This is a genomic window from Faecalibacter macacae (genome assembly GCF_003687725.1).
Taxonomy (GTDB): Bacteria; Bacteroidota; Bacteroidia; order Flavobacteriales; family Weeksellaceae; genus Empedobacter; species Empedobacter macacae.
In genome coordinates this window covers 1-115,343 of record NZ_RDOJ01000004.1, presented here as the reverse complement: position 1 = coordinate 115,343, position 115,343 = coordinate 1, and the positions used below count along the sequence as shown (strand labels likewise).

The 115,343-nt window shown below is 30.8% G+C and carries 107 protein-coding genes, 2 tRNA genes and 1 other RNA gene (1 of these 110 running past the window's edge); 50 read left to right on the top strand and 60 right to left on the bottom strand.

Annotated elements, in window-relative coordinates; genetic code table 11:
• The 7 genes from EAH69_RS04360 to EAH69_RS04330 form a co-directional block, all read right to left on the bottom strand.
• Window positions 1–677: the 5' portion of an NADH-quinone oxidoreductase subunit D gene (locus tag EAH69_RS04360; protein WP_121933967.1), read on the bottom strand. It extends 571 nt beyond the left edge of the window; 677 of the gene's 1,248 nt are visible here — the first part of the coding sequence; its start codon is at window positions 675–677; its stop codon lies beyond the left edge, outside the window.
• Between the two features lie 7 nt (window positions 678–684).
• Window positions 685–1,221: an NADH-quinone oxidoreductase subunit C gene (locus EAH69_RS04355; RefSeq protein WP_121933966.1), complete on the bottom strand. Its 537-nt coding sequence runs from the start codon at window positions 1,219–1,221 to the stop codon at window positions 685–687.
• 14 nt (window positions 1,222–1,235) lie between these two features.
• A complete protein-coding gene (locus EAH69_RS04350) occupies window positions 1,236–1,808 on the bottom strand; it encodes an NADH-quinone oxidoreductase subunit B (protein ID WP_121933965.1) in 573 nt (190 codons plus the stop codon).
• Window positions 1,809–1,837: 29 nt separating this feature from the next.
• Window positions 1,838–2,203, bottom strand: a complete 366-nt coding sequence (locus tag EAH69_RS04345) for an NADH-quinone oxidoreductase subunit A (RefSeq protein ID WP_121933964.1) — start codon at window positions 2,201–2,203, stop codon at window positions 1,838–1,840.
• Window positions 2,204–2,425: 222 nt separating this feature from the next.
• A complete protein-coding gene (mfd, locus tag EAH69_RS04340) occupies window positions 2,426–5,791 on the bottom strand; it encodes a transcription-repair coupling factor (protein WP_121933963.1) in 3,366 nt (1,121 codons plus the stop codon).
• Window positions 5,792–5,890: 99 nt separating this feature from the next.
• On the bottom strand, window positions 5,891–6,319 hold the full coding sequence (locus EAH69_RS04335) for a hypothetical protein (RefSeq protein WP_147439084.1): 429 nt from the start codon (window positions 6,317–6,319) through the stop codon (window positions 5,891–5,893).
• Window positions 6,320–6,469: 150 nt separating this feature from the next.
• A complete protein-coding gene (locus EAH69_RS04330) occupies window positions 6,470–7,261 on the bottom strand; it encodes a DUF2797 domain-containing protein (protein ID WP_121933961.1) in 792 nt (263 codons plus the stop codon).
• Window positions 7,262–7,315: 54 nt separating this feature from the next.
• Here EAH69_RS04330 and EAH69_RS04325 point away from each other — a divergent pair, with 54 nt between their 5' ends.
• The 4 genes from EAH69_RS04325 to EAH69_RS04310 all read left to right on the top strand — a co-directional run bounded on the left by EAH69_RS04325 (window position 7,316) and on the right by EAH69_RS04310 (window position 13,106).
• The gene (locus tag EAH69_RS04325) at window positions 7,316–8,830 is read left to right on the top strand and encodes a GH3 auxin-responsive promoter family protein (protein ID WP_230466702.1); all 1,515 of its coding nucleotides are present in this window, start codon (window positions 7,316–7,318) and stop codon (window positions 8,828–8,830) included.
• An 86-nt stretch (window positions 8,831–8,916) separates the two neighbouring features.
• The gene (locus EAH69_RS04320) at window positions 8,917–11,466 is read left to right on the top strand and encodes a phosphoenolpyruvate carboxylase (RefSeq protein WP_121933960.1); all 2,550 of its coding nucleotides are present in this window, start codon (window positions 8,917–8,919) and stop codon (window positions 11,464–11,466) included.
• Window positions 11,467–11,486: 20 nt separating this feature from the next.
• Window positions 11,487–12,035 (top strand): crossover junction endodeoxyribonuclease RuvC, encoded by a 549-nt coding sequence (gene ruvC, locus EAH69_RS04315; protein WP_121933959.1) that lies wholly within the window; start codon window positions 11,487–11,489, stop codon window positions 12,033–12,035.
• 48 nt (window positions 12,036–12,083) lie between these two features.
• Window positions 12,084–13,106 (top strand): glutaminyl-peptide cyclotransferase, encoded by a 1,023-nt coding sequence (locus EAH69_RS04310; RefSeq protein ID WP_121933958.1) that lies wholly within the window; start codon window positions 12,084–12,086, stop codon window positions 13,104–13,106.
• A gap of 121 nt (window positions 13,107–13,227) precedes the next feature.
• Here EAH69_RS04310 and EAH69_RS04305 read toward each other — a convergent pair whose 3' ends face one another.
• From EAH69_RS04305 to EAH69_RS04290, 4 genes are all read right to left on the bottom strand, one after another.
• Window positions 13,228–13,722, bottom strand: a complete 495-nt coding sequence (locus tag EAH69_RS04305; RefSeq protein ID WP_121933957.1) for a hemerythrin domain-containing protein — start codon at window positions 13,720–13,722, stop codon at window positions 13,228–13,230.
• Window positions 13,723–13,774: 52 nt separating this feature from the next.
• Window positions 13,775–14,209 (bottom strand): RrF2 family transcriptional regulator, encoded by a 435-nt coding sequence (locus EAH69_RS04300; protein ID WP_121933956.1) that lies wholly within the window; start codon window positions 14,207–14,209, stop codon window positions 13,775–13,777.
• 135 nt (window positions 14,210–14,344) lie between these two features.
• Window positions 14,345–14,929 (bottom strand): 50S ribosomal protein L25/general stress protein Ctc, encoded by a 585-nt coding sequence (locus tag EAH69_RS04295; protein WP_121933955.1) that lies wholly within the window; start codon window positions 14,927–14,929, stop codon window positions 14,345–14,347.
• A gap of 44 nt (window positions 14,930–14,973) precedes the next feature.
• A complete protein-coding gene (locus tag EAH69_RS04290; protein WP_121933954.1) occupies window positions 14,974–15,909 on the bottom strand; it encodes a ribose-phosphate pyrophosphokinase in 936 nt (311 codons plus the stop codon).
• Window positions 15,910–16,125: 216 nt separating this feature from the next.
• On the opposite strand from EAH69_RS04290, the gene EAH69_RS04285 reads away from it, so the two are divergent.
• From EAH69_RS04285 to EAH69_RS04275, 3 genes are read left to right on the top strand one after another with little or no spacing between them, the layout of a single operon-like run.
• Window positions 16,126–18,048 carry a polysaccharide biosynthesis protein gene (locus EAH69_RS04285; RefSeq protein ID WP_121933953.1) on the top strand — a complete coding sequence of 641 codons (1,923 nt, stop codon included), beginning with the start codon at window positions 16,126–16,128 and terminating at the stop codon, window positions 18,046–18,048.
• A complete protein-coding gene (locus EAH69_RS04280) occupies window positions 18,038–18,796 on the top strand; it encodes a polysaccharide biosynthesis/export family protein (RefSeq protein ID WP_121933952.1) in 759 nt (252 codons plus the stop codon). The genes EAH69_RS04285 and EAH69_RS04280 overlap by 11 nt, the downstream gene beginning before the upstream one ends.
• 1 nt (window position 18,797) lies before the next feature.
• Entirely contained in the window at window positions 18,798–21,101 is a 2,304-nt protein-coding gene (locus EAH69_RS04275) for a GumC family protein (protein ID WP_121933951.1), read from the top strand.
• A 59-nt stretch (window positions 21,102–21,160) separates the two neighbouring features.
• On the opposite strand, the gene EAH69_RS04270 is transcribed toward EAH69_RS04275, so the two are convergent.
• Together EAH69_RS04270 and EAH69_RS04265 are read right to left on the bottom strand one after the other, a co-directional pair.
• Window positions 21,161–21,934: a TrmH family RNA methyltransferase gene (locus EAH69_RS04270; RefSeq protein ID WP_121933950.1), complete on the bottom strand. Its 774-nt coding sequence runs from the start codon at window positions 21,932–21,934 to the stop codon at window positions 21,161–21,163.
• Window positions 21,935–21,968: 34 nt separating this feature from the next.
• Complete coding sequence (locus EAH69_RS04265; RefSeq protein ID WP_121933949.1) at window positions 21,969–22,301, bottom strand: DUF4377 domain-containing protein; 333 nt, start codon at window positions 22,299–22,301, stop codon at window positions 21,969–21,971.
• 198 nt (window positions 22,302–22,499) lie between these two features.
• Here EAH69_RS04265 and EAH69_RS04260 point away from each other — a divergent pair, with 198 nt between their 5' ends.
• The 3 genes from EAH69_RS04260 to EAH69_RS04250 all read left to right on the top strand — a co-directional run bounded on the left by EAH69_RS04260 (window position 22,500) and on the right by EAH69_RS04250 (window position 24,707).
• A complete protein-coding gene (locus EAH69_RS04260; protein WP_121933948.1) occupies window positions 22,500–23,792 on the top strand; it encodes a peptidase U32 family protein in 1,293 nt (430 codons plus the stop codon).
• 15 nt (window positions 23,793–23,807) lie between these two features.
• A complete protein-coding gene (locus EAH69_RS04255) occupies window positions 23,808–24,038 on the top strand; it encodes a ferredoxin (protein WP_121933947.1) in 231 nt (76 codons plus the stop codon).
• Between the two features lie 111 nt (window positions 24,039–24,149).
• Window positions 24,150–24,707, top strand: a complete 558-nt coding sequence (locus EAH69_RS04250) for a 5-formyltetrahydrofolate cyclo-ligase (protein ID WP_121933946.1) — start codon at window positions 24,150–24,152, stop codon at window positions 24,705–24,707.
• Here the strand turns inward: EAH69_RS04250 and EAH69_RS04245 are convergent.
• Both EAH69_RS04245 and EAH69_RS04240 read right to left on the bottom strand, forming a co-directional pair.
• The gene (locus EAH69_RS04245) at window positions 24,671–25,240 is read right to left on the bottom strand and encodes a hypothetical protein (protein WP_121933945.1); all 570 of its coding nucleotides are present in this window, start codon (window positions 25,238–25,240) and stop codon (window positions 24,671–24,673) included. The two genes, EAH69_RS04250 and EAH69_RS04245, sit on opposite strands and share 37 nt — an antisense overlap.
• Before the next feature lie 22 nt (window positions 25,241–25,262).
• Window positions 25,263–26,348 carry a hypothetical protein gene (locus tag EAH69_RS04240; RefSeq protein WP_121933944.1) on the bottom strand — a complete coding sequence of 362 codons (1,086 nt, stop codon included), beginning with the start codon at window positions 26,346–26,348 and terminating at the stop codon, window positions 25,263–25,265.
• Window positions 26,349–26,626: 278 nt separating this feature from the next.
• On the opposite strand from EAH69_RS04240, the gene EAH69_RS04235 reads away from it, so the two are divergent.
• Both EAH69_RS04235 and EAH69_RS04230 read left to right on the top strand, forming a co-directional pair.
• On the top strand, window positions 26,627–26,854 hold the full coding sequence (locus EAH69_RS04235) for a hypothetical protein (protein WP_147439083.1): 228 nt from the start codon (window positions 26,627–26,629) through the stop codon (window positions 26,852–26,854).
• A 24-nt stretch (window positions 26,855–26,878) separates the two neighbouring features.
• Entirely contained in the window at window positions 26,879–27,109 is a 231-nt protein-coding gene (locus tag EAH69_RS04230) for a hypothetical protein (RefSeq protein ID WP_121933942.1), read from the top strand.
• A 44-nt stretch (window positions 27,110–27,153) separates the two neighbouring features.
• Here the strand turns inward: EAH69_RS04230 and EAH69_RS04225 are convergent, their stop codons facing one another.
• The 5 genes from EAH69_RS04225 to EAH69_RS04205 all read right to left on the bottom strand — a co-directional run bounded on the left by EAH69_RS04225 (window position 27,154) and on the right by EAH69_RS04205 (window position 33,549).
• Complete coding sequence (locus tag EAH69_RS04225; RefSeq protein ID WP_121933941.1) at window positions 27,154–28,203, bottom strand: NAD(P)-dependent alcohol dehydrogenase; 1,050 nt, start codon at window positions 28,201–28,203, stop codon at window positions 27,154–27,156.
• A gap of 3 nt (window positions 28,204–28,206) precedes the next feature.
• Window positions 28,207–29,055: a hypothetical protein gene (locus tag EAH69_RS04220; protein WP_147439082.1), complete on the bottom strand. Its 849-nt coding sequence runs from the start codon at window positions 29,053–29,055 to the stop codon at window positions 28,207–28,209.
• 68 nt (window positions 29,056–29,123) lie between these two features.
• Window positions 29,124–30,023 carry a hypothetical protein gene (locus tag EAH69_RS04215; protein WP_121933939.1) on the bottom strand — a complete coding sequence of 300 codons (900 nt, stop codon included), beginning with the start codon at window positions 30,021–30,023 and terminating at the stop codon, window positions 29,124–29,126.
• A gap of 78 nt (window positions 30,024–30,101) precedes the next feature.
• Complete coding sequence (locus EAH69_RS04210) at window positions 30,102–32,216, bottom strand: prolyl oligopeptidase family serine peptidase (protein WP_121933938.1); 2,115 nt, start codon at window positions 32,214–32,216, stop codon at window positions 30,102–30,104.
• Window positions 32,217–32,223: 7 nt separating this feature from the next.
• Complete coding sequence (locus EAH69_RS04205; RefSeq protein WP_121933937.1) at window positions 32,224–33,549, bottom strand: hydroxymethylglutaryl-CoA synthase family protein; 1,326 nt, start codon at window positions 33,547–33,549, stop codon at window positions 32,224–32,226.
• A 158-nt stretch (window positions 33,550–33,707) separates the two neighbouring features.
• On the opposite strand from EAH69_RS04205, the gene EAH69_RS04200 reads away from it, so the two are divergent.
• Window positions 33,708–34,289: an HdeD family acid-resistance protein gene (locus EAH69_RS04200; RefSeq protein ID WP_121933936.1), complete on the top strand. Its 582-nt coding sequence runs from the start codon at window positions 33,708–33,710 to the stop codon at window positions 34,287–34,289.
• A gap of 28 nt (window positions 34,290–34,317) precedes the next feature.
• Here EAH69_RS04200 and EAH69_RS04195 read toward each other — a convergent pair whose 3' ends face one another.
• The 4 genes from EAH69_RS04195 to EAH69_RS04180 all read right to left on the bottom strand — a co-directional run bounded on the left by EAH69_RS04195 (window position 34,318) and on the right by EAH69_RS04180 (window position 39,743).
• A complete protein-coding gene (locus tag EAH69_RS04195) occupies window positions 34,318–35,229 on the bottom strand; it encodes an SPFH domain-containing protein (protein ID WP_121933935.1) in 912 nt (303 codons plus the stop codon).
• A gap of 50 nt (window positions 35,230–35,279) precedes the next feature.
• Window positions 35,280–35,606 (bottom strand): iron-sulfur cluster assembly protein, encoded by a 327-nt coding sequence (locus EAH69_RS04190; RefSeq protein WP_121933934.1) that lies wholly within the window; start codon window positions 35,604–35,606, stop codon window positions 35,280–35,282.
• Window positions 35,607–35,809: 203 nt separating this feature from the next.
• A complete protein-coding gene (locus EAH69_RS04185; RefSeq protein WP_121933933.1) occupies window positions 35,810–36,967 on the bottom strand; it encodes a hypothetical protein in 1,158 nt (385 codons plus the stop codon).
• A 31-nt stretch (window positions 36,968–36,998) separates the two neighbouring features.
• Complete coding sequence (locus EAH69_RS04180) at window positions 36,999–39,743, bottom strand: TonB-dependent receptor domain-containing protein (RefSeq protein ID WP_121933932.1); 2,745 nt, start codon at window positions 39,741–39,743, stop codon at window positions 36,999–37,001.
• 197 nt (window positions 39,744–39,940) lie between these two features.
• Here EAH69_RS04180 and EAH69_RS04175 point away from each other — a divergent pair, with 197 nt between their 5' ends.
• Both EAH69_RS04175 and EAH69_RS04170 read left to right on the top strand, forming a co-directional pair.
• Window positions 39,941–40,621: a response regulator transcription factor gene (locus EAH69_RS04175; RefSeq protein ID WP_121933931.1), complete on the top strand. Its 681-nt coding sequence runs from the start codon at window positions 39,941–39,943 to the stop codon at window positions 40,619–40,621.
• Between the two features lie 8 nt (window positions 40,622–40,629).
• The gene (locus EAH69_RS04170; protein WP_121933930.1) at window positions 40,630–41,664 is read left to right on the top strand and encodes a sensor histidine kinase; all 1,035 of its coding nucleotides are present in this window, start codon (window positions 40,630–40,632) and stop codon (window positions 41,662–41,664) included.
• Here EAH69_RS04170 and EAH69_RS04165 read toward each other — a convergent pair.
• Window positions 41,661–42,062 (bottom strand): hypothetical protein, encoded by a 402-nt coding sequence (locus EAH69_RS04165; RefSeq protein WP_121933929.1) that lies wholly within the window; start codon window positions 42,060–42,062, stop codon window positions 41,661–41,663. The two genes, EAH69_RS04170 and EAH69_RS04165, sit on opposite strands and share 4 nt — an antisense overlap.
• A 117-nt stretch (window positions 42,063–42,179) precedes the next feature.
• Here EAH69_RS04165 and leuS point away from each other — a divergent pair, with 117 nt between their 5' ends.
• Together leuS and EAH69_RS04155 are read left to right on the top strand one after the other, a co-directional pair.
• Entirely contained in the window at window positions 42,180–45,035 is a 2,856-nt protein-coding gene (leuS, locus tag EAH69_RS04160) for a leucine--tRNA ligase (protein WP_121933928.1), read from the top strand.
• A gap of 623 nt (window positions 45,036–45,658) precedes the next feature.
• Entirely contained in the window at window positions 45,659–46,201 is a 543-nt protein-coding gene (locus EAH69_RS04155) for a GNAT family N-acetyltransferase (protein ID WP_121933927.1), read from the top strand.
• Between the two features lie 35 nt (window positions 46,202–46,236).
• On the opposite strand, the gene EAH69_RS04150 is transcribed toward EAH69_RS04155, so the two are convergent.
• Window positions 46,237–47,313, bottom strand: a complete 1,077-nt coding sequence (locus EAH69_RS04150; RefSeq protein ID WP_121933926.1) for a baeRF3 domain-containing protein — start codon at window positions 47,311–47,313, stop codon at window positions 46,237–46,239.
• Between the two features lie 179 nt (window positions 47,314–47,492).
• On the opposite strand from EAH69_RS04150, the gene EAH69_RS04145 reads away from it, so the two are divergent.
• The gene (locus EAH69_RS04145) at window positions 47,493–48,437 is read left to right on the top strand and encodes a hypothetical protein (RefSeq protein WP_121933925.1); all 945 of its coding nucleotides are present in this window, start codon (window positions 47,493–47,495) and stop codon (window positions 48,435–48,437) included.
• A 32-nt stretch (window positions 48,438–48,469) separates the two neighbouring features.
• On the opposite strand, the gene EAH69_RS04140 is transcribed toward EAH69_RS04145, so the two are convergent.
• From EAH69_RS04140 to ssrA, 3 genes are all read right to left on the bottom strand, one after another.
• On the bottom strand, window positions 48,470–48,904 hold the full coding sequence (locus tag EAH69_RS04140) for a cytochrome c oxidase assembly factor Coa1 family protein (protein ID WP_121933924.1): 435 nt from the start codon (window positions 48,902–48,904) through the stop codon (window positions 48,470–48,472).
• An 18-nt stretch (window positions 48,905–48,922) separates the two neighbouring features.
• On the bottom strand, window positions 48,923–49,615 hold the full coding sequence (locus EAH69_RS04135; RefSeq protein ID WP_121933923.1) for a hypothetical protein: 693 nt from the start codon (window positions 49,613–49,615) through the stop codon (window positions 48,923–48,925).
• A gap of 208 nt (window positions 49,616–49,823) precedes the next feature.
• Window positions 49,824–50,220: a transfer-messenger RNA gene (gene ssrA, locus EAH69_RS04130) on the bottom strand.
• A 142-nt stretch (window positions 50,221–50,362) separates the two neighbouring features.
• Here ssrA and EAH69_RS04125 point away from each other — a divergent pair.
• From EAH69_RS04125 to EAH69_RS04115, 3 genes are read left to right on the top strand one after another with little or no spacing between them, the layout of a single operon-like run.
• Complete coding sequence (locus EAH69_RS04125) at window positions 50,363–51,868, top strand: aldehyde dehydrogenase family protein (protein WP_121933922.1); 1,506 nt, start codon at window positions 50,363–50,365, stop codon at window positions 51,866–51,868.
• Between the two features lie 27 nt (window positions 51,869–51,895).
• Window positions 51,896–52,939, top strand: coding sequence for a zinc-dependent alcohol dehydrogenase family protein (locus tag EAH69_RS04120; protein WP_121933921.1), 1,044 nt, complete (start codon window positions 51,896–51,898; stop codon window positions 52,937–52,939).
• A 10-nt stretch (window positions 52,940–52,949) separates the two neighbouring features.
• Window positions 52,950–53,324, top strand: a complete 375-nt coding sequence (locus EAH69_RS04115; protein WP_121933920.1) for a DUF779 domain-containing protein — start codon at window positions 52,950–52,952, stop codon at window positions 53,322–53,324.
• Between the two features lie 154 nt (window positions 53,325–53,478).
• On the opposite strand, the gene gltX is transcribed toward EAH69_RS04115, so the two are convergent.
• The gene (gltX, locus tag EAH69_RS04110) at window positions 53,479–54,987 is read right to left on the bottom strand and encodes a glutamate--tRNA ligase (RefSeq protein WP_121933919.1); all 1,509 of its coding nucleotides are present in this window, start codon (window positions 54,985–54,987) and stop codon (window positions 53,479–53,481) included.
• 144 nt (window positions 54,988–55,131) lie between these two features.
• Between gltX and EAH69_RS04105 the strand changes: the two genes are divergently transcribed.
• From EAH69_RS04105 to EAH69_RS04090, 4 genes are all read left to right on the top strand, one after another.
• Window positions 55,132–55,998: an MBL fold metallo-hydrolase gene (locus EAH69_RS04105; protein ID WP_121933918.1), complete on the top strand. Its 867-nt coding sequence runs from the start codon at window positions 55,132–55,134 to the stop codon at window positions 55,996–55,998.
• Window positions 55,999–56,086: 88 nt separating this feature from the next.
• Entirely contained in the window at window positions 56,087–57,685 is a 1,599-nt protein-coding gene (ricT, locus tag EAH69_RS04100; protein ID WP_121933917.1) for a PSP1 domain-containing protein, read from the top strand.
• Window positions 57,686–57,701: 16 nt separating this feature from the next.
• Window positions 57,702–58,133, top strand: coding sequence for a gliding motility lipoprotein GldH (locus EAH69_RS04095; RefSeq protein WP_230466700.1), 432 nt, complete (start codon window positions 57,702–57,704; stop codon window positions 58,131–58,133).
• A gap of 8 nt (window positions 58,134–58,141) precedes the next feature.
• Window positions 58,142–60,475, top strand: a complete 2,334-nt coding sequence (locus EAH69_RS04090; RefSeq protein WP_121933915.1) for a transglycosylase domain-containing protein — start codon at window positions 58,142–58,144, stop codon at window positions 60,473–60,475.
• Between the two features lie 48 nt (window positions 60,476–60,523).
• Here EAH69_RS04090 and EAH69_RS04085 read toward each other — a convergent pair whose 3' ends face one another.
• On the bottom strand, window positions 60,524–60,805 hold the full coding sequence (locus EAH69_RS04085; RefSeq protein WP_121933914.1) for a hypothetical protein: 282 nt from the start codon (window positions 60,803–60,805) through the stop codon (window positions 60,524–60,526).
• 89 nt (window positions 60,806–60,894) lie between these two features.
• On the opposite strand from EAH69_RS04085, the gene metG reads away from it, so the two are divergent.
• Both metG and EAH69_RS04075 read left to right on the top strand, forming a co-directional pair.
• Window positions 60,895–62,931 carry a methionine--tRNA ligase gene (metG, locus tag EAH69_RS04080; RefSeq protein ID WP_121933913.1) on the top strand — a complete coding sequence of 679 codons (2,037 nt, stop codon included), beginning with the start codon at window positions 60,895–60,897 and terminating at the stop codon, window positions 62,929–62,931.
• A gap of 124 nt (window positions 62,932–63,055) precedes the next feature.
• On the top strand, window positions 63,056–64,012 hold the full coding sequence (locus EAH69_RS04075; protein ID WP_121933912.1) for a hypothetical protein: 957 nt from the start codon (window positions 63,056–63,058) through the stop codon (window positions 64,010–64,012).
• 26 nt (window positions 64,013–64,038) lie between these two features.
• On the opposite strand, the gene EAH69_RS13910 is transcribed toward EAH69_RS04075, so the two are convergent.
• The 3 genes from EAH69_RS13910 to cls are packed head-to-tail and all read right to left on the bottom strand — an operon-like array spanning window position 64,039 to window position 66,161.
• The gene (locus tag EAH69_RS13910; protein WP_230466699.1) at window positions 64,039–64,209 is read right to left on the bottom strand and encodes a hypothetical protein; all 171 of its coding nucleotides are present in this window, start codon (window positions 64,207–64,209) and stop codon (window positions 64,039–64,041) included.
• A complete protein-coding gene (locus EAH69_RS04070) occupies window positions 64,206–64,679 on the bottom strand; it encodes a GNAT family N-acetyltransferase (RefSeq protein WP_121933911.1) in 474 nt (157 codons plus the stop codon). The genes EAH69_RS13910 and EAH69_RS04070 overlap by 4 nt, the downstream gene beginning before the upstream one ends.
• Window positions 64,680–64,682: 3 nt before the next feature.
• Window positions 64,683–66,161, bottom strand: coding sequence for a cardiolipin synthase (cls, locus tag EAH69_RS04065; RefSeq protein WP_121933910.1), 1,479 nt, complete (start codon window positions 66,159–66,161; stop codon window positions 64,683–64,685).
• Window positions 66,162–66,312: 151 nt separating this feature from the next.
• On the opposite strand from cls, the gene EAH69_RS04060 reads away from it, so the two are divergent.
• From EAH69_RS04060 to EAH69_RS04050, 3 genes are all read left to right on the top strand, one after another.
• Window positions 66,313–66,385 (top strand) — tRNA-Phe (locus EAH69_RS04060).
• Window positions 66,386–66,528: 143 nt separating this feature from the next.
• Window positions 66,529–66,876 carry a phosphomannose isomerase type II C-terminal cupin domain gene (locus tag EAH69_RS04055; protein ID WP_121933909.1) on the top strand — a complete coding sequence of 116 codons (348 nt, stop codon included), beginning with the start codon at window positions 66,529–66,531 and terminating at the stop codon, window positions 66,874–66,876.
• A 46-nt stretch (window positions 66,877–66,922) separates the two neighbouring features.
• Window positions 66,923–67,357 carry an adenylyltransferase/cytidyltransferase family protein gene (locus EAH69_RS04050; protein ID WP_121933908.1) on the top strand — a complete coding sequence of 145 codons (435 nt, stop codon included), beginning with the start codon at window positions 66,923–66,925 and terminating at the stop codon, window positions 67,355–67,357.
• A gap of 37 nt (window positions 67,358–67,394) precedes the next feature.
• On the opposite strand, the gene EAH69_RS04045 is transcribed toward EAH69_RS04050, so the two are convergent.
• Window positions 67,395–68,312 (bottom strand): AEC family transporter, encoded by a 918-nt coding sequence (locus EAH69_RS04045; RefSeq protein ID WP_121933907.1) that lies wholly within the window; start codon window positions 68,310–68,312, stop codon window positions 67,395–67,397.
• A 130-nt stretch (window positions 68,313–68,442) separates the two neighbouring features.
• Here EAH69_RS04045 and der point away from each other — a divergent pair, with 130 nt between their 5' ends.
• Window positions 68,443–69,750, top strand: coding sequence for a ribosome biogenesis GTPase Der (der, locus tag EAH69_RS04040; protein WP_121933906.1), 1,308 nt, complete (start codon window positions 68,443–68,445; stop codon window positions 69,748–69,750).
• Between the two features lie 105 nt (window positions 69,751–69,855).
• On the opposite strand, the gene EAH69_RS04035 is transcribed toward der, so the two are convergent.
• Window positions 69,856–69,929, bottom strand: a tRNA-Arg gene (locus EAH69_RS04035).
• A 190-nt stretch (window positions 69,930–70,119) separates the two neighbouring features.
• Between EAH69_RS04035 and EAH69_RS04030 the strand changes: the two genes are divergently transcribed.
• Window positions 70,120–71,178 (top strand): ABC transporter substrate-binding protein, encoded by a 1,059-nt coding sequence (locus EAH69_RS04030; protein ID WP_121933905.1) that lies wholly within the window; start codon window positions 70,120–70,122, stop codon window positions 71,176–71,178.
• A gap of 1 nt (window position 71,179) precedes the next feature.
• Window positions 71,180–71,686: a MepB family protein gene (locus EAH69_RS04025; protein ID WP_121933904.1), complete on the top strand. Its 507-nt coding sequence runs from the start codon at window positions 71,180–71,182 to the stop codon at window positions 71,684–71,686.
• Between the two features lie 31 nt (window positions 71,687–71,717).
• Here EAH69_RS04025 and pheS read toward each other — a convergent pair whose 3' ends face one another.
• The 6 genes from pheS to EAH69_RS03995 all read right to left on the bottom strand — a co-directional run bounded on the left by pheS (window position 71,718) and on the right by EAH69_RS03995 (window position 77,070).
• Complete coding sequence (gene pheS / locus EAH69_RS04020) at window positions 71,718–72,737, bottom strand: phenylalanine--tRNA ligase subunit alpha (RefSeq protein ID WP_121933903.1); 1,020 nt, start codon at window positions 72,735–72,737, stop codon at window positions 71,718–71,720.
• 135 nt (window positions 72,738–72,872) lie between these two features.
• Window positions 72,873–74,315, bottom strand: coding sequence for a pyruvate kinase (gene pyk, locus EAH69_RS04015; protein WP_121933902.1), 1,443 nt, complete (start codon window positions 74,313–74,315; stop codon window positions 72,873–72,875).
• A 31-nt stretch (window positions 74,316–74,346) separates the two neighbouring features.
• Window positions 74,347–74,805 carry an IPExxxVDY family protein gene (locus EAH69_RS04010; RefSeq protein ID WP_121933901.1) on the bottom strand — a complete coding sequence of 153 codons (459 nt, stop codon included), beginning with the start codon at window positions 74,803–74,805 and terminating at the stop codon, window positions 74,347–74,349.
• 4 nt (window positions 74,806–74,809) lie between these two features.
• Window positions 74,810–75,562 carry a ribonuclease III family protein gene (locus EAH69_RS04005; protein ID WP_121933900.1) on the bottom strand — a complete coding sequence of 251 codons (753 nt, stop codon included), beginning with the start codon at window positions 75,560–75,562 and terminating at the stop codon, window positions 74,810–74,812.
• The gene (gene fabF / locus EAH69_RS04000) at window positions 75,562–76,815 is read right to left on the bottom strand and encodes a beta-ketoacyl-ACP synthase II (protein WP_121933899.1); all 1,254 of its coding nucleotides are present in this window, start codon (window positions 76,813–76,815) and stop codon (window positions 75,562–75,564) included. The genes EAH69_RS04005 and fabF overlap by 1 nt, the downstream gene beginning before the upstream one ends.
• A gap of 18 nt (window positions 76,816–76,833) precedes the next feature.
• Entirely contained in the window at window positions 76,834–77,070 is a 237-nt protein-coding gene (locus EAH69_RS03995) for an acyl carrier protein (RefSeq protein WP_019975541.1), read from the bottom strand.
• Window positions 77,071–77,296: 226 nt separating this feature from the next.
• Here EAH69_RS03995 and pckA point away from each other — a divergent pair, with 226 nt between their 5' ends.
• Window positions 77,297–78,868 carry a phosphoenolpyruvate carboxykinase (ATP) gene (gene pckA / locus EAH69_RS03990; protein WP_121933898.1) on the top strand — a complete coding sequence of 524 codons (1,572 nt, stop codon included), beginning with the start codon at window positions 77,297–77,299 and terminating at the stop codon, window positions 78,866–78,868.
• A gap of 57 nt (window positions 78,869–78,925) precedes the next feature.
• On the opposite strand, the gene EAH69_RS03985 is transcribed toward pckA, so the two are convergent.
• The 7 genes from EAH69_RS03985 to EAH69_RS03955 all read right to left on the bottom strand — a co-directional run bounded on the left by EAH69_RS03985 (window position 78,926) and on the right by EAH69_RS03955 (window position 87,068).
• Window positions 78,926–79,927 carry a class I SAM-dependent methyltransferase gene (locus tag EAH69_RS03985; RefSeq protein WP_121933897.1) on the bottom strand — a complete coding sequence of 334 codons (1,002 nt, stop codon included), beginning with the start codon at window positions 79,925–79,927 and terminating at the stop codon, window positions 78,926–78,928.
• 2 nt (window positions 79,928–79,929) lie between these two features.
• Complete coding sequence (locus EAH69_RS03980; protein ID WP_121933896.1) at window positions 79,930–80,637, bottom strand: tRNA1(Val) (adenine(37)-N6)-methyltransferase; 708 nt, start codon at window positions 80,635–80,637, stop codon at window positions 79,930–79,932.
• A complete protein-coding gene (locus EAH69_RS03975) occupies window positions 80,630–82,030 on the bottom strand; it encodes an ATP-binding protein (RefSeq protein ID WP_121933895.1) in 1,401 nt (466 codons plus the stop codon). The genes EAH69_RS03980 and EAH69_RS03975 overlap by 8 nt, the downstream gene beginning before the upstream one ends.
• Before the next feature lie 63 nt (window positions 82,031–82,093).
• A complete protein-coding gene (locus tag EAH69_RS03970) occupies window positions 82,094–82,681 on the bottom strand; it encodes a riboflavin synthase (RefSeq protein ID WP_121933894.1) in 588 nt (195 codons plus the stop codon).
• Window positions 82,682–82,785: 104 nt separating this feature from the next.
• Entirely contained in the window at window positions 82,786–84,633 is a 1,848-nt protein-coding gene (glmS, locus tag EAH69_RS03965) for a glutamine--fructose-6-phosphate transaminase (isomerizing) (RefSeq protein ID WP_121933893.1), read from the bottom strand.
• A gap of 12 nt (window positions 84,634–84,645) precedes the next feature.
• Complete coding sequence (locus EAH69_RS03960; protein WP_121933892.1) at window positions 84,646–86,235, bottom strand: DUF4270 domain-containing protein; 1,590 nt, start codon at window positions 86,233–86,235, stop codon at window positions 84,646–84,648.
• A 20-nt stretch (window positions 86,236–86,255) separates the two neighbouring features.
• Complete coding sequence (locus EAH69_RS03955) at window positions 86,256–87,068, bottom strand: glycogen/starch synthase (RefSeq protein WP_121933891.1); 813 nt, start codon at window positions 87,066–87,068, stop codon at window positions 86,256–86,258.
• 119 nt (window positions 87,069–87,187) lie between these two features.
• Here EAH69_RS03955 and panC point away from each other — a divergent pair, with 119 nt between their 5' ends.
• The 3 genes from panC to EAH69_RS03940 all read left to right on the top strand — a co-directional run bounded on the left by panC (window position 87,188) and on the right by EAH69_RS03940 (window position 89,500).
• Window positions 87,188–88,030, top strand: a complete 843-nt coding sequence (panC, locus tag EAH69_RS03950) for a pantoate--beta-alanine ligase (protein WP_121933890.1) — start codon at window positions 87,188–87,190, stop codon at window positions 88,028–88,030.
• Between the two features lie 70 nt (window positions 88,031–88,100).
• Entirely contained in the window at window positions 88,101–88,448 is a 348-nt protein-coding gene (gene panD / locus EAH69_RS03945) for an aspartate 1-decarboxylase (protein ID WP_121933889.1), read from the top strand.
• A gap of 23 nt (window positions 88,449–88,471) precedes the next feature.
• On the top strand, window positions 88,472–89,500 hold the full coding sequence (locus EAH69_RS03940) for a lysylphosphatidylglycerol synthase transmembrane domain-containing protein (RefSeq protein WP_121933888.1): 1,029 nt from the start codon (window positions 88,472–88,474) through the stop codon (window positions 89,498–89,500).
• Here EAH69_RS03940 and EAH69_RS03935 read toward each other — a convergent pair.
• Together EAH69_RS03935 and EAH69_RS03930 are read right to left on the bottom strand one after the other, a co-directional pair.
• A complete protein-coding gene (locus EAH69_RS03935) occupies window positions 89,484–90,269 on the bottom strand; it encodes a hypothetical protein (RefSeq protein WP_121933887.1) in 786 nt (261 codons plus the stop codon). The genes EAH69_RS03940 and EAH69_RS03935 overlap by 17 nt on opposite strands.
• The gene (locus EAH69_RS03930; protein ID WP_121933886.1) at window positions 90,270–90,980 is read right to left on the bottom strand and encodes a hypothetical protein; all 711 of its coding nucleotides are present in this window, start codon (window positions 90,978–90,980) and stop codon (window positions 90,270–90,272) included. It lies immediately after the preceding gene.
• A 284-nt stretch (window positions 90,981–91,264) separates the two neighbouring features.
• Between EAH69_RS03930 and radA the strand changes: the two genes are divergently transcribed.
• Together radA and EAH69_RS03920 are read left to right on the top strand one after the other, a co-directional pair.
• Complete coding sequence (gene radA, locus EAH69_RS03925; RefSeq protein WP_121933885.1) at window positions 91,265–92,629, top strand: DNA repair protein RadA; 1,365 nt, start codon at window positions 91,265–91,267, stop codon at window positions 92,627–92,629.
• A gap of 3 nt (window positions 92,630–92,632) precedes the next feature.
• Entirely contained in the window at window positions 92,633–93,163 is a 531-nt protein-coding gene (locus EAH69_RS03920) for an acyl carrier protein (protein WP_121933884.1), read from the top strand.
• A 30-nt stretch (window positions 93,164–93,193) separates the two neighbouring features.
• Here EAH69_RS03920 and EAH69_RS03915 read toward each other — a convergent pair whose 3' ends face one another.
• Window positions 93,194–94,888, bottom strand: coding sequence for an Ig-like domain-containing protein (locus EAH69_RS03915; protein ID WP_121933883.1), 1,695 nt, complete (start codon window positions 94,886–94,888; stop codon window positions 93,194–93,196).
• A 27-nt stretch (window positions 94,889–94,915) separates the two neighbouring features.
• Window positions 94,916–95,581, bottom strand: a complete 666-nt coding sequence (locus EAH69_RS03910) for a ComF family protein (protein ID WP_121933882.1) — start codon at window positions 95,579–95,581, stop codon at window positions 94,916–94,918.
• Window positions 95,582–95,622: 41 nt separating this feature from the next.
• On the opposite strand from EAH69_RS03910, the gene queD reads away from it, so the two are divergent.
• Entirely contained in the window at window positions 95,623–96,069 is a 447-nt protein-coding gene (gene queD, locus EAH69_RS03905; protein ID WP_121934057.1) for a 6-carboxytetrahydropterin synthase QueD, read from the top strand.
• Window positions 96,045–96,872 (top strand): UDP-2,3-diacylglucosamine diphosphatase, encoded by an 828-nt coding sequence (locus EAH69_RS03900; RefSeq protein ID WP_121933881.1) that lies wholly within the window; start codon window positions 96,045–96,047, stop codon window positions 96,870–96,872. Before queD ends, EAH69_RS03900 begins: the two co-directional genes overlap by 25 nt.
• Here the strand turns inward: EAH69_RS03900 and EAH69_RS03895 are convergent.
• Window positions 96,807–97,751 carry a DUF6427 family protein gene (locus EAH69_RS03895; protein WP_147439081.1) on the bottom strand — a complete coding sequence of 315 codons (945 nt, stop codon included), beginning with the start codon at window positions 97,749–97,751 and terminating at the stop codon, window positions 96,807–96,809. The genes EAH69_RS03900 and EAH69_RS03895 overlap by 66 nt on opposite strands.
• 39 nt (window positions 97,752–97,790) lie before the next feature.
• Between EAH69_RS03895 and EAH69_RS03890 the strand changes: the two genes are divergently transcribed.
• Window positions 97,791–97,982 carry a hypothetical protein gene (locus EAH69_RS03890; protein WP_121933879.1) on the top strand — a complete coding sequence of 64 codons (192 nt, stop codon included), beginning with the start codon at window positions 97,791–97,793 and terminating at the stop codon, window positions 97,980–97,982.
• A 59-nt stretch (window positions 97,983–98,041) separates the two neighbouring features.
• Here the strand turns inward: EAH69_RS03890 and EAH69_RS03885 are convergent, their stop codons facing one another.
• From EAH69_RS03885 to EAH69_RS03860, 6 genes are all read right to left on the bottom strand, one after another.
• Complete coding sequence (locus EAH69_RS03885; RefSeq protein WP_121933878.1) at window positions 98,042–99,430, bottom strand: exopolysaccharide biosynthesis polyprenyl glycosylphosphotransferase; 1,389 nt, start codon at window positions 99,428–99,430, stop codon at window positions 98,042–98,044.
• Window positions 99,430–100,524: a glycosyltransferase gene (locus EAH69_RS03880; RefSeq protein WP_121933877.1), complete on the bottom strand. Its 1,095-nt coding sequence runs from the start codon at window positions 100,522–100,524 to the stop codon at window positions 99,430–99,432. The genes EAH69_RS03885 and EAH69_RS03880 overlap by 1 nt, the downstream gene beginning before the upstream one ends.
• Window positions 100,525–101,799, bottom strand: a complete 1,275-nt coding sequence (locus tag EAH69_RS03875; RefSeq protein ID WP_230466697.1) for an O-antigen ligase family protein — start codon at window positions 101,797–101,799, stop codon at window positions 100,525–100,527.
• A complete protein-coding gene (locus EAH69_RS03870) occupies window positions 101,774–102,769 on the bottom strand; it encodes a hypothetical protein (protein WP_147439080.1) in 996 nt (331 codons plus the stop codon). The genes EAH69_RS03875 and EAH69_RS03870 overlap by 26 nt, the downstream gene beginning before the upstream one ends.
• A gap of 62 nt (window positions 102,770–102,831) precedes the next feature.
• Window positions 102,832–104,109, bottom strand: a complete 1,278-nt coding sequence (locus EAH69_RS03865; protein WP_230466696.1) for an MATE family efflux transporter — start codon at window positions 104,107–104,109, stop codon at window positions 102,832–102,834.
• 25 nt (window positions 104,110–104,134) lie between these two features.
• A complete protein-coding gene (locus tag EAH69_RS03860; RefSeq protein WP_121933873.1) occupies window positions 104,135–105,097 on the bottom strand; it encodes a hypothetical protein in 963 nt (320 codons plus the stop codon).
• A 176-nt stretch (window positions 105,098–105,273) separates the two neighbouring features.
• Between EAH69_RS03860 and EAH69_RS03855 the strand changes: the two genes are divergently transcribed.
• The 8 genes from EAH69_RS03855 (at window position 105,274) to EAH69_RS03820 (ending at window position 115,242) form a co-directional block, all read left to right on the top strand.
• On the top strand, window positions 105,274–105,870 hold the full coding sequence (locus EAH69_RS03855) for a thymidine kinase (protein ID WP_121933872.1): 597 nt from the start codon (window positions 105,274–105,276) through the stop codon (window positions 105,868–105,870).
• Between the two features lie 13 nt (window positions 105,871–105,883).
• Window positions 105,884–108,322, top strand: a complete 2,439-nt coding sequence (locus tag EAH69_RS03850) for a bifunctional UDP-N-acetylmuramoyl-tripeptide:D-alanyl-D-alanine ligase/alanine racemase (RefSeq protein ID WP_230466695.1) — start codon at window positions 105,884–105,886, stop codon at window positions 108,320–108,322.
• Between the two features lie 91 nt (window positions 108,323–108,413).
• Window positions 108,414–110,630: a patatin-like phospholipase family protein gene (locus EAH69_RS03845; RefSeq protein ID WP_121933870.1), complete on the top strand. Its 2,217-nt coding sequence runs from the start codon at window positions 108,414–108,416 to the stop codon at window positions 110,628–110,630.
• 4 nt (window positions 110,631–110,634) lie between these two features.
• Window positions 110,635–111,057, top strand: a complete 423-nt coding sequence (ybeY, locus tag EAH69_RS03840) for an rRNA maturation RNase YbeY (RefSeq protein WP_121933869.1) — start codon at window positions 110,635–110,637, stop codon at window positions 111,055–111,057.
• 53 nt (window positions 111,058–111,110) lie between these two features.
• Window positions 111,111–112,982, top strand: coding sequence for a tRNA uridine-5-carboxymethylaminomethyl(34) synthesis enzyme MnmG (gene mnmG, locus EAH69_RS03835; protein ID WP_121933868.1), 1,872 nt, complete (start codon window positions 111,111–111,113; stop codon window positions 112,980–112,982).
• A gap of 3 nt (window positions 112,983–112,985) precedes the next feature.
• Window positions 112,986–113,879 carry a class I SAM-dependent methyltransferase gene (locus tag EAH69_RS03830; RefSeq protein WP_121933867.1) on the top strand — a complete coding sequence of 298 codons (894 nt, stop codon included), beginning with the start codon at window positions 112,986–112,988 and terminating at the stop codon, window positions 113,877–113,879.
• Window positions 113,880–114,007: 128 nt separating this feature from the next.
• A complete protein-coding gene (locus tag EAH69_RS03825; RefSeq protein ID WP_121933866.1) occupies window positions 114,008–114,523 on the top strand; it encodes a lipocalin family protein in 516 nt (171 codons plus the stop codon).
• Window positions 114,524–114,540: 17 nt separating this feature from the next.
• Window positions 114,541–115,242, top strand: a complete 702-nt coding sequence (locus EAH69_RS03820) for an OmpA family protein (protein WP_121933865.1) — start codon at window positions 114,541–114,543, stop codon at window positions 115,240–115,242.
• The last annotated feature ends 101 nt before the right edge of the window (window positions 115,243–115,343 follow it).

Genomic DNA, 115,343 nt, shown 5'->3' with positions numbered 1-115,343 from the left:
GCTGTTATACCACCAACTCCTTGTGTACGATCCATAAAAATTCTATTACGAACAAATAGATTTTCGAATTCACGTAAAACATCTGGATATTCGGTAACAAAACGATTAATTTTTTCCCAAGCTACGTCAGAAAAATCGCGCTCGAATCCTCCGATACGACCAATATTTGTTGTTAAACGAGATCCTCCGATTTCTTCGTAAATTTCATAAATCAATTCGCGGTATTTCATCATATAAAGGAAACCTGTAAAGGCTCCAGAATCCACACCCATAATCGAATTACAAACGATATGATCGGCAATACGAGCTAACTCCATTAAAATGATACGCATGTAAGAAACACGTTTTGGAATTTCAATTCCAACAAATTTCTCCACCGTCATATGCCAACCTAAGTTGTTTAATGGCGCTGAACAATAATTTAAACGGTCTGTTAATGGTGTAATTTGATATAACGGACGACGCTCTGCAATTTTCTCGAAAGCACGGTGAATGTATCCAACAGTTGGAACTGCAGATTTGATAATTTCACCATCGATTTCTAATATATTTTGAAAAACCCCATGTGTTGAAGGGTGAGTTGGTCCAAGGTTAAGCGTAATAGTGCTTTTCTCTAATGAACCATCTGGAAGTTCGATAGTACCTCCTTTTTCTTTTACTTCTTTGTAATCTGCCATGGTTCAATTAAGATTTTACGTTAAAATGTCCGAAATTAAAATCACCTCCACGACCAAACATTTCATCGTCTTTATCTTTACGTGTTTGATCTTCTAAAGGAAACTCTTTGCGTAATGGATGATAATCCATTTCATCTACATTCATGATTCGGATTAAATTCGGGTGACCAACAAAGTCAACACCATAGAAATCGAAACATTCACGTTCTAACCAATTGGCAGTTTCAAAAATCTTAGTAGCAGTAAAGATTTTTGGATCATTAATCGGAAGTGCAAATTTTAATCGAACATGTACACCTTTATACATATTATATAATAGATAAGTTACGACTAACTCTTCGTCTTGATGATTTGGATAATGAATCGCTGTTAAATCTGTTAAAAAATTAAAAGCCAATTGTTCATCATCTTTTAAATATTGAATAATCTTTAGATTAAATTCTCTATTTGCATGGATTATAAGAGCTCCGTGCTGCTCTTCCCAACCGTAGATTTGTTCTTGGAATTTTTGAACCAAACGGTCTTTGATAAAACTATTTTCCATCTCGTTTGATGTTCTTATTTGATTCCGTAACTCGCTAATAACTCTTGATACTCTTGACTACTACGACGACGAACACTTTCAGATTCTACTAAATCTTGTATTCTCATAATTCCGTCGATAATTGCTTCTGGTCTTGGAGGACAACCTGGTACATAAACATCTACCGGAATAACCTCATCGATTCCTTGTAAAACTGAATATGTATCGAAAACACCACCCGAACTTGCACAAGCACCAACTGCAATAACCCAACGAGGTTCTGCCATTTGAATATATACTTGTTTTAGAACTGGAGCCATTTTTTTAGAGATTGTTCCCATTACCATTAACAAGTCACATTGGCGAGGCGTAAATGCTAAACGCTCAGAACCAAAACGAGCCAAATCGTATGTAGATCCCATTGTTGCCATAAACTCAATACCACAACAACTTGTCGCAAAAGGCAGAGGCCAAATCGAATTTTTACGAGCCAATCCAACTACTTTTGATAATTGCATCGCCATAAATCCTTCGCCCTGATGTCCTTCTGGCATATCTACAATCTTTACGTTTGTATTATGCGTTACAGGTCTTTTATTATGTATCATTTTGTGATTTTTTTAAAGTGAATAGAATTCTATTTCTCCCAGTTTAATGCACCTTTTTTACGTGCATAAGCGTACATTAAGAAGAACAAACCAACGAATGTGACAACTGCTGCGAAACCTTCCCAACCAAGTTCCTTGAAGTTTGCTGCATATGGGTAAAAGAAAATCACCTCTACATCAAATAAGACAAATAATATTGCAACTAAGAAGTATTTAATTGCAAATGGTTGGCGAGCATTTCCTTGTTTCTCAATTCCTGATTCGAAGTTTTCTAATTTCTCATCTGTTTTACGTGAAGGACCCAATAAATGTGTCGCAACAATCGTAATCACAACAAATGCGAAAGCGCATATGAACAGGATTAAAATCGGAAGATAATTATATGATGTTTCCATATATAGAACATTTTTTTGTGGTTTTGAGTGCTAAAAATAATAATATTTATCTTAATTTAAAGCATTAAGACATTTTGATCCAAATAGTTAGTTTCTTTTTAAAATAAAATTCAATACTATTTATTCGTTACAGACAATTCCGTTAGGAATAAAAAAAAGAGCAAAACCGAAGTTCTGCTCTTTTACTCAAATTCAATATTTTATAATATTTGTAAGTTTTTTTTAACTATTTATTAAATTATTCAAGTATTCTAATGCTTGTTTCACATTTTTCACATTCTCGAACCTTAATAATAACGTTGGATATTCTTCGCCATTCTTCGGTGGTTTCTCTTTAAAACTAACATTTTTAGGATTAGCTTGAACGTTATTTAAAACCAATCTAAATTCCTCAGACTGATAAAATTCCGATTGTGGTTTACTGATAAAATATCCCAACATTGAACCCTTTTTCAGCACAACTTTTTCAAAACCTAATTTCTTCGAAATCCATTTTAATTCTACAGATAAAAGTAGATTTTCTGCTTCTGTAGGTAATTCACCAAAACGGTCAATTAAATTAGATCTGAACTTTTCTAAAGATGGTTTATCATCAATATCTGCTAACTCTTTATACAAGATTAAACGTTCTTCAGAACTTTCAATATAATCATCTGGAATCTGAACAGGTAAATCCGTATCAATTTGCACTTCTTTCACATATTCAGTAATCTGACCACTTCGTTCTTCTTCAAATAATTCTTTAAAATCAGTTTCTTTTAATTCTTCAATTGCTTCGTTCAAGATTTTCTGATAGGTTTCAAAACCAATATCCATCATAAATCCAGTTTGCTCTCCACCTAAAAGATTACCAGCACCACGAATTTCTAAATCTTTCATTGCGATATTAAACCCAGAACCTAAATCTGAAAATTGCTCAATTGCTTGCAAACGTTTACGCGCTTCGTCTGTTAAAACAGAAACCGGAGGAGCTACCAAATAACAAAACGCTTTACGGTTACTACGACCAACACGACCACGCATTTGGTGTAAATCGGCTAATCCGAAATTCTGTGCGTCGTTAATTAAAATCGTATTTGCATTGGGAACATCTAAACCAGATTCGATAATCGTTGTCGAAACAAAAACATCGTATCGGCCATCGATAAAATCTAATAGAACAGCTTCCAACTCTTTCCCTTCCATTTGTCCATGTCCAGTTGCAACACGCGCATCGGGAACCAAGCGTTGTACCATTCCGGCGATATCTTTTAAAGATTGTACACGATTATGAATGATATACACTTGTCCTCCACGTTGCATTTCGTACATTATTGCATCACGGAAAACTTCCTCGTTAAATCCAACCAATTGCGTTTCTACAGGCTGACGGTTTGGTGGAGGCGTTTTAATAACTGATAAATCACGAGCCGCCATTAATGAAAATTGAAGCGTACGCGGAATTGGCGTTGCTGTAAGCGTTAACGTATCAATATTCTCGCGAAGTGTTTTTAATTTATCTTTAACCGCTACGCCGAATTTATGTTCTTCGTCAATAATTAGTAAACCTAAATCTTTGTATTCCAATTTAGAATTTACCAATTGATGTGTTCCGATAATGATATCAACTTTCCCTGATTTGATACCATCTAAAGTGTCTTTTTTCTTTTTACCTGTTACGAATCGATTCAAATATGCAACAGTAACTGGAAGATCGTTTAAACGCTCTGAAAACGTTTTGAAATGCTGAAAAGCAAGTATTGTAGTCGGTACCAAAACAGCTACTTGTTTCCCATCAACAGCAGCTTTAAATGCTGCACGGATAGCAACCTCTGTTTTTCCGAAACCAACATCACCACAAACTAAACGATCCATTGGACGTTCAGATTCCATATCCGCTTTTACATCTTGTGTAGACTTGAACTGATCTGGTGTATCTTCGTAAATAAACGAAGCTTCTAATTCGGTTTGTAAATATGTATCAGGCGAAAAGGCAAATCCTTTCTTCGTTCTACGTTTTGCGTATAATTTTATTAAATCGAAAGCAATTTCTTTCACTTTCGCTTTCGTTTTATTCTTTAAGTTTTTCCAAGCTGGCGAACCTAATTTTGAGATTTTTGGTTCAGCTCCATCTTTTCCTCGGAACTTTGCAATCTTATGTAACGAATGGATATTTACGTACAGAATATCGTTATTTTGATAAATCAATTTAATCGATTCTTGCTTTGTTCCATTGTTATCAACTGTAACCAATCCTGCGAATTTTCCAACTCCGTAATCAATATGCGTTACAAAATCACCAACTTGAAGTGTGTTGATTTCTTTAAGTGTGATTGATTCTTTTTTGGAGAATGACGAACGAACATTGTATTTGTAATAACGTTCGAAAATTTGGTGATCCGTATAACAAGAAATCTGTAATTCTTCATCAATAAATCCTTGATAAAGCGAACCCAAAACTGGTATATACGAAACATCTTTGCCGATATCATCAAAGATTTCTTCAAAACGTTTTATCTGCGTTTCATTCGAACATAATAAAGCGCTTCGATAACCTTTTGCTTTATGCTCATTTAAATCATCAATTAATAAATCGAATTGTTTATTGAAAGATGGTTGTGGTTTAAATGGAGATTCTAAGGTGTCAACTGTTTCAAAATATGCTTTGTTAGCTAATTCAACAATTCCGAATTTAACCAACTGATGTAAAAATCCGTTCTGATCTAAGAATAAATCTTTCGGTTCAGCTCGTTTAATTTCAGATTTCAATCCAACATAAATCTCTTCCGCTTTCTCGAAATTCTTTTTAATTTGATTCGAAATAACCTCAATATTCTTCGTGATAAACAATGAATCCTTCGGAATATATTCTAAAAAACTTTCACGTTTTTCATCGATTGCTTTATTCTCTAAATTTGGAATAATTGTAATTTCCTTAGTCGTTGCAATTGAAAGTTGCGAATCAATATCGAACGTACGAATTGTTTCAACCTCATCACCAAAAAGAGAAATACGGTAAGGATGTTCACCCGAAAAAGAGAAAACATCGATAATTCCTCCACGAATTGAAAACTCGCCAGGCTCTGATACAAAATCAACTTTATTGAAATTGTATTCGAATAACATATCCGTTATAAACTCAATTCCAAGTTCAGTTCCTACTTTTACTTTTAGAGTATTCGCTGATAAAGCTGTTTTTGTAACTACTTTTTCAAGCAACGCATCAGCATAAGTCACTATAATTTTCGCCTTTTTGTTCGCTAAAGCGTTTAAAACTTCAGTACGAATAACCACATTTGCATTTTGTACTTCTTCAATCTCGTAAGGTCTACGATACGAACTTGGAAAGAATAATACTTCTTCTTTTGAAAAAAGGGATTCTAAATCGTTAAGATAATATGCAGCTTCTTCCTTATCGTCTAAAAGTAAGAAAATTGGTCGTGGTAAACGCTGGTAAAGTTGAGCAGTTAATAAACTTAATCCAGATCCTAAATATCCTTTGATATTTAATTTTTGATGTGGATTATCCTTAAAATTGGCAATAAGCTTCTGTACGAATTCTGAAGAATCGTATAAGCTCAGGACATTATGAATTGTTTTTTGTTCCAAAGTAGAACAAAGATAATGAAACTATATTTTTTTAAGAAAAAGATTGAAGATTAGCAATTTGTTAAATAAAAAAGGAAATCCGAAGACTTCCTTTAAATTTTATTTTACTGAATCTACTTTGATTGTATCTACTGTAGCAGCTTTTTCCTTAATATCATAAGAATACCCTACCACTTTAGGATGTTTTTTAATCGATTTAATTTTAAAAGTTTCTGTTCCAGTCCCTGTTGCATATTCTACATCATATGTTGATACATAAACAACTTGTCCACTATCGTCTTCTTCTTTCACATCTTTTAAGTTGAAAATATCAATTTTACCATATTTTCCTTGAGCTTCTTTAATTTGCTCTTCTGTTACACCTTCAATAACGTATTTTAACGAATCTTGTATAGTTTCACGGTATTTAAATACATCTAAAGCAGGTCGCTCAATTTGGTATTTTTGTAATTCTCCTTTCTTTTTCCCACTACAAGACGCTAATCCAAATGCAGAAACTACTGCTACTCCTAATAATAGTTTATTCATATTCATAATTGTTAATTTTTTGTGATTTTGACAGAATCTAATATAAACATTTTTTTAACTATATGTTAATTATTTAACTAAATTTCAATGAATTAAAAAAAGCGCATCAATACTGATGCGCTTGCTATTTTATCTTAATATTTATTGATTTTATATCTCAACTTTCACATAAAAACCTTCGTGACCACGAACATTAAACACTGTATTATCTTCAAAAATTAAATATTGACCTTTAATTCCTTTTAAAACGCCTTCGATTTCTAGCAATTTTTTCAGATTAGTTGATTTTACTTTTGCAGGATATTCTAAAACAGGATAATCTAATTTATAAACCTCAGGCTCTTCCACTAAAAATTGACGGAAATCTGGATTTACATTTTCCTTTACAATTTCAAATTGTTCGTACAGATTAATATCTGGCACATCATTTTTCAACATACGTTGCCAATTCGTTTTATCTGCCATCACTCCTTTTAAAGAAACCTCTATCATACCAGCTTCGTAACGATTATTGGTACGCGCAATTACAATTGCTTCAGAAGCACCTTGATCTATCCAACGTGTAGGAATTTGGGTTTCGCGCGTTACTCCTACTTTTATTCCTGAAGAATTTGCTAAATAAACGATATGAGGTTGTAATTCGAACTTTTTCTCCCATTCCAAATCACGTTGCTCAATTCCTAAATGTGCAGTTGATAATTCTGGACTAATAATGCTTGGATTAGCTTCTGGCAAGGTGAAAAAACAATTTTTACAGTATCCCATTTGATAAATTTCTTTATCCTGATCACATCCTAAACACTCATAATGATCAAAAGAAACCTTGATTTTCTTCCCTAAAAGACGATTCATTGTTACAAAATCGTGTTTAAAATCCCAGTAATATTTTACCGGATTTCCATTTTCAGTAATCATTTTACGAATTTGCCCTTCAAACTGCATATCTTATCAAAGTTTAATTAAATTTGTGAGTAAATCTACAAATTTTTTTAAAGAATGGGATTAGTTAATAAGATCATGGAAATAATGATGCGCAGTCGTATGAACGCGATTGAAGATAGCATCAAAAATCCAGTTGGTACGCAAGAACGTGTCTTATTTGATAACATTAAAAAAGCTAAACATACCATATATGGACGTGAGTTTGGATTTAATGAAGCGACAACAATTCAGAAATTCCAAAATCAAGTTCCAGCAGTTCATTATGAAGATTTTGAACCTTATATCGAGCTTGCTCGTAAAGGTGAAAAAGATGTAACATGGAATGGAAAAATCAAATGGTTTGCTAAATCTTCTGGTACGACAAATGCCAAAAGTAAATTTATTCCGATCAGTAATGAATCATTAGAAGATTGTCATTACGCAGCCGGAAAAACCATGTTTGCTTTATATTTAAACGCTAATCCTGAAACAGAAATTTTCATAAACAAAAACCTTCGTATTGGAGGTAGTAGTGAATTATTTCAAAAATATGAAACGCGTTTTGGGGATTTATCAGCAATATTAATTGATAATTTGCCATTTTATGCTGAAATGAAAAACATTCCGAATCGTGAGATTTCGTTAATGTCAGATTGGGCACAAAAAATGGATGCTATTATCAATGCTACAAAAAATGAAAGTGTAGGTTCGTTAACTGGTGTGCCGTCTTGGATGTTGGTTGTGTTAAACAAAATGTTAACCGACACAGGAAAGTCTAACGTCCATGAATTATGGCCAAACCTAGAAGTTTTCTTCCACGGTGGAATCAGTTTTACGCCATACGCCGAGAATTACAATTTAATTACAGGTAAAAAAATTAATTACTTCGAGTTATATAATGCTTCGGAAGGATTCTTCGGAATTCAAGATCAATTGAACGAAAAAGACATGTTACTTTTATTGGATAACGGAATCTTTTATGAGTTTGTTCCAATGGAAGAATTTGGTTCTGAAAACACACGTTATTTAACTATTGGGGAAGTTGAAGTTGGTAAAAATTATGCCATGGTAATTACTACAAATGGTGGTTTGTGGCGTTATATTATTGGTGACACCGTTAAATTTACTTCTACAAATCCACATCGTATTGTTGTAACTGGTCGAACAAAACATCATATTAATGTTTTTGGTGAAGAATTAATGATTGATAATGCAGAAGCTGCTTTAAAACGTGCTTGCGATAAAACCAATGCTATTGTTTCTGAATACAGTGCTGGACCAGTTTTTATGCAAGGAAAAGAGAAAGGTGCGCATGAATGGATTATAGAATTTGATCGTGAACCAACAAATTTTGAAGAATTTGTGGATTTTTTAGACAAAAGTTTACAAGAAATCAATTCGGATTACGAAGCTAAACGATATAACAATATGACTTTGAATCGTCCGATTGTACATCAAGCGAAACCAAAATTATTTATCGAATGGATGGCTTCTCGTGGTAAATTAGGTGGACAAAATAAAGTTCCAAGATTATCTAATACAAGAGAGTTCATCGAACCTTTGATTGCTTTAAATCAAACAAATTTCTAATATTTACAAAGGCTATAATTATTTATAGCCTTTTTCTTTTAGTCCAAATATTGTCGCTATCTTTAATACAACCGAAACAACAGACAATGACAAACTCTAATTCATATCTACATAAATTTCATCAGATTGTTGAAAACAAATTTCAGATTTACAACAGTCTATTTATGAGTCTACCTTACGAAAAGATGGAAAACATTGGAACACTAATTCCTTTTCTGTATAACGAAAGTAAAAATGGCTTTCCCGAGGGTAAAACTCCTCAAGAAATCATCGACGGTTTCTTCGATAAATACACTTCTTTACAAACGGAAGAACAACGAATTGATTTAATGTTTCGAATGATTCAATACATCGAAAGACAAGTCGTTTTATTCGATTCGATAGAAGACGCAGCGTTCTCTTCTTTGCATCCAGAACATGAAAAAGGAAGTCTTACCAACATTATACAAATCGCAAAACAAAATGGAAAGATTGAAGAAGTAAAACAAAAACTAGAAGATCTTTCGACTCGAGTCGTTTTTACAGCGCATCCAACGCAATTTTACCCAACGCATGTACAACAAATTATTCAAGATTTACGAGATGCGATTCAGCGAGATTCCATTTCAACAATTGATTCGTTGTTGCAACAATTAGGTAAAACACCATTTATCAATACAGAAAAGCCAACGCCATACGACGAGGCTCTTTCTATTATTTACTATTTAAGAAATGTGTATTATCAAACAGTTGGACGATTAAATAATGAAATCAATGCATTATTTATTGATGAAGATAAATCAAACGACAAACCTTTTATACAATTAGGTTTTTGGCCAGGCGGAGATCGTGATGGAAATCCTTTTGTAACGGCAGATATAACACAAAAAGTAGCAAATGAGTTAAGAACAAGTATTCTTAAAAATTATTACAATCATTTAAAACTGGTTCGTCGTCGTTTAACGTTTAAACATATTGCTGAGCCTTTACAACAAGTAAATGATTTAATTTATCATGAAATGTTTGCTGAAAAAGGTTCGATTCAGATCGAAGATTTATTAAACCCTTTAAATCAAATCAGAACAACATTAATCGAAAAACACAATGGAATATTCTTAGATATTTTAGATGATTTTATTGGTCGAGTTCGATTATTTGGGTTACATTTTGCTTCGTTAGATATTCGTCAAGATTCTAGAATTCATCAAAAAGTAATTGAAACTATCGTTCAACATTATACCGGAATTTCAACAAAAGATTTGAATGATGAAGAACGAATCGAGTTATTAACAAATCCATCATTTACAGCTAAAGCTGAAGATTTTGATGATGAAATGGTTGTTGATACTCTTAAGAATGTTTACCAATTAAAAGAAATTCAACGTCAAAATGGAGAACTAGGTGTTCATCGCTACATCATTTCAAATTCTGAATCAATTTTTGATGTTTTAAATGTGTATGCGCTATTCCGTTTTTGCAATTATCAACATGATGAAATTAAGTTTGATATCATGCCACTTTTCGAAACGATACATGGATTAGCTGAAGCTGAAAATACAATGAATCGATTGTATAATTTACCCATTTATGCTGAACATCTTGATCGAAGAAATCATTATCAAAGCATCATGTTAGGATTTTCTGACGGAACAAAAGATGGCGGTTATATTAAAGCCAATTGGGAAATTTACAGAACAAAAGAAATCTTAACGAAGGTCTCTGATCAAAATAATATTAAAGTCATTTTCTTTGATGGTCGTGGTGGACCTCCTGCTCGTGGCGGAGGAAAAACACACGAATTTTATGCTTCTCAAGGAAAAACGATTGCAAATCATCAGATTCAATTGACGATTCAAGGGCAAACTATTACTTCAAATTATGGAGCAATTCCGCAGGCAAAACATAATTTCGAACAATTATTTTCAGCCGGAATTTATTCAGATATTTTCGCTTCTGAACAAAGTTCAATTTCAGAACAGGAAAGAAATTTAATTGAAGAATTAGCTGAAATTTCTTATCAAAAATATGAAGATTTAAAAGCGCATCCTTCTTTTTTACCCTATTTAGAGAATATGAGCACATTGAAATATTATGGAAAAACGAATATAGGAAGCCGTCCAAGCAAACGTGGAGGAGACAAAAAATTAGAATTTAATGATTTGCGAGCAATTCCGTTTGTAGGTTCTTGGAGCCAATTAAAACAAAATATTCCGGGATATTTTGGTGTTGGAACTGCGATTGCAACTTTAGCAAACCAGGGAAGAATTGAAGAAGTAAAAGATTTATTTAAAACATCTGCTTTTTTCAGAACATTGATTCAGAATAGTATGATGGCGATGCAAAAAACATATTTCCCATTAACTTCGTATATGAAAGATGATATAAAATATGGTGAATTTTGGAATATTCTGTTTGATGAATTCAACCTTTCTAAAGAGATGACTTTATCTATTTCTGGATATGAAACTTTGATGGCAGATGAACCATTGAATAAGGCATCTGTTTTGATGCGCGAAAAAATAGTTTTACCACTTTTAGCCATTCAACAATATGCTTTGGATAAAATTCATCACGAAAGTGAATTAAAAACTGAATACGAGCAAATGGTTACGCGTTCACTTTTCGGAAACATTAATGCGAGTCGAAATTCGGCATAAAATATCGTAAATTTGTTTCGATGGAAAGAATCATTTTAGGTATTGATCCTGGAACAAATGTTTTGGGTTATGGTTTGATAAAAGTACAAGGAAACAAAATTTCGTTAATTGCTTTAGGTGAATTGTTATTGAATAAATTACCCAATCAAGAAATGAAATTGAAACGTATTTTTGAAAAAATTATCATGCTAATCGATGAATATCATCCAGACGAATTAGCTATCGAAGCGCCTTTCTTAGGACAAAATGCACAATCTATGTTGAAATTAGGTCGTGCGCAAGGCGTTTGTATTGCGGCTTGTTTATCAAGAGAAATTCCGTCTACAGAATACGCACCTAAAAAAATAAAAATGGCTATTACAGGAAACGGAAACGCATCAAAAGAACAAGTTGCCGGAATGTTGCAGCATTTGGTTAATTTGAAAGAATTACCAAAACGTTTAGATGCAACCGATGGTTTAGCTGCAGCAGTTTGTCATTACTTAAATTCTGGAAACAAAATAACACAACAAAAATCTTATTCGGGTTGGGATTCATTTGTAAAAGCAAATCCAAATCGAACAAAATAATATATTTGTACTAAGTTTTTAAAACATACTATATTAGAATTAATTTCTATGAAAAAGATATTTTTAATGGCTCTTGTAGCCTCTGCTATGATTACTTCTTGTAAAGATGAAGGTGCAGCGAATAACAATGCTATTACTGAAATTGTTTCAGGATTTGAACAAAAACAATATAAATTAGGAGATAAAATCAACATTGATTTTTCTGCTTTAGAAGGAGTTGATAATGTAAGAATTACAATTGACGGAAAAGATGTTCCTAATGGTTCTACTATTTCAAATGAAGTAGTTGGTTTAGGAAATCATTCTATTTTTATTGAGTTCTTAAAAGATACTGAAGTTAAAAATTCAAGAGAATTTACATTTATTGTTTTTGGAAACGAAGCTGCAGCAACTTGGACTTACGAATTAGTAAATACTTACCCACACGATAACAAATATTTTACACAAGGTTTCTATTATAAGGATGGAAACATTTACGAAGGAACGGGATTACGCAACGAAACTTATTTAGCAAAATATAAATTAGGTGATGCTAAAGCGAGTAAAGAATATAAAGTTGTTGAAAACGTTTTTGGTGAGGGAATTACTGAATTAAATGGAAACATTTACCAATTAACTTGGCAAGACAGAACGATTTTGAAATACGATCAAGAGTTTAACAAAATTGAACAAATAAATATGCCAGGCGAAATAATGGAAGGTTGGGGAATTACAACAGTTGGTGACCAATTAGCCGTTTCTGAAGGTACACAACGAATTCATTTTTTTGATTCTAATTTTAAATACTTGCGTACAATTCAGGCCGTTGATAGCCAAAATGTATATTTAAAATTAAATGAGTTAGAATATAAAGATGGATTAATCTATGCAAATGTTTACGAAACGGGAACGATTTTAGCGATTGATCCTACTTCTGGTCAAGTAAAAGCTAAATTAGATTTAAGCGAATTTAAAACGAAGCAAACAGGTCCACAAGCAGATGTACTAAACGGTATTGCCTTTAAAGGTGAAAACATGTTAGTAACTGGTAAAAAATGGGATAATATTTACGAGATTAAAATCAAGAAATAATATATAAAAAGAAAGCCTTGCAATAGCAAGGCTTTCTTTTTACCACAAATAAAAATTCACACTGCAAATAGAATTCTTATTATTCAAAAATCATCTAAAAAATTATAGTAATACTTTACTTTTATTCCCAAAAATGGTCATTCCAATCTGCATTAGTTGGTAGTTGACCTAAAGCTTCGTTAATAGCTTTTAATTGTTTCTGAGTCGCTATATTTTCAATTTCGGACAAGATATTTTTCTCTTCGAAACGAATGTGTAAATCTAACTCCTCTTCGATATAAATTAAATTCTTCATCGGATTAGTTCCGATTTTGAATAATCTTCTTAATCTTCTGTGCTCTTTTAAAGCACGCTTTACTAAATAATTATCCTCGCTTAAAATTGTAAACAATAACTTCTCCTCTATTTCCATTTTAGGAAACAATACATTTTCACCATACCAATTAACATAAGCTACAATTCGGTCTATATCCACATCACGATCAATTCCTGTTCTAATATTCCAACAAAAGAATAAAGTTTTGTGATGTTTAGAACATGCTTCGTATATCGTCTGATTAAGAGATGTAGAAAAACTTAATTTAGTTGAACTCTGTATTTCGGTAAGTAGTTTCATAATGAAAATCTATTATTCGGATATTTTTGTCTTATTTAATTATAAATTTTTTTTAATGTTTTAGAAATGCTAAACCGTTATCTATATCATCAATCAAATCATTCATTGATGTTACTTCTAACATTTTTTGCAAATCTTTACGAACCATAAAAATTCGTTTGTGTAAAGCACATGGTCTGGCAGCATCACATTCATTAAGTCCTAAAACACAACTATGGTATAATCCATCGCCATCTATTGCTTTTATAATGTGTACTAACTTAACTTCTGCTAAAGTAGTTGGATCCATTTCAAATCCCCCCATTTTACCTTTTACAGAGCTAATAATCCCACTCTTTACTAGTTCTTGTAAAATCTTAGCTGTATATGCTTCTGGCGAATTAATAGATGTAGCAATTTGCTTCAAATTTACACGATTTCCACCGATAGATTCGCGAGCGATAAAAATACTCGCCTTAATACCATATTCGCATGCTTTTGAAAACATTAGCTCTTTCTCTTGTTTAATTTTACTTAGCAAATATAGTCAATATTTTAAATCGGACAAATTTATCTATATTAATTTTTAAAAATAAAAAAACCACCTCAATAGAGGTGGTTTAAATTTATTTAAAGAGAAATATTAATCTTCATCTTCATCTAAATCCGCATCTTTAACAGCGTTACGAGAAGTACGGATAGCAACAACTACTGCATTGTCTGGGTGAGCAAATGTATAGTTTTCGTTCTTTAAAGACTCAATGTACATTTTGTGTCCAATTCTCATTGGAGTAATGTCAATTTCGATTTCGTTTGGTAAGTTAGCTGGAATAGCACGAACTTTAACTTTACGCATGTTGAAACGTAAAACCCCTCCGGCAACTAAACCACGAGCACGTCCTACTAAACGAACTGGAACTTCCATAGTAACTGGTTTGTTCTCGTCTAATTGGTAGAAATCAGCGTGGATGATACGATCTGTAACTGGATGGAATTGGATATCTTGTAAGATAGCCTCAAATTTAGTTCCGTCAGTTAACTCGATAGTTACTGTGTGTGCTTCTGGAGTATAAACTAATCCTTTGAATGCTTTTTCGTCTGCAGAAAATGCAACTGGCTCAGATCCACCGTAGATCACACAAGGTACTTGTTCAGCATTACGTAAGGCACGTGTAGCAACTTTACCTACGTTTTCTCTTTTTACACCTTGAATTGTAATAGATTTCATAATAAAATTATATATAAAAATTAATATTTATTTTAGTTAATCAATTAGATAACAAAACGTTGACTAATTGATTTATTGCTATGTACTAGATGCATAACATCAGCAAAAAGCGGAGCGCAAGATAATACTTTTATTTTACTTACACTAGTATTTTTTAATGGAATACTGTCAGTTACAGCAATTTCTGTTAATAAAGACTCGTCTAAACGTTCAAAAGCTGGTCCAGATAATATACCATGTGTTGCAATTGCACGTACTGATAATGCACCTTTAGACATGATTAACTCAGCAGCTTTAGCTAAAGTTCCGGCAGTATCAATCATATCATCTACTAAGATTACATTTTTACCTTCAACGTCTCCAATTAACATCATGCTATCTACTTGATTCGCCTTTTTACGCTCTTTATGACAAATTACGATATCTGCGTTTAAATGCTTAGCATAAGTATTTGCGCGTTTTGCACCTCCCATGTCAGGAGAAGCTATACATAAATTATCTAATTTTAAACCATTGATATAATCAACAAAAATTGTAGAAGCGAATAAATGATCAACAGGAATCTCAAAAAATCCTTGAATTTGATCAGCATGTAAATCCATTGTCATTACACGTGTTGCACCAGCAGACATTAACATTTTTGCAACTAACTTTGCTCCGATTGGAACACGAGGAGCATCTTTACGATCTTGACGAGCAAATCCGTAGTAAGGAATTACTGCTGTAATAGATTTTGCAGATGCACGTTTAGCAGCATCACACATTAATAATAACTCCATTAAGTTATCTGTTGGCTGGTGTGTAGAACCAATTAAAAAAACTCGTCCACCACGAATTGGTTGTTCGAAAGCTGGCGTAAATTCACCATCGCTGAATTCAACGATTTTTAAATTACCTAATTCTTGACCATAGTGGTCTGCGATTTTAGTGGCTAATTCTTGAGAACCACGTGTTGAAAAAAGAAATGCAGATTGTTCCATTGTTTGTTTTGGGAATATTTGTGCAAAAATACTATTAATTTTCGTTTCGATAAACCAAATAATTATTAAATATAATCACAATTTAAGTTTAATAATTTTTAAATAGTTAATAAAGGTATTTTATATATATGATTGATACTTATTAATTTTTTTTTTCAGAAATTTGTACAGTAACTAATGATTAAATCTAACATAATTTTCTAAACTCAAATTTTAATGAAAATCAATCATCCGAAAACTCTTAAAAATTTACCAAGATGGGTAATACTTTTAATAGATATTTCAATAATAATTTTTTCTTATATTATAAGTAATTTCATAATTAATAGTTTCACAGGTAGTTTTGATCTAATTGAAGTATATAAAAAAATACCTATAATCACTTTCTTTTACATTACGTATTTTTTAATTTTTGGGACATACAAAGGAATAATTAGACAAACTGGAATTGTAGATGCTCAAAATGTGTTTTTAGCCAATATTCTAGCTTTTGGATCACTATTGCTTTTCAGTTTTTTTATTAGAAATACTTTAGATTTTAATAATTTCACATTAAACTTTTATAGACTATCCTATTCAGTACTTTTTGTTCACTCATTTGTATCCACTATTTTAATGGTATTTTTACGAGTTGTGTATAAAACAATATACTACACTTATTTAACTCCTACTATAAAGACAAAAAATGTAATTATTTATGGCGCTGGTGATTCTGGTATAATAACTTATAACACATTAAAATCTGACACTAGCGATAATTATAATGTAATCTCATTTATCGATGATAACCAAATTAAGTGTGGACAAAAAATAAATGGTGTATATGTAAAGCATTCATCTAAGATAGATTTAGAATACATAACACAAAACAACATTAACCAAATTATTATTTCAATCCAAAATATATCGCAAAATAAATTATTTGAGATTTCCGAAAAATTATCTAATTTACCTGTGAAAATAAAAATAATACCTGCTGTAAAAGATTGGTTAAATGGAAATTATTCTGCAAAACAGATTAAACAATTAAGAATTGAGGATTTACTAGGACGTGATTCAATCAAATTAAATAATCCAATTGTAGATCAAGAATTAGATAATAAAGTTGTTTTAATCACAGGCGCTGCAGGTTCTATTGGTAGTGAAATTGCACGTCAAGTTGCACAAAAAAATTTCAAAAAATTAATATTACTTGATATTGCAGAATCTGCATTATATGACGTACAACAAAGTATGCAATCTCCTAAAATTAATGATGTCGAATATATTATTGGAAATGTCAGAGATCATGATGGAATAAAACATATATTTAAAAAATATAATCCAGATTATATATATCACGCTGCAGCATATAAGCATGTTCCTTTAATGGAAAAATATCCTTTTGAAGCAGTAAATACAAATATAAAAGGAACTAAAGTAATGGCTGATTTAGCCCATGAATTTGGTGTAGAAAAATTTGTAATGGTGTCTACTGATAAGGCTGTAAATCCAACCAATGTAATGGGTGCAACAAAGAGATGTGCTGAAATATATGTTAACTGTTTAAACTCTTATTCAGAAACTAATTTTATTGTTACTAGATTTGGAAACGTTCTTGGTTCAAATGGATCTGTTATTCCTTTATTTAAAAGACAATTAGAAAATGGTGGACCATTAACTGTTACTCACCCTGATATTACTCGTTATTTTATGACAATTCCTGAAGCTTGCCAATTAGTATTAGAAGCTGGAACTATGGGAAAAGGTGGAGAAATATTTGTTTTCGATATGGGTGAATCAATGAAAATAGTTGATTTAGCTAAGAGGATGATTAAATTAAGTGGATATAAATATCCAGAAGAAATTGATATTAAAATCGTAGGACTTAGACCAGGAGAAAAGATATTTGAAGAGCTTTTAGCAAATGATGAAAACACTCAAAAAACACATCATGAAAAAATTATGATTGCAAGAGTAAACTATTCAAAAATTGAAAATGCTTTCAACAATATAAATAATCTATGTATTTTCGCTTCTGAAAATGAATTCAATAAAGATAATATTAACCTTGTTAAACAAATAAAAAATATTGTCCCTGAATTTAAATCACAAAATTCTGAATATGAATTCTTAGATAATCTAGTTTATGAAAAATAATATCATTATACTTCTTGTATTTCTTTTTCTACTTGTTTCATGCGGGTCTAGAAAAGAAATTGCATATTTTCAAGATAGTCCAAATTTAACAACACAATTCCAGGATTATATACCTAGAATTCAACCAAACGACCAATTAGCTATAGTTATATCTGCTGCAGATATAAATGCAGTAGCCCCTTTCAATCCTGTATCTACTATACAAGTTAATGCTCCACAACAAAATATTTCACCATATCATACAACCTACACTGTAAATGAAATTGGAGAAATTGAAATTCCTACTTTAGGAAATGTTAAAATAAGCGGTTTAACCAGAACAGAAGCTGCTGATTTACTAAAAATTAAACTTAGTAAATATATTAACAATCCAGGTGTTATAATCAACTTTGCTAATTTTAGAATTACAGTTTTAGGGGAAGTTAATAAACCGGGAAGTTTTACAAATCCAACTGAAAGAATTACAATTTTAGATGCAATAGGTATGGCTGGTGATTTAACTATCAAAGGAAAAAGAGATAATGTAACGGTTATTAGAGAATTAAATGGAGTGAAAGAATCTCATACTATTGATTTAACATCAAAAAACACTTTAAATTCTCCTGTATACTATCTTGCACAAAATGATGTGATTTACGTTGAACCTAACTCAGCTCAAGTTGCAGCTTCTAAATTCACGCCAAACTATTCACTCTGGATTTCAATGGCAGGTGTAATTATTTCAGTAATCTCAGTTTTAACAAAATAAAATGGAATTCAATAACGAAGAAAAAGAAAATATTAACATTAAAGATGTTTTAAATAAATATCTTAAATATTGGTATTGGTTCATAATCTGTATATTCATATCATTATTTTGTGCATTTTATTACCTTAGATATACTCCTAAACAATATAATTCTAAAGCCAAAATATTATTAAATAATTCTCAGTCTTCTGTTGGAGAATTAGCAGGTGTTATCGACATTACAAAATTAGGTTCAACAGAAGCGGACGGAGAAATTACAGATCAAATAGAAATTATTAAATCTAGGAGAATACTAGAAAAAGTAATCAAAAAAAATAATTATAACATTAGTTATTTTAATATAGGAAAAGTTATCGAATCTGAAATTTCCCCTGATGAATCACCAATTAAAATTATAACTTCTGCTGATACAGAAAATTTCACAATAAACATCAAAATTGAATCACATGATAAATTTTCTATTGATGGAAAAGTGTATAATTTCGGACAAAATATAAATATTACAAACAATTCTTTTAAAATAATTCGAAATAATTCTTTAAAAAATCATATTGGGAAAAATGTACTTATTTACGTTTCTTCAGTAGAAAATTCAATAAATAAATATGCCGGAAAAATAAAAATTAGTCCTAATGGTAAGGATTCTAAGATTATAAACTTGTCAATGACTGGCACTGTTCCTGAAATTTCAGAAAAATTTATTAATGATTTAATTGATGTATATAACAGTGATATAATATTAGATAATACTAAATTAACAATATCTACATCAGAATTTATCAATAATAAATTAAATGAAGTTACAGAAAAATTAAAAGGATTTGATAGCCGATTACAAAATTTCAAAACTGATAATAAATTCACTGATTTAAATTCTGAAGCTAATCTATTTATACAAAATGCTTCAGAAAATGAAAAGAAGTTACTTCAAGCTACAACTCAACTTTCTTTAGTTGATGCAATGAGAAATTCTTTAAGCCAAAATAAAACAGAGTTATTACCAACGAATATTGGTTTAGATGATTTAACTATTTCTAAACAAATTTCAGAGTACAATCAATTAGTTTTAACTAAAAATGAAATGCTTAATTCTTCAACAGAAGAACATCCTAATGTAATTCGCATACAGGAACAGATTTATAATATAAAATCGAATTTAAAAACAAGTTTGAATTTATATAGAAATAGTATTCAAACACAAACAAATAAAATATCTTCTAATCAATCTGAAATTGATCATAAAATATCCTTATTCCCGTCACAAGAAAAGGAATTAAAAGATATTACACGTGAACAAAAAATCATTGAGGCTTTGTTTTTATTTCTACTTCAGAAAAAAGAAGAAAATGAAATCAAAGAGGCTGCTACACCTGATTATATTAAAATTATCGACTATTCTTATTCATCTAAATCTCCTGTTGCTCCTAACAAAAACATTATATTTCTTGGTGCATTAATTATTGGTAGTATAATACCATTTGCCATTATTTATATATTTAGTTTATTTGATAATAAGGTTAAAACAAAAGAGGATATTTTAAGAAAAATTGGAAATGCAAATATAATTGGACAAATTCCTCATAGTACAAGTTCTATCATTAAAGAAAATGATTTTTCTACAATTTCTGAATCTTTAAGAATATTAAGAACTAATATTGACTATAATTTAAGAAACATTAAAAATGGAAAATGTATTTTTATAACTTCTACAATAAGTAATGAAGGAAAGACTTTTGTATCATCTAACCTAACAAAAATTTTTAGTGAAACAAATAAAAAAGTTTTATTAATTGGAACTGATTTAAGAAATCCCAAAATTTTAAATACTTTAGATATTCCACGTGTTAATAATCAATTAGGTTTAACTGAATATTTATATAATTCCGAAATTCAAGTAAATGATATTATAAATAAAAACCCTAAAAGTTATAATTTTGATATAATTAATTCAGGAAAATTATCTCCAAATCCAACTGAATTACTTATGAATAATAGATTTGATGATTTAATTAAAGAAGTTCGTGAAATATATGATTATATCATAGTAGATACTGTTCCTGTTGGTGTTGTAACTGACATGTTCTTGATTTCTGAAAATGCTGACTTAACACTTTACATTATTAGAGCCAATACAACTGAAATTGCAGACCTTGATCTCCCGAAAGAGCTTTTAAATACTAATCGTTTAAAAAATATGCAATTCGCACTTAATGACGTTTCTTTAGAATTTAAATATGGATTTGGATATTACAGTGATGTAAAATTACCTTGGTATAAAAAGATTTTAAATAGATTTAAAAAATAATATCCATAAAAAAGCCACTCAAATTGAGTGGCTTTTTTATGGATATATAATATCTAAAATTATTGTCTTTGTCTTACTGCTTCATAAACACAAATTGCAGCAGCATTACTTACGTTTAAAGAATCTACAAATCCTAACATTGGAATCTTAATTAAAACATCCGAGTTATCTGCCCAAAAATCTGATAAACCAGTTGCCTCAGTTCCTAAAATAATCGCCGATCCTGATGTAAAATTCGCTTCATACAAACTAATCGTTTCATCTCTTAAGAAAGTCGAAACAATTTGAACATTACGCTCTGTAAAAAATTCTAAAACAGCTTCTTTAGATGCAGATGCAATATTATTTGTAAATAATGTTCCAACCGAAGATCTAATTACATTTGGATTAAAGAAATCTACTGTTTCATCACAAACAATAACAGCATCTACTTTTGCTCCATCACCAGTTCTTAAAACTGCTCCTAGATTTCCTGGTTTTTCAACCGCTTCTAAAACCACTACCAATGGATTTTCGGGTAAATTTAAATCTTCTAAGTTTGATGATTTGGTTTTATAAACACCAATTACTCCACCTGTTGATTTACGGTATGCAATCTTCTCGAAAATAGCTCGAGTTATTTCAAAACGACGAGGATTACCAAATTTAATATTTGCTTCATAAATATCCTCACAGATATAAACTTCAACAGCTTCGTAACCTCCATTAATTGCTAATTCATTTTCCTGAGTTCCCTCAACAATAAACAATCCCTGATTTTTACGTTCTCTCGATTTTTCTTGCAATTTCAGCAAGTTTTTTATTTTTTGATTTTGAAGACTTTCTATTTGCATGATGCAAAATTAAAATAATTTCAGCCAATCTAAATTATTTCTTTGTCTTCTTTATTTCTTTTACCAAAGTATATTTAAGTGAAGAAGCATCAGCCGGAATAGGTTTTTCAACCTTTGTTTTCTTTACAATTAGCTTATATTCATAACCAGGAACATAATTAAATCCTTCTATTGTTGAATAAAAATAAGTCCAACCCTCATTCACTGATTCCTTTACTTGTAAGCATTTCATTGGTGCAACACCTGTACAATCTACCTGTTCTGGCGCAACATACATTATAACTTCGTCTTGACCTAAATTTTGAACCATTTTACAAGCTGTTAAGGATAATAATCCTATTACGCCTCCAAAAAATAACTTCTTCATTTTCAATTATTTTGATTAGTTATATCTAATTTAACAATAAGTTACTTATAATAAATCACTTATCTAATTTATCCATTCAAATATTTTTTAAGATAGTTTTAATATTAATTTATAACGAAATAAACATCCTCTATTTTAATTCATTATAAAGTTCTTTCATTTTTTTATACCTTTGCACCTTAAAATCAGAAATTTCGTATGACCAAAGATGGAAAAATGGAGTTAATGGCTCCTGCTGGTAATTTTGAATCTTTACAAGCGGCCCTTGACAATGGTGCAGATTCTGTATATTTTGGTGTAGATCAATTAAATATGCGTGCACGTGCTTCGATTAACTTTACAATGGGTGATTTACCTGAAATTGTAGAGCGTTGTGAAGCTGTAGGTGTACGTTCTTACCTTACATTAAATACAATCATTTACGATCACGATTTATCGTTGATCAAAGTGTTATTAGATAAAGCTAAAGAAGCTAATATTACGGCTGTTATTGCAATGGATCAATCGGTGATTGCCTATGCAAGACAAATCGGAATGGAAGTTCACATTTCGACTCAAATTAACGTAACAAACATTGAAACTGTTAAGTTTTATGCAATGTTTGCTGATACAATGGTATTATCTCGTGAATTGAGTTTAAAACAAGTTGAAAAGATTTGCGAATTAATCATTAAAGACGACGTTCGTGGACCAAGTGGTAACTTAGTTGAGATTGAAATTTTCGGTCACGGTGCATTATGTATGGCTGTTTCTGGAAAATGTTACTTAAGCTTACACTCGCACAACTCTTCTGCAAATCGTGGAGCTTGTAAACAAAACTGTCGTAAAAAATATACGGTAATCGATCAAGAAACTGGATTCGAAATCGAATTAGATAACGAATACATGATGTCTCCTAAAGATTTATGTACTATTGATTTCTTAGACCAAGTGGTTAATGCTGGAATCAAAGTATTAAAAATCGAAGGTCGTGGTCGTGCGCCAGAATATGTTGCAACAGTTATTCGTTGTTACCGTGAAGCAATCGATTCTATTGCCGACGGAACATACTCTAAAGAAAAAGTTGATTACTGGATGGGATTATTACAAACTGTTTATAATCGTGGTTTCTGGTCTGGATATTATTTAGGTCAAAAATTAGGAGAATGGTCTGCTGTTCCAGGTTCTATGGCAACTCAAAAGAAAGTTTACATCGGTAAAGGTGTTCACTACTTCCCTAAAGCAAGCATTGGTCAATTTGTAATTGATGCTTACGATTTAAAAGTTGGTGATACAATCTTAATCACTGGTCCAACAACTGGTGCAAAAGAAATGGTAGTTACTGAAATGATGGTTGAAGATGTAAAATCTGATATCGCTACAAAAGGTAATAGCATTACAATTCCAATGGAATTCCGTATCCGTCCTTCAGACAAATTATATAAATTAGTAAAAGTTGAAGATCCAGGAACGCAACAAAACGCTGTTGAAGAAGGAGCTTACTCTCACTAAAAATTTGCTTGAAAAATGGTAATTATTACGCTACAACGCGACAAATGTATCGGATGTAACTATTGTTATGAATTAGCACCTGAACGTTTCCGTATGTCTAAAAAAGACGGAAAATCGGTGTTATTAAAAGCAACAGATAAAAAAGGATTTCACACATTAAAAGATCCTGATCATGGAATTGCTGATAGCTGCGAACGCGCTGCCAAAGCATGTCCTGTAAATATTATCACTGTTAAAGAAATATAACGACGGTACATCGAACTATATAAAATATTAGCCATCAAGTAATTGATGGCTTTTTTAATTTACTTCAAATTCTAAAATCATTTCATAAATTCGTTATCTAAATCAATTAAAATGCTAAAGGCTGAAGCAAGAAAATATTATCGATTGCTGCGTAAACAATTTCAGAAAGAAGATGTAAACGAATTAAGTAATCAAATTTTTGAACAGATAAAAAAGTTTAATTTCTCTGACAATCAATCGTTTCATATTTTCTTACCAATTGAAAAAAATAACGAGATAAATACTTACCCTATCATAAATTGGCTTTTTGAAAACGATAAATCAGTTATTTTACCTTTAGTTGTTGGAGATGATATGATTAATTGTAAGGTTGAAAAGGGTTTTAATACAAAATTAAATTCACTTCAAATTCCAGAACCAATTAACTACACCGAAGTTGATTCATCTAAAATTGATGTTGTTTTCGTGCCAATGTTTGTAGCCGATCAATACGGAAATCGTGTGGGCTATGGTGGCGGATATTACGATAAATTCTTAGCAAGATGTAAACCTGAAACAAAAAAAATAGGTCTAACTTATTTTAGACCTATTGATATTATTCAAGATGCTTATGAAGGCGATATTGCTTTGGATTATTGTTTAACTCCAGAAGAAATTGTGTCATTCTGAATCGAATCTTTCATCATATTTAAAGTCTGAAAGTAAAATTTAAATTCACGTTTAAACTGAATTGGTTCTTGTTTTAAAACGAAAATCGAAGTTCGATCAATCGTTTTAACTAACTTTTTATCTTTATTGAAGAGATTTAAAGTATAATCTGCTTTTTTAATTGTATCTGGCGTTAAACTATCATTCGGAATGATATTAAACTTTGCAACCGACACAAAATGAATATTTCTATTTTTTAATTTGCTCAATAATGTATCAACTTCAGACATTTCTTCTTTAGAAAAATAACTTCTTAATTGTGTAATTAAAATCTCCTGAACTACACTATCATTATTATTCGAAGCCAAAGCAGAAAGCTCGTAAAACTCTCTTAATTTCTGCTTAGATATAAAGTTAATTGCCTCTATAGAATCCATTTTGGTATTTACTGTAGACGCTTCATTTTTGTACCCTTTAATCACTTCAGGATTATAATCTCCATCGTAGGTTGTATCTTGTTTACAAGAATATATGATCCAAATAGACAAAATCATGCATAAGCACAGATTCATCAGTTTAATTATCCTCCTCATCTTGCTGAATTTTAAATTTTAGTTTAACGATTTTTCCGTTCTTACTTTCCGATTCAATCAAAGAATAATTCTTTAACGAAGTTGTAGGTAAAGAAACAAGGTTTATGTATTGTTGTTTGGTTAAAATCTCAACACCAAAATAATCATTATCATATACCTGATAAATCAAGGCATTATCATCAATCATTTGGTTCAATTTTGCAATACGTTGTTTTAAATCTTTTGCAGAATTCGAGTAATAATAAAGCATAACTTTATAATCATCTGGCTCTAAAAGAATCTTTTCTGGCGTTCGATATTGATGTAGATTTACATTAAATGTATCTAATTTGTGATAAGGTGTAGAAACAACCATTTTTATAGAATCACTCTTCGATTCAAATTGAATACAACCAGTTTTTGAATTAAGATATAATGGTGTAAATCCTTGGCGAAGAATAGTAACCTCAACCGAATTTTTGACTAAAGTTTGACGATCTGAATCAACGAAACAAAACTCGTAATTCTTAGTTTGATAAAATGTAAAATAAACAGCAAGACCTGCTAATAAAACTGCACTAATAATTGATGTAACTAAAGCTATTTTCTTTGTAGATGATGTTGTTTGATCTTCTACTTTCGGTTTAGGCTTCTGAAGTTCTGCATTTACTTGTGCTTGATTTTGTGTAGATTGCTCAACTTCGTTTATTTCTTGATTAACTTCAATAGTAGAATCTACTTCTGGTCTCGAAATTACATAAGGCTCCTTTTCCTTTTCAACTTTCCCAAAAACTTCTATTTCTTTTTGGCGTAAAAAATGTGCCCAACTCTTAAAACCACAATATTGTGATAATAAATTAAGCATATCAATACGAGGAAGTTTTTTAAAATCTGATTTAAAATAAGTATAAAACCATTTTTCGCTGACTGTAGATTTAGTCTTATTGAATAAATCTTCTTGGAAAACTGCAATTTCTTGTCCTTTCCAATTAGAAATATCTGAGGATTGAGCAGAATTTTCCTCTAAAAACCTATCTGAGATGGTTTTTTTCAGAATTTCGAAAATTTCTATGTCTGTAAATTTGCTCAATTTAATTAGTTATATTACTAAATAACAATATTTTGTAAATCAAATTTCCGATTTACAAAACATTATTTTTCTAACTACAAATAAAACAAAAAAAATGAAATATCAAACAGAAATACGTTAAAATCGACTATTCTACTCTTGTAAATTAAGCTTAATAATTTCTGAAAACTTCTTACAAACACATTACAACTAATATTCTAACCAATAGAAATTTGTTCCTCTAACTTTGAACCATCAAACAAATCAAAACATTGTTTAAAAATCAAAAAACTATAATTATGAAAAAGTTCGCATTAAACGCAGTTGCTGCATTAGTATTAGTAGGATCATTAACATTAGTATCTTGTGGAGGAGAAAAAACAACTCCTATAAATGTTGAAGGTACAAATGATTCTATCGCAATCGTAGATTCTTTAGTTATTGCAGATTCTGCAGTAGTAGATTCAGCAGTTGTTACTGACTCTGTAGCTGTTATTGAAGCACCAGTAGTTGAAGAAGTAAAATAATTAATAAAATAAATACATAATAAAATGAACAAATTTTTCGCATTAGTTGCAGTTGCAACTTTATCATTAGGAGCAGTTTCTTGTGGAGAGAAAACAGAAACTACAGTTGAAGAGCAAGTAGTTGATTCTACTGCAGTTGTTACAGATTCAGTTGCTTTAGATTCTACAGCAGTTGAAACTCCAGCGGTTGCTGCTGATTCAGTTGAAAACGTAACAGTTGATTCTACAGCTGCTACTACAGAAGAAGTAAAATAATTCTTATTATATAATAGAAAAGCCGCTCAATGAGCGGCTTTTTTTTATGCGTTATTTAAAGATTTGATATCAATAACAAAACGATATTTTACATCCGATTTCATCATACGCTCGTAAGCTGTATTGATATTCTGAATGTCAATCATTTCAATATCAGAAACGATATTATGTTCTCCACAGAAATCTAACATTTCTTGTGTTTCTTTAATTCCTCCGATTAATGAACCAGCAAGATTTTTACGTTTCATGATTAAATTTCCACCGTCAACTGCTTCTAACGGCTCAATAGCACCAACTAAACACATGGTTTTATCTAACTTCAATAAGTTTAAATAAGGATTTACATCGTGTTTAACAGGAATTGTATTTAGTAAAAAGTCAAACGAATTTTTGTGCGCTTTTAACTGATCAGAATCTGTAGAAATTAAAACCTCATCTGCTCCTAATTGTTTTGCATCTTCTCCTTTAGAAGCAGAAGTTGTAATCATTACGACATGCGCACCCATTGCTTTTGCAAATTTAACTCCCATGTGACCTAAACCACCTAAACCGATCACACCTACTTTATCACCTGCTTTTACATTCCAATGACGCAAAGGCGACCATGTTGTAATCCCTGCGCATAAAAGTGGCGCTGCAGCTTTTACATCAATATTTTCTGGTACATTTAAAACGAAATCTTCTTCCACAACGATATAATCAGAATATCCTCCGTAAGTGATTCCTCCGTGTTTCGAATTTTTAGAATTGTACGTTCCTGTAAATCCATTCTCGCAATATTGCTCGATTCCGTGATTACAAGGATCACATTCTTTACAAGATTCTACCATACAACCAACACCAACTAAATCGCCAACTTTAAATTTAGTTACATCAGCTCCAACTTCCTTTACACGACCAATAATTTCATGTCCCGGAACAACAGGATAATTTGGTCTTCCCCAATCTCCTTTTGCTGTATGTATATCACTGTGGCAAACACCACAATATTCGATATCAATAGCTACATCATTTGCATGAATATGTCTTCTCTTAATTGTATGTGGCCCTAACGGATCTGCATCGTTAAAGGCTGCGTATGCTTTTGTGTTCATAGTTTATTCTTTAATTAAAATGTTTCTTATTGTTTTAGGGTTAAGCTCATTTTTGCCATTACATTCAATTTTTGAATTTATTTTTCCACCTAAAAATTCATTAAAATTTAAACAATTATCAAGCTGATAAAATTTATCTTCTCCTTTTAATAAAATAAATGGAATGCTTTTTCCTGGTTTGGTTTTAGACATTGCATTTGTTGCTATCAATGCACCTAATGCACCTCCTCCATACATTAACACATTAGAACCTGCCTCTCTTTTTTTAGGATAAAATTCTGAATAAAAATAATTATCATCTTCATATCTAATTCTAATAAATCGATTCATAATTACAGGAATCGTAACTTTCATATCCTTAGACTCTAATTTGTTAATACTTTTTAAATTAAAATATACATCTCCATTATAAACAACAGCAAAAGGAGTTTTCACCAATTGTTTTTTATCAATATACTTAAATAACATCAAGTCTTTTGGATTATTATAGACACCTTCTCCATCTTCCTTTGCTTCTATTCTTTCTGTAGAAGTTGGTTGCTTTTTATTAAAGTCATCTATAGTTTCATACACTCCTTCTGGAAAAGAATTTTTAAAAAAAGTTTGTTTTAATTCAGGAACTGAAGTCGAATAATTAACAGAATCAAATGAAATATCTGCATCACTCTTTAACAAATATAGATTTACAAAAGGATCATTAAATTCATTATAATCATATCCATCTTTTTGGAAAATAACATCTTTAGCTTTTATTATTTTTCCATCTTTTTTTAATTTAAAAACAGCGTCTTTAACATATTGTCCAAATGTAAAGCTGGAGCATAAAATAAGTAGAGATAATAATTTCTTCATGTTTAAATTAAATTTCATCTAAAATAAAAAATCCACCTGAATTAACAGATGGATTTGATTAAATTGGTTTATATTTTATTCATTATACCCCTAATATTACTGATATTGTAATCTTTGTCACAATCAATAGCTGAAGTAGATTGAGCTTCTAAAAATGTATTAAAATCTTTACAATTCTTAAAAATATCATATTCTTTTTTCTCTACGTCTAAAACAATTCCTTTCATCAAATTAGGAGAAGCAATACCAATCATTCCGTTTGAAAGCCCTGAAGCAACTCCTCCGATTATTGCACCTCCAGCAGCAGAAGCTACACCGGCTGTTAAACCACCTGCAACACCAACTAAAAAAGTTGTACTTGTTTTAGTCATTGGCATTTCTACATATAAGAAATCATCAGTACCCGCTTTTACTCTTAAGAATCCATTATTAGGAATATCTTTTGATAAATTTCCGTTTCCATCTGCACGATTATTCATTATCGCTTTTACATTTAAATACACTTCATCATTATGAACTACAGCAAAATAATTTTTGATTGGAAAATCAGTTTTTCCTTGTTCAAAAAATTGAACTAAATCATTTGAATACTCATAATATAGAGCTTTATAATGGGTTTTTGGAAACATTATTTTATCTGAAGGTGTTTTAGCAATAAAACTTTCAAGCGTTTCATAAGCACCATTCGGATACGTAAAATTTTCTGTATTATACGTTTGTTTCAATTCTGGGATTGTAATCGAATAATTAATTGAATCAAATTTTAAATCCTCAATATGTTTAACTTTTGCTGTCGCTAGAGCATTAGGTAAATCTTCTGCTCTAAAAGAAATTAGTTTATCTATATATCTTAAATCATAAACTTTGATTGGTTCCTCTATCTTTTTTAATTTAATTGTTGCTTCTTTTATATATTGTGCATTAGCGAAACTCGCAAATAATGTAAGTAGTAAAATTGTTTTTTTCATGAATGTAAATTTCAACGAAAATAAAAAAATCCACCTGAATTAACAGATGGATTTAATATTATGATAGAAATTTAATAATTATTTTAATTTCTTAATACCCATATTCCATAATGTAAACGCGTATTTATCTACCGTTTCGTTGATAATAACTTCTGTAGAACGGCCTGCACCATGACCAGCTTTGGTTTCGATACGAATCATTACAGGATTATCACACGCTTGTTTCTTTTGTAACTCTGCCGCAAACTTGTACGAGTGAGCAGGAACTACACGATCATCGTGATCTCCAGTAGTTACTAAAGTCGCAGGGTAACAAACACCTTCTTTTACGTTGTGAACAGGCGAATAAGCTTTTAAGTAATCAAACATTTCTTTCGAATCATTTGCTGTACCGTAATCGTATCCCCAACCTGCACCAGCAGTAAATGTGTGGTAACGTAACATGTCTAAAACTCCAACAGCAGGTAAAGCTACTTTAGCAATTTTAGGATTAATTGTCATTGTTGCGCCAACTAATAAACCTCCGTTAGATCCTCCTGATAATGCAGTATAATCTGGTGAAGTGTAATTATTTGTTTGTAAATATTCTGCAGCAGCGATAAAATCGTCAAATACGTTTAATTTATTGAACTGACGACCTCCATCGTGCCATTTTTTTCCATATTCTCCACCTCCGCGTAAGTTTGCAACCGCGTAGATTCCTCCATTAGCAACCCATGCAGCAGTTGTAGCACTGAAAGCTGGAGTTAATGAAATATTGAATCCGCCGTAACCGTAAACAATTGTAGGATTTTTACCATTTTTCTTTAAACCTTTCTTATACGTGATAATCATCGGAACTTTAGTTCCATCTTTAGACGTATAAAAAACTTGTTCAGAAATATAATCTTCTGTATTGAATTTTACATTTGGTTTAATGTAAACATTAGATGTTCCATTCTCTACATTTAATTTATAACTTGTAGATGGTGTAACGTAATTAGAAAATCCGAAGTAAATTTCTTTATCTTCTTTCTTTCCTCCAAAACCAGAAGCTGTTCCTACACCAGGTAATTCGATTTGACGAACTTTTGTTCCGTCGTATTTGTATTGTTCAACAACCGAAACTGCATCACGTAAGTATTTTGCAAATAAATATCCACCAGCTGTAGAAACCGATAAAACATCTTTCGTTTCAGGAAGTACAGTTTCCCAAGTTGTATCATTAGCAATAGTTGATAAATTAACTTTTACTAGCTTATTATTTGGTGCATTTCTATTTGTCATTAAATAGAAAGTCTCACCATCATTATCAATTACATTAGTATTCGAATTAAAATCACCTAAAATATTTTTAATTGGTGAATTTTCAACAGATAAATCTTGATAATATAATTCGTTTCCAGTCGTAGTATTCGCTGCTGAAATGATTAAAAAACGTTCGTCATCCGTTAAGTATGCACCAACATAACGACGTGTAATATCACCACCAAAGATTAATTTGTCCTTCTTTTGAGCAGTTCCTAATTTGTGGAAATATAATTTATGTTGATCTGTTTTCTGAGATAATTCTGATCCAGTTGGTTTATCGTAAGAAGAATAGTAAAAACCTTCGTTTCCTTTCCATGCAATTCCTGAAAATTTAACATCAACTAAAGTTTGACCAACAACTGATTTATCTTTTGCATTTAAAACGATTACTTTTCTCCAATCAGAACCTCCTTCAGAAATTGAATAAGCTACTAAAGAACCATCTTTTGAAAATGATACGTCAGATAAAGAAGTTGAACCATCTTTTGAAAAAGTGTTAGGGTCTAAGAAAACTTCTTCTTTTCCATCTTCACCTAACTTACGATATAAAACAGAATGCTGTTGTAAACCATCGTTTTTGTAGTAATATGTAAAATCTCCTTCTTTGTACGGAGTTGAAATTTTTTCGTAATTATAGATTTCAGTTAATGATTTTTTTAACTGAGCACGTAAAGGAATTTCATTTAAATAAGCATAAGTTGCTTTATTTTGTTCAATAACCCACTTCTTTGTAGCATCAGATAAATCGTCCTCTAACCAACGGTAAGGATCTTTTACTTCAGCATCAAAATACTTATCAACGTGGTTAATTTCTTTCGTTTCTGGGTAACTTTTCTTATAACTCTGAGCATTCATAGTTGTCATTAATGCAAGGTTAAATAAAATTAAAGCCTTTTTCTTCATTTACTAATTATGATTTGTTTGTGTAATATCTTGCGCCTTCTAAATTAGGGATTTCTTTTTCAATTTTTGATAATGCAAATCCTTTTCTAGGATTAATAGGTGTTTTTAACACTTTATTATGCAGATCTTCATATTGTTGATAAGTAATTTCGGTACGATTTGATAACATTTCAAACAAATTCACTTTTTCCATTACATTTTTCCAATTTTCAGAAACGATACCTTCAAATACTTTTGATTTTGAACCTGAACCGTAACCTATGAAACCAATCTTTTGGCCAGCTAATTCTTCCTGATTGTCAAAACTTACTTGTAATGCTGATAATAAAGCTGTAAAAATTGAAGCTGTGTACATATTACCAATCTCTGAAGATGCACGTTGCGTTGCTTCTAATTTCTCCTTAACTAATTGTTTATATACATCAGATTTAGAAATAACTTTTAAGTTTTCAGCAGAATTTTCTTCTCCATTTTCTAAAGCAAAAACATCGTTAAACATACGTTTTCCTTGAAAAGCATAAGGTAAATGAAAAGCGATATAGCGCCAATCTTCGTATAATTTCCCTGTTACATTGTATTTTTCTTTGAAGTTAAAATACGCTTCGCGAACACGATCTTTGTAACATTCATTAGAATATTGACCATCAAAAACTGGTTCGTCTGAGAAAATCTCAACCTCAGTTTTTGTTGTATTTAAAGTAGATAAAATTGTATTATCTGTAGCTAATTGACGTGGTTTAAAGAAATCAAAAACAGATTCCATTCCAACACCCCATTTATTTTCAATCTCTATTAAGTTTGGCTCGTTAGAAATTAAAACAGCAACCGCTCCAGCTCCTTGTGTATATTCTCCGGTAGATTCTAAACCATATTTTGCATAATCAGCCGCGATAACAATTGCTTTTTTATCTGGATTAACTCGTACATAATCAATAGAATTATGCATTGCATCAACTCCACCAATACAAGCAAAAGTCATATCTACAACATCTGTATGTTTAAAAACTCTTTCTCCAAATTTTTCAGCAAGTACTTGTTCAACCAATTGCACTGCATATGTTGCAGTAGATTTTGCTCCATCTAAAGAACTTTCAGTTCCTAAATAAATACGACCTATCATTTTAGGGTCGATAGAATATTCTTGAAATAGCTTTAATAAAGCTTCGGCAGAAATTGTTGCAGTATCTTCATCAGCATCAAGAATTGCCATCTTTTTTAAACCTAAACCTAGCTCCAACTTATCTGGATCTATATTTCTTTTTTCTGCTAGTATTTTAATTGGCAAGTAATTTATTGGTATATATATAGTTACGGCTTCTATCCCTACTTTCATTTTTATTTTATTTTAATAAATCAAATTTAAAGTTATTAGTCGTAAATCGAATGCACTAACTCTTTTAATATTAAAATATTAAAGGATTTCTATAGAAATTAATTAATTATTACTATATTGTTAATTACTTAACCCAATAACAACTAAAACCTTAACCTATGAATTCAAATAAAAACCTTGATAGCCCTTATTCTCTAAATTTTCCTCCTTTTATTATAGGATTAACCTTTTTAATCATTGGAATGATTACATATTTTAATCTGGTAAAAGAAATAAACACAATGAAAACTATTTTTAGTATCATTTTTATGATTTCTGGAGTTTTAGAAATTTTATTTTCTGTCAGAAATAAATCAATTTTTACTAATTGGAAGTGGAGTTTTTCTTTTGGATTATTAACCTATATAATCGGAATTCTACTAATATCAGAACCTTTTACAAACCAAGATATAACTTCTTTTTACATTGGTATTTACTTTATTTTTAGAGCCATATTCTCTATTAATTTTGGAATTGAATTTTTTGAAAGAAATAGTTCTTCAGCCTATATAATGATTGGTTTAGGCTTCTTATTAATTTTCTTAGGTTTTAGTTTAGTTTGGTTACCAACCAGACTAGTAAATTTCATCCCATATCTTGATGGAACTTCTTTTTTAATCTCTGGATTTTTAATCTTTTACATTTATAATTCTGTCAGAAAATTTACCCAAAATATAAATCACCAACCTGTATATAATTAAAACAATATATAAATAAAAAAAGGCTCTATTAAGAGCCTTTTTTGTTGTTGTTATCATTATTTAATTCCTGTGCTGCTGTAAATGATGTTACCATTGTATTTAACATTTCAGATGCTGCTGTTGGGGAATTAGGAAGAAGAACTAATTTACTTCCTGATTTTTCGCCTATAGCCTGAAGCGTATCATAATGTTGTGTAACAACAATTAATGCTGATGCTTCTTGCGATGATATTCCTACTCCATTTAATACATCAACAGATTCTAATAAACCTTTAGCAATTTCACGTCTTTGATCTGCAATACCTTGTCCTTGTAAACGTTTTGACTCAGCTTCGGCTCTAGCTTTTTCAACAATTAAAATACGTTGTGCATCTCCTTCGTATTGTGCAGCAATTTTTTCTCTTTCTGATGCATTAATTCGGTTCATTGCATGTTTAACTTGCTCGTCAGGATCAATATCTGTAACTAACGTTTTTATAATATCATATCCATACGTATTCATCGCTTCTTGCACTTCGTTTCTTACTGCAATTGCTATATCGTCTTTCTTTTCGAAAACATCATCTAAACGAAGTTTTGGAACCTCTGCACGAACTACATCAAAAACATAAGATGTAATCTGTGTGTAAGGATTATCTAGCTTATAAAATGCATCATAAACTTGATCTTTTATAACTTGATATTGAACTGATACTTTGATTTTGATAAATACATCATCTTTTGTCTTTGTTTCAACCAAAACATCTAATTGTTGTATTTTTAGAGAAACCTTTCCTGCAATTTTATCTACAACTGGAATTTTAATTTGTAATCCCGAAGATCTTGTACTATGGTACTTTCCAAATCGTTCGACAATAATGGCTGTTTGTTGTTTTACTGTGAATATGCCTAAGAAAATTAATACGGCTACGATAAATAAAATTACGTATAAAAAAGTCATTGATAATATTTTAGATTTTGCATAAGATACAAAAAAAATTAGGAATGTTATTATAACATCCCTAATTCAAATTTTGCTTCTTCGCTCATCATATCTCTGTCCCAAGTTGGTTCGAATGTAATTTCGACGTACGCTTTCGTAACGCCTTCAATTTCCTCAACTTTTTGCTCAACCTCTAATGGAAGTGATTCAGCAACTGGACAGTTAGGAGATGTTAAAGTCATGGTAACCTTTACTTCACCTTCCTCGTTGATATGTGCGTCGTAGATTAAACCTAATTCGTAAATATCTACTGGAATCTCTGGATCAAAAATTTGTTTAAATTTTCCTACCAATTGTTCTCCAATAGCATCGATTTGATCTTCTGTTAATGCCATTTTTGATAAATGAATTTCTATTTGCAATTGCAAATGTACAACTCTTTGTCCAATTTGGACTTTTTCTAAATAACTTATTTTAATTCAGTTATTTGATTTAACTTTTTATTTTATAAAAAGTCGCCTATTTAAAAGTATAAACTTCTTAAAAAGGCGACTACAAACACGAAGTGCTCAACTTTTAGCACTTTATTATAAATAATTTATAATCCTATTGTCCAACCCTGAGCCCAAGTTGGAGTACTAGCTCCATTTCCTGCTCCGTTGTTATTTTGAACATTGTAAGCATTAGCAACTGAGATTGAAGATCCGTCAGATTTTTTTCCACTTGCTTCTGTTCCTACATCAACAAACTGAACATTTTTAATAAATAAGTCATTTGGAATACCTGCTAAAGTAGCATCATGCTCGATATCTATACCTTTTGCCCAACCTGCTAATACTACATTTTCTAATTTACCTTTTGTACCGACACGTAATTTAATTGCTTGATTCTCCGAACCATTATATGAAGCCCCTAAACCTACTAATGTCATATTCGTAATTGTAGGGTTAGAAACTGGTCCTAACGTATGATTATTAGAGTTATTATCTGCTTCTATTCCACGATTTCCTCTACCTAAACTTGCTTTAGAATACCAAAATTCATTTGATCCATTCCAACCTTCAGTCCAGTCAAATTGATCGTCTTCGTTTCCGTTAGCGATAATATATTTTGTATTAACAGTTCCTCCGAAAAATTCAATTCCATCGTCAGCACCTTCATGTAATTGAACATACTCGATTTTTGTTCCTGAACCAACTCCGAATAGTGATAAACCATTAAATTCTTTTTCTGAATTGTAAGCCGCACCTGCATATTCAATACGCGTATATTGAATCACACCTGAATTATCATTTGCAACAGTTCCTCCATAAGTTAATTCTGAAACCTCAGCAGATGCTGTCGTTGCTTTATTGATTGGCGCTTTACCACATAAAACTACTCCACCCCAAGCTCCTGGCGTTCTATTTTCAGAGGTAAATACAACCGGTGCTGTTGCTGTTCCATTAACAAATATTTGACCTCCTTGTGCTACTGCTACGAAAGATGAAGTTCCTCCATTTGCTACAATTCTTGTACCAGCTGGAATTGTTAACTTTCCACCTTCGTTGATTTGTAACTTTCCTGTTAAGTAATATGTTTTAGATGGATCTAAAGTTACATTATCTCCAGCTTTAATATCTCCTTTGAAATCTGCTGGATTTGCAACAAAACCTGAAGAATTAGAATCCCCGCTATCATCATCATTAGAACAACCTACTAATGCGACTGATGAAACAGCAAATAAAGCTAATAATTTGAATACTGATTTTTTCATTGTTTTTTATGTTTGTGTTTTAAATTGATTTTTAAAATTGGTAATTAAGTCCTAAACTAAAGTTCATACCTCTTTTGTAACTTAAAATATCCACTGCTCCGTTTAAATTATCTTGTACTCTTCGGATAACTGGATTTAATAAGTTCTTCGCAGCTAAATTGATTCCGATGTTCTTATCTAATTTAGTTCGTAAAATAAAATCTAACGTTCCAAATCCTTTGTCTACTTGATTTCCTCTAGTTTCTGTTCCTAAAGAATACAATCTATCAGAGAAATAATTATAAGCAACTGTAGCTAAAATACTTCCTCCTTTCTCCCATTTTTTAGAGTAAGATATATCTGCGTTTAAAACTAAATCTGACGCTCCTGTAAAACTATCTTCATTAAAAGTAAAGTTAGTATTTATACGGCCACCATTAAAATAAGTTTCTTTAAAAACTTTATCATCGTTTAGCTCTTGCTTTGTTTGCATGTAAGCTGCATTTAATCCAATTGTAACTTGTTCTGGATTTAAACCTTTATTATCAATAATTGCTTTACGCGCTTCAACCTCAACTCCAATTGCATAACCCCAATCACCCGTATTAGCATACGATTGATCATTTGCCGATGATGCAATAGTTACTTTGTTAATTGGATCTACGATATACTTACCAAACGCTGCAACCGATAAAATTTCCCCTTGTTTTGGGAACCATTCCAATTTAAGATCTGCATTATAGTTTGTAGAAGCGTAAAGCATTGGATTACCTCTTTCTATTTCTGTTACGTCTTCGTAAACGAACATTGCACGTTCTTTAAACTGTGGTAAAGTGTATGTTTTAGAAGCTGCGAAACGCAAATTATTTTTATCGTTTACTTTGTAACGCATTGCTAAACTTGGTAAGATTTCGAATTGATCAAATTCGTTTTTTCCTTGTGATAATGCTGTTCTCCAATCAACTAATTGATTGATGTGTTCTCCACGTAAACCAACGATTGCCATGAAACGATCTGAGAAGTGATATTCTAACTCAGCAAAACCTGCATTAATGGTTTGTTCTCCTGAGTATTCTTGTGGACGATAACTTCCGTTATAACTATCAAATGTTGAAATTAAAAAGTGAGAACCGTAATTCGCTTGATTAAAGAATCCATCAAGATTATTTGGATCTACAGCAAGATCTCCTTTGTTCACTTTTAAATTGAATTGGTTTGCTTCTAAATTTCTTTCTTTATAACGTCCTTGATAACCTACAGTTAATTTTGCTTTGTAAGCATATCCATCAACTCCTAACTTTAAACTGTAAGCTAAATTAGCTGCCATTTCATCTTCTTTTAACTCTTGAAAATAACGGTGCGATAAAGAAGCATCTTGATTTGCTAAATAATATTGTTCATCATTTTCAGCATATCTTAATGTATTTTGGATACGATCTGGCATTTCGTTTTTAATCGTGTTATATGAAATTCCCCAATTAAAGTCAGATCTTTCACTGAACTTGTGTTCACCTAATAATTGGTTGATTAATAACGTATTTCTTTCATAAGTTCCACGACGAACTAATCCGTTTTCATTCTCATTAATATCACGAACATAACCATTGTACTCGTTTAGAGATTGAGAAGAATTATTGATTAAAATACTATTTGCTCTTAATTTATGATCAGGATTAATATCGTAAAATAAATTAATTAAACCTGTTGTATTTGTATTGTATTTATTGCTTGTAAACGTGTGAAAATCTTTGACTCCATTCCCATGTGCATCTACAGTTCTTGCAACACCATCCTGTAAACGTTCTCCATTACTATCGAAAGCAGCTGAAGCGAAAAATCCGAATTTTGATCCGTTATTAAAACGATAACTCTTTCCTCCCTTTAAGTTAAAAGATCCTCCAACTGATGGTCTTCCAACTGGATTTAAACTATTCTCGAAATTATAACCACCTAATACATTAGTTGGAATTTTAGTTGTTTTGAATCCAAAATAGTTTGGTCCTTCTTGTAGTTTATATGCTTTATTGTCTAAAGCATTCGAGTTAATAGAAGTTCCTAATCCAACCTGAAAAAAACCTTTACCATCGTATCTTTTAGAAGTTATATCTACGTTTGCACCTCCAAAATCTGCATTAATTTGGCTACTATACGTTTTGTACATCGAAATATATTCGATAATATCAGTTGAGAATAAATCTAACTTGATATTTTTATTCCCTGGATTCTCCGAAGGTATAGGAAGACCATTTAACGATGTCGAATTATAACGATCTCCTAACCCTCTTACAAAAACATTTCCTGTTCCTTCTTGTTTAGTAACTCCAGACATTTTAGCTACAGCTCCAGCTGCATCACTAATTCCTTTACGGTCCATCTCAACTTGTCCTATATTTTCAACAATTTGAGTAGACTTTTTTTGCATGTTAAGAAGATTTGCCTCTGCTGCTTTATTTCTTTGTACAGTAATAGTTGCAGTCGATAAATCAATATCTTCAGACTTAATTTCTTCCGGTTTTAAATAGATATTTAAAGTTGTTTGCTCACCTAAAAGTTGTTTCACTTTTTCAAAACCTTCAACTGATAATTCAACTTCATAAGCATCTTCAGAAATCTCTATTGTATAATTTCCTTCACTATTTGTCTTAGCTTCTAAACCTAAATCTTCTATTTTAAATTTTGTATCAGCTAAAACAGTATTTGTAAGTTGATTATAAAGTTTTCCTTTAATTTCTATATTACTCTGAGCAAATAGACCTGTAGTTGCTAAAGCGAATAATAACGTTAAATTCTTTTTCATTTCCGTGTTTGTTTAGGGCAAATTTCTAGAGTCTGTCGCAAAAACAGTTTTTCTTAACGTAAAGGATTTGTTACCGTTATGTTAACTAATTTGCGTAATTTTAAATCAATGTTAAGAACCGTTTCCGATGTAGTATAAAGCAAATATTACCTTAAATTTACGTGCGGGTTAAATCAACGTTAATCAACAAAACAAACATGAAAAACATTAAAATACTTTTAGTAGATGACGAACCAGATATCTTAGAATTTATAGGATATAATCTTAAAAAAGAAGGTTTCGAAGTAGAGACAGCTAACAATGGTGTTGAAGGTCTTAGACAAGCTAAAGTTTTCCGCCCAGATTTAATTTTATTAGACGTAATGATGCCTCTGATGGACGGTATGGAAATGTGTAGTGAATTAAGAAAATTAGAATCTTTTAAAGATACCTTAGTCGTTTTCTTATCTGCAAGAGCCGAAGATTTTTCTCAGTTAGCAGGTTACGAAGCAGGAGCAAATGACTATATTTTAAAACCCATCAAACCAAAAGTTTTAATAAGTAAATTAAATGCTTTATTAAAATTAAAAAATACTAACGAACCTGCTCAAGACCAAATAATCAAGTTAAAGAACTTCGAGATTAATAGAGAAACTTACAAAGTAACTTTCTTAGACGAAGAGTTTTTATTACCCCGTAAAGAATTTGAATTAATCGCTTTATTGGCTTCAAATCCAGAACGTGTTTTTAAAAGAGAAGAAATTTTAGACAAAGTTTGGGGAAATGAAGTTGTTGTTGGTGGTCGTACAATAGATGTACATATGCGCAAATTACGAGAGAAGTTTGGTAACGAACGCTTTTCTACAATTAAAGGTATCGGATATAAAATAAACGATTAAACGAAGTAATGGCTTCTAATTTTAAGATTTACAATCTTTTTCTTTACGCCCTAATTACGACACTATTAATTGGTGGCGGATTTATTGGGTTTACATTTTTATGGTTCGGGAATATTAACTTTATCATTGCTAATATTCCTTATTTTCTTACTTTACTCCTGTTAATTTTAATTGGATTAAACATATTTTTCGTATTAATTGTAAAAAATCAAAGACGAAAAGATTTTACTGAGATTTCAAAAAATTTACCAATCGTTTCCACAACTGAGGAAGTAGATTTTGAAGGATTATCTCAACAAATTTCAAATATTACACAAGTACAATCCAAAGAAATTGATTTCTTAAATGAACGTGAAAATTATAGACGCGAATTTTTAGGAAACATTTCTCACGAACTTAAAACTCCTCTTTTTTCGGTACAAGGATATCTTTTAACATTGATTGAAGGTGGTATTGATGATGAAAATATTCGTGATAAATACTTGAATCGTATCAATAAATCTGTAGATCGTTTGATTTACTTGGTTAAAGATTTGGATATGATATCTGAATTAGAAAAAGGTCGAATTAATGTTCAAAACATTCCTTTCAACATAGTAGCCTTAGCACAAGAAGTTATTGATTTATTAGAAATTAAAGCAGAAAAAAACGAAATAAAATTAACTCTAAATCATCCTACAAATTATCCTTTAAAAGTAATGGGTGATATAGAGAAAATTCAACAAGTTTTAATCAATCTTGTTGTTAATGCTATTAACTATTCAGATTCTAATACTGAAATTAAAATCGAATTTCATGAAACTGAAGAACGTGTGAAAATTATGGTTAAAGACCAAGGAGTCGGGATTAAACAAGAAGATATTGACCGAATTTTTGAACGTTTTTATCGTGTGGATAAATCTAGAAACAGAAACCAAGGTGGCTCTGGTTTAGGTTTAGCTATTGTAAAACATATTTTAGAAGCTCATAACCAAAAAATCAGTGTTCAAAGTAAATTCGGAAAAGGTTCTAACTTCTTTTTCTATCTTCGAAAAGCTAATTAATTTGAACGAACAAACATTAATAGTTTTTCATTTTTAAAAACCTTAACAGTATCATTTTGTGCACTTTTCCATAATACATAAGGTGGTTTTAAATTCAATATTGAACCTTTATTTTCTGTAAATTCATTGTTAATCTCATTTAATAAAACTGAATCTTTATTTAAAGTAAATTTGTCTCTTTGTTTATCACATAAAAAGTAATTATTAGACATATATATAGGTTCTTTAATTCTTAATATTGAATCATTAGAATCGATTTCCCAAAATATTTCTATGGGGCTAATCTTTTCTTCAAAATCAACAAAAATCCTTGTTACATTCACTATATAACGAACAGAAAATAATATTACAAAGAAAAATAAAGCAACAAATGCATAAAATATTAGGTCTTTTTTCATAGGTTAGGATAATTCAAAGAAACACGTTCTTATAACTACAAATATCGTTAATCTTCTTTAAAAGATAAGTAAAAAACGTAAATTTGCGGTAATTTAATTTTAATATAATCTTCAGTAATGCAATATAGTCCAAATGAAATCGAATCAAAATGGCAAAAATTTTGGATCGACAACAAAACATTTAAAGCTGATAACAATTCAGATAAACCTAAATTTTATGTGTTAGATATGTTTCCTTACCCTTCTGGAGCGGGATTGCACGTTGGTCACCCATTGGGGTATATCGCGTCTGATATCTTTGCACGTTACAAAAAATTAAAAGGTTTTAATGTTTTACACCCAATAGGTTACGATTCATTTGGTTTACCTGCAGAGCAATATGCAATTCAAACTGGTCAACACCCAGCTGTTACTACGAAAGTAAATATCGAAGGTGGGGTTGATAAACAAGGAAATGTAATTGCAGGTTACGAAAACCAATTAAAGAAAATTGGTATGGGATACGATTGGGATCGTGAGATTCGTACATCAAACCCAGAATATTATAAATGGACGCAATGGATTTTCAACCAATTATTTGATTCTTACTATGATAACACAACTAATAAAGCTGAATCAATTGAAAAATTAGTTGAGACTTTCAATGCTGAAGGAAATACAAATGTAAACGCAGTTGCAGACGAAGATGTTACAATTTTTACTGCTGAAGAATGGAATGCATATTCTGAAAAAGAACAACAAGCAATTTTATTAAAATACCGTTTAACTTTCTTAGCTGAAGCTGAAGTTAACTGGTGTGCAGATTTAGGAACTGTATTAGCAAATGACGAAGTGATTAACGGTTTATCTGAGCGTGGTGGATTCCCAGTTGTGCGTAAAAAAATGACACAATGGATGATGCGTATCACTGCTTATGCTGATCGTTTATTAACAGGTTTAGATAATATCGATTGGTCTGATGCTATCAAAGAAGCGCAACGTAATTGGATTGGAAAATCTCAAGGAGCTTCTATTTTCTTTGATGTTGTTGGAAACGATCAAAAAATTGAAGTTTTCACTACACGCCCTGATACAGTTTTTGGTGTTTCTTACGTTACATTAGCGCCAGAACACCCATTAGTTACTGAAATTACTACAGAAGAATACAAAGCTAAAGTTGATGCTTATGTAGATTATACTTCGAAACGTTCGGAGCGTGATCGTTTAGCTGATGCTAAAAATATTACAGGAGAATTCACAGGAGCTTACGCAATTCATCCATTTACAGGAAAACAAGTTCCAATTTGGATTGGTGATTATGTATTAGCGTCTTACGGAACTGGAGCTGTTATGGCTGTTCCTGCTGGTGATGAGCGTGATTTTGCATTTGCAAACCACTTCAATTTACCAATTATCAACATCTTCAAAGGGCAAGATATTTCGGAAGCTGCTTTTACTGAAAAAGGTGGATTCGAATTACAAGATTCTGATATCTTAAACGGATTAGATTACAAACAAGCCGTATATACGATTATTGCTGCTTTAGAAGAAAAAGGATTTGGAAAAGGTAAAACAAACTTCCGTTTACGTGAAGCTGTTTTCTCTCGTCAACGTTACTGGGGAGAACCAGTTCCGGTATATTTCAAAGACGGAATGCCTTACACAATTCCGACTGAAGCATTACCAATCATCTTACCAGAAGTTGATGAGTATTTACCAACTGCAGACGGTGAGCCTCCATTAGGACGCGCAACAGAATGGGCTTTTGATACAACAACTAACAAAGTTGTAGATAACAGCTTAATTAACAATGAAACGATTTTCCCAATTGAGTTGAATACAATGCCAGGTTGGGCAGGTTCTTCTTGGTACTGGTTACGTTATATGGACGCGAAAAACGAAGAAGAATTCGTTTCTCAGGCGGCTGCTAATTATTGGCAAAATGTCGATTTATATTTAGGTGGATCTGAGCACGCGACTGGTCACTTATTATATTCTCGTTTTTGGCAAAAATTCTTATTCGATAAAGGATTAGTTCCAACAGACGAATACGCGAAGAAATTAATCAATCAAGGGATGATTTTAGGAATGAGCGCATTTGCATACCGTATCAACGGAACAAATACATTCGTGTCTAAAGGATTAAAAGATCAATACGAAACAACACCAATCCATGTTGACGTAAACATGTTAAAAGATGGAGGTGACGAATTAGATACAGAAAAATTCAAAGCTTGGCGTGAAGATTATGCAAATGCTGAATTTGTTTTAGAAGACGGAAAATTAATCACAGGTCGTGAGGTTGAGAAGATGTCAAAATCAAAATTCAACGTTATTTCTCCTGATACAATTTGTGATGAATACGGTGCAGATTCTTTACGTTTATACGAAATGTTCTTAGGACCGTTAGAGCAAACAAAACCATGGAATACACAAGGTTTATCTGGAGTTTACTCTTTCTTAAAGAAGTTCTGGCGTTTATACCATTCAGGTGCAGAAGAAACTTTCTTCGTATCGGATGACGAACCAACGAAAGAAGAAATGAAAGCATTACACCAAACAATTAAGAAAGTTGATGAAGATGTAAACAACTTCTCGTTCAATACATCGGTTTCTACATTTATGATTGCGGTGAACGAATTAGGAAAATTAAAATCAAACAAACGAGCTATTTTAGAGCCTTTAGCAATTGTTTTATCTCCTTATGCGCCACACATTGCAGAAGAGTTATGGTCGAAATTAGGTCACGAAACTTCTATCGCTACAGCTGAATTCCCAGCTTTTGAAGAGAAATGGTTAGTTGCTGATGCAAAAGAATATCCAGTTTCTTTTAATGGTAAAATGAAATTCTTATTAGAACTACCTTTATCGTTATCAAAAGATGAGATTCAAGAAATTGTAATGAACGACGAACGTACAATCAAACAATTAGGTGATCGTACACCTAAAAACATTATCATTGTTCCTGGTAAGATTATCAACATTGTTGGATAAGATTTAGAAATTAGCTTCTCGAAGTTCGAGATTCGTTATTATAATATTAAGCCTCGCATTTTGCGAGGCTTTTTATTTTTATATACTTGTCATCCTAAAATTGTCTCAGGATCTCATCATTTTGTTTTGTAAAGATGAGAAGTTGAAATGAATTCAGCTTGACGTTTTGCTAATATTCTTAGCTTATTAAAAAATATTTCGTCTAATTTCTCGATACAAAAATCAAAGATTTTCACTTGAAATGGCGAAATTTAGAACTCTTCGACAAGCTCAGAGTGACAGCAAAATTAGAACTTAGAACTTAGAACTTAGAACTTAGAACTTAGAACTTAGAACTTAGAACTTAGAACTTAGAACTTAGAACTTAGAACTTAGAACAAAATTAAAAAATGCGTTAGGGATTGTAGTGGAAATCCTTTGCTAATAACTTATAGATTCTTCGATAGGCTGAGATTAACAAATTAACTACTATAAATAAAACAATAGCAAAGATTGAAACGGAAAGCCCGCCCGAAGGGAACGCCCAAACATAATACATTGATTTTAAATGAATTTAGTAATAAAATTAACTTTTATAGACAAGAATTGGGTTAGTTTTTGAGAGGAATTATTAAAAATATCCTATGAAATATTTACCTTTTTTAGAAACTGAGAGACTCATTATTAGACCAATAACCTTAGAAGATACTTTTGAGTTTTTTGAAATGGATTCTCAACCAGAAGTACATACATATTTGAGAGATAAGCCATTAAAAAGTATTGATGAAGCAATCAATTTACTTAATTCTATTCGATTACAATACAGTAAATTCGGGATTGGTAGAGTCGCAGTAATTGAAAAAAGTACTTTTAAATTTATTGGGTGGACTGGATTTAAATTTATTGAAGAATCTTACAACAATCATTCTAAATATTTAGATTTTGGCTATCGATTAAAAAAGGAAGCTTGGGATAAAGGTTATGCTACAGAAGCTGCAAGGGCTTGTTTAATGTATTATAATGAAGCGCTAAAACAGTTTAATATTCACGCAATGACGCATCAAATGAATGAAGCGTCTAGAAATGTTTTAGAAAAAGTTGGATTCGAGATTTCGGATGAATTTATCCTAGAAGATACAAACACAAAATGCTTTTGGTATGATTTTAAAAAGGATTCAAGATTATAACTTGAATCCTTTAAAAACTATAACAAATATAAATATTAGTAACGCGTTTTTAATACAACATTACCTAAACCTTTTATCTCTTCTTGTCCTGTAAAAATTGCTTTACCTTTTTTAGAAATTACTTCCCAAGCAATTGTACTAATAATATCGTCTACAACTCCTGGAGCAGTAGCATCATCAACAAACTCGAAGGTACGATCGTCTTTCATTCGTACTGGTTGTTGAAAATCTTGATGTACAATTAATAAATCGCCACGACCATCGATTGCAGCTTGATATATTTCTTCCAAATCTGTAAGTACTAATCCTTTCCCTACAGCTTCATTCATTTCATCGATTGCTTTTGTTCTATTTTCGTGTTGATTTGTCTTAATAAACTCACCAGCAGCTTCCATAAACTCGTGTTTTTGAGTAGGCGAATTAAAATCTGTAGATATATTTCCTAAATACTTACTCGGCGTATCAGCTTCAGAAATAAACAATCCATAATTATCATCTGTTGCAATAACTAAACAATGCAATGTTCCTTCTGGATCTGCACGTTGTACTGCTTTATCTATTTGATTATAAAACTCTCTAATCTTAGTTGTCTGAGTATCTGTATCGCTAAATAAATGGCTTAAATTATAATTTGATTCTGTGTAAGGAAAATCTTCATTTTCAATTTCTCTTACTATCGAATCATTAATTGCTTCATATAAATGAACCCCTTTTTTAGTTAAATAAAGAACTAAATATTCAGTTACACGATTCATTGCTTTAATTAGTGGGCGAATCGCAAATGTGTCATCAATCCAAACACCTTCATTAGTTAAAGGAATATTTGTACGTATAAATTCGAATGTATCTTTAGATAAATATATATGTAAACTTTCTATGTTTTTATGAACTTCTAATTGATCTGGAAGAGCTTCTAATTTCTCTAAAATATCAGCAATTTCTCTTTTTGTATAAGATTCTAACAATCTTTCTTCCGCTTCTTTTACCAAATTTTTTAATTTGATAGGATCTTGTTGGTTATCCGGAATTGTGCGGTGTGTGTTAAAAGCAATTGTGATACAAGGTGAGTTAGTTTCATTGGCTAATGTCAATAATTGGTCTTTAATACTCATAAATGAAATTATTTAATTGGTTTGATTTCACTCAAGTTAGCTAATATTTTTCACTACATATGTTAATAATCAACACTTTAACAAATAATTAAATATTAAATAAGTTGAATACCAATAAATCTATTAGAAATGATAAATTTGATTAATCAGTTATTCAACTTCATAAAACGACTATTAAAATGAAAAAAATATTGTCTATAACTTTGATTTTAATTGGATTACAAATAGGATTTTCGCAAGAAATTATAATTAACGATTACCAAGCATTTGTACAATTAAGTGATTTTCATCTAAAAGGAAATGTAGAAAAAGTTACATCTACTGCCTATGATGCAAATGGAAACACAACAACTTTGCCTTTTCTTGAAAATGAATTTTACAATCAAGTTAGTTTAATTTTTAATCAAAAAGGAAATATCACCAAACGTACTAATTCATTAGACTATAAAGGTAAAATTGGAATATATAGTTATATTGATTATTTGTACAATTCTACTAATCGACTAATTGAACAAAAGACGACAGTTATTAACAATGGTGAAGATCCTTTGCGAGTAGCTTCTTTAAAGGATTTTAAATACAATACTAACGGAAATATTTCTTCACTTAACGAAACCATAAAGAGTAAAACATCTACTTCTATTTATCAAACAGATTTTAGTTATTCGAATAAATTAAATGAAATAACAACTAAAATAGATAACGCTATTTCTAGCAAAAATAAACTTACTTACAATAAAATAGGTAAGCTAATTAAAGAAGAAACGGTATCTTTTGACGGAAGAAAAGGATTAACTAAATATTACATTTATGATCAAAATACACCAATTTATTTAGAAGAAGTTGTTGATAATCGTAAGCAAATTACTTTTTATGATTTAGAATCTGGAATTTCAAAATTTCAAAAATTTGATCATAATCAAAATTTGAAATTAGAGTTAGTTTTTAACAATCAAAAAAATATAACCTCAGCTAAAGTTCAGACTTTTCAGAATGGTAAATCTGTATTAAAAACTTATGATCTAAACTATCAATTTGATGCAGTTGGAAACTGGACAAAGTGTGAAGTTTCTAATAATGGGAATGTTAATTATGTAATCAAAAGAACGATTATGTATTATTAAATATAAAAAGGTTGAGCAATGCTCAACCTTTTTTAATATTGTTTTTGAATCTGAATTACTTCTCCTGTTTCATCTATCTGAACAGCTATTTTTTCATAATTCCATTTATCAAATTCTTTTTCGGCAACGATAATCGCTTTTCCCGTTCCTTTAGAACCTTTAACAGGAACAGAAATGTTCATTTCACCTGTATCGTTAGAAGTAGAAATATTTCCACTAAACATTCCGTCAGTTTCAATATTATCACCTAATTTACTTTTGATATTCGGATCTTGATTGATTATAGAAATAGCTTGTGTCGTTCCGTCATTACTACCCATCATTTTTGTTACACCAAAAAATATTCCTCCAAATAATAAGACAAAAAACAAACCGATAGTAGATAAACATCCAAGCGGAACTGCCCATTTCCAATTTCTACTGAACCAGCTTTTTGATTTTACTAATTCATTATCAAAATCTGTCATAAGTATAGGTTATATTAGTTAATTTTCTTGTGCTAATCGCGCCATAGCTTTCTCGTGCGCACTCTGTACATCTGCCTTAATCTTTTTGTCTTGCGAAGATTTACGAATCCTTTCTGCATGATAAGCTAAATCGTCTAAAGACATTTTATAACTTATGTAAAAACCTCTGTTGTAACGAGAATATGAAGCTAATCCCCAATCAGCTATTAATCTATTTTTTATCTTTTTTGTTTGATATTCGTTATAGTAACGTTTAACTTTTTCAGATAATAACTCTTTATCAATCGACTTTACATTTCCGTCAATACGACTAAACCAATATTTATTATCTAATTTGATATAAGATTTAGAACCCAAAATACTCTTAAAAGCTAAATCTCCTAATAGTAACATTTTCTCTAATTCCGATTTATCGTTATTAAAATAATCCCAATACATCTCAGAACTCATTCCGACCATAGGACTTTTTTCTATTGTTGCGTCGTATAAATTTTTACCATTTTGGTACGCTGCTGCAATATTTTTAAATTCAATCCCGAAATCTTGACAAGCTTGTTGATAACCTGTAAAAGATCCAGAATATTTCTCAAAATTGTCAAAGAAAACACGGTAAATACAGTAATGTGAAATATCTATTAATACTTTTTTAGAATCATCTAAAAATCCTTTCACTAACTGAATTGGAAAATTGTAATATTCGTACGAGCTCATCTTTTATTCTATTCTGTCTTAGAAAAATTAATTCTTCGACTAAGATAAGATAGTTTTAAAGAATGAAAAAAATATGATGAGAATATGTCATATTAAATTAACAAGAAATCTTTAGGGGATAAATTAGGGAACGGTTTTAAACCTAATTGGTAAAAATCGTAAATTAAAAATCCCTTATCTCTTTCGAAACAAGGGATTCTCTTATAAGTTGTGGAGCTGGCGGGATTCGAACCCGCGTCCAAACAAGCAACAAATAAGCTTTCTACATGCTTAGTTTGTTTTTAATTGTCGGCGTAATCCTGAGAACAAACACCCTGTCATACGCTTATTTTCTAAAATTTCAAGATTCCTTAGAAACATCAGAATCCCTATTCTTACTTTCCCGTATCCCTTGATCAGACGCCGTAAGTCAAGGCTTCTGAGGGATATTCAGCTTCCGTATCTAATACGGATAAAAGCGAATCCTACTATAATTCGGATTATGCAGCTAAAGCGTACTCTTCGTTGCCAGTTAAAAAGTCGAAGTGCCTGATTAAAGTGAGTACACAACATTTCACTGCATGCTTACTTACCCATTGGACTTGCTGTCAAAACCAGTCAACCCCATTTAGATAAGTCCATCTGTGCAACAGACGAATGACAAAATTACAAATTTTATACCAATGTTAATTAACTTTTTCTAAACATATTTTACAAATATTAAATATTATATTGTAATAGTATTAAAACATTAAACTACAAATAATTATGGGGAATCTAGTAAACCTTCCACAACTAAAAGAAAAATACGACAACTACATTAACGGTAAATTTACTGCGCCAGTTAACGGTAATTATTTTGATGTAATTACACCTTTAACTGGAAAAGTTTTTGCACAAGCAGCCCATTCTTCCGAAGAAGATTTGACTCTTGCTGTAGATGCTGCACATGAAGCGTTTAAAACCTGGAGTCAAACTTCACCAACTGAAAGAAGTATTTTATTGAATAAAATTGCCGATCGTATGGAACAGCATTTACAAGATATTGCTGCTGTTGAAACATATGATAACGGAAAACCAGTTCGTGAAACATTAAATGCTGATATTCCTTTAGCTATTGATCATTTCAGATATTTTGCTTCTGTTATTCGTGCTGAAGAAGGTTCTTTAAACGAATTAGATAAAGATACTGTATCAATCATCGTTCATGAACCAATTGGTGTAGTTGCTCAAATTATTCCATGGAACTTCCCAATTTTAATGGCCGTTTGGAAATTAGCTCCAGCACTTGCAGCTGCAAACTGTGTGGTTCTTAAACCAGCTGAATCTACTCCTATTTCAATTCTTTATCTATTCGAAATTATTGGAGATTTATTACCTCCAGGAGTCGTAAATATTGTCAATGGTTTTGGGTCTGAATTAGGTCGCGCTTTGGTTACAAATCCTAAAGTTTCTAAGGCTGCTTTTACAGGATCTACTACTACAGGTCGTTTTGTAATGCAATATGCGACTGAAAATATTATTCCAGTTACATTAGAATTAGGTGGTAAATCACCAAATATCTTCTTTGAATCTGTGATGGATCATGAAGATGACTTTTTAGATAAAGCGATTGAAGGTGCCGTTTTATTTGCTCTTAATCAAGGTGAAATTTGTACTTGTCCTTCTCGTTTATTAATTCAAGAATCTATATATGATAAATTCATTGAAAAAGTTATTGGTCGTGTTAATGCAATTAAAGCAGGAAATCCTTTAGATCCTGAAACGATGATCGGTGCACAAGCTTCTCAAATTCAGTATGAAAAGATTTTGGGTTACATCAAACTTGGGAAAGAAGAAGGAGCTGAAGTTTTAACAGGTGGAGATGCTAACCAATTATCTGGTGATATTGAAAATGGATATTACATCAAACCAACTTTATTAAAAGGACATAACAAAATGCGTGTGTTCCAAGAAGAAATTTTTGGACCTGTATTAGCCGTTACAACATTTAAAGATGAAGCCGAAGCTTTAGAAATTGCAAATGATACAATATATGGTTTAGGAGCTGGAGTTTGGACAAGAGACGCACATCAATTGTATCAAATTCCAAGAGCAATACAAGCTGGACGAGTTTGGGTCAATCAATACCATAGTTACCCTGCTGGTGCTCCATTTGGAGGTTACAAATTATCAGGAATCGGACGAGAAAATCATAAAATGATGTTAGATCATTATCGTCAAACTAAAAACATGCTTGTTTCTTACAGCAAGAAAAAGCTTGGATTCTTCTAAGCAAATAACAACCAAAATAGTATAAAAATGAAAGCTTTAGTATACAACGGAGAGCATGATATCGCTCTTATAGAAGTTCCAAAACCAGAAATTCTAAAACCAACAGATGCCATCGTTAAGGTTTTAAAAACAACTATTTGTGGAACTGATTTAGGAATTTATAAAGGTAAAAATCCTGAAGTTGAATCAGGTAGAATTCTTGGTCACGAAGGAATCGGAATCATCGAACAAATTGGTGATAGTGTAACCAATTTTAAAGTCGGAGATAAAGTGATTATTTCTTGTGTTACAGTTTGTGGATCATGCGATTATTGTAAAAAACAATTATACTCACATTGTAAAGACGGAAGTTGGATTTTGGGATATATGATTGACGGAACGCAAGCCGAATATGTACGTATTCCGCATGCAGATAATAGTTTATATAAAATTCCAGAAACTATTAGCGACGACAATGCTGTATTAATCAGTGATATTTTGCCAACCGGCCATGAGATTGGAGTTCAATACGGTAATGTAAAACCTGGTGACACAATTGCTATTATTGGTGCTGGTCCAGTAGGTTTATCTGTATTAATTACGGCTCAATTGTATTCGCCATCACGAATTATTATGATTGATTTAGATGATAATCGTTTAGAACTTTCAAAAGAATTAGGCGCTACAGATGTCATAAATTCTGGTTCTAGCGATGCTGTGGCTAAAGTGTTAGAATTATTTGAGGAAGGTGTTGATGTTGCTATCGAAGCTGTAGGTGTTCCTTCAACTTGGGATATTTGTCAGAAAATTATCAAACCTGGTGGATACATCGCTAACGTTGGTGTACACGGAAAAAGTGTAACTTTTGATATCGAAAAGTTATGGATTAAAAACATTACAGTTCGTACAGGATTAGTAAATACCAATACAACTCCAATGTTAATTAAAAGTACTGCTGCAAATAAGTTTAACTTAGATAAAATTATTACGCATCAATTTAAACTTTCAGAAATTGACAAAGCATGGGATGTATTTAAAAATGGTGCTAAAGAGAAAGCCATTAAAGTTATCATCACAAACGATTTAACTTAATTAATTTCACATGATTTCGAGAGTAGATTGTACAGACAAAGCCAAAGAATTAATAGAAACTTTGAAAACAAAACATGGCGATTTGATGTTTTATCAAGCTGGTGGATGTTGCGAAGGAACTCAACCTCAATGTTTCAAAAAAGGTGAATATTATCTTCGATACAAAGATGTTTGTATCGGTACAATTGAAGATTGTGAATTTTGGGTTGATAAAGATTTATTTGAATATTGGAAACATGCACATTTTGAATTAGATGTAATTGATGCTATCGGAGCAGGCGGATTTTCATTAGAAGTTCCGTTGGGAAAAACATTTAAAGTCAATTATCGTGTATTTTCACAAGAAGAAATTGATCAATTAGAAGAAGTAAAAATCAATTTATAACAAAACAGCCATTAGCATTGCAAATGGCTGTTTTTATGATTAAAACTTGAATTAAATCTTAGTAAAATTCGTCAATTCGAGTGATTTTATGTCATCCTAAGCTTGTCGAAGGATAATAAAATAGTATCGAGAATAGAATTTTATTATCTGAATCTTATCCTAAAGTTTCGATAATTTTATTGATACGAGCAATCGTTTCGTCTTTTCCTAACATTGCCATAATTACAGGAACATCTGGTCCTTGTAATGCACCAACTAAACTTAATCGTAAAGGCATTCCGATTTTTCCGAATCCAATTTCTTGTGCAGTTACGAAATCAGCCATTGCTTGGTGTAACGTTTCAGCATCAAATTCAACACCGTTTAAAACTTCAATAAACTTCGTTAAAATCTCTGTTGAATCTTCTTTGAAAGCTTTTTTAGCTGCTTTTTCATCGTAAGATGATGGAGCTATATAAAAGAATTCACCTTGTGTGTAAATATCTTTAACGAAATCAGCTCTTTCTTTCAGTAATTCAATTACTTGAATATTTAAAGTCGAGTTAGCCTCTACTCCATTTACTGCTAAAACTTCTTCAAAAGCTGGTAATAATTCCTCAGCCGATTTTTGTTGTAAATATTGGTTATTGAACCAAGTTGCTTTGTCTGGAGAAAAACGGGCTCCTGATTTTGAAACTTTTTCTAAAGAGAATTCTTGGATTAATTCATCCATTGTATAAATCTCTTTATCCGTTCCAGAACTCCATCCTAATAATGCTAACATATTGATTACAGCATCTGGGAAATACCCTTCTTCTTTGTAACCTTTTGCAACACCTTCTTCCGTTTTCCATTCCATTGGGAATACTGGGAATCCGTGTTTGTCACCGTCACGCTTGCTTAATTTTCCTTTTCCTTCTGGTTTAAGAATTAATGGTAAATGAGCAAAACGAGGCGCTTCCCAACCGAAAGCATCGTATAATAATTCATGTAATGCCATAGATGGTAACCACTCTTCTCCACGAATAACGTGTGTGATTTCCATTAAATGATCATCCACAATATTTGCCATGTGATAAGTTGGCATTCCGTCCGACTTAAATAAAACTTTATCATCTAAAGTTGATGCATCAATCGATATTTTACCACGAATTAAATCGTCTAATAAAACAGTTCTTGTATCATCAATCTTGAAACGAACAACATAAGGTGTTTCAGCATCTAATAAAGCTTTTGTTTCTTCTTCACTTAACGATAAAGAGTTTTTTAAAGCTCCACGAGTTGACCAGTTGTAGATAAATGTTTCTTTATTTTCTTCAGCTTTTGCACGTGCTTCGTCTAATTCCTCAGCCGTATCAAAAGCGTAATAAGCTTTTCCGTTTGCTAATAATTCTTCAATATATCCTTTGTAAATTTCTTTACGTTCTGATTGTTTGTAAGGTCCTAATTCTCCTCCAAAACCTACTCCTTCGTCTGGAGTTAATCCTAACCATTTAAGAGAATCAATAATATATTGTTCAGCACCTTCCACAAAACGTGTTTGGTCTGTATCTTCTATTCTTAATAAGAATTTCCCGTTATGATGTTTTGCGAAAAGATAATTGTATAACGCCGTACGTACTCCTCCAATATGTAATGCACCAGTTGGACTCGGCGCAAATCTTACACGAACTTCTTTTGCCATTGATTTGAATCTAAATTTTATGCAAAAATAAGGTCTTCAATAGAATAATAGCTGATTATTTTAATAATATTCTTATTTTTTATCTTCGTTTTTAGAATAATAATTTATTCTTAACGAATTTTATCACAATTAATAACCACAAAAATGAAATTATACACAATAGAAACCGGAAACTTTAAACTGGACGGAGGTGCTATGTTCGGAATTGTTCCGAAATCAATTTGGAATAAAACTAATCCAGCTGACGAAAAAAACTTAATCGATCTTGGAATGAGATGTCTTTTAATTGAAGACGGAGATAGATTAATCTTAATCGATACCGGAATCGGAAATAAACAAGACGATAAATTCTTTAGTTTTTATTATTTATTTGGAGATTTTTCTCTTGATATTTCTCTCGCAAAACATGGATTTAATCGCGATGATATTACTGATGTTTTCTTAACTCACCTACATTTTGACCATTGTGGCGGAGCGATAAAATATAACGCAGAAAAAGATTTTTTAGAACCTGCTTTTAAAAACGCTACATTTTGGACGAACGAAAATCATTGGGATTGGGCAGTAAATCCAAATCCGCGTGAAAAGGCTTCCTTCCTAAAAGAAAACATTCTTCCGATGCACGAAAGTGGTCAATTAAAAATGTTATCACTTCCAAAAGTAGGCGAAGATAGAATCACCAATACACCATTAGGATTTGATGTTTTATATGTCGACGGACATACCGAAAAACAAATGCTTCCGATGATTATGTACAAAGGAAAAAAGATTGTTTTTGTTGCTGATTTAATTCCAACTGTTGGCCATATTCCTTTAATTTATGTCATTGGATTTGATACTCGTCCATTGATTACAGTAGAAGAAAAAGGAAAGTTTCTAGAAGAAGCTGTAGAAAATGATTATATCCTATTCTTTGAGCATGATTCTATTCACGAATTAGCAACTTTAAAACGTACCGAAAAAGGTATTAGATTAGATGAAACCTTCTCATTTAGTGAAGTTTTTGGATAAAATACACCTTTAAAGGCGAACGTAATATAAATCATAAAACAGAACTTTTTTTTTTTACCTTTGTGTTGTCATTTTAAAAATTAGAAGCATGGCTTGTGGATCTTGTGGAACTTCTAGCAGTGGCCTTCCGAAAGGATGTAACAATAACGGTGCTTGTGGCACTGATGGATGTGGAAAACTATCAGTTTTCGATTGGTTAGCTAACATGAAATTACCAAATGGGCAACAACCATTTAATTTCGTTGAAGTTAGATTCAAAAACGATCGAAAATTCTATTATAAAAACGAAAATAATATTTCGTTAAACGTAGGCGATATTATCGCTGTTGAAGGATCTCCGGGACATGATATCGGAATTGTTACACTTACGGGTGAGCTGGTTAGAATCCAAATGAAAAAGAAAAATCTTTCTTGGGAAGGTGAAGATATTAAAAAAGTATATCGTAAAGCGAATCAGAAAGATGTAGAAACTTGGCAAGAGTTTCGTGAAAGAGAAAAACAGACAATGATTGATTCTCGAATCATGGCTAAAAACCTTGATTTAGAGATGAAAATTTGTGATGTTGAGTATCAAGGAGATGGTGCGAAAGTAACATTTTATTATACTGCTGAAGGACGTGTTGACTTCCGTCAATTAATCAAAGAATACGCTGGAAAATTTGGTGTAAGAATTGAAATGAAACAAATTGGTTTCCGTCAAGAAGCAGCAAAAATCGGTGGAATCGGATCTTGTGGACGCGAATTATGTTGTTCTACTTGGTTAACTGATTTCCGCTCAGTAAGTACAGCAGCAGCTCGTTACCAACAATTATCAATTAACTCTCAAAAGTTAGCTGGGCAATGTGGTAAACTGAAATGTTGTTTAAACTTTGAGTTAGATTCTTACTTAGATGCATTAAATCATTTTCCTTCAATCGAAAGTAAATTCGAGACAGAAAAAGGATTTGCACATTGTGTAAAAATTGATGTTTTCAAGAAAGAAATGTGGTTTGCTTACGAAAAAGGAAGCGTTTTATGGTATAAATTCTCAACAGAAGATATTCAAGAATTCTTACAAATCAATAAAAACGGTGCTAAAACTGAATCGTTAGAAGATTTAGCTAAATCCGTGATTGATAATAAACCAACTTTTGGAGATGGTATTGAAGAGGATTCATTAGAACGTTTTGAACGTAAAGAACAACAAACAAAACGTAAACGTATTAAGCCAAAAAGAAAGCCTAATACTAACGAAACTGTAAATGCGTCTAACGCAAAACAAAATACGACTGAAGTTAAGGAAAAGAGTAAAAATCCTAATCAACAGAAAAGGAATCCTAATCAACAACAAAAAAGGAACCCTAACCAAAACAATCAGCGTACAAACAAAAATCCTAATCAGAATCAACAAACAAAACCTCAGCAAAATCAGCTAGAAGGTAATGCCCCTCAAAATTCTGAAGGACAAAAACAAAATCCTGTAAAGAAGAAGAATCCTAATCAACAGAAAAGGAATCCTAATCAACAACAGAAACCTCAACAAAATCAACCACAAAGGCAGCCTAAAGAGCAACCTCAAGGTCAAAATATTGAGCAAAAAAACACGAATCCTGCAGGTGAAGAAAATCAACCAAATGGACAAAAACCTAAAAACAAGAATAAAAAAAGATTTAATCGTGGACCGAAACCAGATAATTCGAAACAGTAGTTTTTTATTGATTTTGATGTTCTTATTCACAGCATGTGAATCAAAACATTATTACCAAGAAACAAAAGATTTAAAAGGCGAATGGTCTAGCAAAAAACCAATAGAATTTACTTTTGATGTTAAGGATACAACCTTATCTAAAGTAAATATGGGCTTTGTTTTTAGAAATAATACCGATTACGAATATAGTAACGTTTACTTGTTTACGAAGTTTATAGATCCTAAAGGAAATGAAATGATTGATACTTTACAGTACTACATCGCAAATCCTGATGGAACATGGATTGGTAAAGGAATGAACACGAAAGAAATGTTATTGGTTTATCGTGAAAATTTAGCTGTAAAAGATACCGGTAAGTACAAATTAAAAGTATGGCATGGTATGCGTACAGATAAATTAAAAGGAATTGAAGATATCAGTTTGATTGTTGATCAAACCGCTGATTAATTATAAAAATGGAAAACAAAAACAATACAAAAAAAGTAACTAAACCAGATAAGAAGAAGAAATCTTTTTTAGGAAGAATCGTTACTCTTATTTGGATCGGATTTTTTGCTGTAATTCTTGGAATTACAGGTACTTTTTGGGCTGCTTCTAACGGATGGTTAGGTGAAATTCCTAATGTACGTGATTTAGAAAATCCAGACATTTACGTATCGTCAGAGATTATTTCTTCTGATGGTGTGCTATTAGATCGTTTCGAGACTGAACGTCGTACTCCAGTAGATTATAAAGATCTACCTCCACATTTAGTTGATGCTTTATTAGCTAAAGAAGATGTACGTTTCTTCGAACATCCTGGTATTGATGCAAAAGCTGCGATGCGTGCTGTTACCTCTGCCGGTGAAGCTGGTGGTGGATCTACAATTACGCAACAATTAGCAAAACAATTGTATACAAAAGATCCTTCTTCAAACGTATTAATGCGTGGTTTACAAAAGATTAAGGAATGGGTAACATCTGTACAGTTAGAAAAATTGTACACGAAAGAAGAAATTATTGCGATGTACTTCAATAAATTCGATTTCATTTATGGAGCGAAAGGAATTGAATCTGCATCTAAAGTTTACTTTAACAAAACAACAAAAGAATTAGATGTTGTTGAGTCAGCTACCTTAGTTTCTATGTTCCAAAATCCTGTTGCTTTTAATCCATTAAAATATCCTGAGGTTTCTAAAGAAAAACGAAACTTAGTGATTGACCAAATGGTTAAATACAATAAAATATCTTCTGCTGAAGGTGATGCGTATAAAGCAAAACCATTAGTTACAGATCGCCAATACATTTCAGCTCAGGACGAAACATATTCTGCATATTTCAAAACAGCTTTACGTAAAGAAATTGAAGAATGGTTAGTAGAGTACGAAAAAGAAACAGGTAAGACATATAATCTTGATAAAGATGGATTAAAAATCTATGTTACATTAGATTCTCGTATGCAATTAATGGCCGAAGACGCTGTTAAAAAGCATTTAAAAGGAATTCAAGAAAGATTCTTTGCAGAACAACGTGGACGTAAGATGGCTCCTTTCTACAATATTACAGAAACTAAAAGAAATTCATTATTAGATCAGGCTGTAAAACGTACAGATTTATACAAAATGATGAAGGAAAACGGAAGTTCGGATGAACAAATTAATTCTGCTTTCAATACACCTCGTGATTCTGTAAAATTCTTTACTTGGGAAGGTATTAAATACATGAAAGATCAAACTTTGATGGATTCTATTATCTACCACAAGCACATTTTACAAGCAGGTTTAATGTCAATGGATCCAAAAGATGGAACGATTAAGGCTTGGGTTGGTGGTATTAACTGGGATTACTTCAAATACGATCACGTAAAACAAGCGCGTCGTCAGGTTGGTTCTACTTTCAAACCATTTGTTTTTGCAACTGCTATTAATCAGTTAGGATTAACACCATGTCATACAATTTCTAATGATCGTATACCAGGTAAATGGTCTCCACGAAATGCAAACGGACGTTACGGAGGTTCTCAATCTTTAAGAACTGCATTAGCACAATCTACAAACGTTGTTGCTGCCCGTTTAATTATGCAAACTGGTGAAGAAGCCGTTATCCAAATGGCGCGTGATTTAGGGGTTGAATCTCCAATTACAAAAGACCCAACAATTGCATTAGGTTCTGCCGATCTTTCGTTATACGAAATGGTTGGTGCTTTAAGTGCTTTTGCAAATGGAGGTATTTATATCAAACCACAGTTAATCTTAAGAATTGAGGATAAACAAGGAAAAGTAATTCGTGATTATACACCAACAACGCGTGAAGTCGTTAATGAATATGTTGCTTACACCATGATTGATTTAATGAAAGGTGTTTCTGATGGAGGTACTGGTTCTTGGATTAGAACTAAATACGGAATCACTTCTGAAGTTGCTGGTAAAACAGGAACTACAAATGAAAACTCTGATGGTTGGTATATGGGATTAACTCCAAATTTAGTAACTGGTGTTTGGGTTGGTAACGAAGATCGTGCTGCGCACTTTGGTAGTACAGCGAACGGTCAAGGAGCCGCTACAGCCTTACCAATTTGGGCGTATTACATGCAATCAGTTTATGCAAAAGGAAATACATTTGGTGTATTAGCTAGCGATAAATTCGAGAAACCTGCTGATATAGATCAACGTTGGGATTGTTCATCTTTAATGGGATTCCATCAATATAATCAAGTTCATAACAACGAAATTATTGAAGGAACTGGTGAAGCTTTAGATCATGACGCACCTGAACCTACTCCAAATGGAGAAGCAATTATAGAGCAATAATAACTTTAAGATAAATTAAAAGCGACCTAAGTACTTAGGTCGCTTTTTTTATTCATTCAAATTATCTCTATCACTTACGTGGTAATCTCTCATTAAATTTCTTCGTTGTTCATCCAACAACTCTTCTTCTTGTTTTCGCTTCTTTTTAATGTAAGCTGAAATTTGCTTGTACGTAATATAAATCATTAACGCAACTAAGCCGATAATCAGAAATAACTGAATGTTTTCCAAAACATTTAGAATTTTTTCATCTACCATAGCTTTTTCCATTAACTCTCTGTCAATAGATGCCTTAGTTATTTCTTCTGGTTCTACTTCTGTATTTATCATAGAAAATTATTCAGTCTTAAATTTATGAAAATACCATTAATCAAACAACAACAAATCGTATCTTTGCCATCCTATAGATTATCAATCAAATGTGTAAAACTAATAGATATACAATTACGGCTGCGTTACCATACGCAAACGGACCGTTACATATCGGGCATATGGCAGGAGTTTATGTTCCTTCTGACATCTTTGCGCGTTACTTAAGAAGAAAAGGAAAAGATGTAGCATTTATAGGTGGATCAGACGAACACGGTATTCCAATTACAATTCGTGCGAAAAACGAAGGTGTTACACCACAAGATATCGTAGATCGTTACCACGAAAATATTAAAACTACATTAGATAATTTCGGAGTTACATTCGATATTTATTCTCGTACAACTTCAGATAAACACAGAGAAGTAGCTCAAGATTTTTTCAAAACTTTATACAATAACGGAAAGTTTACAGAAGACGTTACAGAACAATATTACGATGAAGATGCTAAAGAATTTTTAGCTGATAGATACATTCGTGGAGAATGTCCTAAATGTCAAAATCCAGACGCATACGGTGATCAATGCGAAAAATGTGGGTCTACATTAAGCCCAGAAGAATTAGTTAATCCTCGTTCTGCTTTATCTGGAAATACGCCAATTCGTAAAGAAACTAAAAACTGGTATTTACCATTAGATCAATACCAAGATTTCTTAAAAGAATGGATTATTGACGGACACAAAAATGATTGGAAATCGAATGTTTATGGACAAGTTAAATCATGGTTAGATGATGGTTTAAAACCTCGTGCAATGACACGTGATCTTAACTGGGGAATTCCAGTTCCTGTTGAAGGAGCTGAAGGAAAAGTAATGTACGTTTGGTTTGATGCTCCTATTGGATATATCTCTTTCACGCAAGAATGGGCTGAGAAAAACGGAAAAGATTGGAAAGATTACTGGCAAAATGAAGAGACTAAATTAGTTCATTTCATCGGTAAAGATAATATCGTTTTCCACTGTATTATTTTCCCAACAATGATGAAGGCTCACGGTGATTACATCATGCCAGATAATGTACCTGCAAACGAGTTCTTAAACTTAGAAGATGATAAAATTTCTACTTCAAGAAATTGGGCAGTTTGGGCACACGAATATTTAGAAGATTTCCCAGGTCAAGCAGATACTTTACGTTATGTATTAGCAGCAAATATGCCTGAAAATAAAGATAACAACTTTACTTGGAAAGATTTCCAAACGAAAAATAACTCAGAATTAGTAGGTATTTTAGGAAACTTCATCAACCGTGTAATGGTTTTATCTCACAAATATTACCAAGGTATCGTTCCTGCTAAAACTATGGAATTTGAAGAAGTTGCTCAAATCAAAGGATTCGCTACTCGTATCGGTGAACACATCGAGAAATACGAATTCCGTGCAGCTTTAACAGAGTACATGAACTTAGCTCGTTTAGGAAATCAATTCTTACAAGCGCAAGAACCTTGGAAAAAAGGTGATAATCCTGAAGAAGTGAAAGGAATAATGAATGCAGCTACTCAAATCGCAGTTGCTTTAGGACAATTAGCTGAACCATTTTTACCATTTGCATCAGAAAAAATGTTACGAATGATGAATGTAGAAAAAGCAGATTGGAATACTTTAGAATCTACAGATGAATTTGTGACTGAAGGTCATCAATTAGGTGAATCTGAACTTATTTTTGGTAAGATTGAAGACCAAGCCGTAGAAGCTCAAATTAATAAATTACAAGAAAGTAAAGTAAAAAATAATATGACTAATCCAAATGCAGAACCTCAAAAAGAATTAGTTTCTTTTGATGATTTCCAAAAAATGGATATACGTATCGGAACAATTTTAGAAGCGAAGAAAGTTGAAAAAGCAGATAAATTATTCGAATTAAGAGTTGATACAGGAATGGATGTACGTACAATCGTTTCTGGTATTGCAGAACACTTTACTTTAGAAGAAGTTGTAGGAAAACAAGCGATGGTTTTAGCTAATTTAGCGCCTCGTAAAATTCGTGGAATCGAATCGCACGGAATGTTATTATTCGCAGATAAAGCTGATGGTAAATTAACTTTCGTTAATCCAGAAGAAGAAACGCCAAACGGTGTTCAAGTTGGATAATATTTCTTTGTAAAAAGTAAAACATATTAATATAAAGCCACTTCGAATGAAGTGGCTTTTTTATTTAGAATTTTATTTTCTTTAAACAATAAGAAATATAGTATTTTAGTTAAAATATTTATCGATGCCAAAAATACTTTTCAGTTTAATTCTTTTTCTCTTACACGTATACACATTTTCTCAAGAAACTAAACTTTTTGGTAACTGGATACTTGTCCGAACTTTATACGAAGATTTTAAACCACTAGAAATTAATCATCCTGATTATTCACAATCATTGATTTATGAAATTAAAGAGGATTATTTCAAAGTAAATGGTGTTAAAAATGAATTTGTAGAATTTAAAAATGGACAAATTAATTATCCTTTACAAACGATCAATTATAGTTTTAAAGATGGTTACTTAATTACTCAAATTAAAGGGAGTAATTTAAAACACTTCTTTTTAAAACGTGAGGATTTATTAAAAAAACACCCAGATTTTGTTCCTTCAGTTTCAGAAAATACGGATTATATTTATGATAATGGCATCGCAAATTATTCTTTTGAACAAAATGTTCCACTAGAAAGTTATTTAATTCGTGAATTAAATGAAATTGGAATTAGTCAAAAAAATAAAGAATTTCAGATAAAATTTATTTTGAATTCTTTTAACAAGATTGAAAATATTCAAATCTCTCCTTCTACGAAGTTTGATCAAACAATTTCTAATTTATTAATAAAATCAGAAACTTATTTCAAAAACAATACAATTCATAACTTATTTATCGAAACTAAAATTAATTTAGATCTACTTGGAAGTTTTTATTTAAACTCTACAATTAGAACGATTAAAGATAAAATTGAAGACAATTATAACAACAATAACTTTAAAAAAGTTGTAGAATTATCTCCTTCTTTTGAAAAAGCAATTAAAGATGAAAATTCTGCACAACTATTGATAAAATCAACAAAAAAACAAATAGCGATTTTATATTTAGCTTTAGACTACAAAGAAACTGCCTGTAATAAGTTTTATGAAATAGGTAAACTTTCAGATTTTAGTGTAAGAAATTATATTTTAGATTTTTGTAAAAAATAGACCGTATCTCATTAATAGTCGCTTTTTTATTGTAAATGTTCTTTTGAACGTTGTTCGTTAATCGTATTCATATCGTTATAACCTTGATTAAAAGCTGATTTTGCTTCTTCCCAATTCAGTAGCGCATCGATTGCTATATAGGCTATAATCAAAACTACAAGAACGATTAATACCTTTTTAAAACTAATTTCTTTCATAAACTATATTCAAATTCTATTTCATGTAAAATAGGAATTCCATCATATCCAAACATTGGAATTTGAGGTTTTAATAAACGAGCTTCTTCAATCGCATTGAAATGAATGTTTACCATTTTCCATCCTCTTTTTTGATAAAATCTTATTGCATGGCAATTATCATTGGATGTAATTAACCAAATACGGTCTAAATATAGATTTTTAAAATAATTTAAAGTAAAATCTAACAATTTTGTTCCAATACCTTTTCCTTCATTAAAACTATCCAAAGAAACAATTTCTGCCTGTTTATTTATTATATTAAAAGTTAATAAACCTATAATTTCTTTATCAACAACAGCAATAATCGACTCTAAATTTTCAACAAAATGCTTTTGATTCTTTGAAATCATTATATCAGAATTCCATTCTTTGATAAAAAGTTCCTTTACAATATTCTTTTCCTCTAAAAGTGTTAATCTTATTTCCATAACTTACAACAAAGGTGCTAATAATCTACAAATTGAAGCAAAAGCACGTCTATAAATTGGTTGATTTTTCCATAAATTATAAGTTAAAATAGATGAATCTACTTTATCTATTTCGAAATGTGAATTCAATTCTTTTATAAAATCAACATCATGGATCACAGTCGTAATTTCAAAATTAATATAAAAACTTCTATTATCTAAATTTACAGTTCCAACAAAAGCAATATCCTCATCTATCGAAATCGTTTTTGCATGAATAAAACCTTTCTCGTACAAATAAACTTTTAAACCTTGTTTCATCAATCGAATAAGAAACGACATTGAAGCTTCTTGAACGATTATCGAATCACCTTTTTTAGGTAAAATTAATTCAACTTCTACCCTTCTATTTATCGCGATTTTCAATGCAGACTCAAACTCTTCACTTGGAATAAAATATGGTGTTGTTAATCTTACTTTTTTCTTTGCTAAAAAGATGGCTAAAATCATTGATTCAACTGCTGATTGTACTTCAGATCCAGGCGAAGTAAATGCAAAACCAACTAACGATTTACCAATATTATTAGGTTGAATTGGAAGATAATCGTAATCATTTACAATAAATTTTTCTCCTGAAACCATAGCCCAATTCATCCAAAAACGAAGTTGTAAAAAATTGACTGCATCACCTTCTATCATTACAGAAGTATCTCTCCAATACAAATCAAACTTTCCGTTATTAATGTATTTATCAGATATATTAATTCCTCCGATAAAAGCAGTTTTTCCATCAACAATCAGAATTTTTCTGTGATTTCTAAAATTAGAATCAGCCAATGAGTTGAAATGAACAGGTAAAAAAGTTTGGTAGTTAACATTCGTATTCTCAAACCTTTTTAAAGCATTTTTATTGAATTTAGGCGACCCAAAATCATCTGTTGTAATACGAACAATAACACCTTCTTCAGACTTCTTAATTAATAAATTAATAATTTCGTTACCTATATCATCTTCATTAAAAATATAATATTCTAAATGTATGTGATGTTTTGCATTTCGTATTGCGTCTAAAAACTTAGGGAATTTTTCTTCACCATTTTTTAATAAAGTCACCTTATTATTAAGCATTGGCGGAGACGAATAAGTATGATTAAGTAATTGAAAAACTTCTGATTGTACACCTACATTCTCTCGAATAAAATCAAATTCAGCTTTTGAAAATAGATTAAAAGAATCCCAATTTCGTTTTATCTCTAATGTACTTTTTATATCTAAAGATTTAAAATACTTTTCTTTTTTAAACTTTTGCCCAAAAAAATAATACAATATTATCCCAACAATTGGTATAAAAATAATGACCAAAATCCAGGCTTTTGTTTTCGTTGGATTTCCATTTCCTAATAAAATTGTTGTTAAAACTCCTCCATATATCAACAAAAGTGGAATCCAATACCATTGCTGTAAAAATTCCCAAATTTGTAGTAACACTCTACTTATTTCCATTGATTCAAAAAATATTTTAAAATTAAATTTAATTTTATATCTATCATAATCAATACTATAAAACAGATTAATTAAAAATTATAAAAAATATTTCATAAAACATTTGGATTAATCAAAATTCGATGCGTATATTTGCAGTCCCAATTAAGAAGGTGCCTTAGCTCAGTTGGTAGAGCAAAGGACTGAAAATCCTTGTGTCCCTGGTTCGATTCCTGGAGGCACCACTTTCTTTAAGAAACCTCAAGCAAATTGTTTGAGGTTTTTTTTATTTAAAATTAAAAAAATACTAAACATAAGTTTAAAGGGAAAAAATCTTTAACTTGCAGATAAGTTAAAACTCATGTTTTAATAAAATACAGAATAGCATATGGAAATTGGCAATAGACCTTGGGGTACATATTTTGTCTTGGAAGACGAAGCTACACATAAAGTTAAACGCATCGAAGTTAATGTAGGTGGTCGTTTATCTTACCAGTACCACCAACACAGAGCTGAAGTTTGGACTATCGTTAAAGGTACTGCAAAAGTAACTTTAGACGATGTTGATACTATCTACAACGCTGGAGAAGTTGTAATTATTCCATTACAAGCTAAACATAGAATCCAAAATATTGGTGAAGAAACTTTAATTTTTATTGAAGTTCAACACGGTACATACTTCGGAGAAGAAGATATCATCAGAATTGAAGACGATTATAATCGTGGAAACGATTAACCTATAAAACTAACTACTCCTCTTAACTCTATAAAAAGTAAAAACTATGAAAATTGGAATTACATTTAGTGCTTTTGATTTATTACACGCTGGGCACATCAAAATGCTAGAAGACGCTAAAGAACACTGCGATTATTTAATTGTAGGACTACAAACGGATCCAACATTAGATAGACCAGAAAAAAATAAACCTACACAAACTGTAGTAGAAAGATACATCCAATTAAAGGGATGTAAGTTTGTAGATGAAATTGTTCCTTACGCAACTGAACAAGATTTAGAAGACATTTTAAAATCTTTTAAAGTTGATGTTCGTATATTAGGAATTGAATACCAAGATAAAAACTTTACAGGACGTGAGTATTGCGAAGAAAAAGGAATCGAGTTATATTACAACTCAAGAGATCACCGTTTTTCAAGCTCTGGATTAAGAAAAGTTGTCGCGGAAAAAGAACAAATGAAACTTTTAAAGAAAGCATAACAAAAAAAAGGATTGAAATTAATTTCAATCCTTTTTTTTATTTTAAATACCATTCTAAAAATACATACCAAATTGCCATTGTTAGAAATGATAATGGAATTCCAACTCCAATCATCATATTAGCTAATCTTGGTTTTAAACCATATTGCACCGCAACAATAGCTCCTGTAATCATTGGCGGCATTGCTGCTTCCATTATAGAAACTTTTATCGGCAATCCATCTTGTTTAAATCCTAAACAATAAATTAAAAAACAAAACATTGGCCAAATAAATAGACAATAGAATAGTCCTAATGCTAAAAACTTCCAATGCTTGCTTCTTCTTTCAATTTTTAGTTGAAAACCAACTGATACTAATGCTAAAGGACTAACAGTTGCCATTAATTTCCCCAAAACATCCTTTATTTCTGTTGTAAAGTGAATATTCAACATCAACATAGCTAAACCTACTAAAAAGGCTATAAATGGCGGAAACTTGATTAAAATAATTAGAATCAATTTGAAACTCTTCTCTCCTTTTGAATAACTCATTGCAGTTAACATTCCTAAACTAGACAATACGACCACAGTTCCTGGAATATCAACAATAATTAATGTTTTTATACCTTCATCACCGTACAGTGCCTGTATTACTGGAATACCAACAAAAGAAGTATTCCCTAGACCTGCTGTCAAAAGCAAACAGCCAATCAATTTATTAGACCATCCAAAATACTTTCCAAGAGGAATAAACAACAATGCTGCGAATAAAAATCCAATGTACGCAACAGAAGCTGGGAACAATAAATCCCAACTCAACTTAATTTCAGGCAAATGATACAAAGCCATCGCCGGTAAAGAAATGAATAAGACAAATTGATTTAAAACAACATGTGTATTCTTAGGGAAATTAGGTAATCTTTTGATTCCTAAACCAATAAATAAGCAGAGAAATAATAATATAATGCTTGACACAAGGTTAGAATTTTGATTAAAAATACATCATAAATGGCTGAAAAGCTTGATAAAACCTAAGAATTTTATTTATTTTTCTAAATCAAAATTTCATAATTAAGATTATATCAAAACGTTGTACCTTTGCAGCATGTCAAATTTAGTTGCAATTGTAGGAAGACCAAACGTTGGTAAATCAACTTTCTTCAACCGATTAATCCAAAAAAGACAGGCTATCGTAGATGATACTTCTGGTGTTACACGTGACCGTCACTATGGAAAATCGGAGTGGATTGGTAAAGAATTTACCGTAATTGATACCGGAGGGTATGTCGTTGGTTCAGATGATACCTTTGAAGAAGAGATTCGTAAGCAAGTAGAATTAGCTATCGACGAAGCAAATGTTATTTTATTCGTTGTAGATAATCAAGCTGGTTTAACGGACATGGATAAGGAAGTTGGCAACCTTTTAAGACGCACTAAGAAGCCTACATTCTTAGTTGTGAACAAGGTTGATACTAACAAAAATTTACACGATACTTACGAGTTTTATAACTTAGGTTTCGAAAAAATGCACACGATTTCTGCAATGACAGGATCGGGTACAGGTGAATTATTAGATGAAGTAGTTGATTGTTTTGAAGACGTAGTTTACGAAGATCCATACGAAGGTTTACCTCGTGTAACAATCGTTGGACGTCCAAACGCAGGAAAATCTACTTTCATTAATGCTTTATTAGGTGAAGAACGTAACATTGTTACTGATATCGCCGGAACAACTCGTGATTCTATTGAAACACTTTATAACAAATTCGGGCAAGAATTCGTCTTAGTAGATACTGCCGGAATGCGTAAAAAAGGTAAAGTAAGTGAGGATTTAGAGTTTTACTCTGTAATGCGCTCTATCCGTTCTATCGAAGAATGTGATGTTTGTGTTTTAGTTGTAGATGCTACACGTGGTATTGAAGCTCAGGATTTAAATATCTTATACTTAGCTGAAAGAAACAAAAAAGGTGTAGTTATCTTAATCAACAAATGGGATTTAGTTGAGAAAGAAACAAATACGATGAAAGAATTTGAAGATCAAATCCGTAGACGTATCGCTCCTTTTAACGATGTTCCAATCTTATTTATTTCTGCGTTAACAAAACAACGTGTACACAAGGCTGTAGAAACATTTATACGTGTTTTCGAAAACCGTACGCGTCGTATTCGTACAAGTAAATTAAACGAAATTATGTTACCTATTATCGAGATTACTCCTCCTCCAGCAATCAAAGGAAAGTATATTAAGATTAAGTATGTAACACAATTACCTACAAAAACACCTCAGTTTGCATTCTTTGCGAACTTACCACAATATGTGAAAGAACCTTACAAACGTTTTATTGAAAATCATTTAAGACGCGAGTTTGATTTCTCAGGTGTTCCAATCGAAATTTATTTTAGACAAAAATAATTCATCAGCCATTCCGAAAGGGATGGCTTTTTTTATTTTAATTGATAGATGATGAAAAATAAAGACATAAAAAAACTCATCAATTGCTTGATGAGTTTTATTTTGTGACGTTGGCAGGATTCAAACCTGCAACCTCTTGAGCCGTAATCAAGTGCGCTATTCAGTTGCGCCACAACGCCATTTGAAAGAGAGAACGTTTGTTCTTTAATTCGAGTGCAAATATAAGTCAGTTTTATTCAATAATCCAAGTTTTTTTATATAAATTTTTAAAACAAATTATTAATCTACTTTAAATCAAAAGATTATTAAATAAAATAATTTCAATTTTATAATTTTCTTAACTTGTTCCTCATTAATTAAGGGATTATAATGATTAGAAAAATAGTTTTCGCCACGATAATTACATTTACATTTAGTTGTAAACAATCAGAAAAAACAACAGATAATAGCCAAAAAACTGATTTTAAATATGCTAAAAATATCTCGTTTTCTGAAGATGAACATACAATCACAATTGAATCAAACGGGAATGTAACTTCTTTCAATAAAAATGAGCTTCCAATTACTAATGTAATGGTAGAAACAACTGCCGGAATTGCATATTTAAACGAATTAGAAGCACTTTCTGCAATAAAAGGTATTGTTGATCCAAACTATATTTATAATCCTGAAATAGTCTCTAAAATCAAAAATAAAGAGGTTTTAGAGATTGGTAATATGAATGAATTATACCTTGAGTTGATTCTTCAACAAAAACCTGAACTAATTATCGCCAGTACAAATCCAATTTTAGCAAAATATCATCAACAATTGGAGCAAAATGGAGTCAAAATTCTTTACATCAACGAATATTTAGAACACGAACCATTAGGAAGGTTAGAATATTTAAAAGTATTTGGAAAGATTTTAAAGAAAGAAGAAATCGCAAATCAACGATTTGAATCAATTGAAAATAAATATGATTCGATTAAAACTATCATTCAAACCCAAGGAAATGGAAATGTAACAACCTTAATGAACACAATGTTTGGAGATGTTTGGTATTTACCTGCAAAAAATACTCTGCAAGAAAAGCTTATAAACGATGCTAAAGGGAATTATATTTTTAATAAAAAACAATCAGACAACGCTTTAAATTTATCATTTGAGGAAGTTTATGCAGAAGCTAAAAACGCTACGCATTGGATTAATCCTAGTTACAATTCTTTAGCACAAATGAAGGCTTCTTATCCAAATTATTCTTGGTTTGAGGCCTATAAAAATGGAAATGTATATAACTCGAACAAAAGAAGTAATGCCAACGGAGCGCAAGACTATTTTGAACAAGGTATTATTCGACCTGATATTATTTTGAATGATTTAGGTAAGATTTTTTATCCCGAACTTTTTCCGAATTATGAATTATACTTTTATCAACAATTAAAGTAAGATGAATACTATAATTCAAGAATTTGAAAACCAAACATTAAGAAATTTAAACTTTTCAATTTCTAATCTTCAAAAAGATAAAGAATGTGAAGAATATTTTGGCTATAATTTTAAAATAAATGAACAGATATTCAAATTTAGAAAAGCAAAAATAACACCTAAAAAAGTTGGGCAGTTTGTAACTTTATGGAAAAGAAATGATCAGAAAATAACTGAACCATTTCACGAAAATGATGGTATTGATTATGTTATCATAGCTACAGAAGATGATTCTAAACTTGGATTTTTCATCTTTCCGAAAGCAATTTTGATTGAGAAAAATATATTTTCTACCGAACAGAAAGATGGGAAAAGAGGATTTAGAGTTTATCCTAATTGGAGTATTCCAACAAATAAACAAGCCCTGAAAACCCAAAATTGGCAATTAGATTATTTTATTGAAATCATTAACAACAAAACTGATTTAAAACAAGTTAAATCAATATTAAAAATTAAAAAAGGAGCTTAAAAGCTCCTTATCTATTATTTTTTGAATTCGATTAGAATAATTCAGATTTGAATTGCTCTAAGAAACGAACATCATTTTCTGTATATAAACGAATATCTCCAATTTGGTATAATAATAAAGCAATACGCTCAATTCCCATACCGAATGCGTAACCAGAATAAACTTCTGGATCGATATTTACATTCTTTAAAACGTTAGGATCAATCATACCACAACCCATAATTTCTAACCATCCAGTACCTTTTGTCATACGGTAATCTGTTTCAGTTTCTAATCCCCAGTACACATCAACTTCAGCAGATGGCTCTGTAAATGGGAAGTAAGAAGGACGTAAACGGATTTCTGATTTACCGAATAACTCTTGTGTAAAGTAGCTTAATGTTTGCTTTAAATCTGCAAAAGAAACACCTTTATCGATGTATAAACCTTCGATTTGGTGGAACATCATGTGCGAACGAGAAGAAATCGCTTCGTTACGGTAAACACGACCTGGCGCTAAGAAACGCATTGGAGGTTCATGATTTTCCATGTGACGAATTTGTACAGACGATGTGTGCGTACGTAATACGATATCTGGATCTTTCTCGATGAAGAATGTATCTTGCATATCACGCGCTGGGTGATATGTTGGTAAGTTTAAAGCTGTAAAGTTATGCCAATCATCTTCAATTTCTGGACCTTCAGAAACTCCGAAACCAATACGTTTAAAAATCTCTAAAATTCTGTTTTTAGTAATATTGATTGGGTGACGAGAACCTAAAGTAAATGGCTCGCCTGGACGAGTTAAATCTAATCCAGCATCAGTAGTTCCTTCAGATGAAGATTCATTTTTAAGAACTGTAGATTTTTCTGTTGCTAATGTTTTTAATTCATTTACAACTTGACCAAATTCTTTTTTCTCTTCGTTTGGAACTGCTTTGAATTGCGCAAACAAATCATTTAAAATCCCTTTTTTACCTAAAAATTTAATTCTAAACTCCTCAATTTCGGCAGGATTCGTCGAATGGAAGTTTTTTACTTCTTCTATATATTGTTTGATTTGGTCAATCATAATTATAAATACAATTTGACTACAAATTTAACAATTATTCAACTGAATAGACAAGTTTTAACAAGGATAAACGCAAATAAAAAATCCTTTCGGGCCGAAACCTGAAAGGATTGTATCAAAAACCTTCTAAAAAGATTAAACCATAGAAATACGTAACGTATTTGTGATTCCTTTCTCAAAAGCAGGCATTGCATTTAAATTTAAAATATAATCTCCGTAATCTACATAACCATTGTTTTTAGCTAAGATATTTACCTCAGTTACAGTTTGGTCTGTTGATGTATCACGTGGATCGTAATTAATAGATTTTACACCCCATAATAAATTCAGCATACGATTAATGCGTACACTTGGATTAAAAACTAAGATAAACGCATTAGGACGATGAGATGAAATTTGGAAAGCTGTATAACCTGAATAAGTTAATGTAGCAATCGCTTTTGCATCTGTATGTGAAACCATTTTAGCAGCATTGTAACAAACGATATCTGTAACGAAACGCTCATTTTTTACTTTTGGCTTGTGTTCTGGAATTCTAATGTGATTATCATCTTCTACAGTTTGTAAAATCTTAGTCATCTTTTCAATAACCTGAACAGGGTACATACCTACAGAAGTTTCTCCTGATAGCATTACAGCATCTGCACCATCAAAAACTGCATTTGCAACATCTGAAACTTCAGCACGAGTTGGAGTTAAACTAGAAATCATTGTTTCCATCATCTGTGTAGCAACAATAACTGGTTTACGAGCCAATTTAGCTTTATCGATTAATTCTTTTTGAGCTTTTGGTACGATTTCGAAAGGAACTTCAACTCCTAAATCTCCACGAGCAACCATTAATCCATCTGAATGAACTAAGATATCATCAATGTTTTCTAAAGCTTCTGGTTTTTCAATTTTAGAGATAATCGGAATTTTAAAAGAAGCATGTTCTTTAATAAATTCTTGTAAATCTACCACATCTTGTCCTGAACGAACGAAAGATAATGCGAACCAATCTACTCTATTTTCGATTGCAAAAACTGCATCTTCTTTATCTTTTTCTGTTAAAGCAGGTAAAGAAATTTTAGTATTTGGTAAGTTTACTCCTTTTTTTGAACGTAATGGTCCACCTTGAATTGTTTCAGCCTTTACGATATCTGTACCGTTAGTTTCTACAACTTTTAAGATTAATTTTCCATCGTCAATTAAAATATTTTCACCTACTTGCACGTCTTGAGCAAACTTTTTATAAGTCATAAAAACTTTTTCGTTTGTCCCAATAACATCTTCGTTAGTAAATGTTAAAATATCTCCAGGATTAATTACAAAATCCTCGTGTTCCATTTTACCTATACGTAGTTTTGGACCTTGTAAATCGGCTAAAATCGCTGTATTAAATCCGAATTCTTCATTTAACTGATGAATCGTATTTATTTTATTTTTTACATCTTCGTAATCTGCATGCGAAAAATTGATACGAAATACATCCGTACCTTTTTTCATCATTTCTAAAATTACTTCACGACGTTCTGTTGCTGGACCTAATGTCGCTACAATTTTCGTCTTTTTAAGATAGTTTTTGTCGTAAACCATATTTTCCCTTTTTTTTGCACACGTTTATTATTTAAAATATCAATCGATCAGCTTCGCTAATGTCATCGATATCATAAATTTCAATATTATCTATAAAGTTATTGGTTTTGAAAGGAATTTTCAAATTATCAATATCATCTTCCCAACCAGTAATCTTTAAAATGTAGTTACAATTTTTATACCTAGAAATTAAAGGAAAATCTGCCGGAAATAATTGAGTTAAATCTACTTCATTATTTTTAAAAACCGTATCTGATGGGCGATTTTTAATAATATGATAATCTATTTTATTATGATCATCATACCAATGATAGCTTGAAAAAAAGAATTCTTGTTGATTAATTAAGAAATCGAAATCTTTAATACGTTGAAAACTAGTATCAAAATTAAGATTTAGGTGATATATAAATTGAAAGGAATCTTCGAATGAAGAATTGACTCCTACTAATTGAAAATCGATAAAATCATCTAATAAGAGATATTCAGCCATTCAATTATATATTTTCTATTTTCTTTTGTAGCGTATAATAAGCTCTCTTCGAAGCGCTTTCTTCAGCTTTTTTCTTTGATGTTCCTCTTCCTTTAGAAATTACTTTATCATTTAAACGAATTACAGACACAAAGACTTGTAAATCTTCTGCATTTTGTTCTTCAAAAGTATTGAATCTTAGCGTATTTCTTGTTTTTTGACTCCATTCCAAAATCAGTGATTTATGACTTGTAATGGTAGACTCTAAACGATCTAAATCCGCGTAAGGGTCAATAATTTTTATTTTGATAAAATCTTCTACAGCCTTAGCGCCTTTATCTACATAGATTGCACCAACTAAAGCTTCCAACAAATCACCATTTACATCTTCTCCAAGATTTGCATGGTTATTTTTGGGTTCTAAATAATTAAGTAAACCTAATTGTTTTGATATTGAATTTAATTGTTTTCTAGAAACAATTTTAGAACGCATTTTGGTTAAATAACCTTCCTGCTGTTCTGGAGCTTTGTAGTACAGGTGTGTAGCGGCAGAAGCGCCAAGTAATGCATCTCCTAAAAACTCTAATCTTTCAAAATTTATACTATTCCCTTTATCATCTTTTTTTTGTGCCGACCGGTGTGTAAACGCTTCCGTAAAAACATAGATATTCTCTGGATAATATCCTAAAATAGACTTTAAAAAATCAAATAAAGGCCCTTGAGCTGCTAAATCAGCTCGTTTTTTTTTAAAAGAAAATAAATTTTTAAAGAAAAACATTACTTATACTTCTTAAATATCACACATGCATTGTGTCCACCGAATCCAAATGTATTGCTTAAAGCGTAGTTAATAACTTTCTCTTTTGCTACATTGAATGTGTAATCAATTTTTGGATCTAGATTTTCATCATCCGTAAAGTGATTAATTGTTGGAGGAACAATGTCGTTTTTAACTGCACAAATAGCTGCAATAGCTTCAACAATACCAGCTGCACCTAATAAATGCCCTGTCATTGACTTTGTAGAGTTAATTTGAATATTGTAAGCTTTTTCACCAAATAATTTAGTAATCGCTTTTGATTCTGCTATATCTCCTAATGGAGTTGATGTACCGTGCATATTGATATGATCAATATCTTCAAGTGCAATACCTGCATCTTCTATAGCATTCTTCATCACATTATATGCACCTAATCCTTCTGGATGTGGAGCTGTTAAGTGATGTGCGTCGGCAGATAAACCACCTCCTGCTAATTCTGCATAGATTGTTGCTCCACGAGCAATTGCATGTTCGTACTCTTCAAGAATAATACATCCACCACCTTCTCCCATGATAAATCCATCACGATCTTTGTCGAAAGGACGAGATGCTGTTTTAGGATCATCATTACGAGTAGATAATGCGTGTAATGCATTAAACCCACCGATACTAGATTCTGTTACTGCTGCTTCTGATCCACCTGTAACAATTGCATTAGCTTTTCCTAATTGGATTAACATAAATGCATCAATAATTGCGTTAGTAGATGAGGCACAAGCTGAAACAGTTGTATAATTAGGTCCCATAAGACCAAATTCCATTGAGATATGACCTGGAGTAATATCTGCAATCATTTTAGGGATGAAGAATGGATTGAAACGAGGCGTTCCATTTCCAGTTGCGTAGTTAGTAACTTCTTCTTCGAAGGTTTTAATACCTCCAATACCTGATCCCCAAATTACACCTATACGTTCTTTGTTCACATTAGCATCTTCTAAAATACCACTGTGTTTTATTGCTTCTCTAGCTGCTACAAGACCTAATTGTCCGCAACGATCTAGTTTACGAGCCTCTTTACGGTCGAAGTGATCTTCTAAATTGAAGTTTTTAACCTCGCATGCAAATTGAGTTTTGAATTGAGAAGCATCAAATAACGTAATAGGCGCAGCGCCACTTACGCCATTTTTCAACGCTTCCCAGTATTCTGGGAAAGTGTTTCCAATTGGAGTAAGCGCGCCTAAACCTGTTACTACTACTCTTTTTAATTCCATATAAAGAATAAGGAATTATTACTTGTTTAAGTCTTCGATGTATTTAACAGCTTGACCTACAGTAGAAATTTTCTCAGCTTGATCGTCTGGAATTTGGATATCAAATTCTTTTTCGAATTCCATGATTAATTCAACTGTATCTAATGAATCAGCTCCTAAATCGTTAGTGAAGCTTGCTTCTAGAGTTACTTCGCTTTCGTCAACTCCTAATTTATCTACGATAATTGCTTTCACTCTTGATGTAATGTCAGACATAATATTCTATTTTTAATTGTTGTAAACTATTGCAAAAATAAAAAACTTAAATGATATCCAAGTTTTTTTTTATATGCATGCATAAGAACCATTAAATATATAACTTTTTTTGATTTACGAAAACGTTTAAGTTAATGACAAAAATCAAAATTTTAATACTATATTTTCATTAAATTTGTACGATAATTAAATCGAAATTCTAAAAAACTATAATAAAATCACAAAAATGAGCGTAGAATTGGAAAAATATGGAATTTTAAATTCCACAGCACATTATCAATTATCTCCACAAGAATTAACTGATAAAATGGTAGAGATTGGACAAGGTGAAATTACTTCGTCTGGTGCCATTAACATCTTAACTGGAGAATTTACAGGTCGTTCACCTAAAGACCGTTTCATTGTAAAGGATGATATTTCTGAAGAAACTGTATGGTGGGACGGTAATATTAATATTCCTTTCGACTCAGATAAATTTGATGCTTTATATGATAAAGTTATAGCTCATTTAAGTGGAAAGAACATTTATGTTCGTGATGCTTATGCTTGTGCAGATGATCGTTTTAAAACAAAAATTAGAGCTATCACTGAAACTCCTGGAGCAAATTTATTTATTTATAATATGTTTATCCGCCCAACTGCTGAAGAATTAGCTAATTTTGGAGATTCTGATTGGACAATCATTAACGCACCAACATTCGTTGCTGACCCTGAAACAGACGGAACAAGACAACATAACTTCTCAATCTTAAACTTTAAACGTAAAATTGTTTTAAACGGTGGTACTGGTTATACTGGGGAAATGAAAAAAGGAATTTTCTCTGCTTTAAACTTTATTTTACCAGTTGAGAAAAACACTTTACCAATGCACTGTTCTGCTAACTCTGGTGAAAACGGAGATACAGCAATGTTCTTTGGTTTATCTGGAACAGGTAAAACTACTTTATCTGCAGATAAAAATCGTCGTTTAATTGGTGATGATGAGCACGGATGGACTGATGATAACACTGTTTTCAACTTTGAAGGTGGATGTTACGCGAAAGTAATTAACTTATCTGCTGAAGGTGAACCAGAAATTTACGGAGCTATTAAAGAAGGTGCATTATTAGAAAATGTTGCTTACTTTGAAGGTACTAAAGAAGTTAACTTCGAAAATACAGAAATTACTGAAAACACACGTGTTTCTTACCCAATTGATTTCATCGAAAATATTGCTGAGCCATCATTAGGTAAAAACCCAAAAAATATTTTCTTTTTATCATTTGATGCTTACGGAGTTTTCCCTCCAATTGCTAAATTAAATCCAAATCAAGCGGCTTACTTATTTATCTCTGGATATACTTCTAAAGTAGCTGGTACTGAAGCTGGTGTAACTGAACCACAGACTACATTCTCTTCTTGTTTTGGAGCTCCATTTATGCCATTACATCCAACAAAATACGCTGAAATGTTAAGCGATAAAGTTGAAAAAACTGGTGTTAATGTATGGTTAATCAACACAGGTTGGAATGGACAGAAAAAACGTATGTCTTTAAAAGATACTCGTGCAGTTATTAACGCAGCATTAAACGGAGATTTAGATAACGTTGAATTTAAGAAAGATCAATTCTTTGGATTTGAAATTCCTGTTGCGATTGAAGGTGTTGACTCGGATAAATTAAATCCAGCAACTTCTTTTGATACTGCTGAAGCTTATGAAGCTAACGCAAAAGAATTAGCTGATAAATTCAAAAAGAACTTCGAGAAATTTGCAGAATATGCTACTCCAGAATTATTATCTGGTGGACCATTAGTTTAATAATTACTTGATATTAAATACAAAAAAGTCGACTTCAAAAGAAGTCGACTTTTTATTTTAGTTATATTTTAAAATTATTGTTGGCGCTAATTTGATTCCTAAACCAGGGTTTTTCAACACAAACATATTTAGATATTTAACTACAAGTCTCTTCATACCAGACTTATCAATTATACAGTAAAAACTATTATCAACTGCCAATTTTAAACCGTATTTTTCGCCTAATTTCTTGTAGTAATCTAAAGGTAAAATTCGTTCAGTCCAAGCTCCAAAATCAGGTTCGCAACAATTGAATTGATCGACATCTACAGGTTTAATTTTGTTATTTTCTTGATAATAATTAACAAAATCATCTAATTCAACATAACGTAAACCTCTAGATTTTTCTGCTAAAAAATTAATTTCATCTTCTTTTAAACTTTTGAAATTATTTGAAATATATGTTTTACGTTTTGGAATAAAATCTTCAATTTCGTCTTTAATCATCGCTTTTTGCAATTTTTTCGACTTGATTTTATTATCAAAATTAGATGCAGTTGTAAAAATCATCTTAATTTTTGGATTGATTTGAATAAAATTTTTCAACATTTCATCCAAATCATACACATGTTCAATCGTATCTGTCGAAATTAAATACTCAACATTTAAATTTTCTTCACGAATTAGATCAATTATTTCTTTAGAAGAACCTTTTACGTAATATTCTGGACCAAAACCTATTGTTTGAGCTACTTTTCGAGCCGTTTGAACAGCATTTTCATTAAAATCACAATAGATTACTTTAAATCCTAAAAATTTTAAATAAAGGCTTAAAAAACCGTGTCCACCTCCAAAATCTATAATCCATTTATCTTTATAATCATTGTTTGCTACAAAATCTTGCACCGTAAAATCAAACAATTGTATATAGTAGAAAAAAGTAGGTTTCATTTCTTGAATATAATTTAGATTATATTCGGATAATCCTAATTTTTCAAACTCAATCTGGTTCAATAAGTCATTGAATTGACTTACATTTTTTGAAGTAAACGTTGATTTATAATTTTGATAGATTGACATTTTTACATTTTTAAATAAAATTCTTTGGTAAGATTAATGTAATCTTCCGTGTATTGGTGCCTTGCGATTTCTATAATCAATTCAGAAATGATTAATTCTTGTTGATTAAATTTTAAAGCAATTAAACTACGTTTAACTTCGGCTTCTTTATTTCCTTTAACATGAACAATTTTAGACGGAAAAAGATTTAATTCTTTCGCAATCTGAAGAAAATTTGATTCTAAATCAAAAGGAATTACATAACAAGCAACTCCATTATCAGTTAATAATTGTGCAGACTTCGTTAATAAATCTTTAAAAGTAAGCGTTTCTTGTTGTCTTGCTTTTTTACGAGCATCCAACTCTACTCTATCGTTTATGATAAAAAAAGGTGGATTACTAACAATTAAATCAAAATTCGAATCGGATTCAAAATCCTGAATTGCAGTTTTTGTAATATTTAATCGTTCAGAAAATTTTGCATTTGAGAAGTTTTCTTCTGCTTGTTTAAAGGCATCAACATCTAATTCGACTGCATCTATAAATGCTTCAGAAAAACGTTGAGCAAGCATTAAGGAAATTAATCCAGTTCCTGTACCAATATCTAAAATCCTATTTCCGGATTCTAAATTAGCCCAAGCTCCCAATAACACGCCATCTGTTCCTACCTTCATTGCTGTTTGATCCTGAAAAATTTCAAACTGTTTAAACCTAAAAGGCTTTCTATTCATGTGTATATGGTAATTGAATAATAAATTTAGTACCTACATCTTCGGCACTTTCAAAAGTTATTTCACCGTCGTAATCTTCAATAATTTTTTTAACCATTGAAAGTCCAATTCCAGATCCACTTGATTTTGTAGTGAAACGAGGTTTAAAAATTTCTTTTTTATCTTCATCAGAAATTCCTTTTCCATTATCTTCTATAATAATTTCTAAATTATTTCTTTGAATTGATAAATCAACTAGAATTTTTGGTTCTCTACTATGTGGAATTGATTGAAATGCATTTTTTACAATATTTGTAATAATTCTGTTTAAATATTGCTTATCAAAATACATTTGTATCACTGGCCTTGACGATGTAAAAATGATAGATGGACCATCGAAAATATCTAATGTATTCTTAGTAATTTCAACAACATCTATTAACTCATCTTTACGAGAAGGCATTTTTGCGAAATCTGAAAACGCATCTGCAATTGACTCTATTGTATCGATTTGTTGTAATAATATATTAGCCGTCCTATTCGTACGTTCATCTAAAACTTCATCATCTGTCTCAAATTTTCTCATGTAATTTTGAATCATCAACTTCATTGGAGTTAATGGGTTTTTAATTTCATGAGCAACTTGACGAGCAAATTCTCTCCAAGCTTCTTGACGTTCTATATCTGCTAACAACTCGGATTGATCCTTTAATTTGACCAACATTTCGTTATAAGCATCTACCAAAACTTTAATTTCGTCATCTTTATCGTATAAAATCGGGAGATTATTGGATATTACTTCCGTTTCTTTAATACGATCTGCAAAAGAAGTTAGTCGATTAAATGTATTCTTACTTACAACGTAAATCATAATCGCACCCAAAAGAATAATAAAAACAAAAGCAACACCATAACTACCAATTAAAGTGTTCATATCTTCCTGTAAAAAGATATCATTGGTTTCGTAAGGCAGTGCTACAATTGCTAATTTCTTGGTTTCTGTAACATCTTTGATGTAATTATATGAGGCATAATATGATCGCTGATCACCTAAACTTTCACCAACTTCTACATATTGGTCATTCTTATTTAATGAATCTAATATATTTTGTGGTAAAACGGGATATTTAGGATTTCTTGCTTCTGTTGTTAAAACTTGATTCCCTCTTAAATCATAGATAACGATAGATAATTTTTGAATATCGTTAATCTCAAGAATACGAGTTTCAAGTACTTTAACAATGTTATCTTCGTTAACTTCTGGATAAGAATCTAAGAGATAATTAATGGAAAGAAGTACTGCTTTTTCCTTCTTCATTAAAATATCTTCGTGGTATCGTTTTGTCTGTTCGTTAAAGTGACGATTGGTTATAATCAAAATTAACACTGCAGTAGTTAGCAACACTGCTAACATATAGAGTGTTATTTTAATCGGAAGCGAATTAGGAGTTATGCGAAATCGTTTCCACATATGCTTTTATTTAACCATTAATCGTTTGATGTATTTTCCTAAAATATCAAATTCTAAATTAACTTGAGAACCTGCTTTTAAAGTATGTAAATTAGTAAATTCCCATGTATAAGGAATAATTGCAACAGATAATTCGCCAACCGAACTATCAACAACTGTTAAACTAACTCCGTTGATACAAATTGATCCTTTAGCTACTGTTACATTACCGTATAATTCTTCGTCGTAATTAATCGTAATGATATTACTTCCGTCTTTGTTTTCTACACTTTTTACAACACCAGTTTGGTCTACGTGTCCTTGAACAATGTGACCATCTATACGACCATTAAATTGTAAGCAACGTTCTAAATTAATTAAACTATCAACTTCTAAATCTCCTAAGTTTGTTTTATTAAGAGTTTCTTGAATTGCAGTTACTTTATATTTATTTTCGTTAAAATCTACAACTGTTAAGCACACACCATTGTGTGCTACACTTTGATCAATTTTCAGCTCATTTGTAAAATCTGATTCGATCCAAAAATGAACATTTGTTTGATCTTTTTCTATAGCAGTTACTTTACCTACTTTTTCTACAATTCCAGTAAACATTTTATCTTTTATTCTATATTTTAAAAATATAATTTTTTTAATTAAAAGGCGTAAAAAAAGGATAGCAAAAAGCTATCCCTTTTTAAATATATAATTGTTAAAAATTATTCAACAGTTACAGACTTAGCTAAATTACGAGGTTGATCTACGTTTTTATCTAATTTAACTGCAATCCAGTACGATAATAATTGTAATGGAATAGCTGTTAAAATTGGAGAGAATTCCTCTGCAGTTTCTGGGATAACAATTACGTCATCAGCCATTGCTGAAACTTGCTCATCACCTTCATTAACGATAGCGATTACTTTAGCTGAACGAGATTTAATTTCTTGAATATTAGAAACTACTTTTTCGTAGTAACCTTTCTTAGTCGCGATAACAATAACTGGCATGTTTTCGTCTAATAAAGCGATTGGTCCGTGTTTCATCTCTGCAGCTGGATATCCTTCTGCGTGGATGTAAGAAATCTCTTTTAATTTTAATGCACCTTCTAAAGCAGATGGATAGTTGTATCCACGTCCTAAATAAATTGCATTACTATTATCTTTATATTTTTCTGCGATTTTATCAACAACTCCTTCACAATTTTCTAATATTTGCTGAACTAAATCAGGAATACGCTCTAACTCGTTTGTTAATAAATTAAATTGAGCTGCTGATAATTGTCCATTGTGTTTACCTAATTTTAAAGCAATTAATGCTAAAATTGTTAACTGAGCTGTAAATGCTTTTGTAGAAGCAACACCAATTTCTGGTCCTGCGTGCGTGTAAGCACCAGCATCTGTAATACGAGCGATTGAAGAACCAACTACGTTGTTAATACCAAAAATAAATGCTCCTTTTTCCTTCGCTAATTTTAATGCTGCTAACGTATCTGCAGTTTCACCCGATTGTGAAATAGCAATTACTACATCACTTTTCTTGATGATTGGATTACGGTAACGGAATTCTGATGCATATTCTACTTCAACAGGAATACGAGCAAAATCCTCAATCATGTATTCAGCAACTAAACCTGCATGGTAAGAAGTTCCACAAGCAACAATAATAATACGCTTTGCATTTAAGAACTTCTCTTGATGATCCCAAATACCAGCCATTTTAATTATACCTTCGTCAACTAATAAACGTCCGCGCATTGTATCACGAATTGAACGAGGCTGTTCGTAGATTTCTTTTAACATAAAATGCTCGAATCCTCCTTTTTCAATTGCTTCAATATTTAATTGTAATTCTTGAATATCTAAAGAGACAGGTTCATTATTTTGGATTGTACGTACGTCTACTTTTTCACCTAAACGAATTGTAGCCATGTCTCCATCTTCTAAATAAACAGCATCTTTTGTAAATTCAATAAATGGCGAAGCATCAGAAGCAACAAAAAATTCGTTATCTCCAATACCAATAGCTAATGGGCTTCCTAAACGACCAACTACAACAGTTTCTGGATCTTGATTATCTAAAACTGCAATTGCATAAGCTCCGATAACTTCGTTTAAAGCTACACGAACTGCTTCTGCTAAAGATAAATTTTGCTCCTCTTGGAATAACTGAATAAAGTTAACTAAAACCTCAGTATCAGTATCACTGTGGAAAACATATCCTTTATCAGTTAATAATTTTTTAATTGATTCGTAGTTTTCTATAATTCCATTGTGAACTAAAACTAATCTTCCGTTATTAGATAAATGTGGGTGTGAATTAACATCATTCGGAACTCCATGAGTAGCCCAACGTGTATGTCCAATCCCAATATTTGGAGTTTTATCTAAATCTGATGATTTTTCTTCTAAATCAACAACTTTACCTCTTGTTTTAGCAAGTTGAAAACCTTGTTCGGTAGATAATACTAAACCAGCACTATCATAACCTCTATATTCTAAACGCTTTAATCCGTTTATAATGATAGGATACGCTTCACGATGTCCTATATAACCAACTATTCCACACATATTAAGTTGTTATTATTTTTTTGTGTAATATACTAAAAGTTTTAATTTCTTCTCTACATCTTCTGATGCATTTCCATGTAAAACAACACGATATGGATTCGCGATTGTATTTCTATAGAAAGGACTAGTAGAGAAAATTGTCGAAGTATCTGATGTACCCATTAAGAAGTTACCCATTGTAACAATCATTTCCTGATCCTCGTAAGTTTTACCTAACTCTACCATATTCTTGATATGTTTTGTAATATCAATTGTATAATGTTTTGTATCTCCGCCTACAAATGGATTGAAATGAACGTTTGATGGATAAGCATTATAAAATGATAATACGTCATCAAATAATTCATTTACATATTTGCCATCTTTCTTATAATTATTCCAAGCCATTAAAAAACCTGGTTTTGGGAAATTATATGATTCATCAATATGAAATTGAAGTTTTGCACCAATAATTACCCAATTATTTGCTGCAATATTCGATTTTAATTGATTGATTTGTTCTTCAATTAATTTAACATTAACACGTGTTCCATCCGTTCCATTTAAAAATAAACGAGAAGAACCGTTAATCATTTTATTAGGATCATTCAAATTGTTAACAAAAGCAGAACCTTTTCCTGAATTTTCAATTTGATTTACTTGTACATTGTATCCTGTTGTACTACTCCAAACATTTGTAAATGAAAAATCAACAGAAGTATTATTACGCTGTCCCTCTGTAGAAGAATCGTTTGAGTAATACATTTTGATTGCCAATTGATTTGGATTGAAAGCAAATAAGAATCCGTTATCTTCTTCAACAGAAATATCAATACCTTGAATTACTCGACGAATAAACGTTGCATAATCACCTAATAAACCTGTGTTTTCGTTATTGATAATTTTAGTTTGGAAAAAATCTTTGTCTAAAGAAATTTTGTAACCAACTTTTTCTTCGTAAATATTAGTTGTACCAACTTTTTCTTTAATGGTAATATTCTGCACTTTAGATCCAATTACTTTAGATCCTAAAATAGTAGGATTAATTGTTATTTGATCTTGCGCTCTATGATTTGGATTAGAATAATAAGATGAATCTGAATATAAAACCGTGTTTATTTCACGTACATTCAACTTCATATTTAAATCTTTCTTTCCGTAAATAGAATCAACTTTATATGTCTTACGAATTAAGATCGTATCAGAATCTTCAGGTTTAACACCTGGTTTACTTAAGTTTATAGTATCTGTAATTACAGAATCCGATGTAGTATTGTGATATACTGGAATAAATAAGTGTACAGAATCTACAGTTGGATTTTTACCAAATACTGGTCCTGTAGTATTCATTCTAAATTGCGAAATAAAGTTCGCTTTAGTTTTTCCAAAAATAGGTTCTTGATATGCACCTAAAATTGCATTTTGTAATACTTTCTGATCAGCTTTTAATGAATCATAGTATGTGTTGTATGCGATTACATCATAAGAAGCTACATTTCCATTTGCATCTCCACCGACTAATCCACCTCCTAATCCTAACGTTTCTTCTTCACACGAAACAATTGTACTACCAACTGCAAATGCTAATGTAGACGAAAGTAGGATATTAAAAAATTTTTTCATTGTAATTTAGAGTGGTTGATTTAATTAGAGTTCATTACCTCTTCCATGTAAAAAGTATTGTAAACCTCTTTAGATTGTTCTTTTTCACAGAAATCTAATAACGGAATATTTTTACTTTCGATGTATTTTTTAACATCTTGTGGAATTACTTCTTCTCCTTTTGCTACAGCATCTGCATACTCTAAAGAAGCTTGAATCATTCCTAAATGAGTTGGTTTTTCTATGTATTGTTTAATATTTCCTTCAACTTTATCGAAAGATAATTTTTCAACTAATTGATTATCTAACTCCCCTTCAAAACCGTTATCAAATAAAGAAACAACAACTTTTGCGTCTTGGAAGAAAGGATCATCTGAATAATACTCTTTTAAATAAGTAGGTACTAAACTAGACATCCATCCCATTACATGAACCACATCTGGTTTCCAATTTAATTTTTTAACTGTTTCTAAAACACCTTTAGCGAAGAAAATAGCTCGTTCATCATTATCTGAACATAATACTCCATCAGTATCATAAACGTCTTTACGTTTGAAGTATTCTTCATTGTCGATGAAATAGACTTGTAACCTTTCTCCTGGAACAGAAGCTACTTTAATAATTAATGGTTGATCTAAATCATTCACAATCATATTCATTCCTGAAAGACGAATTACTTCGTGTAGCTGATGTCTTCTTTCGTTAATTGCACCAAAACGAGGCATAAATATACGAACGTCTGCACCATTAGATTGCATAACTTTTGGCAAGTCTAATGCTTGAGACGACATCGGATTTTCAGGAAAGTAAGGAGTCATTTCTGTTGTTACATACAATATGCGCTTTCCTTCCATAATACTTTATACTATTTTCCTAATGAATAAATAAGGCACAAAATTACAAAAAATTGTTGATATATTATTTCCTTATAGTAGCTTTGCTCCTATATTAGTTTTTTTTTAACATCATTGATATGGTTGTATTTACAGAAAAGGATAAATTAACGCCTTTCATACAAAACCTAAAAAAAGAAGGGAAAACAATCGGATTTCTTCCAACAATGGGCGCTTTACACGATGGACACTTGTCTTTAGCCAAAGCTTCTATCGCCCAAAACGATTACACTGTAGTAAGTATTTTTGTAAATCCTACACAATTTAACAATCCTGAAGATCTAGAAAAATATCCTCGAACGGAGGAAAATGATATAAAATTGTTAACAGAAATTGGTGTTGATTTTGTTTACTTACCTCCAGTTTCTGATTTATATAATAAAGGTGAAGTTGCTAAAGTGTACGATTTTGACGGAATTGATAAAGTAATGGAAGGCGAATTTCGTCCAGGTCACTTTGATGGGGTTGCCACAGTTGTAGCTAAATTATTTAGAGCTGTAAATCCTACTAAGGCTTATTTTGGTGAAAAAGATTTTCAACAAATCCGCATCATTCAAGAAATGGTAAAGCAAGAACAAATTGATGTTGAAGTTGTTCCGATGCCTATTTTCAGAGCAGATAATGGATTAGCATTAAGCTCAAGAAATATGCGATTAACTTCTGAAAATTTAGAAGCGGCACCATTTATTTACCAAGTTTTAAAAGAAGCTGTAGCTTTAAAAAACAAAGGTAAAACACCAACAGAAGTAATCGATTTTGTAAAAGAAACTTTTGCACAATCAGCTTTCGAATTAGAGTATTTTACAATAACAGACGAAGAAAAATTACAACCTATTGATACATTTAATACTGATGTAAAAACAAGAGGTTTTATTGTTGCCTATGCAGGAGATATTCGTTTGATAGACAATATTCAATTCTAAAAATTCAATAAAAAAATCGTAAATTAGCGCCATAAAAATATAAGCTCTAAAAAGCGAAATTTTTGCAATTATGATGATAGAAGTATTTCACTCTAAAATTCACAGAGTAAAAGTAACAGATGCAAAACTAAATTACATTGGTAGTATCACAATCGACGAAGATTTAATTGATGCTGCTAATATGGTTGTTGGTCAAAAGGTACAAATTGTTGTACAAGAAAACGGTGAACGTTTCGAAACATACATTATCAAAGGTAAACGAGGAAGTGGTGAAATTTGTTTAAATGGACCTGCTGCACGTCGCGTACAAGTTGGTGACACAGTAATTATCATTACATACGCAATGATGGATTATGAAGAAGCTAAAACTTACGAACCGACAATCGTTTTTCCTAACGAGAATAATCTTTTAGACTAGATTTTTAATCGTATATAAAACTTATGAAGAGTAAATTTAAGCAATCACTCTTCCTAATCTTTGCTTCATTGTTAGCGATATTTTTTATCGTAATAACAGTGAAGCAAATTGATTTTGGGAGGGTACAAACAGCCCTAAATGAAGCTAATTACTTCTGGATCATAGCATCTATGGTTATTAGTATTTTTTCTTACTGGTTACGTGCCGCACGATGGAATTTATTACTTCATCCGATGGGTTACCAAACAAAAACTGAATCTGGTTTTTGGGCGATTGCTTTTGCTTACTTCATGAATCTTACAATACCACGAAGTGGCGAGGTAGCACGTGCAACTTCGATGTACAAAATGGAAAAAGTTCCATTCGAAAAATCTTTTGGTACAATTGTATTAGAACGTGTAATCGACGTTTTATTTTTGGGTTTATTTTTCGGATTAACATTTATTTTCAATTACGAAACCTTAATACAGTTTGTCGCATTAGGGAATCAAGAAAATGCCAATGCTGTACAAACTGAACCTTCTTACACCAAATTTTATATCGCAGGTGGATTCCTATTAATTGGATTAATTTTAGTTGGAGCTTTCTGGAATAAAATCGTTCAAACCGGACTTTATCTTAAAGTTTTAGGCTTTTTAAAAGGCCTTTGGGAAGGAATCTTATCTATCTCTAAACTACAAAAACGTGGGTTATTTGTATTCTATTCTTTCGCAATTTGGATCAGTTATTTCTTAATGACTTTCCTTGTTTTCTTTGCCTTTCCAGATACATCACATTTTGGAGTAGCAGAAGGATTTTTCCTTTTAATTGCTGGTTCTTTAGGAATGATATTACCTGTTTCTGGTGGTTTAGCCTATCCTTACATTATGTCTATTGCTTTTTCTGCTATTTATTTAGCAACAGGCGGTCAGCAAAGCGAAGGAAAGGCAATCGGAGATTATTTTGGATTAATTCTCTATATAGCTCAAGTTATTTCAATGATTTCTTTTGGATTAATTTCTATTTTAATGATTAGCAGAATTAGTGCTAAAAATTCTAAGATTGAGAACTAATTAACCTTAAAAACACTGGAGCTTCCAACTCCATATAATACACAATCATATCATAATCTTGTTGTTTTAAAAAAGATCTAAAATTGTATTTGTTTACACAAACTGCAACAAAATCCTGTATCTTATTTTCAGGAATATTTAAACTATTTACAAAATAACTTTCAGGATAATACTCTTTCACTTTTTGGGTTACTTCAAAATTAGTTAACTCTCTTGGAGGTTTTGATTTATCTTTTCCACCAAAAATCGCCTGCCCAATTCCTAATAAATTAACACCTCCAGTTTGAGCAATTGCTCTTCTCGCAGCAGCATCTTTATGTTCAGCAATCATTGCTTTTTTAAACTCTGGAGTATCGTAACCTAATTCTTTTTTCAATTTATATTCAGCTGTTTCCGTTGTGCTAATATTCTTTTTCAGATTTGGATCTAATGGTCTAATATTCGCCTCAGCTAATTCGATGGTTTCAATATCTAAATGAATTTCTATATATTTTTTATCCAAAATACTTTCTGAAATTTTAATCTTTCTCGGAACCGTTAAACTCGATTTTACCTCTAAAATATCATTCAAATCAACCATAATCGAAAACAATCCATCCTTATCTGCCAAAGCTCTTTTATTCGAATTTTTATTAACAATGATAAGATTTGTTCCTTCTAAAGAATCTTCAGATCCATCAATAACTACACTTCCTGAAATTGTAGTTTGAGCGAAATTCGCACTCATCATCAAACCAAAAAATAATATAAAATAATGTTGTACTTTCATTTAATTCTGATTTTGTCTGATTAATGAATTATAAGAATAACTGTTCTGAATTAGATGATTTTCCACGGCTTCATATTCCAAATTTTTAAATAAATTGATAACGTTAGATTTACTTGCGCAATAATTCATAAACTCCTGAATTTTGTGTTCAGGAATTTTTAATTTTTCAATGAAATAATTCGGAGTAAAATGATCGATTATTTCGTTTTTTGTCGAAACGAATAAGAAATATTCATTCTGTTTTTTATCTTTTTTATACTTTCCAGATAACTTAGACATCCACAAAGCAGGATCAAGAAAACCATTATTATTAATCGAAGAAGTCATGTTAGGATTGACTTCTATGTATTGAAGATTTGGATCCAAACCCCAACTGTTATAGTTTTTTGTTGATTGAGAATCTTCATTTCTAATGTTTGATTTAAAATCTTTATTTAAAGTATTTAAATTGGCCGTTTCCAATTCAATCGTTTCAAAATTCAAATGAACTTCTAAATAACCTTTCATTAAGATATTTTCAGAAATCTTAATCGTTCGTTTTTCTATAAATCCATTTGAAAATTCAAGAACATCATTCAAGTTTACTTTTATTGAAAAAAATCCATTCGAATTTGTCAATATTTTCGCATCAGTGCTTAAGTTATTCACCAAAACTCTTTGTAAATCGACTCCTTCATCAATGTTATCAATTACAACCTTTCCTGTTATCATCTTTTGTGAATAACCCAAAATAGACAGCATAAAAAAGATAGAGAAAAGTAGAGTTTTATACATTCTTAGTGTTTTGATTTTGAATTAAATTTAGGCTCAATTCTTTTACAATTTTAACATTTAACGCAAGTTTATCTAAACTGTTAATAATGTTAATAACTGAATATTTTATTTAACTAAACACTCTATTGATGTGAAAATATTTAAGATTTTGATCAATTATAAAACCATAGTTTGTCGCGATGAATGTTTAAATTTGTTTCAATCAATAAAAATTAAAAATAATGGCTAAAACAAAAACGACCTATTTCTGTCAAAGTTGCGGAACACAAACTGCCCAATGGATGGGACAATGTAAAAGTTGTGGTGAATGGAATACCATTGTTGAAGAAATTGTTGATAAGGGAGAAGAAAAGAAAACGTGGAAAGAAAAAGGTACAAAAACCGAAAAAACGTTTGCTTTAAACATTCGTGAGATTAATCCACTGGGTGAAATTAGAATTTCGACTAAAAACCAAGAATTAGATCGTGTTTTAGGTGGCGGAATTGTACCTGGATCGGTGATTTTAGTTGGTGGTGAACCTGGAGTTGGAAAATCGACTTTAATGTTACAAGTAGCCTTAAAATTAGATACGATTAAAATTCTTTATGTTTCTGGAGAAGAATCGGTTTCTCAAGTAAAATTAAGAGCTGAACGAATCGGAATTGAATCGGATCAATGTTTTATTTTACCAGAAACCAATACACAAAAGATTTTTGCTCACGCCAAAGAAATTCAGCCACAATTAATTGTTGTCGATTCGGTTCAGACTTTACAAACACCGCATGTTGAATCGTCTCCAGGAAGTATTTCTCAGATTCGTGAAACTACTTTTGAATTAATTCAATACGCCAAAGAAACCAACACTCCAATCATTTTAATTGGTCATATTACCAAAGAAGGTGTAATTGCTGGTCCAAAAATTTTGGAACACATGGTGGATGTTGTTCTTCAGTTTGAAGGCGATCGAAACCATATTTATCGCATTCTTCGTGCTAACAAAAATCGTTTTGGATCGACTGCCGAAATCGGAATTTACGAGATGCAAGGTGCAGGATTACGCGAAGTCACAAATCCATCGGAAGTATTAATCACCAAGAAAGATGAATTATTAAGTGGGAATGCTATTGCCGCCACTTTAGAAGGTGTTCGCCCGATGTTAATCGAAATTCAGGCTCTTGTTTCTACTGCTGTTTATGGAACGCCACAACGTACTGCGACTGGTTTTGATGCCAAACGATTAAATATGTTATTAGCAGTTTTGGAGAAACGTGCAGGTTTCCGTTTGAATATGAAAGATGTTTTCTTGAATATTACCGGTGGAATTCGAGTAGATGATCCGGCAATAGATTTAGCTATTGTAGCTGCAATTCTATCATCGAACGAAGATTCTGCTGTACCAGATAATGCTTGTTTTGCGGGAGAAGTTGGTTTAAGTGGAGAAATTAGAGCCGTAAATCGTGTAGAACAACGTATTATAGAAGCTGAAAAGCTTGGTTTTGATGTTATTTTTGTTTCAAAATATAATAAGATTAAAGATACAGATCACGGCATTAAAATTGTTCGAATTTCTAAGGTTGAAGATATTTATAGAATGTTGTTTCAGTAAAATATGGGCTTAGATAGTGTTGAATTAATCATGGAAATAGAAAATCATTTTCAAATCAATTTTAAAGATGATGATATCAGAAACGTACATACAATTAAAGATTTAAGTGAATTAACTTATCAAATATTAAAAATAACTTCTGATGAAAAAAATGAATTTATATATATTCATCAATCAATTCAGGAATATTTAGGAAAAGAAATTAAACTTAATGATTTTATTTTTAATCATTTTAAGAAAAATCAATTTAGTGAATTAAGCGAAACCTTACAACTAGATATCCCAAATCATACAAGTAATCGATTCACAAGGTTTTTTAATTATCATTTTATCAATTGGAATGAATTAACATTTGAGGATTTTATTAATGGTATTGTGATAAAAAATAAAGATCTATTTTTCATTGATAATTTACCACTAACCAAATATGGTATTTATATTAAAATCGGACGGATTATTAGAAGAATAATTGCAAGTCCTTATTATGATATTCAACCAAGGGCAAATATTACAAAGGATTTGAGAATAGATTAAAACATAAAAAGCTCGCGTTTGCGAGCTTTTTTATTGTCTATTATTTGGTTGCTGTTCTGTATTTACAACTCCTTCTTTTGGTAAAATAAACTGTTCACTTTCTTTACCTATAATCCAAGTTTCATCGGAATCCCACATTGCTCTAATTACAATTTTTGAAGGATAAATATAAACCGGCTCTGGTTGTCTACCTGATAAAATATCACCTGAATCCCAAACGCCATTTTGGTTTTCGTCTACATATAATCTTAAGTAATAATCACCAGGATTAATATTTGGAAAGAAAAACTCTCGTCCAAATCCTACCTTCTCCTCGATCACATCAAACTTTTGATTCTTTTTTATTAATTGTAAGAAAATTGGAGAATCTTGTAAGTTTTGAATATTAACTTTTAAATTTCCGTAATCTTCTCTTTTCCCTGTTTTCATTTGATAAATCAAGGTATCATTTGGTACATCAAAATGATCAATTATTGCATTTGGATAAGCATTAACCTCGAAATTCTCTCCTAAATTTTTATCAAATTTAAAGCGTACAATTTGTTTATCAATAGAGTCAACAACAACATCAAACGGAATTTGAACTGTATCTTTAAACACATTAATTAATGATTTATTAATCGATTTAATAGGCGCTAAAGCTGCAATTTTAAAATCTTGTGTTGGAGCTAATTTAGTTTCATTTATAGCTTTAAATTCAGATTTATAATCCTTTGTTGGCGCTGTGTATAAAACGCTAACAGAATCTAATTTTTCACCATGCTGAACTGTAAACTTTAATCGTTCCGATTTATTCTCAAACTTTTCTTTTGCTGGATTAAACCAAATATTTACAGAATCTTGTTTTGGATGAATATCGTATAAAGCAGTTGATAATTCCTTATTTACAGATGTTATTGTAACTTTTTCTGCCGCACCTTCCGTACGAATTACGATATGTCCGTATCCTTTTTGCTTAGAATCAGCAACACGGTAATTAGGTTTTTGATCGAATAATTTTAAGTTAACCTCTTTGTTAGATGTTAAATCGATTATTTCTGAATTAAAAGCGACACGCTCTTTTCCGTAATCGAATTTTGTATTCTCTACTTTGTCTTCAAAAGCAACTAATTTATATTTCCCAGTTTTCAAAAATTTTAGATCATACTCTCCTTTTTCATTGACGCGAGAAATGTAATATGGTTTCGATTTTAGAATAACACTATCGTTATAATTTTCATCCACATTGTATAATCCAACTAAAACCTTTTTAGGAAGTTCGAATTCTGTCCCAGGAAAAACACTACCTTTTACACTTAAAGAATCGATAAAACTTCCTGTTGAAAATACATAAGTAAAGTTTGATAACTTGTTATTTTCGTTAAAATCTTGAATTGCATCACCAAAATTGAAACTATAAGTAGTATTTGGTAATAATGCATCACGTAACTTAATCCTCACACTTTTTTCGGCCATAGAAATTGGCGTAACCGTAGGATTACGTTCAAATGGTGGCGAAACCACAACGTTTTTATTGTATTCTTTTAACTGAATATATTCATCAAATCTAATCTCAATTTCTTGAATATTTGGATCAACATTTACAGCTAAAGTATCAGGAAAAGAACCTAATAATTTTGGAGGCGTAACATCTTTAGGACCACCTGACGGGCTTCCTTGACGCGCACAAGAATTAAACGAAAAAATACCTACTAAAAATAGGCTTGCAACAACAAGTTTCTTCATGGGTGCAAGTTAATAAAAAGCATTGTATTACGCACACGCGATTGTGATAACACTAATTTTAACATCAGTAATTCCATTAAAGGTTTTTACAGCTTGGCTTAATGTAGCTCCGGTTGTTAACAAATCATCAATAATAATAAAATGCCCTTTAATGGATTTATCGGCTAACTCAAATGCTGCTTCCATATCTTTTAAACGCTCTTGCTTATTTTTAAACACTTGTGAAGAATTAAAATGTACTCTTTTTAAAACATTATCCATAAAAGGAATATGATTAATACGCGCTAATTCTTTAGCAAAACCATCTACTTGGTTATAGCCGCGTTCTCTTAATCTTTTTTGATGAATTGGAACTGGAATTATTCCGTCATAATCAGATAAATCCAATTTGACCAAACGAGCAAGCTCTTGACCAATTTCTGGTCTATTTTTATACTTTAATTCATGCAACAAAGACTGTGTAGGATTTTGTTTATTAAAGTGTAATAAACTATAACACTCTTCTACTTTACAATATTGATACAGTTGTTTAAAAGCTCTATTATTTTCATCAAATTGCCAATGTGTAAAAGTTAAATTTCCGACACAAGAAACGCATAAATATTGGGTAGATTGTATTACATCGCTACAATGAACACATCTCATTGGAAAAAATAAATCAACTAAAGAATTTAGGATTGTTTTGATTTCCATTACCTTTGCAGATTAAAGCATTAATTATAAATTTAATGAAAATTGTAAGACTTACAAAAACATTTAACTTCGAAACTGCTCATGCACTACATGGTTACGATGGGAAATGTAAAAATATACATGGACATTCATACAAATTATTTGTAACAGTTAAAGGACAACCTTCTGAAGACGTAAGTGACGTTAAATTAGGTATGGTGATGGATTTTGGTGATTTAAAAAAGATTGTAAACGAAGAAGTTGTTGATATCTTTGATCATGCAATTTTATTAAACCAAAACTCTCCACATAAATCTTTAGGAGATAATTTAATGAAAGAAGGACATCAGGTTATCTTTACAGATTACCAACCTTCTTGCGAAAATATGATGCTTTGGATGGTAGATCGTATTAAAAATCGTTTACCTGAAAACATCGAATTAGTTGCATTAAAACTACACGAAACTGAAAATTCTTACGGAGAATGGTTAGCGGAGGACAACCAATAAAAATAGAATTAGAACCTGGTAAAAAGGTATACTTTTCATCGGATCATCATTTTGGTGCACCGAATGAAGAGGATAGTTTGGTACGCGAAAAAAAATTCGTTCAATGGTTAGATGAAATCAAAGACGATTGTGGCGTATTATTTTTATTGGGTGATTTATTTGATTTTTGGTTCGAATATCAACATGTTGTTCCGAAAGGTTTTGTACGTGTTTTAGGTAAATTAGCTGAAATATCTGATCGTGGAATCCCTATTTATTTCTTTGTTGGAAATCATGATTTGTGGATGAAGGATTACTTGGAAGAACAAATCAATGCGATAGTTTTTAGAGATAAACAAGACTTTATCATTAATGGTAAAGAATTCTTTATTGTACATGGTGACGGAAAAGGCCCTGGAGACAAAGGATATAAACGCATGAAAAAAGTGTTTACAAACAAGGTTTGTCAGTTTCTTTTTTATTTACTTCATCCAGATTTTGCAATGTGGCTTGGAATTACAGTATCTCGTAAAAACAAAATGATTTCTGGTGACGAAGATGTACATTTCTTAGGTGTTGATAACGAATGGTTGATTCAGTATTCTGAACGACAATTAGAGCGAAAACACTACGATTTTCTTGTCTATGGACATCGTCATTTACCGATGGAAATTGGCATAAAAAAATCCAAACACATTAATTTAGGTGACTGGATTAATTATTTTACTTATGGTGTTTTTGACGGAGAAAACTTCGAATTAAAAACTTACTTCAGTAATCAAACTATAGATACGAGGGATTCGATCATAAAAGTTAACAAATAACATACAAATTAAATAGCCCCATAAAATTGCTTCTTTTAGCCAGTTTAAATGGGGTTTTTTATTAGCAAAATCTTTAGCAAAGATTGTCATCAATAATAATCCAAAAAAACTTAGAAAAACTAACTGGTCTCCTCCAAATAAAGCTGAAATTACAATTAAAGAAATCAACATTAAAAAGATTAAAAAGAACACTCTTTTTATTTCTATTGCTTCTTTATTAACGGATCTTACGTAATTAAGCAGTGCCAGTGCTAATACGATTATCACCGGAATTAGAAACACATGTTTGATATCGAATTGATAATAATTTAATAATAAAGCTTCTTTGTAATAATCTAACACAAATTTAAAATCCATCAGATAACTAACTTGAGCAAATACTAACACAGGAACTAAAAATCCTAATAACGCTAATATTAAAATGGAAGAATCAATCGCTTTTAAAGTGAAAAAATAAGCGAAGATGACTAAGCCTAAAATAAATAATGGTGGATTTAATAAAATTGCAAAACTTAAATACATACCAATATCAAATGCTTCAAATTTTGAAGTTTGTTCCGATTCAAAATACATTAATTCTGTTGTAACATAAGTTATCAACAATAGACTTCCTGCGATTTTATAATCTAACAATTGGCCAACACAAGGCATCATACACAACATATAAAACCATGTCGTATACGAGTTTTTAGCTATTAATTCATTGTTCGCGTCTTTGTATGCGACAAAAGCGATTGTTAAAATCGTTAAAGCAAACCCAATAAATTCTAATTTACTCAGGTAAATGCTGTTAAAATTAGTAGCACCAAGTCCAAAAAACAGGACAATGATAAATATTTGGATAAAAAAATTCCTTTTAGCGAGTAGATTAACTAACATTTTTATAACTTTGGTACAAATTAAGCAATAAACTAGGATATGGGATTAATAACTGATTTATTTTTTGCAATTGGGTCTGTTTTTACTTGGACATTTGAAAACCTATTAGTACCAGTTGGTTATTGGGCTGGATGGTTCTTTACAGCTGTCGGAATCGGATTAATGATTTGGTGGTTAGCAAGATTAGTAGAATTCGGAAACGATAACGAAAAAGATTACACTGGTTGGTAATATATCCAACTTAAAGATATTAAAGCCTTAGAAAGTTTCTAAGGCTTTTTTTATTGTATTTATATAGCGTTTTCATCTCCTTTAAATATCAAAACAACAGTTTGATAAATAATCTGTATATCTAATAAAAGAGACCAGTTTCTTACATAGAAAATATCTGTAATAATACGATCCTCCATGTCTTTGTTGCTGTTAATAGCTCCACGATAACCTTTAACTTGAGCTAATCCGGTAATACCCGGCTTTACGTAGTTTCTTAAATTATACTTTTTAATAATTTCACTATAATGAACATCTTGTGAAATCATATGTGGTCGTGGACCTACAATAGACATATCGCCCTTTAATACATTAAAAAACTGTGGGAATTCATCCAAACTAGTTTTTCTTAAAAAGTTTCCAATTTTAGTAACTCTAGAATCATTAACTACTGTTGCTTTTATTGAATTCGTTCCATCATTACGCATGGTACGAAATTTAAAACAATCAAATTCTTCTCCACTAAGACCTCTTCTTTTTTGTTTAAAAATTATAGGTCCTTTAGAGTCTAACTTAATTAAAATTGAAATTAAAGGGAATAACCAACTAAGTATAAAAACACAAACAATTAACGAAAATACTAAATCAAACAAATATTTAATTAATTGATTTTCAGATTTCTCAAGCGGATATTTCTTTAACTTAAAAATAGGGATAGTATCTATATATTCGACTTTCAAACTTATCAAATCATCTTGTATAGAATAAGGAATAAATATCGTGCTAATGTGATTATTTTCACAGAAATCCAATAGTTTCATTTCAAATGAATAATCTATTTTACCAGATTGAGAAATAAATACTCTTTTAATATTTAAGTCTAAAATGGATTGAAAAAAATAATCCGATGTGATATCAATATTTTTAACACAAAAACCATATTCTTTTCTATCAATTAAAATTTTCTTTAATTTTAAAGAATTCGGATTATTACCTATAAATATAACATTTGTTAAATTTTTTCCTTTACTGAATTTTAATTTAAAATATCGATTTATTATTAATCTAGAAAAAATTAAATAAATAAATAATATTAAAACTATCAATAGTATAAAACGATTCGCTAATAGGTCATCAGATTTTAATCCAGAAATAGTAAAAAATATAATTGTAAAAAAGAAAATTTGATAAATAACTTTCTTTCCAATTTCTCTTATATAATAAAATTTTTTAAATGAATAAAATTTTATGTAATCAGAAATAACAATCCATGATAAAAGCAATAAAATTAATGCTTTATAGTGAGATTGAATAATTTCATAAATGTATGGTAAACGGTCTAGTTTTACTGGATAATAGTATTTGTATTGTAAGATGATAAATGTTATTAACAGGCAAAAAACAATGAACAAATCTAATAAGAAAATACTGACTTTGAAGATCGAGCGATTTTTATTAAAACTAATCATTAAATAAGTTTAGGGTGTATTTTAGATTCTACAAATTGTTTAAAATTACGCTCAAAATTTTCTTCAGAAAAATTTAACGCATGATTTCTCATAAAATTGTTATCAAAAGTCAATTGCTCAAATATTAAAATAGCATTGTTTAAACTTTCCACAGATTGCTCATTAAAGAACACTCCTGTTTTATTTTCTATTATAGTTTCTAATACCCCTCCTTTTGCGTAGGCTATAACAGGTGTCCCACATGCTTGTGCTTCTAAGGGAGCTATACCAAAACCTTCAATTCCTACTTGTATAAATGCTTTTGCAGATCCTACGTATTTAGCAACTTCTTCAGCAGTCTGAAAACCTTTGAAAAAGATTTGATCTGATTTTGCTAAGTTCTTTAAGCTTTCAAGTTCTTCTCCATCACCAATAACGATTAATTTTCGTTTATTATTATTAAATGCTTTAATAACAATATCAAATCGTTTAATTGCAGCAATGCGACCAACAATCACATAATAATCTTCTTTTTGTATTTTTAAATTAAATTTATCAAAATTGACAGGTGGATAAATTACAACCGAATCACGATTATATACTTTTTTTACCCATTGTTGTACAAAAATTGAATTTGAAACAATAAAATCTGGTTTTTGAGATTGCTTAATATCAAATCTTCGTAATACATATAGTAATGGATAAAAAAGTATTTTAAACTTTCCGAAATATAAATCAACTTCATCCCAAATATAATTTGAATTCCTTGCTTGAAAATAACTAATATGTACTTGATCTTTTCTTGACTTTGATATTCCTTTCGCGACAGAATGAGATGATGAAATAATTAGATCTACATTTTTATCTATTTTAATTTTACTAATCAGATAGAAAAATGAAAAATAAAAAATTCTAAATCTCGATCCTGACTTGCGTAAGATCGTGTCATTTATAGTTACTTTATTTTGAGGAAATAATTGTACAAATTCCTCATTTTTCATTATGTTAGTTAGAGTATATATTTGATCAAAATGAAAGATATTATTGATTTTCTGAATCACTCTTTCTGCACCGCCATACTTATCTAACCAATCTATTATTATTGCTTTTTTCATTTAGTATTTTTTATAAGATATGCTACTAAATAGTGTATAAAATAATCCACTAAAAACTATTCCATCAAATCGTATCAAAAAATCATCTGTTAAGTTCGATATAAAAAAAATTACTCCGAAAGACAAGAATAACGATTGATAAATTGAAATTCTTAAAAATTTATAAATAGGGTAAAGTAAATAAACTAATACTCCTAAAATTCCAAAAAAACCAAATTTTATCCCATAATCTAAAATCTGATTATGTATAGGAAATTCATATTTTGCTAAAAATTGCTGATTAGTACGCTCAAAATACTTATTAAGTTCTTTTTTTCCATCTGCAGCTCCAGTTCCAAAAGGTAAATTTTCTAACACTACTTCATAAGAGGCTTTCCAAATGGATACACGTGTAACTAATGCATTAAAAACAACTATTTCTGGATTCTCTATTTCATCTAATTTCCCAATTTTATCCATATGGTCAAAAGTAACCGTTGAATATTTATCCAACATATAAGGATTTATTTTGGTGTAAATAGCTGTAATTCCCACAAATGTGATTAGGCTAATTATTGAAATTAAAATTGTCTTTTTAAATGAATATATTTTAACAAATTCAAAAAATAATACTATCAAACATCCAAGAAAAATATTTATTAACGCTATACGTGTATTTACTATTAATATAAAAGAAAAAGCTATTAAAAATAATATTATATTATAAATAATATTATTCATCTTTTTCTTTAAAATACTTTGTACCAAAAAATAAAAATTAACTATTGTTAAAAATGCGATATGCATATTTAGCGCAGGCGCATGGGTACCAAGAGATATTGCATATTGATAACCAATTTCAATCAGATCTATACCATTAATATATTTTTCAATTTTATCAGGATAAATCACAATAAAACGAATCAAAAAAAAGATCAATAATACTATAAATATTTTTCGATAATAATTTAGTATACTCTTAATATTCAAATTCCTGTTCGTTAAAATAGTTAATGGAAATATTATCAATATTAACACTTTTTCTACTGTTTTTAAACCTTGTAAAATATTATCATTTAAAAATATAAAAAGCAAGCTTAATAAAAATGGTATCCCAATAATTAACATATCCTTTAAATATCTTTTATCTAAATTGATATGTTTATAATTTATTAAATTAAATAAACTAAAAATTATTAAAAGAATAGTGCAAACAGGTCTAAAAACTATTGTAGAAGCAATTAAAACAATTAAAATCTGATTAATTAGATTATACCTTTCTTGAGAAACTATCATAATAAAAAACATAGTAAATTAGTGGTAACATACCTATTTTATGGCGAATTGCAGAACCTAAATCTGGCTCAAAAACACTTTGTATCGCTAAATAAGAAAACAAGAAATAGAAAATCCATAAAACTTTATATTCTCTTTTATTTATTGCCCATGAAAATCGTACAACAAAAATTACTGTAAATAATATTTGCCAAATAATAAACATTAAAATTCGTGGTGAGAGAAAATGCTTTAATTCTACAATTGGAAAATTCACTGAGAAAAAACTGTAAAAAGTGTTTACCAACTCTGCAAAACTATTTGTATTTGCTAGTGGAGGAATAATCATCGAATTTGCATCTGCTGATCCTTCTCTAATTTCATTTACAGAATTACGTGCTAAATCAGAAAAATAACTCCCATTAATAATTGAATGTGTAACTGAAAATAAAACAATAATTAAAATACTTGTTACTAAAATACCAAGAGTTCTATTCGTATACTTAATTTTTGAAATTAGGTATAAAAAAATTGATATAAAAGGTATTAAAGCAAAATATGAACGAAAGAATACACCAAATACAATCAATAAAAAGAATGAATATAATAAAGCAACATCTAAACCTATTTGACGAGATCTAATAACAAATACAATTTGAGAAATATAAAGAAATGTAATAAACTCTTTTGATGGCATTGCAATAAAAATTGCAATCATTAAAAAAGCCAAATACATCACAAGATTCTTTAATGTAAAAACATGAAAATCTTTTGGGATTCCTATTTTATAAAGTATGAAATAATAAAAACATAATTGTATAATCCCAACTACATTAAAAGGTAATTTACCTAGTAATGTGTATTTATAAAATGACATTGTTAAAGGATAACTACCCTTAAAACCTGCTTCATTGTAAATATCAAACACAATAGTTTGTGCATCATAAAAAAACTTTTCTGGTAATATATACTCTGCAATTAGTGTAATCATGAATGACACAATAAATAAAAGCAAAAAAGTAACTTTATTTTTTTGAATTGTAACTTTCATTATTAATGGATAAAAGTTTTGATATTATCTTTTCTGAAAATATAAACGGTAGAAGTAGCATTCCAAAAAATAATTGTAATTACGTATGTTATTGCAGCACCTACTAAACCAAAATGTGGAATAAGTACATAATTTAAACCAATATTAAGTAATAAAGCGAAAAACAATATTCTTCTAAATACAATAGGTCTTCCTGTCATGTTTAAGTAGACTGCTACAGAACCAAACCCTGCAATTATGAATTGACCTAAAATTAAAATTAAGAATGACTTTTTTGCAACTAAATATTCAGAACCAAAAAATGATAATATATATTCAGAAAATATTAATAAAAATATACATAATATAAAATTTAATACAAAGATTATACGACTAGATTTCTTTAATAAGCTCTCTAACTCTTTTCTTTTATCTTTCGCATTTAACTCAGATATTTGAGGAGAAACATTTACATTAATACTCAATATAATCATTCCTGATACAGAAATTAATTTTATAGCTAATGCGTAAAACGCTACCTCTGAACTACCAAAAAAATATCTAAGTAGAGCAATATCTATAGTTGACAATAAATAAATAATAATACTACTTATACACATTGGAAGTGAGTATCTAATAATCTCTTTAAATGTAACTATATCTCCATCTATACCCTTTGGAATTTTCTTTAATAAATAGATAACAAATAATGTAGTTATTAAGCATAAAACTACAAAACCTTTAATATAAACATCAACAATTACTTCCGGTGTATTACTATTATAAAGTAGTAATACACCGATAAAAATTGGAAAAAATTTAAACGTATTTCGAAATAATTCTGACCATACTATTTGATCTAATGCACGTAAAACTTCAGTGTTAAATAAAGTCCAAACGTTAAATACTAAAAACAATAATGAAGTTGAAATTAATTGATATGAATTTTTATTACCAAAAATATCATTAATCGAATCTTCTGTAAATATTATATTAAAAATTGTTAAAATTAGTACACACAATCCTAAGCTTAGTGTTAAAACTTTAAAATACAGTGATTTAATTTTATAGAATTTATTTTCACTCCTAAAAAATCCTGAGAAATAAAGAATAGATATATCTGTTCCTAAAATACAAACCCCTCCTGTTACAAGCAAAAACATACGAGTAAATTCGTAATCTCCAACAATAGAAGGTTCAAAATTTCGGTTAAAAAATAGTGTAAAAAGAAAAAGAGTTAATACTCCAATAGCTCTTAGTAATAAGGTTATTAAACTGCTCTTCATCTCTTTATTCTTCATCTTTTCAGACAATTGAATAAGTTTATTAAACATTACTTTTTAAATATAAACTATAATATTTCTGATAGAAATGTCTTAAAAAATTAAAAATAAAATATAATAATAATATTAAGATTGGTAATATAAACGTAAACTGTGTGTATAATTTTTTAGCACCTAAATTGTTATTATATGAAATATCTACAGGATAAATTGCTCGTTTATACTCAATCAATTTTGTGTTTATTTTCATTAATTCTTTTACATAATGTGCTTTTAAATCAATAACACTATTTAATTGATCATAATTATTAATATTTAGATCTTTTCCTCCAGCAGAAAGGTTCCCTGAACCCATATTTTCTAAAATTTTATTAATTTGGTCAATAGATTTCTCAGCTTGAACTTTAGCTTGTTCTTGATTCTTAATTGCAATTTTGGAACGCTCTTTATAATATGATTTTTCGTTAATTATGCTTAAAATATAATCTACAATTTTTTGAGTATTTTTAGGAGAATTAGTTTTTATAATAATTAAATGATACTTATAACTTTTTTCAAATTGCTCTTGTTTTATAATTTCTGAAAAATCTTCCTTGGTTTCTGTCAATACTTTAAAAATTTCAAGATTCTCTCTTTCTTGTAAAATATTACCTAAATTTTCAATTGCCTCTATTTCTACTTTTGAAACATCTTTTAAAAATTCATGTTTAGTGCTATTAACTTTTAAATTGGAATTAAAATTTTCAATTTCAGTATATAGAAGGTCAACACTTTCAAAATTTGGTATAACCACTAATTCTGTTTTAAATTTATTTTTCTGTTGAAAATCTAATAAAAATCCAAATAAAACACCAACGGCTAACAATCCAAGAATTACATATTTTTTTCGAAAAATAAATCTCATAAACACAACTAAGGAAAAACTAATTGATAATAATAATTCCTTAAATTTCTTAAATAAAAATACTAAGTCTATTTCTTGACTATTTTCTCTTTCTACACTCATTTTTTAATATAATTTTATATAATAAATTATTTATTTTTAATTGCTAGATATTATAAACGAACGTAAAAATAAAACTTTTGTTATAATTTGTATGTTCTTATAAATATTATTTCATCATCTAATTTATTCCGTAAATTTGCTAATCATTTCTAATAAGCACTAACATATCTATATTTATGTTTATCGAAAATACATTTCACGATCAATCAAAAACAGGTTGGATAGAAGTCATATGTGGCTCAATGTTCTCTGGTAAAACAGAAGAATTAATTCGTCGTTTAAAACGTGCAGAATTTGCCAAACAACGTGTAGAAATTTTTAAACCTACTGTTGATACGCGTTATGCCGATCGCGAAGTTGTATCACATAATCAAAACTCCATCACAAGTACACCTGTTGAATATTCTTCTAGTATCTTATTATTAGCAGATGATTGTGACGTGGTAGGTATTGATGAAGCTCAATTCTTCGACGAAGGTATTGTAGATGTAGCAAATCAGTTAGCCAATCAAGGTAAACGAGTAATCGTTGCCGGATTAGATATGGATTTTAAAGGACGTCCTTTTGGGCCAATGCCTAACCTAATGGCAACTGCCGAGTATGTAACAAAAGTACATGCTATTTGTGTTCGTACAGGTGGTTTGGCACATTATTCGCACCGAAAAATCGACAGCGAGAAATTAGTAGAATTAGGAGAAACTTCCGAATATGAACCGCTAAGCAGAAGAGCTTATTGGGAAGAAAATAACAAAATAAAAGTTGAAAAGTTATAAACTACAAAATATAGTGGAGATTGTCTCTGGTCAATTGATCGGAGATGGTCAAACGCCTATCGAACAAATATTCTTCGATTCACGTTTAATTGTTCATCCTATCAACGGAATCTTCTTTGCTCTTTCGGGCAACCAAAAAGATGGACATACTTACATTGCAGACGCATATCACAAAGGGATAAGAACTTTTGTCGTTCAACATCCAATCCAACAATACAAAGACATCAACCAAATTATTGTCGATAATCCATTACAAGCCTTACAAAATTGGGCGCGCATTCATCGTCAACAATTCAATATTCCAGTTATTGGAATTACTGGTTCCAACGGTAAAACAATCGTAAAAGAATGGTTGAACCAATTATTATGGAAAAACTTCAACATTTCACGAAGTCCAAAAAGTTACAATTCTCAATTCGGAACCGCAATTTCAATTCTTCAATTAAATCAAGAAAATGATTTAGGAATTTTTGAAGCAGGAATTTCGATGCCGAACGAAATGGAAAAACTGGAAGAAATTATTCAGCCAACTATTGGAGTTCTAACAAAAATTGGAAATGCGCATTTAGAAAATTTTAAAGATGAAGAACAGTTAATTCGAGAAAAATTGAAGTTGTTCACAAATGTTGATAAACTAGTTTACAATATCGAAAATGAACAATTACATCAAATAATTTCGGATGATGATCATTTGTCTAAAATTGATAAAATAACTTATGGTTATACTGATTCTGCATTAGTACAAATCAAAGAAATCATTCAGGAAGAAACAAATACGAAAATTTCTATTTTACATAATCAAGAAATTTTCACATTTTCTATCCCTTTTCAAGATGATGCTTCGATTAAAAATAGCTTAATTTGTTTAACGACATTAATCGGATTAAATATTGATTATAAACAATATAAATCTAATTTTTCTGCATTATTACCGATTGAAATGCGTCTTGAAATTAAAGAAGCGATTAACAATTCAATCATTATTAATGATTCATTCAATTCTGATCTAAATTCTTTAAAAATTGGTTTAAATGTCCTTAATCAACAAAAAAAGGCAAGAAAAACATTAGTTCTAACCGATATTTTACAAAGTAATCTTTCAGATCAAGAACTATATCAACAAACGGCCGATTTAGTTAATCCATATCATTTTACTGAAATTGTTTTAATCGGAGATAAAATTTCGAACTATAAAGATTTATTTCAATCTTACGTTCGATCATATAAATCGACAGATGAATTTTTGGAACAATTCAAAACTCAAAATGTCTACGACGAAGCAATTTTATTAAAAGGTGCTCGTCCGTTCCAATTAGAAAAAATTGCCGAAGAATTAGAAACTCGTTCTCACGATACAGTTCTAGAAATTAATCTTCAGAATTTAATCGAAAACATCAAAACCTACCGTTCACTTTTAAAACCAACCACAAAAATTATGTGTATGGTAAAAGCGAATAGTTACGGTGTTGGAAGTTTTGAAGTCGCAAATGTTTTAGAAAATAATGGTGTAGATTATTTAGGTGTAGCTATCGCTGATGAAGGAAAGGAATTAAGAAAAGCCGGAATTTCAGTTCCGATTATCGTCATGAATCCTGAACAAAGTAGTTATTCTACCGTTATCGAATATCAATTAGAACCTGAAATTTATAGTTTCCGTGTGCTAGATTTATTCGTGAAAAAACTGAAAGAAAAACAAATTTCACGACCATATCCAATCCATATTAAATTGGAAACAGGAATGAATCGTTTAGGTTTTCACGAATCTGAATACGATCATTTAATTGAAACGTTGAAACAAACGCCACAGGTTTACGTACAATCTATTTTTACGCATTTAGCTACTGCTGATATGCAAGATGAAAAAGAGTACGCCCAATATCAATTTAATCGTTTTGATAATGGGTACAAAATATTATCAGAAGCCTTAGATGTAAAACCAATTAAACACTGTTTAAATTCGCCCGGAATTGTTGCTTATAACGATCATCAATACGACATGGTTAGATTAGGAATCGGAATGTACGGATACTCCGAATATTCAGATTTTATGAACAAAAAATTAAAACCTGTTGTTCAATTTAAAACAATAATTTCTCAAATTTCTGAATTGAAAGTTGGCGAAACTGTAAGTTACGGTCGTCGTTTTAAGGCCGAAAGAAATTCTCGTATTGCAACGCTTCCTGTTGGCTACGCAGATGGTATTAGACGTTCTCTTGGTTACGGAAAAGGTAAAGTTGGCGTAAATGGAAAATTAGCACCTATTACAGGGACAATTTGTATGGATATGTTGATGATTGATGTAACAGATATCAATTGTAAAGAAGGTGATGAAGTTATCATTTTTGGTTCTTATCCAACATTAGCAGACTACACAAAAGATCTGGATACCATACCTTACGAAGTCTTAACTTCGATTGCACTTCGAGTAAATCGAGTTTATTATAAAGAATAACATAAAGGGTTGTGAGTTTCACAACCCTTTAATTTTTCAATAATATCGCATTAAAAATTAAAGTATCTTTATACAAACTAATCCTTGATTGATGAAGCTGAAAAAAATTCTTATTGCCTTATTTTTAATTCCAACTATCAATTTTGCCCAAGATTCTATCGTACAAATTAAACGTCCTAAAGTTGGAGTTGTATTGAGTGGTGGTGGTGCAAAAGGTTACGCACATATTGGCGCTTTAAAGAAAATCGAAGAAGCTGGTATTAAAATCGATTATATTGGTGGTACAAGTATGGGTGCAATTGTTGGTGGTTTATATGCTGCAGGATATTCGCCAGACGAATTAGAAATTATAATCAAAGAATTAGATTTAACATCATTAATCATCAACGAAAAAAACCGTCAAGATATTCCTTATTTTGAAAAAGCAAATAGCGAAAAATATATTCTTGATTTACCTTTTAACAACTTCAAATTAACAATTCCACAAGCTGTTTCTTCAGGCCAAGGACCTTTAGATTTACTAACATATTTGTTCCGTCATGTTCACGATACAAATGATTTTTCTAAACTATCTATTCCTTTTGTATGTATTGCAACTGATATAGAAACCGGTGAAGAAATTGTATTAAAAGATGGATTTCTGCCTTTAGCTGTATTGGCAAGTGGTGCTTATCCATCGATGATAAAACCTGTCAAAATTGATAATAAATTATTAATAGATGGTGGAGTTTTAAATAACTTTCCTGTAAAGGAAGTTAAAGATATGGGTGCTGATATTATAATCGGTGTAGATCTTCAAGATCCATTAAAAAAACAGGATGAGCTTGGTTCAGCTACTGATATTTTACAGCAGATTATCAAGTTTAATATGGAAAAAAAGTCTGATGAACAACGAAAATTAGTTGACCTAATGATTATTCCTGATACGCAAGGATATGGTGTAGCTAGTTTCGGAGAAGTTAAACCTATACTTGAACGTGGGTTAATTGCTGCAGATTCAAAATTTGAAGAATTAAAAGAAATCGCTTCGTTACAAGGAAATCTTGAAAACACTAGAAAAGCATTAGAATTAAAAGAATATATTTTGATTCGTGATGTAAAAGTAAACGGAGCTGAACAATATAATTTAAACTATTTAGAAGGAAAATTAAAAATAAAATCTCCTCAATTAGCAAGTTTCAAAGAGATACAAAGTGGTATCAATCGATTATATTCTTCAGGTAATTTCAGTAAAGTTGATTACAAATTAAACCAAGAAAAAGAGAATGAATATATGCTTGAATTAACGGTTACAGAAAACCCGGTTAAGCAAAAAATTCGTTTTGGTTTGCACTATGATGATTTCTTTAAAACTGGACTTTTATTGAATTATACTTCTAAAAATTTAATCTTCAAAAACTCAACTTTATCCACAGATTTTGTGATTGGCGATTACATGCGTTACAATGTCAATTACTACATTAACAATGGATATTTACCAAGTATTGGTATTAGATCAAGAATGCATCGTTTCAATAAAGAAATTAACTTAAGTGAACTTAGAAGTCCTGAATATCCTAATCTAAATGAATTAAATTATACCTTTAACGACTTCGTAAATCAATTCTATTTGCAATCAACACTAAAAGAAAGGTACGCAATTGGATTAGGTTTAGAACATCAATATATAGAACTTTATACACGCAATGTATCACAAACAGACAATTTTCCTTTTGCTGTAAATGACAAAGGGAATTACTTCAAAGCATACGCCTATATAGTTGCCGATAGCAGAAATAATCCGAACTTTGCATCAAGAGGTGTAATGTTTAATTCTTCAATTAAATATCTAATTGATTCAAATGTTAAAAACTTTGAAAAAATTTATGAATTTGAAGTTGATTTAGAAAAGAATTTTCACATTAATAATTTCCTAAGTTACAGATTTACTGCTAACTTTGGAACCTTTTTTAACGGGAACAATACAAGCGCTCAAAAATTTATTGTAGGTGGTTATGTTCAACAAAGATTTTTAAATTATACGAAGTTTTATGGTCTACCTTTTGCTTCAGCTTTTGGTGATAATAAACTTATATTAGGTTCTGAGCTTCAGTTTAAAATTTTAAAAAATCATTATGCTGGAATTCTCATGAATCTTGCAAATGTTGAAGATAGAATAGAACACATCAAACTTACAGATTTTAAATATTCTGGATACGGATTAAAGTACGGATATGATAGTCCCTTAGGACCAATAAATTTTATCTGGGCTTATTCTCCGCATACAGACAGAGGGTTGTTTAATTTAAGCTTAGGCTATTGGTTTTAGAACAATGATAGAATTATTTTACGAAACAGAATTTGAAATAAAAGAAAGTCAAATCTGGATTGATTGGGTTACAGAAAGTATGAAAAGTGAAGGAAAATCAATCGAAGAATTGAACTACATTTTCTGTGACGACGAATATTTATTAGAAATTAATCGTCAGTATTTAGATCACGATTACTACACAGATGTTATCGGATTTGATAATTCTGAAGACGATGTTTTAACAGGAGATATTTTTATTAGTGTAGAAAGAATTGCAGACAATGCAGAACAAAATAATGTTTCTTTCGACAATGAATTAGCTCGTGTAATGATTCACGGAATACTTCACTTTGCTGGTTATCCAGATAAAGAAGAAGAAGAAAAAAGAATCATGACTGAAAAAGAAAATTTTTATTTAAATAGATTTCAACAAATAAAAGCATAATGTTCCACGTGGAACATTCTTTGTTTTTAGATAAAATATAAAACACGATTATTATGATATTTCAATCAGAATATGACGTAATTGTAGTTGGTGGTGGGCACGCAGGTGCAGAAGCTACTGCCGCAGCTGCAAACCTTGGAGCCAAAACATTATTGGTTACAATGAACCTACAGATGATAGGACAAATGTCTTGTAATCCTGCTATGGGTGGAATTGCAAAAGGACAAATTGTAAGAGAAATTGATGCTTTAGGAGGTTACTCTGGCATCGTTACAGATAAAACGATGATTCAATTCAAAATGTTGAATCTGTCGAAAGGTCCTGCGATGTGGTCGCCAAGAGCACAGTCAGATCGTATGCGTTTTGCTGAAGAATGGCGTCTTACTTTAGAACGTATTCCAAACGTAGATATGTTCCAAGATATGGTTACAAATCTAATTATCGAGAATGGTAAAGTTTGTGGAGTTCGTACTGGAATGGGAATGGAAATTCGCGCAAAAGCGGTTGTATTAACAAACGGAACTTTCTTAAATGGTTTAATCCACATTGGTGAAAAACAATTTGGTGGTGGACGTATGGGTGAAGGAGCAGCTTTCGGAATTACTGAACAATTAGTTGATTTAGGTTTCCAAGCTGGTCGTATGAAAACAGGAACTCCTCCACGTGTAGATGGTCGTTCTATCGATTATTCAAAAATGATTGAACAACCAGGTGATGAAATTCCAGGAAAATTTTCCTATACAAATACTCCGAAATTAACGAAACAACGTTCTTGTTGGATTACATATACAAACCAAGATGTACACGATATGTTACGCGAAGGGTTTGATCGTTCTCCAATGTTTAACGGAACGATTAAATCTACAGGTCCTAGATATTGTCCTTCGATTGAAGATAAGATTAATCGTTTTGCTGATAAAGATAGACACCAAATTTTTGCTGAACCTGAAGGTTGGGAAACAATGGAATTCTATATTAATGGATTCTCAACTTCATTACCAGACGATGTACAAGCACGTGCATTAAGAACTATTCCTGGTTTTGAAAAAGCGAAGATCTTACGTCCAGGATATGCTATCGAATACGATTATTTTCCACCAACACAATTAAAGCATACCTTAGAAACTAAGATTATCGATAACTTATATTGCGCTGGACAAATTAACGGTACAACGGGTTACGAAGAAGCAGCTTCTCAAGGTTTAATGGCTGGAATTAATGCCGCATTAAAAATTCAAGAAAAAGACGAATTTATTCTAAATAGAAACGAAGCTTATATTGGAGTTTTAATTGACGACTTAATTACAAAAGGTACAGAAGAACCATATCGTATGTTTACTTCTCGTGCTGAATATCGTATCTTATTACGTCAAGATAATGCTGATGAGCGTTTAACTCGTAAAGCTCATGAAATTGGTTTAGCATCAGACGAACGTTTATTCCGTATGGAGGAAAAGTTCAAAAATGCTGAAAAGTTAGTTGAGTACTTCGAAGAACATTCAATCAAACCAAAAGAAATTAACGAGATAATTGAAGAACGTGAAGGTTCTCCTCTATCCCAACCAAATAAAATGATTAATGTAATTACTCGTCCTGAATTAAGACTTTCAGATTTCACTTCATTAGAAAGAGTCAATCAATTTATTGAAGAGAATAATATTAATGAAGAAGAATTAGAGCAGACAGAAATTCAAATCAAATACAAAGGTTACATCAAGAAAGAACAGCAAAATGCTGATAAATTGACTCGATTAGAAAACCTTAAAATTCCTGCGAATATTGACTATAATCTTTTAGGATCAATGTCTATAGAAGCAAGACAAAAATTAACAAAAATTAGACCTGCTACTGTCGCTCAAGCATCGCGTGTTAGTGGTGTTTCTCCAGCAGATATTAGTGTTTTATTAATCCACATGGGTAGATAATATATGAATAATGTTCCACGTGAAACTATAAAAGAGAATCCTTCAATTGAAGGATTTTCTGGTATTAAAGTATTAGATTTAAAAGATTACTTCTTAACACAAGAAGATTTTTCGATACACAAAGACGAAAAAACAGGGGTACTTTACACCTACCCTCAACCTTTAAATGATCTTTCTCGTTACTACGAAAGTGAAAATTATATTTCGCACACTGATGGTAAAAAATCTCTTTTCGAGAAAATTTATCAAATAGCTAAACAATATAATTTAGATCAAAAATTAAAATTGATAAAAGAATCTACTCAAGGAAAATCAATTTTAGACTACGGTTGTGGTGCTGGAGATTTCTTACAACATATGCAAAATAATGGATATGATGTAACCGGAATGGAACCAAATCCAAAAGCCTTAGAAATTTCTCAATCTAAAATTGGAAAAGAAAATGTTGTGAATTGTGAATTGAAAGATATTAATCGTAAATTTGATGTAATCACGATGTGGCATGTTCTTGAACATATTCCTAATTTAAATGATATATTAATCGAATTAAAGCAACATTTAAATCCAGGAGGAACATTAATTATCGCGGTTCCAAATCATCTTTCTTACGACGCAAATTACTATGGTAAACTTTGGGCTGCTTACGATGTTCCTAGACACCTGTGGCATTTTAATCCTGATAGTTTACAGCTTTTGATTAACAATTTTGGTATGAAAATTGAGAATGTTAGCCCAATGATATTAGATGCATTTTACGTTAGTTTACTTTCTGAAAAATATAAAGGAAATTCACTTCCATTTTTGAAAGCTTTCTTCGTTGGATTGAAATCTAATTTAACAGCTAAAAAAACAGGTCAATATTCTTCTTTAATTTATACCATTAAGGTAGAAAATTAAAATAAAGCGTTTTACCGAGTAATTTTAATGCATTACATAATCTAGCATTAATTTTCTTTTAAAAGCTCTTAAATCTTAATTATAAAAGCCTTTTTTTAGCTATTATTTGATCTAAAATAAAAACAACTATGAAAAAAGTAATTTTAATGTTAACTGTAGGTGCAACATTCATGTTAGGATCATGTGCATCGACTAATGTAGCAAAATCTCAAATGGAAACAGGTAAAGAAGTACGTGGTGCTTGGACTTTATCTGATGTAAGTTATGCTGGTTTAGCTAATCAACAAGTTCAAGGAAATGTAAAAGTAACGGAATCTGTAGCTTCTGTATTTGATATGGCAAAGCCTGAATGTTTTGTAGGTTCTACTTGGAACTTAGTACAAAACAATAAAACAGGAACATACACATTCAACACAGCTGATTCTGCATGTCCTTCAGGAACTGCAAAAATTATTTGGAATATTGTAGAAGAAGGTACAACTACTTACTTCACTTTTAAAGATGTTACTGGTATTAAAGCTAAACAAAATACTGCTGGATATAAATTAAGAGTAGATCAATTAAGCGCTACAAACATGACTTTAGTTCAAGATGTTAGTGTTGATGGTAAAATCGCTCAAGTATATTACACTTTCCAACGTTAATTAATAAATTTTGAATTATGAAAAAATTAAATACTAAATTAACTGCAATCATTTTAGGTGGAGCATTTGCTTTAACTTCATGTACTGCAGTTCAAAATGCTAACAATACACAAAAAGGTGCTGGTATTGGAGTAGTTGCTGGATCTGTTATTGGTGGTATATTGGGTAACAATATTGGTAAAGGTGGTAACACTGCTTTAGGTGCTGTAATTGGTGCTGCTGTAGGTGGTGCTGCTGGTGGTGTTATTGGTAATAAAATGGACAAACAAGCTCAGAAAATTGAACAAGTTTTACCTGGTGCTGAAGTTGTACGTACTGAAGAAGGTATTAACTTAATCTTAGACGAATCTTCTAAAGTTACTTTTGAATACAACAAATCTGGATTAACTTCTACGGCTAAAACTAACTTAGATAAGCTAATCGAAGTATTCAAAGAATATCCAGATACTAATTTATTAATTGTTGGTCATACAGATAATGTAGGTTCACAAAACTACAATAAACCATTGTCTGAACAACGTGCGAATTCTGTGAAACAATATCTTGTTGCTAATGGAATCAATTCATCTCGCTTAACGTCTACAGGTAAAGGATTAGAAGAACCTATCGCTGATAATTCAACAGCTGATGGTCGTGCTGCTAACCGTCGTGTAGAGATTGCAATTACTGCAAACGAAAAAATGAAAGCTGACGCTGAAAAAGAGGCAGCTGGTAAATAAAAAAATTTACGATTTTATATATAAAGAAAAAAGCGTCCAAATACACTGCCCCCAAAAAGTTAGACACTTTTGGGGGCATTTTTTATGGCAAGAAAAGTAAA

What these genes read in the sequence shown, in the direction of transcription:
- EAH69_RS04345 (WP_121933964.1), bottom strand. Translation starts at nt 2,203, where the DNA reads ATGGAAACATCATATAATTATCTTCCGATTTTAATCCTGTTCATATGC.
- EAH69_RS04005 (WP_121933900.1), bottom strand. Translation starts at nt 75,562, where the DNA reads ATGTTTTTCTTTAAAAATTTATTTTCTTTTAAAAAAAAACGAGCTGAT.
- ybeY (WP_121933869.1), top strand. Translation starts at nt 110,635, where the DNA reads ATGATAGAATTATTTTACGAAACAGAATTTGAAATAAAAGAAAGTCAA.
- EAH69_RS04205 (WP_121933937.1), bottom strand. Translation starts at nt 33,549, where the DNA reads ATGAAAGTAGGGATAGAAGCCGTAACTATATATATACCAATAAATTAC.
- EAH69_RS04140 (WP_121933924.1), bottom strand. Translation starts at nt 48,904, where the DNA reads ATGACAGATTTTGATAATGAATTAGTAAAATCAAAAAGCTGGTTCAGT.
- panD (WP_121933889.1), top strand. Translation starts at nt 88,101, where the DNA reads ATGATGATAGAAGTATTTCACTCTAAAATTCACAGAGTAAAAGTAACA.
- EAH69_RS04235 (WP_147439083.1), top strand. Translation starts at nt 26,627, where the DNA reads ATGAAAAAGTTCGCATTAAACGCAGTTGCTGCATTAGTATTAGTAGGA.
- EAH69_RS04285 (WP_121933953.1), top strand. Translation starts at nt 16,126, where the DNA reads ATGAAAATCAATCATCCGAAAACTCTTAAAAATTTACCAAGATGGGTA.
- EAH69_RS03930 (WP_121933886.1), bottom strand. Translation starts at nt 90,980, where the DNA reads ATGATAACAGGAAAGGTTGTAATTGATAACATTGATGAAGGAGTCGAT.
- EAH69_RS04280 (WP_121933952.1), top strand. Translation starts at nt 18,038, where the DNA reads ATGAAAAATAATATCATTATACTTCTTGTATTTCTTTTTCTACTTGTT.
- EAH69_RS03910 (WP_121933882.1), bottom strand. Translation starts at nt 95,581, where the DNA reads ATGGAAATCAAAACAATCCTAAATTCTTTAGTTGATTTATTTTTTCCA.
- glmS (WP_121933893.1), bottom strand. Translation starts at nt 84,633, where the DNA reads ATGTGTGGAATAGTTGGTTATATAGGACATCGTGAAGCGTATCCTATC.
- EAH69_RS04095 (WP_230466700.1), top strand. Translation starts at nt 57,702, where the DNA reads ATGTTCTTATTCACAGCATGTGAATCAAAACATTATTACCAAGAAACA.
- EAH69_RS03975 (WP_121933895.1), bottom strand. Translation starts at nt 82,030, where the DNA reads ATGTTAGCAGTGTTGCTAACTACTGCAGTGTTAATTTTGATTATAACC.
- gltX (WP_121933919.1), bottom strand. Translation starts at nt 54,987, where the DNA reads ATGGCAAAAGAAGTTCGTGTAAGATTTGCGCCGAGTCCAACTGGTGCA.
- EAH69_RS04120 (WP_121933921.1), top strand. Translation starts at nt 51,896, where the DNA reads ATGAAAGCTTTAGTATACAACGGAGAGCATGATATCGCTCTTATAGAA.
- EAH69_RS03820 (WP_121933865.1), top strand. Translation starts at nt 114,541, where the DNA reads ATGAAAAAATTAAATACTAAATTAACTGCAATCATTTTAGGTGGAGCA.
- EAH69_RS04195 (WP_121933935.1), bottom strand. Translation starts at nt 35,229, where the DNA reads ATGACTTTTTTATACGTAATTTTATTTATCGTAGCCGTATTAATTTTC.
- EAH69_RS03935 (WP_121933887.1), bottom strand. Translation starts at nt 90,269, where the DNA reads ATGAAAGTACAACATTATTTTATATTATTTTTTGGTTTGATGATGAGT.
- EAH69_RS03845 (WP_121933870.1), top strand. Translation starts at nt 108,414, where the DNA reads ATGAAGCTGAAAAAAATTCTTATTGCCTTATTTTTAATTCCAACTATC.
- EAH69_RS04135 (WP_121933923.1), bottom strand. Translation starts at nt 49,615, where the DNA reads ATGAGCTCGTACGAATATTACAATTTTCCAATTCAGTTAGTGAAAGGA.
- cls (WP_121933910.1), bottom strand. Translation starts at nt 66,161, where the DNA reads ATGGAAATAAGTAGAGTGTTACTACAAATTTGGGAATTTTTACAGCAA.
- EAH69_RS04010 (WP_121933901.1), bottom strand. Translation starts at nt 74,805, where the DNA reads ATGGCTGAATATCTCTTATTAGATGATTTTATCGATTTTCAATTAGTA.
- EAH69_RS04070 (WP_121933911.1), bottom strand. Translation starts at nt 64,679, where the DNA reads ATGGAAATAAGATTAACACTTTTAGAGGAAAAGAATATTGTAAAGGAA.
- pheS (WP_121933903.1), bottom strand. Translation starts at nt 72,737, where the DNA reads ATGATTGACCAAATCAAACAATATATAGAAGAAGTAAAAAACTTCCAT.
- EAH69_RS04335 (WP_147439084.1), bottom strand. Translation starts at nt 6,319, where the DNA reads ATGAATAAACTATTATTAGGAGTAGCAGTAGTTTCTGCATTTGGATTA.
- EAH69_RS04210 (WP_121933938.1), bottom strand. Translation starts at nt 32,216, where the DNA reads ATGAAGAAAAAGGCTTTAATTTTATTTAACCTTGCATTAATGACAACT.
- EAH69_RS04355 (WP_121933966.1), bottom strand. Translation starts at nt 1,221, where the DNA reads ATGGAAAATAGTTTTATCAAAGACCGTTTGGTTCAAAAATTCCAAGAA.
- EAH69_RS03955 (WP_121933891.1), bottom strand. Translation starts at nt 87,068, where the DNA reads ATGGAAGGAAAGCGCATATTGTATGTAACAACAGAAATGACTCCTTAC.
- EAH69_RS03970 (WP_121933894.1), bottom strand. Translation starts at nt 82,681, where the DNA reads ATGTTTACTGGAATTGTAGAAAAAGTAGGTAAAGTAACTGCTATAGAA.
- EAH69_RS04185 (WP_121933933.1), bottom strand. Translation starts at nt 36,967, where the DNA reads ATGAAAAAATCAGTATTCAAATTATTAGCTTTATTTGCTGTTTCATCA.
- EAH69_RS04050 (WP_121933908.1), top strand. Translation starts at nt 66,923, where the DNA reads ATGAAAATTGGAATTACATTTAGTGCTTTTGATTTATTACACGCTGGG.
- EAH69_RS03865 (WP_230466696.1), bottom strand. Translation starts at nt 104,109, where the DNA reads ATGAAGAATAAAGAGATGAAGAGCAGTTTAATAACCTTATTACTAAGA.
- EAH69_RS04260 (WP_121933948.1), top strand. Translation starts at nt 22,500, where the DNA reads ATGACCAAAGATGGAAAAATGGAGTTAATGGCTCCTGCTGGTAATTTT.
- EAH69_RS04055 (WP_121933909.1), top strand. Translation starts at nt 66,529, where the DNA reads ATGGAAATTGGCAATAGACCTTGGGGTACATATTTTGTCTTGGAAGAC.
- EAH69_RS03860 (WP_121933873.1), bottom strand. Translation starts at nt 105,097, where the DNA reads ATGAGTGTAGAAAGAGAAAATAGTCAAGAAATAGACTTAGTATTTTTA.
- EAH69_RS04225 (WP_121933941.1), bottom strand. Translation starts at nt 28,203, where the DNA reads ATGAACACAAAAGCATACGCAGCCTTTAACGATGCAGATCCGTTAGGG.
- EAH69_RS03890 (WP_121933879.1), top strand. Translation starts at nt 97,791, where the DNA reads ATGGGATTAATAACTGATTTATTTTTTGCAATTGGGTCTGTTTTTACT.
- fabF (WP_121933899.1), bottom strand. Translation starts at nt 76,815, where the DNA reads ATGGAATTAAAAAGAGTAGTAGTAACAGGTTTAGGCGCGCTTACTCCA.
- ruvC (WP_121933959.1), top strand. Translation starts at nt 11,487, where the DNA reads ATGGAAAGAATCATTTTAGGTATTGATCCTGGAACAAATGTTTTGGGT.
- EAH69_RS04250 (WP_121933946.1), top strand. Translation starts at nt 24,150, where the DNA reads ATGCTAAAGGCTGAAGCAAGAAAATATTATCGATTGCTGCGTAAACAA.
- ricT (WP_121933917.1), top strand. Translation starts at nt 56,087, where the DNA reads ATGGCTTGTGGATCTTGTGGAACTTCTAGCAGTGGCCTTCCGAAAGGA.
- der (WP_121933906.1), top strand. Translation starts at nt 68,443, where the DNA reads ATGTCAAATTTAGTTGCAATTGTAGGAAGACCAAACGTTGGTAAATCA.
- EAH69_RS04230 (WP_121933942.1), top strand. Translation starts at nt 26,879, where the DNA reads ATGAACAAATTTTTCGCATTAGTTGCAGTTGCAACTTTATCATTAGGA.
- EAH69_RS04330 (WP_121933961.1), bottom strand. Translation starts at nt 7,261, where the DNA reads ATGCAGTTTGAAGGGCAAATTCGTAAAATGATTACTGAAAATGGAAAT.
- pckA (WP_121933898.1), top strand. Translation starts at nt 77,297, where the DNA reads ATGAGCGTAGAATTGGAAAAATATGGAATTTTAAATTCCACAGCACAT.
- EAH69_RS04300 (WP_121933956.1), bottom strand. Translation starts at nt 14,209, where the DNA reads ATGTTTTCAAAAGCATGCGAATATGGTATTAAGGCGAGTATTTTTATC.
- EAH69_RS04170 (WP_121933930.1), top strand. Translation starts at nt 40,630, where the DNA reads ATGGCTTCTAATTTTAAGATTTACAATCTTTTTCTTTACGCCCTAATT.
- EAH69_RS04295 (WP_121933955.1), bottom strand. Translation starts at nt 14,929, where the DNA reads ATGAAATCTATTACAATTCAAGGTGTAAAAAGAGAAAACGTAGGTAAA.
- EAH69_RS04125 (WP_121933922.1), top strand. Translation starts at nt 50,363, where the DNA reads ATGGGGAATCTAGTAAACCTTCCACAACTAAAAGAAAAATACGACAAC.
- EAH69_RS04165 (WP_121933929.1), bottom strand. Translation starts at nt 42,062, where the DNA reads ATGAAAAAAGACCTAATATTTTATGCATTTGTTGCTTTATTTTTCTTT.
- EAH69_RS03830 (WP_121933867.1), top strand. Translation starts at nt 112,986, where the DNA reads ATGAATAATGTTCCACGTGAAACTATAAAAGAGAATCCTTCAATTGAA.
- pyk (WP_121933902.1), bottom strand. Translation starts at nt 74,315, where the DNA reads ATGGTTTACGACAAAAACTATCTTAAAAAGACGAAAATTGTAGCGACA.
- EAH69_RS03885 (WP_121933878.1), bottom strand. Translation starts at nt 99,430, where the DNA reads ATGATTAGTTTTAATAAAAATCGCTCGATCTTCAAAGTCAGTATTTTC.
- EAH69_RS03980 (WP_121933896.1), bottom strand. Translation starts at nt 80,637, where the DNA reads ATGAATAGAAAGCCTTTTAGGTTTAAACAGTTTGAAATTTTTCAGGAT.
- EAH69_RS04155 (WP_121933927.1), top strand. Translation starts at nt 45,659, where the DNA reads ATGAAATATTTACCTTTTTTAGAAACTGAGAGACTCATTATTAGACCA.
- EAH69_RS03855 (WP_121933872.1), top strand. Translation starts at nt 105,274, where the DNA reads ATGTTTATCGAAAATACATTTCACGATCAATCAAAAACAGGTTGGATA.
- EAH69_RS04085 (WP_121933914.1), bottom strand. Translation starts at nt 60,805, where the DNA reads ATGATAAATACAGAAGTAGAACCAGAAGAAATAACTAAGGCATCTATT.
- EAH69_RS04105 (WP_121933918.1), top strand. Translation starts at nt 55,132, where the DNA reads ATGAAATTATACACAATAGAAACCGGAAACTTTAAACTGGACGGAGGT.
- EAH69_RS03920 (WP_121933884.1), top strand. Translation starts at nt 92,633, where the DNA reads ATGGGCTTAGATAGTGTTGAATTAATCATGGAAATAGAAAATCATTTT.
- EAH69_RS03870 (WP_147439080.1), bottom strand. Translation starts at nt 102,769, where the DNA reads ATGATTACACTAATTGCAGAGTATATATTACCAGAAAAGTTTTTTTAT.
- EAH69_RS04320 (WP_121933960.1), top strand. Translation starts at nt 8,917, where the DNA reads ATGACAAACTCTAATTCATATCTACATAAATTTCATCAGATTGTTGAA.
- EAH69_RS04245 (WP_121933945.1), bottom strand. Translation starts at nt 25,240, where the DNA reads ATGATTTTGTCTATTTGGATCATATATTCTTGTAAACAAGATACAACC.
- EAH69_RS04115 (WP_121933920.1), top strand. Translation starts at nt 52,950, where the DNA reads ATGATTTCGAGAGTAGATTGTACAGACAAAGCCAAAGAATTAATAGAA.
- EAH69_RS04090 (WP_121933915.1), top strand. Translation starts at nt 58,142, where the DNA reads ATGGAAAACAAAAACAATACAAAAAAAGTAACTAAACCAGATAAGAAG.
- EAH69_RS04265 (WP_121933949.1), bottom strand. Translation starts at nt 22,301, where the DNA reads ATGAAGAAGTTATTTTTTGGAGGCGTAATAGGATTATTATCCTTAACA.
- EAH69_RS04310 (WP_121933958.1), top strand. Translation starts at nt 12,084, where the DNA reads ATGAAAAAGATATTTTTAATGGCTCTTGTAGCCTCTGCTATGATTACT.
- EAH69_RS03960 (WP_121933892.1), bottom strand. Translation starts at nt 86,235, where the DNA reads ATGAAAAAATTTTTTAATATCCTACTTTCGTCTACATTAGCATTTGCA.
- panC (WP_121933890.1), top strand. Translation starts at nt 87,188, where the DNA reads ATGGTTGTATTTACAGAAAAGGATAAATTAACGCCTTTCATACAAAAC.
- EAH69_RS03900 (WP_121933881.1), top strand. Translation starts at nt 96,045, where the DNA reads ATGGTTAGCGGAGGACAACCAATAAAAATAGAATTAGAACCTGGTAAA.
- EAH69_RS04290 (WP_121933954.1), bottom strand. Translation starts at nt 15,909, where the DNA reads ATGGAACAATCTGCATTTCTTTTTTCAACACGTGGTTCTCAAGAATTA.
- metG (WP_121933913.1), top strand. Translation starts at nt 60,895, where the DNA reads ATGTGTAAAACTAATAGATATACAATTACGGCTGCGTTACCATACGCA.
- EAH69_RS04025 (WP_121933904.1), top strand. Translation starts at nt 71,180, where the DNA reads ATGAATACTATAATTCAAGAATTTGAAAACCAAACATTAAGAAATTTA.
- EAH69_RS04150 (WP_121933926.1), bottom strand. Translation starts at nt 47,313, where the DNA reads ATGAGTATTAAAGACCAATTATTGACATTAGCCAATGAAACTAACTCA.
- EAH69_RS03875 (WP_230466697.1), bottom strand. Translation starts at nt 101,799, where the DNA reads ATGATAGTTTCTCAAGAAAGGTATAATCTAATTAATCAGATTTTAATT.
- EAH69_RS04275 (WP_121933951.1), top strand. Translation starts at nt 18,798, where the DNA reads ATGGAATTCAATAACGAAGAAAAAGAAAATATTAACATTAAAGATGTT.
- EAH69_RS03825 (WP_121933866.1), top strand. Translation starts at nt 114,008, where the DNA reads ATGAAAAAAGTAATTTTAATGTTAACTGTAGGTGCAACATTCATGTTA.
- EAH69_RS03915 (WP_121933883.1), bottom strand. Translation starts at nt 94,888, where the DNA reads ATGAAGAAACTTGTTGTTGCAAGCCTATTTTTAGTAGGTATTTTTTCG.
- EAH69_RS04220 (WP_147439082.1), bottom strand. Translation starts at nt 29,055, where the DNA reads ATGAAGAAATTATTATCTCTACTTATTTTATGCTCCAGCTTTACATTT.
- EAH69_RS04180 (WP_121933932.1), bottom strand. Translation starts at nt 39,743, where the DNA reads ATGAAAAAGAATTTAACGTTATTATTCGCTTTAGCAACTACAGGTCTA.
- EAH69_RS04350 (WP_121933965.1), bottom strand. Translation starts at nt 1,808, where the DNA reads ATGATACATAATAAAAGACCTGTAACGCATAATACAAACGTAAAGATT.
- EAH69_RS03880 (WP_121933877.1), bottom strand. Translation starts at nt 100,524, where the DNA reads ATGAAAAAAGCAATAATAATAGATTGGTTAGATAAGTATGGCGGTGCA.
- EAH69_RS13910 (WP_230466699.1), bottom strand. Translation starts at nt 64,209, where the DNA reads ATGAAAGAAATTAGTTTTAAAAAGGTATTAATCGTTCTTGTAGTTTTG.
- EAH69_RS04175 (WP_121933931.1), top strand. Translation starts at nt 39,941, where the DNA reads ATGAAAAACATTAAAATACTTTTAGTAGATGACGAACCAGATATCTTA.
- EAH69_RS04305 (WP_121933957.1), bottom strand. Translation starts at nt 13,722, where the DNA reads ATGAAACTACTTACCGAAATACAGAGTTCAACTAAATTAAGTTTTTCT.
- EAH69_RS03985 (WP_121933897.1), bottom strand. Translation starts at nt 79,927, where the DNA reads ATGTCAATCTATCAAAATTATAAATCAACGTTTACTTCAAAAAATGTA.
- leuS (WP_121933928.1), top strand. Translation starts at nt 42,180, where the DNA reads ATGCAATATAGTCCAAATGAAATCGAATCAAAATGGCAAAAATTTTGG.
- EAH69_RS04075 (WP_121933912.1), top strand. Translation starts at nt 63,056, where the DNA reads ATGCCAAAAATACTTTTCAGTTTAATTCTTTTTCTCTTACACGTATAC.
- EAH69_RS03940 (WP_121933888.1), top strand. Translation starts at nt 88,472, where the DNA reads ATGAAGAGTAAATTTAAGCAATCACTCTTCCTAATCTTTGCTTCATTG.
- EAH69_RS03895 (WP_147439081.1), bottom strand. Translation starts at nt 97,751, where the DNA reads ATGTTAGTTAATCTACTCGCTAAAAGGAATTTTTTTATCCAAATATTT.
- EAH69_RS04270 (WP_121933950.1), bottom strand. Translation starts at nt 21,934, where the DNA reads ATGCAAATAGAAAGTCTTCAAAATCAAAAAATAAAAAACTTGCTGAAA.
- mnmG (WP_121933868.1), top strand. Translation starts at nt 111,111, where the DNA reads ATGATATTTCAATCAGAATATGACGTAATTGTAGTTGGTGGTGGGCAC.
- EAH69_RS04190 (WP_121933934.1), bottom strand. Translation starts at nt 35,606, where the DNA reads ATGGCATTAACAGAAGATCAAATCGATGCTATTGGAGAACAATTGGTA.
- EAH69_RS03995 (WP_019975541.1), bottom strand. Translation starts at nt 77,070, where the DNA reads ATGTCTGACATTACATCAAGAGTGAAAGCAATTATCGTAGATAAATTA.
- EAH69_RS04255 (WP_121933947.1), top strand. Translation starts at nt 23,808, where the DNA reads ATGGTAATTATTACGCTACAACGCGACAAATGTATCGGATGTAACTAT.
- radA (WP_121933885.1), top strand. Translation starts at nt 91,265, where the DNA reads ATGGCTAAAACAAAAACGACCTATTTCTGTCAAAGTTGCGGAACACAA.
- EAH69_RS04215 (WP_121933939.1), bottom strand. Translation starts at nt 30,023, where the DNA reads ATGAAAAAAACAATTTTACTACTTACATTATTTGCGAGTTTCGCTAAT.
- EAH69_RS04145 (WP_121933925.1), top strand. Translation starts at nt 47,493, where the DNA reads ATGAAAAAAATATTGTCTATAACTTTGATTTTAATTGGATTACAAATA.
- EAH69_RS04030 (WP_121933905.1), top strand. Translation starts at nt 70,120, where the DNA reads ATGATTAGAAAAATAGTTTTCGCCACGATAATTACATTTACATTTAGT.
- EAH69_RS04200 (WP_121933936.1), top strand. Translation starts at nt 33,708, where the DNA reads ATGAATTCAAATAAAAACCTTGATAGCCCTTATTCTCTAAATTTTCCT.
- EAH69_RS04325 (WP_230466702.1), top strand. Translation starts at nt 7,316, where the DNA reads ATGGGATTAGTTAATAAGATCATGGAAATAATGATGCGCAGTCGTATG.